This window comes from Shewanella maritima, from assembly GCF_043643735.1.
GTDB classification, from domain to species: Bacteria; Pseudomonadota; Gammaproteobacteria; order Enterobacterales; family Shewanellaceae; genus Shewanella; species Shewanella maritima_A.
Genome location: NZ_JBHZSM010000009.1, coordinates 1 through 115,343, shown reverse-complemented (window position 1 = coordinate 115,343; position 115,343 = coordinate 1). Strand labels below are relative to the sequence as shown.

At 41.6% G+C, this 115,343-nt stretch carries 101 protein-coding genes, 2 tRNA genes and 1 pseudogene (1 of these 104 running past the window's edge); 69 read left to right on the top strand and 35 right to left on the bottom strand.

The window, feature by feature from the left end; translation table 11 throughout:
• On the top strand, positions 1 to 735 hold the 3' portion of the coding sequence (locus ACHUGF_RS11445; RefSeq protein ID WP_394131293.1) for a D-2-hydroxyacid dehydrogenase. It extends 219 nt beyond the left edge of the window; 735 of the gene's 954 nt are visible here — the last part of the coding sequence; the start codon falls outside the window, past its left edge; its stop codon occupies positions 733 to 735.
• 49 nt (positions 736 to 784) lie between these two features.
• Positions 785 to 1,225, top strand: a complete 441-nt coding sequence (locus ACHUGF_RS11440; protein WP_394131291.1) for a hypothetical protein — start codon at positions 785 to 787, stop codon at positions 1,223 to 1,225.
• Positions 1,226 to 1,329: 104 nt separating this feature from the next.
• On the opposite strand, the gene purT is transcribed toward ACHUGF_RS11440, so the two are convergent.
• A complete protein-coding gene (gene purT / locus ACHUGF_RS11435; RefSeq protein ID WP_394131289.1) occupies positions 1,330 to 2,526 on the bottom strand; it encodes a formate-dependent phosphoribosylglycinamide formyltransferase in 1,197 nt (398 codons plus the stop codon).
• Positions 2,527 to 2,765: 239 nt separating this feature from the next.
• Here purT and ACHUGF_RS11430 point away from each other — a divergent pair, with 239 nt between their 5' ends.
• A complete protein-coding gene (locus ACHUGF_RS11430; RefSeq protein ID WP_394131287.1) occupies positions 2,766 to 3,179 on the top strand; it encodes a DUF3302 domain-containing protein in 414 nt (137 codons plus the stop codon).
• A gap of 2 nt (positions 3,180 to 3,181) precedes the next feature.
• On the top strand, positions 3,182 to 4,327 hold the full coding sequence (locus ACHUGF_RS11425) for an HlyD family secretion protein (RefSeq protein WP_394131285.1): 1,146 nt from the start codon (positions 3,182 to 3,184) through the stop codon (positions 4,325 to 4,327).
• 117 nt (positions 4,328 to 4,444) lie between these two features.
• Here ACHUGF_RS11425 and ACHUGF_RS11420 read toward each other — a convergent pair whose 3' ends face one another.
• The gene (locus tag ACHUGF_RS11420) at positions 4,445 to 5,026 is read right to left on the bottom strand and encodes a DUF4136 domain-containing protein (protein ID WP_394131284.1); all 582 of its coding nucleotides are present in this window, start codon (positions 5,024 to 5,026) and stop codon (positions 4,445 to 4,447) included.
• 90 nt (positions 5,027 to 5,116) lie between these two features.
• Between ACHUGF_RS11420 and ACHUGF_RS11415 the strand changes: the two genes are divergently transcribed.
• Positions 5,117 to 5,428 (top strand): DUF1289 domain-containing protein, encoded by a 312-nt coding sequence (locus ACHUGF_RS11415; RefSeq protein WP_394131282.1) that lies wholly within the window; start codon positions 5,117 to 5,119, stop codon positions 5,426 to 5,428.
• A 46-nt stretch (positions 5,429 to 5,474) separates the two neighbouring features.
• Here ACHUGF_RS11415 and ACHUGF_RS11410 read toward each other — a convergent pair whose 3' ends face one another.
• From ACHUGF_RS11410 to ACHUGF_RS11385, 6 genes are all read right to left on the bottom strand, one after another.
• Positions 5,475 to 6,725 (bottom strand): ATP-binding protein, encoded by a 1,251-nt coding sequence (locus ACHUGF_RS11410; RefSeq protein ID WP_394131281.1) that lies wholly within the window; start codon positions 6,723 to 6,725, stop codon positions 5,475 to 5,477.
• Between the two features lie 38 nt (positions 6,726 to 6,763).
• A complete protein-coding gene (locus ACHUGF_RS11405) occupies positions 6,764 to 7,477 on the bottom strand; it encodes a winged helix-turn-helix domain-containing protein (protein WP_394131279.1) in 714 nt (237 codons plus the stop codon).
• Positions 7,477 to 7,896 carry a DUF3019 domain-containing protein gene (locus tag ACHUGF_RS11400; RefSeq protein WP_394131277.1) on the bottom strand — a complete coding sequence of 140 codons (420 nt, stop codon included), beginning with the start codon at positions 7,894 to 7,896 and terminating at the stop codon, positions 7,477 to 7,479. The genes ACHUGF_RS11405 and ACHUGF_RS11400 overlap by 1 nt, the downstream gene beginning before the upstream one ends.
• Complete coding sequence (locus ACHUGF_RS11395) at positions 7,896 to 8,777, bottom strand: MipA/OmpV family protein (RefSeq protein ID WP_394131275.1); 882 nt, start codon at positions 8,775 to 8,777, stop codon at positions 7,896 to 7,898. The genes ACHUGF_RS11400 and ACHUGF_RS11395 overlap by 1 nt, the downstream gene beginning before the upstream one ends.
• Positions 8,778 to 8,971: 194 nt before the next feature.
• Positions 8,972 to 9,568, bottom strand: coding sequence for a TetR/AcrR family transcriptional regulator (locus ACHUGF_RS11390; protein ID WP_394131274.1), 597 nt, complete (start codon positions 9,566 to 9,568; stop codon positions 8,972 to 8,974).
• Between the two features lie 8 nt (positions 9,569 to 9,576).
• On the bottom strand, positions 9,577 to 11,001 hold the full coding sequence (locus ACHUGF_RS11385; protein WP_394131272.1) for a coniferyl aldehyde dehydrogenase: 1,425 nt from the start codon (positions 10,999 to 11,001) through the stop codon (positions 9,577 to 9,579).
• Positions 11,002 to 11,334: 333 nt separating this feature from the next.
• Between ACHUGF_RS11385 and ACHUGF_RS11380 the strand changes: the two genes are divergently transcribed.
• Entirely contained in the window at positions 11,335 to 11,766 is a 432-nt protein-coding gene (locus ACHUGF_RS11380; protein WP_394131270.1) for a universal stress protein, read from the top strand.
• Positions 11,767 to 11,888: 122 nt separating this feature from the next.
• On the opposite strand, the gene ACHUGF_RS11375 is transcribed toward ACHUGF_RS11380, so the two are convergent.
• Together ACHUGF_RS11375 and ACHUGF_RS11370 are read right to left on the bottom strand one after the other, a co-directional pair.
• Positions 11,889 to 13,481 (bottom strand): PH domain-containing protein, encoded by a 1,593-nt coding sequence (locus ACHUGF_RS11375; RefSeq protein WP_394131268.1) that lies wholly within the window; start codon positions 13,479 to 13,481, stop codon positions 11,889 to 11,891.
• Positions 13,474 to 14,220: a PH domain-containing protein gene (locus tag ACHUGF_RS11370; RefSeq protein ID WP_394131266.1), complete on the bottom strand. Its 747-nt coding sequence runs from the start codon at positions 14,218 to 14,220 to the stop codon at positions 13,474 to 13,476. Before ACHUGF_RS11370 ends, ACHUGF_RS11375 begins: the two co-directional genes overlap by 8 nt.
• A 381-nt stretch (positions 14,221 to 14,601) precedes the next feature.
• Between ACHUGF_RS11370 and ACHUGF_RS11365 the strand changes: the two genes are divergently transcribed.
• From ACHUGF_RS11365 to bfr (ACHUGF_RS11295), 15 genes are all read left to right on the top strand, one after another.
• Positions 14,602 to 15,243, top strand: a complete 642-nt coding sequence (locus ACHUGF_RS11365) for an alpha-ketoglutarate-dependent dioxygenase AlkB family protein (RefSeq protein WP_394131264.1) — start codon at positions 14,602 to 14,604, stop codon at positions 15,241 to 15,243.
• 164 nt (positions 15,244 to 15,407) lie between these two features.
• On the top strand, positions 15,408 to 15,707 hold the full coding sequence (locus tag ACHUGF_RS11360) for a BolA family protein (RefSeq protein ID WP_394131263.1): 300 nt from the start codon (positions 15,408 to 15,410) through the stop codon (positions 15,705 to 15,707).
• 130 nt (positions 15,708 to 15,837) lie between these two features.
• Entirely contained in the window at positions 15,838 to 16,932 is a 1,095-nt protein-coding gene (locus ACHUGF_RS11355; RefSeq protein WP_394131261.1) for a TRAP transporter substrate-binding protein, read from the top strand.
• A gap of 130 nt (positions 16,933 to 17,062) precedes the next feature.
• Positions 17,063 to 17,572, top strand: a complete 510-nt coding sequence (luxS, locus tag ACHUGF_RS11350; protein ID WP_394131260.1) for an S-ribosylhomocysteine lyase — start codon at positions 17,063 to 17,065, stop codon at positions 17,570 to 17,572.
• A gap of 205 nt (positions 17,573 to 17,777) precedes the next feature.
• The gene (locus ACHUGF_RS11345) at positions 17,778 to 19,841 is read left to right on the top strand and encodes a TonB-dependent receptor domain-containing protein (RefSeq protein ID WP_394131259.1); all 2,064 of its coding nucleotides are present in this window, start codon (positions 17,778 to 17,780) and stop codon (positions 19,839 to 19,841) included.
• Between the two features lie 439 nt (positions 19,842 to 20,280).
• Positions 20,281 to 21,615: a Na(+)-translocating NADH-quinone reductase subunit A gene (locus tag ACHUGF_RS11340; RefSeq protein ID WP_394131257.1), complete on the top strand. Its 1,335-nt coding sequence runs from the start codon at positions 20,281 to 20,283 to the stop codon at positions 21,613 to 21,615.
• A complete protein-coding gene (locus tag ACHUGF_RS11335; protein ID WP_394131255.1) occupies positions 21,615 to 22,811 on the top strand; it encodes an NADH:ubiquinone reductase (Na(+)-transporting) subunit B in 1,197 nt (398 codons plus the stop codon). The genes ACHUGF_RS11340 and ACHUGF_RS11335 overlap by 1 nt, the downstream gene beginning before the upstream one ends.
• Positions 22,804 to 23,601 (top strand): Na(+)-translocating NADH-quinone reductase subunit C, encoded by a 798-nt coding sequence (locus ACHUGF_RS11330; RefSeq protein ID WP_394131253.1) that lies wholly within the window; start codon positions 22,804 to 22,806, stop codon positions 23,599 to 23,601. The genes ACHUGF_RS11335 and ACHUGF_RS11330 overlap by 8 nt, the downstream gene beginning before the upstream one ends.
• The gene (locus tag ACHUGF_RS11325) at positions 23,601 to 24,233 is read left to right on the top strand and encodes an NADH:ubiquinone reductase (Na(+)-transporting) subunit D (protein WP_394131251.1); all 633 of its coding nucleotides are present in this window, start codon (positions 23,601 to 23,603) and stop codon (positions 24,231 to 24,233) included. The genes ACHUGF_RS11330 and ACHUGF_RS11325 overlap by 1 nt, the downstream gene beginning before the upstream one ends.
• A gap of 5 nt (positions 24,234 to 24,238) precedes the next feature.
• Complete coding sequence (gene nqrE / locus ACHUGF_RS11320) at positions 24,239 to 24,847, top strand: NADH:ubiquinone reductase (Na(+)-transporting) subunit E (protein ID WP_394131249.1); 609 nt, start codon at positions 24,239 to 24,241, stop codon at positions 24,845 to 24,847.
• 46 nt (positions 24,848 to 24,893) lie between these two features.
• Complete coding sequence (gene nqrF, locus ACHUGF_RS11315) at positions 24,894 to 26,141, top strand: NADH:ubiquinone reductase (Na(+)-transporting) subunit F (protein WP_394131247.1); 1,248 nt, start codon at positions 24,894 to 24,896, stop codon at positions 26,139 to 26,141.
• Positions 26,142 to 26,251: 110 nt separating this feature from the next.
• Positions 26,252 to 27,265, top strand: a complete 1,014-nt coding sequence (locus ACHUGF_RS11310) for an FAD:protein FMN transferase (protein WP_394131245.1) — start codon at positions 26,252 to 26,254, stop codon at positions 27,263 to 27,265.
• Positions 27,266 to 27,289: 24 nt separating this feature from the next.
• Complete coding sequence (nqrM, locus tag ACHUGF_RS11305; protein WP_394131243.1) at positions 27,290 to 27,511, top strand: (Na+)-NQR maturation NqrM; 222 nt, start codon at positions 27,290 to 27,292, stop codon at positions 27,509 to 27,511.
• A gap of 209 nt (positions 27,512 to 27,720) precedes the next feature.
• Positions 27,721 to 28,185, top strand: coding sequence for a bacterioferritin (gene bfr / locus ACHUGF_RS11300; protein WP_394131241.1), 465 nt, complete (start codon positions 27,721 to 27,723; stop codon positions 28,183 to 28,185).
• Between the two features lie 17 nt (positions 28,186 to 28,202).
• Complete coding sequence (gene bfr, locus ACHUGF_RS11295; RefSeq protein ID WP_394131239.1) at positions 28,203 to 28,670, top strand: bacterioferritin; 468 nt, start codon at positions 28,203 to 28,205, stop codon at positions 28,668 to 28,670.
• Between the two features lie 99 nt (positions 28,671 to 28,769).
• Here bfr (ACHUGF_RS11295) and ACHUGF_RS11290 read toward each other — a convergent pair whose 3' ends face one another.
• Positions 28,770 to 29,399: a response regulator gene (locus ACHUGF_RS11290; RefSeq protein ID WP_394131237.1), complete on the bottom strand. Its 630-nt coding sequence runs from the start codon at positions 29,397 to 29,399 to the stop codon at positions 28,770 to 28,772.
• The gene (gene narQ, locus ACHUGF_RS11285) at positions 29,392 to 31,101 is read right to left on the bottom strand and encodes a nitrate/nitrite two-component system sensor histidine kinase NarQ (protein WP_394131236.1); all 1,710 of its coding nucleotides are present in this window, start codon (positions 31,099 to 31,101) and stop codon (positions 29,392 to 29,394) included. The genes ACHUGF_RS11290 and narQ overlap by 8 nt, the downstream gene beginning before the upstream one ends.
• Positions 31,102 to 31,366: 265 nt before the next feature.
• Between narQ and nrfA the strand changes: the two genes are divergently transcribed.
• The 5 genes and pseudogenes from nrfA to ACHUGF_RS11260 all read left to right on the top strand — a co-directional run bounded on the left by nrfA (position 31,367) and on the right by ACHUGF_RS11260 (position 37,083).
• Positions 31,367 to 32,773 carry an ammonia-forming nitrite reductase cytochrome c552 subunit gene (gene nrfA, locus ACHUGF_RS11280; protein WP_394131377.1) on the top strand — a complete coding sequence of 469 codons (1,407 nt, stop codon included), beginning with the start codon at positions 31,367 to 31,369 and terminating at the stop codon, positions 32,771 to 32,773.
• 793 nt (positions 32,774 to 33,566) lie between these two features.
• Positions 33,567 to 33,905 (top strand): P-II family nitrogen regulator, encoded by a 339-nt coding sequence (locus ACHUGF_RS11275; RefSeq protein WP_394131234.1) that lies wholly within the window; start codon positions 33,567 to 33,569, stop codon positions 33,903 to 33,905.
• A gap of 10 nt (positions 33,906 to 33,915) precedes the next feature.
• Entirely contained in the window at positions 33,916 to 35,160 is a 1,245-nt protein-coding gene (locus ACHUGF_RS11270) for an ammonium transporter (protein ID WP_394131232.1), read from the top strand.
• Positions 35,161 to 35,318: 158 nt separating this feature from the next.
• Positions 35,319 to 35,609, top strand: a pseudogene (locus ACHUGF_RS11265) (hypothetical protein); the annotation flags it as partial.
• Positions 35,610 to 35,841: 232 nt separating this feature from the next.
• Entirely contained in the window at positions 35,842 to 37,083 is a 1,242-nt protein-coding gene (locus tag ACHUGF_RS11260) for a tetratricopeptide repeat protein (RefSeq protein ID WP_394131231.1), read from the top strand.
• A 67-nt stretch (positions 37,084 to 37,150) separates the two neighbouring features.
• Here ACHUGF_RS11260 and ACHUGF_RS11255 read toward each other — a convergent pair whose 3' ends face one another.
• Positions 37,151 to 37,864: a substrate-binding periplasmic protein gene (locus ACHUGF_RS11255; protein WP_394131229.1), complete on the bottom strand. Its 714-nt coding sequence runs from the start codon at positions 37,862 to 37,864 to the stop codon at positions 37,151 to 37,153.
• Positions 37,865 to 38,339: 475 nt separating this feature from the next.
• Here ACHUGF_RS11255 and aroG point away from each other — a divergent pair, with 475 nt between their 5' ends.
• A complete protein-coding gene (gene aroG / locus ACHUGF_RS11250) occupies positions 38,340 to 39,395 on the top strand; it encodes a 3-deoxy-7-phosphoheptulonate synthase AroG (protein ID WP_394131227.1) in 1,056 nt (351 codons plus the stop codon).
• A gap of 119 nt (positions 39,396 to 39,514) precedes the next feature.
• On the opposite strand, the gene ACHUGF_RS11245 is transcribed toward aroG, so the two are convergent.
• On the bottom strand, positions 39,515 to 39,685 hold the full coding sequence (locus ACHUGF_RS11245) for a hypothetical protein (RefSeq protein ID WP_394131225.1): 171 nt from the start codon (positions 39,683 to 39,685) through the stop codon (positions 39,515 to 39,517).
• A gap of 338 nt (positions 39,686 to 40,023) precedes the next feature.
• On the opposite strand from ACHUGF_RS11245, the gene ACHUGF_RS11240 reads away from it, so the two are divergent.
• Positions 40,024 to 41,826 carry an ABCB family ABC transporter ATP-binding protein/permease gene (locus ACHUGF_RS11240; RefSeq protein WP_394131224.1) on the top strand — a complete coding sequence of 601 codons (1,803 nt, stop codon included), beginning with the start codon at positions 40,024 to 40,026 and terminating at the stop codon, positions 41,824 to 41,826.
• Between the two features lie 225 nt (positions 41,827 to 42,051).
• Positions 42,052 to 42,303 (top strand): hypothetical protein, encoded by a 252-nt coding sequence (locus ACHUGF_RS11235; RefSeq protein ID WP_394131222.1) that lies wholly within the window; start codon positions 42,052 to 42,054, stop codon positions 42,301 to 42,303.
• 57 nt (positions 42,304 to 42,360) lie between these two features.
• On the opposite strand, the gene ACHUGF_RS11230 is transcribed toward ACHUGF_RS11235, so the two are convergent.
• On the bottom strand, positions 42,361 to 42,552 hold the full coding sequence (locus ACHUGF_RS11230; RefSeq protein ID WP_394131221.1) for a hypothetical protein: 192 nt from the start codon (positions 42,550 to 42,552) through the stop codon (positions 42,361 to 42,363).
• Between the two features lie 387 nt (positions 42,553 to 42,939).
• Here ACHUGF_RS11230 and ACHUGF_RS11225 point away from each other — a divergent pair, with 387 nt between their 5' ends.
• The 6 genes from ACHUGF_RS11225 (at position 42,940) to ACHUGF_RS11200 (ending at position 49,558) form a co-directional block, all read left to right on the top strand.
• Complete coding sequence (locus ACHUGF_RS11225) at positions 42,940 to 43,536, top strand: DUF5610 domain-containing protein (RefSeq protein WP_394131220.1); 597 nt, start codon at positions 42,940 to 42,942, stop codon at positions 43,534 to 43,536.
• 43 nt (positions 43,537 to 43,579) lie between these two features.
• Entirely contained in the window at positions 43,580 to 44,329 is a 750-nt protein-coding gene (locus tag ACHUGF_RS11220; protein WP_394131219.1) for a ferredoxin--NADP reductase, read from the top strand.
• A gap of 421 nt (positions 44,330 to 44,750) precedes the next feature.
• The gene (locus ACHUGF_RS11215; protein WP_394131217.1) at positions 44,751 to 45,758 is read left to right on the top strand and encodes a Fe(3+) ABC transporter substrate-binding protein; all 1,008 of its coding nucleotides are present in this window, start codon (positions 44,751 to 44,753) and stop codon (positions 45,756 to 45,758) included.
• A gap of 55 nt (positions 45,759 to 45,813) precedes the next feature.
• Complete coding sequence (locus ACHUGF_RS11210; protein ID WP_394131215.1) at positions 45,814 to 47,445, top strand: ABC transporter permease; 1,632 nt, start codon at positions 45,814 to 45,816, stop codon at positions 47,443 to 47,445.
• Positions 47,445 to 48,470, top strand: coding sequence for an ABC transporter ATP-binding protein (locus tag ACHUGF_RS11205; protein WP_394131213.1), 1,026 nt, complete (start codon positions 47,445 to 47,447; stop codon positions 48,468 to 48,470). The genes ACHUGF_RS11210 and ACHUGF_RS11205 overlap by 1 nt, the downstream gene beginning before the upstream one ends.
• A 149-nt stretch (positions 48,471 to 48,619) precedes the next feature.
• Positions 48,620 to 49,558 carry a Dyp-type peroxidase gene (locus tag ACHUGF_RS11200; RefSeq protein ID WP_394131212.1) on the top strand — a complete coding sequence of 313 codons (939 nt, stop codon included), beginning with the start codon at positions 48,620 to 48,622 and terminating at the stop codon, positions 49,556 to 49,558.
• A 106-nt stretch (positions 49,559 to 49,664) separates the two neighbouring features.
• Here the strand turns inward: ACHUGF_RS11200 and argR are convergent, their stop codons facing one another.
• A complete protein-coding gene (gene argR, locus ACHUGF_RS11195; protein WP_394131211.1) occupies positions 49,665 to 50,135 on the bottom strand; it encodes a transcriptional regulator ArgR in 471 nt (156 codons plus the stop codon).
• A 295-nt stretch (positions 50,136 to 50,430) separates the two neighbouring features.
• On the opposite strand from argR, the gene ACHUGF_RS11190 reads away from it, so the two are divergent.
• Positions 50,431 to 51,708, top strand: a complete 1,278-nt coding sequence (locus ACHUGF_RS11190) for a dicarboxylate/amino acid:cation symporter (RefSeq protein ID WP_394131210.1) — start codon at positions 50,431 to 50,433, stop codon at positions 51,706 to 51,708.
• Positions 51,709 to 51,852: 144 nt separating this feature from the next.
• Here the strand turns inward: ACHUGF_RS11190 and ACHUGF_RS11185 are convergent, their stop codons facing one another.
• The gene (locus ACHUGF_RS11185) at positions 51,853 to 52,263 is read right to left on the bottom strand and encodes an META domain-containing protein (RefSeq protein ID WP_394131209.1); all 411 of its coding nucleotides are present in this window, start codon (positions 52,261 to 52,263) and stop codon (positions 51,853 to 51,855) included.
• 161 nt (positions 52,264 to 52,424) lie between these two features.
• Here ACHUGF_RS11185 and ACHUGF_RS11180 point away from each other — a divergent pair, with 161 nt between their 5' ends.
• From ACHUGF_RS11180 to ACHUGF_RS11170, 3 genes are read left to right on the top strand one after another with little or no spacing between them, the layout of a single operon-like run.
• Positions 52,425 to 52,601 carry a hypothetical protein gene (locus ACHUGF_RS11180; RefSeq protein ID WP_394131208.1) on the top strand — a complete coding sequence of 59 codons (177 nt, stop codon included), beginning with the start codon at positions 52,425 to 52,427 and terminating at the stop codon, positions 52,599 to 52,601.
• A complete protein-coding gene (locus tag ACHUGF_RS11175) occupies positions 52,598 to 53,140 on the top strand; it encodes a GNAT family N-acetyltransferase (RefSeq protein WP_394131206.1) in 543 nt (180 codons plus the stop codon). Before ACHUGF_RS11180 ends, ACHUGF_RS11175 begins: the two co-directional genes overlap by 4 nt.
• The gene (locus tag ACHUGF_RS11170; RefSeq protein WP_394131205.1) at positions 53,140 to 53,490 is read left to right on the top strand and encodes a hypothetical protein; all 351 of its coding nucleotides are present in this window, start codon (positions 53,140 to 53,142) and stop codon (positions 53,488 to 53,490) included. Before ACHUGF_RS11175 ends, ACHUGF_RS11170 begins: the two co-directional genes overlap by 1 nt.
• Positions 53,491 to 53,691: 201 nt before the next feature.
• On the opposite strand, the gene ACHUGF_RS11165 is transcribed toward ACHUGF_RS11170, so the two are convergent.
• The 3 genes from ACHUGF_RS11165 to metK form a co-directional block, all read right to left on the bottom strand.
• Positions 53,692 to 54,870, bottom strand: coding sequence for a hypothetical protein (locus ACHUGF_RS11165; protein ID WP_394131203.1), 1,179 nt, complete (start codon positions 54,868 to 54,870; stop codon positions 53,692 to 53,694).
• Between the two features lie 459 nt (positions 54,871 to 55,329).
• On the bottom strand, positions 55,330 to 55,839 hold the full coding sequence (locus ACHUGF_RS11160) for a GNAT family N-acetyltransferase (RefSeq protein ID WP_394131202.1): 510 nt from the start codon (positions 55,837 to 55,839) through the stop codon (positions 55,330 to 55,332).
• Between the two features lie 303 nt (positions 55,840 to 56,142).
• Complete coding sequence (gene metK / locus ACHUGF_RS11155; RefSeq protein ID WP_394131200.1) at positions 56,143 to 57,294, bottom strand: methionine adenosyltransferase; 1,152 nt, start codon at positions 57,292 to 57,294, stop codon at positions 56,143 to 56,145.
• A gap of 608 nt (positions 57,295 to 57,902) precedes the next feature.
• Between metK and tkt the strand changes: the two genes are divergently transcribed.
• The 5 genes from tkt (at position 57,903) to ACHUGF_RS11130 (ending at position 64,567) form a co-directional block, all read left to right on the top strand.
• Positions 57,903 to 59,897 (top strand): transketolase, encoded by a 1,995-nt coding sequence (gene tkt, locus ACHUGF_RS11150; protein WP_394131199.1) that lies wholly within the window; start codon positions 57,903 to 57,905, stop codon positions 59,895 to 59,897.
• Between the two features lie 149 nt (positions 59,898 to 60,046).
• On the top strand, positions 60,047 to 61,081 hold the full coding sequence (gene epd, locus ACHUGF_RS11145) for an erythrose-4-phosphate dehydrogenase (RefSeq protein ID WP_394131197.1): 1,035 nt from the start codon (positions 60,047 to 60,049) through the stop codon (positions 61,079 to 61,081).
• A gap of 73 nt (positions 61,082 to 61,154) precedes the next feature.
• Complete coding sequence (locus ACHUGF_RS11140) at positions 61,155 to 62,330, top strand: phosphoglycerate kinase (RefSeq protein WP_394131195.1); 1,176 nt, start codon at positions 61,155 to 61,157, stop codon at positions 62,328 to 62,330.
• 145 nt (positions 62,331 to 62,475) lie between these two features.
• Positions 62,476 to 63,540: a class II fructose-bisphosphate aldolase gene (fba, locus tag ACHUGF_RS11135; RefSeq protein ID WP_394131194.1), complete on the top strand. Its 1,065-nt coding sequence runs from the start codon at positions 62,476 to 62,478 to the stop codon at positions 63,538 to 63,540.
• Between the two features lie 286 nt (positions 63,541 to 63,826).
• Positions 63,827 to 64,567, top strand: a complete 741-nt coding sequence (locus ACHUGF_RS11130; RefSeq protein WP_394131193.1) for a DUF481 domain-containing protein — start codon at positions 63,827 to 63,829, stop codon at positions 64,565 to 64,567.
• Positions 64,568 to 64,704: 137 nt separating this feature from the next.
• Here the strand turns inward: ACHUGF_RS11130 and ACHUGF_RS11125 are convergent, their stop codons facing one another.
• Positions 64,705 to 65,283: a response regulator gene (locus tag ACHUGF_RS11125; protein WP_394131191.1), complete on the bottom strand. Its 579-nt coding sequence runs from the start codon at positions 65,281 to 65,283 to the stop codon at positions 64,705 to 64,707.
• A 270-nt stretch (positions 65,284 to 65,553) separates the two neighbouring features.
• Between ACHUGF_RS11125 and ACHUGF_RS11120 the strand changes: the two genes are divergently transcribed.
• The 3 genes from ACHUGF_RS11120 (at position 65,554) to ACHUGF_RS11110 (ending at position 68,431) form a co-directional block, all read left to right on the top strand.
• The gene (locus tag ACHUGF_RS11120; RefSeq protein WP_394131189.1) at positions 65,554 to 66,303 is read left to right on the top strand and encodes a hypothetical protein; all 750 of its coding nucleotides are present in this window, start codon (positions 65,554 to 65,556) and stop codon (positions 66,301 to 66,303) included.
• Entirely contained in the window at positions 66,296 to 66,856 is a 561-nt protein-coding gene (locus tag ACHUGF_RS11115; protein ID WP_394131188.1) for a hypothetical protein, read from the top strand. The genes ACHUGF_RS11120 and ACHUGF_RS11115 overlap by 8 nt, the downstream gene beginning before the upstream one ends.
• A 186-nt stretch (positions 66,857 to 67,042) precedes the next feature.
• Entirely contained in the window at positions 67,043 to 68,431 is a 1,389-nt protein-coding gene (locus tag ACHUGF_RS11110; protein ID WP_394131186.1) for a hypothetical protein, read from the top strand.
• Positions 68,432 to 68,483: 52 nt separating this feature from the next.
• Here ACHUGF_RS11110 and ACHUGF_RS11105 read toward each other — a convergent pair whose 3' ends face one another.
• The 6 genes from ACHUGF_RS11105 to ACHUGF_RS11080 form a co-directional block, all read right to left on the bottom strand.
• Positions 68,484 to 70,742 (bottom strand): PAS domain-containing protein, encoded by a 2,259-nt coding sequence (locus ACHUGF_RS11105; protein WP_394131185.1) that lies wholly within the window; start codon positions 70,740 to 70,742, stop codon positions 68,484 to 68,486.
• Positions 70,743 to 70,844: 102 nt separating this feature from the next.
• The gene (locus tag ACHUGF_RS11100; protein WP_394131184.1) at positions 70,845 to 71,462 is read right to left on the bottom strand and encodes a TatD family nuclease-associated radical SAM protein; all 618 of its coding nucleotides are present in this window, start codon (positions 71,460 to 71,462) and stop codon (positions 70,845 to 70,847) included.
• A gap of 134 nt (positions 71,463 to 71,596) precedes the next feature.
• Entirely contained in the window at positions 71,597 to 74,725 is a 3,129-nt protein-coding gene (locus tag ACHUGF_RS11095; protein WP_394131183.1) for an efflux RND transporter permease subunit, read from the bottom strand.
• Complete coding sequence (locus ACHUGF_RS11090) at positions 74,725 to 75,942, bottom strand: efflux RND transporter periplasmic adaptor subunit (RefSeq protein ID WP_394131181.1); 1,218 nt, start codon at positions 75,940 to 75,942, stop codon at positions 74,725 to 74,727. The genes ACHUGF_RS11095 and ACHUGF_RS11090 overlap by 1 nt, the downstream gene beginning before the upstream one ends.
• Positions 75,943 to 76,317: 375 nt before the next feature.
• The gene (srmB, locus tag ACHUGF_RS11085; protein ID WP_394131180.1) at positions 76,318 to 77,529 is read right to left on the bottom strand and encodes an ATP-dependent RNA helicase SrmB; all 1,212 of its coding nucleotides are present in this window, start codon (positions 77,527 to 77,529) and stop codon (positions 76,318 to 76,320) included.
• Positions 77,530 to 77,577: 48 nt separating this feature from the next.
• Positions 77,578 to 78,303: a tRNA1(Val) (adenine(37)-N6)-methyltransferase gene (locus ACHUGF_RS11080; RefSeq protein ID WP_394131178.1), complete on the bottom strand. Its 726-nt coding sequence runs from the start codon at positions 78,301 to 78,303 to the stop codon at positions 77,578 to 77,580.
• A 459-nt stretch (positions 78,304 to 78,762) separates the two neighbouring features.
• Between ACHUGF_RS11080 and brnQ the strand changes: the two genes are divergently transcribed.
• The 6 genes from brnQ to ACHUGF_RS11050 all read left to right on the top strand — a co-directional run bounded on the left by brnQ (position 78,763) and on the right by ACHUGF_RS11050 (position 87,764).
• Positions 78,763 to 80,103 (top strand): branched-chain amino acid transport system II carrier protein, encoded by a 1,341-nt coding sequence (gene brnQ / locus ACHUGF_RS11075; RefSeq protein ID WP_394131177.1) that lies wholly within the window; start codon positions 78,763 to 78,765, stop codon positions 80,101 to 80,103.
• 78 nt (positions 80,104 to 80,181) lie between these two features.
• Positions 80,182 to 81,081, top strand: a complete 900-nt coding sequence (gene xerD, locus ACHUGF_RS11070) for a site-specific tyrosine recombinase XerD (protein ID WP_394131176.1) — start codon at positions 80,182 to 80,184, stop codon at positions 81,079 to 81,081.
• Positions 81,082 to 81,543: 462 nt separating this feature from the next.
• Entirely contained in the window at positions 81,544 to 82,269 is a 726-nt protein-coding gene (gene dsbC, locus ACHUGF_RS11065; protein WP_394131174.1) for a bifunctional protein-disulfide isomerase/oxidoreductase DsbC, read from the top strand.
• 75 nt (positions 82,270 to 82,344) lie between these two features.
• On the top strand, positions 82,345 to 84,069 hold the full coding sequence (recJ, locus tag ACHUGF_RS11060; RefSeq protein WP_394131173.1) for a single-stranded-DNA-specific exonuclease RecJ: 1,725 nt from the start codon (positions 82,345 to 82,347) through the stop codon (positions 84,067 to 84,069).
• A 634-nt stretch (positions 84,070 to 84,703) separates the two neighbouring features.
• Complete coding sequence (locus tag ACHUGF_RS11055) at positions 84,704 to 85,786, top strand: alpha/beta hydrolase (protein WP_394131171.1); 1,083 nt, start codon at positions 84,704 to 84,706, stop codon at positions 85,784 to 85,786.
• A gap of 178 nt (positions 85,787 to 85,964) precedes the next feature.
• Positions 85,965 to 87,764 carry a mechanosensitive ion channel family protein gene (locus tag ACHUGF_RS11050; RefSeq protein WP_394131170.1) on the top strand — a complete coding sequence of 600 codons (1,800 nt, stop codon included), beginning with the start codon at positions 85,965 to 85,967 and terminating at the stop codon, positions 87,762 to 87,764.
• Between the two features lie 20 nt (positions 87,765 to 87,784).
• Here ACHUGF_RS11050 and ACHUGF_RS11045 read toward each other — a convergent pair whose 3' ends face one another.
• The 5 genes from ACHUGF_RS11045 to ACHUGF_RS11025 form a co-directional block, all read right to left on the bottom strand.
• Entirely contained in the window at positions 87,785 to 88,717 is a 933-nt protein-coding gene (locus ACHUGF_RS11045; protein ID WP_394131168.1) for a LysR family transcriptional regulator, read from the bottom strand.
• Positions 88,718 to 88,897: 180 nt separating this feature from the next.
• Entirely contained in the window at positions 88,898 to 89,551 is a 654-nt protein-coding gene (locus tag ACHUGF_RS11040; RefSeq protein ID WP_394131166.1) for a MarC family NAAT transporter, read from the bottom strand.
• A 37-nt stretch (positions 89,552 to 89,588) separates the two neighbouring features.
• Positions 89,589 to 90,980, bottom strand: coding sequence for a magnesium transporter (locus ACHUGF_RS11035; RefSeq protein WP_394131165.1), 1,392 nt, complete (start codon positions 90,978 to 90,980; stop codon positions 89,589 to 89,591).
• A gap of 25 nt (positions 90,981 to 91,005) precedes the next feature.
• Positions 91,006 to 91,662 carry a DedA family protein gene (locus ACHUGF_RS11030; RefSeq protein ID WP_394131164.1) on the bottom strand — a complete coding sequence of 219 codons (657 nt, stop codon included), beginning with the start codon at positions 91,660 to 91,662 and terminating at the stop codon, positions 91,006 to 91,008.
• 75 nt (positions 91,663 to 91,737) lie between these two features.
• On the bottom strand, positions 91,738 to 92,829 hold the full coding sequence (locus ACHUGF_RS11025; RefSeq protein ID WP_394131163.1) for a calcium:cation antiporter: 1,092 nt from the start codon (positions 92,827 to 92,829) through the stop codon (positions 91,738 to 91,740).
• A 292-nt stretch (positions 92,830 to 93,121) separates the two neighbouring features.
• Between ACHUGF_RS11025 and ACHUGF_RS11020 the strand changes: the two genes are divergently transcribed.
• Together ACHUGF_RS11020 and ACHUGF_RS11015 are read left to right on the top strand one after the other, a co-directional pair.
• Positions 93,122 to 94,882, top strand: a complete 1,761-nt coding sequence (locus ACHUGF_RS11020; RefSeq protein WP_394131161.1) for an alkyl sulfatase dimerization domain-containing protein — start codon at positions 93,122 to 93,124, stop codon at positions 94,880 to 94,882.
• A 272-nt stretch (positions 94,883 to 95,154) separates the two neighbouring features.
• Positions 95,155 to 96,549, top strand: coding sequence for a DUF3943 domain-containing protein (locus ACHUGF_RS11015; protein ID WP_394131159.1), 1,395 nt, complete (start codon positions 95,155 to 95,157; stop codon positions 96,547 to 96,549).
• 418 nt (positions 96,550 to 96,967) lie between these two features.
• On the opposite strand, the gene ACHUGF_RS11010 is transcribed toward ACHUGF_RS11015, so the two are convergent.
• A tRNA-Phe gene (locus tag ACHUGF_RS11010) sits at positions 96,968 to 97,043 on the bottom strand.
• A gap of 467 nt (positions 97,044 to 97,510) precedes the next feature.
• Here ACHUGF_RS11010 and ACHUGF_RS11005 point away from each other — a divergent pair.
• The 4 genes from ACHUGF_RS11005 to ACHUGF_RS10990 all read left to right on the top strand — a co-directional run bounded on the left by ACHUGF_RS11005 (position 97,511) and on the right by ACHUGF_RS10990 (position 101,504).
• A complete protein-coding gene (locus tag ACHUGF_RS11005) occupies positions 97,511 to 98,914 on the top strand; it encodes an MMPL family transporter (protein WP_394131158.1) in 1,404 nt (467 codons plus the stop codon).
• Between the two features lie 102 nt (positions 98,915 to 99,016).
• Positions 99,017 to 99,718, top strand: a complete 702-nt coding sequence (locus ACHUGF_RS11000; RefSeq protein ID WP_394131156.1) for an RND transporter family protein — start codon at positions 99,017 to 99,019, stop codon at positions 99,716 to 99,718.
• A complete protein-coding gene (locus ACHUGF_RS10995) occupies positions 99,718 to 100,458 on the top strand; it encodes a hypothetical protein (protein ID WP_394131154.1) in 741 nt (246 codons plus the stop codon). The genes ACHUGF_RS11000 and ACHUGF_RS10995 overlap by 1 nt, the downstream gene beginning before the upstream one ends.
• On the top strand, positions 100,449 to 101,504 hold the full coding sequence (locus ACHUGF_RS10990; protein WP_394131152.1) for a 3-oxoacyl-ACP synthase III family protein: 1,056 nt from the start codon (positions 100,449 to 100,451) through the stop codon (positions 101,502 to 101,504). Before ACHUGF_RS10995 ends, ACHUGF_RS10990 begins: the two co-directional genes overlap by 10 nt.
• A 73-nt stretch (positions 101,505 to 101,577) precedes the next feature.
• Here ACHUGF_RS10990 and ACHUGF_RS10985 read toward each other — a convergent pair whose 3' ends face one another.
• Positions 101,578 to 102,339 carry an outer membrane protein assembly factor BamD gene (locus tag ACHUGF_RS10985; RefSeq protein WP_394131151.1) on the bottom strand — a complete coding sequence of 254 codons (762 nt, stop codon included), beginning with the start codon at positions 102,337 to 102,339 and terminating at the stop codon, positions 101,578 to 101,580.
• A gap of 123 nt (positions 102,340 to 102,462) precedes the next feature.
• Here ACHUGF_RS10985 and rluD point away from each other — a divergent pair, with 123 nt between their 5' ends.
• From rluD to rpsO, 10 genes are all read left to right on the top strand, one after another.
• On the top strand, positions 102,463 to 103,437 hold the full coding sequence (gene rluD, locus ACHUGF_RS10980; protein ID WP_394131150.1) for a 23S rRNA pseudouridine(1911/1915/1917) synthase RluD: 975 nt from the start codon (positions 102,463 to 102,465) through the stop codon (positions 103,435 to 103,437).
• Positions 103,438 to 104,157: a peptidoglycan editing factor PgeF gene (gene pgeF / locus ACHUGF_RS10975; protein WP_394131149.1), complete on the top strand. Its 720-nt coding sequence runs from the start codon at positions 103,438 to 103,440 to the stop codon at positions 104,155 to 104,157.
• 225 nt (positions 104,158 to 104,382) lie between these two features.
• Positions 104,383 to 106,959 carry an ATP-dependent chaperone ClpB gene (gene clpB / locus ACHUGF_RS10970; protein ID WP_394131148.1) on the top strand — a complete coding sequence of 859 codons (2,577 nt, stop codon included), beginning with the start codon at positions 104,383 to 104,385 and terminating at the stop codon, positions 106,957 to 106,959.
• Between the two features lie 221 nt (positions 106,960 to 107,180).
• Positions 107,181 to 107,257, top strand: a tRNA-Met gene (locus ACHUGF_RS10965).
• A gap of 166 nt (positions 107,258 to 107,423) precedes the next feature.
• Entirely contained in the window at positions 107,424 to 107,879 is a 456-nt protein-coding gene (rimP, locus tag ACHUGF_RS10960; RefSeq protein WP_394131146.1) for a ribosome maturation factor RimP, read from the top strand.
• Between the two features lie 31 nt (positions 107,880 to 107,910).
• A complete protein-coding gene (gene nusA, locus ACHUGF_RS10955) occupies positions 107,911 to 109,410 on the top strand; it encodes a transcription termination factor NusA (protein WP_394131144.1) in 1,500 nt (499 codons plus the stop codon).
• Between the two features lie 25 nt (positions 109,411 to 109,435).
• The gene (gene infB / locus ACHUGF_RS10950) at positions 109,436 to 112,096 is read left to right on the top strand and encodes a translation initiation factor IF-2 (protein WP_394131142.1); all 2,661 of its coding nucleotides are present in this window, start codon (positions 109,436 to 109,438) and stop codon (positions 112,094 to 112,096) included.
• Between the two features lie 60 nt (positions 112,097 to 112,156).
• The gene (rbfA, locus tag ACHUGF_RS10945; protein ID WP_394131140.1) at positions 112,157 to 112,588 is read left to right on the top strand and encodes a 30S ribosome-binding factor RbfA; all 432 of its coding nucleotides are present in this window, start codon (positions 112,157 to 112,159) and stop codon (positions 112,586 to 112,588) included.
• On the top strand, positions 112,588 to 113,526 hold the full coding sequence (truB, locus tag ACHUGF_RS10940; protein WP_394131139.1) for a tRNA pseudouridine(55) synthase TruB: 939 nt from the start codon (positions 112,588 to 112,590) through the stop codon (positions 113,524 to 113,526). The genes rbfA and truB overlap by 1 nt, the downstream gene beginning before the upstream one ends.
• A gap of 132 nt (positions 113,527 to 113,658) precedes the next feature.
• Positions 113,659 to 113,928, top strand: a complete 270-nt coding sequence (gene rpsO, locus ACHUGF_RS10935; protein WP_394131137.1) for a 30S ribosomal protein S15 — start codon at positions 113,659 to 113,661, stop codon at positions 113,926 to 113,928.
• A 180-nt stretch (positions 113,929 to 114,108) separates the two neighbouring features.
• Here the strand turns inward: rpsO and ACHUGF_RS10930 are convergent, their stop codons facing one another.
• Positions 114,109 to 114,663: a DUF4124 domain-containing protein gene (locus tag ACHUGF_RS10930; RefSeq protein ID WP_394131136.1), complete on the bottom strand. Its 555-nt coding sequence runs from the start codon at positions 114,661 to 114,663 to the stop codon at positions 114,109 to 114,111.
• Between the last annotated feature and the right edge of the window lie 680 nt (positions 114,664 to 115,343).

The following is a 115,343-nucleotide window of genomic DNA, read 5'->3' as shown; positions in this document are numbered from 1 at the left end:
ACCGGTACAAATGTTGTTGATGTTGCTTATGCTATTCAGCAGGGCATAGTGGTAACCAATGTGCCAGCATACGGGCCTGATGCGGTGGCGCAAATGGTGTTTGCGCATATTTTACACCACAGTCAGCACCTCGCTGTTCATCATGATGCTGTTGTTAAAGGGCTGTGGAGCAATAATCGCGATTTTTGCTTTACTTTAGCACCATTAATGTCGCTTAAGCATAAAACCATCGGGCTAATTGGCTACGGCGATATTGGTAAGCAAGTAGCTAAAATTGCTCAAGCATTTAATATGAAAGTGCTTATTCATACTCCTAATAAGAAACTAAATTTAGATGACGGTCTGTACTGGTGTGAACTGCCTAAATTATTGCAACAAGCAGATATCATCTCGCTGCACTGTCCTCTTACTCCTATTACACATCATTTAATCAATGCTGCGAGCCTTGCAATAATGCAACCGGGTTGTTTATTAATAAATACTGCACGTGGAGATTTGATTAGCGAAACTGAATTGGCACTTTGGTTAAATCAAGAACGTGGTTTTGCAGGGGTTGATGTACTTTCTACTGAACCGCCTGAGCCTGATAATCCTTTATTATCAGCCAAGAACATTAGTATCAGCCCACATATTGCGTGGGCAACGGTAGAAGCTAGGCAGAATTTATTGAATATTGCGATGAATAATTTGCAGGCTTTTGGCAAGGGAGAACCCGTTAATCAAGTTCTTGCTTAGGGAACTCTATTTTATTTTTCAGTGAGTGGATAAAAGACAAGGAGAAGCCGTGGCAATTTGGAAGTCACTTTATGATGTTTTTGATAAAGAACGCACTCGAGTCGAGCGTACTAAGGGAACCACTCAAGCAATACGTTATGAAGTAGAGGCAAATGTGCGCTTTATTGCGCAAGCCAGCCAGAGTGACATGGATATTGCCAGCATCATTCAAGGCCTAGAAACCCAGGTATTTAATCAGATATTAAAGCAGGGTGGTTCATTGAGTAAGACATTGCTAACTGAAGATCAGGTAGTGGGCTACCCAGAATTTCAGTTTTATGTAGGCAAAACGGCTAATGAGTTAGTTCACTTAGGTTATCAACGTATTCAGCTGATGAAGAAACTGCCTGTTGAACAAGCTTCAATGCTTAAAATTAAATCATTGATGCGATTTTTATTATTGTGCGCTTTTCTTATTGATGGCTTGGCCTTACCCAAACGGAAAGTATAGAGTGCAGCGCCTTTGTGGTCGGTTATTAGTGACGAGCTCTGGTATTTGATGTCTTTAGAGGATTAAAAAGGCCGCAATTGCGGCCTTTATTATTTTTCAAATTATCACATGATAACTTGAACTTGTTCTGCGCTATGTTTCGCTTTTTCAATCGCACTTTCAATACTATTATCTCTTGCAAGTGCAACACCTAAACGACGGCGGCCATCGATGTCAGGCTTACCAAATATCCTAAGTTGGGTCAGTGGTTGTGCGAGTGCTTTGTCTAGGCCTTGATACTGGATTGCATTTGATGTGCCTTCTGCAAGAATGACCGCTGAAGCGCTGTCACCAAATTGGGTTATGTTAGTAATGGGTAGCCCTAAGATAGCGCGGGCATGTAAAGCAAACTCTGATTGGTCTTGACTGATCAAAGTGACTAAACCTGTATCATGAGGGCGCGGTGATACCTCAGAGAAATACACATTTTCGCCTTCAATAAATAGCTCAACACCGAATAAGCCATAACCGCCTAAGGCTTCAACAACCTTCTTACTCATGTTCTGTGCTTTTTCTAATACATGAGTAGGCATCGCTTGAGGCTGCCAAGATTCACGATAGTCACCGTCCTCTTGGCGATGACCAATAGGATCACAATAATGGATACCATTAACTGCGCTCACTGTCAGTAAAGTGATTTCATAATCAAACTTTATAAAGCCTTCTACAATCACTCGTCCGCCGCCAGCTCGTCCACCTTCTTGAGCATATTGCCATGCAGAATCAATATCATCTTGCCTTTTGATAACACTTTGACCTTTACCAGAAGAGCTCATGACTGGCTTAACAACACACGGGGTACCAATTTGCTCGACTGCGTGATCAAATTCGGCTTTGGTATCGCAGAAAAAGTAAGGAGAAGTAGGTACAACTAGGGTTTCTGCTGCTAAGCGTCTAATGCCTTCTCTATCCATGGTTAATTTAGTGGCTCTAGCGGTCGGAACAACATGTAATCCTTGCGCCTCTAGCTCAACTAAAACCTGAGTTGCAATCGCTTCAATTTCAGGAATAATCAGGTCGGGTTGCTCTTCTACAATGACAGCTTTAAGTGCTTTTTCATCTAGCATGTTAACCACATGAAAGCGATGAGCTACTTGCATTGCAGGCGCATTGGGGTAGCGATCAACACCAATAACCTCAATGCCAAAGCGTTGTAATTCAATGGCGACTTCTTTACCTAACTCACCACAACCAAGCAGCATAGCTTTCTTTGTATTGGCTGTTAATGGTGTGCCAAATGTCTGAATTGTATTAACTGACATAACCGACCTATAAATGTGTGTTGTAGGGAATATTTCTGTGACGACAGTGTATCGCTTGCGGCTGTAAATTTTATTCTAGACTCTATATTTTGTGTCTAAGATCACTCTTAGATTAGTAAAAACTTAATTTTGAATTTCGTACTATCAAATAAAAACTCTTTCTAAATGAGATATATAATGTAAGCTGAATCATTGGTTGTGTATTTGTTAGTGCTTTGTTGTGATTTCTAGGGGGAGACATGTTTCTAGATTATTTCGCGTTAAGTTTATTGTTTTTTGTCGCACTGGTGATTTTCTATGGGGTGATTGCCATTCACGACATTCCGTATGAAATAGCTAAACATAGGAATCATCCGCAGCAGGATGCGATTCATATTGCAGGCTGGGTTAGCCTGTTTACGTTACATGCAATTTGGCCATTTTTATGGATATGGGCGACCTTGTATCGTGAAGATAGAGGTTGGGGCTTTAGTGATGGTAAAAAACGCGAATTAATTATTGAGGGTGAGATGCGTCAACTGATCACTCAGGTTGAATTGCTAACCACAAAGGTTGCAGAGCTAGAACAAACTAAAGCACCTGTAACAGAAGTGACTTCCCCGGCTGAAACAGAACTCCAAGAGACAGCCGATAATCATAAAGGAGAGGTGTAGTCATGGATTTACTATTAATTTTAACTTACACCGCTTTTTGTGTAGCGATATTTAAAATCTTTAAAATTCCATTGACCAAATGGACTGTGCCTACAGCTATTTTAGGTGGTATTGCGCTGATTGGTACGCTTTTATTATTGATGAACTATAACCACCCGTATACTAAGTTTGCGCGTGAATACTTTGCTACAACCCCTATTAACTCAGCTGTACGTGGTATTGTGACTGAGGTTGCTGTTAAGCCAAATCAACCAATTAAAAAAGGCGATGTGTTATTTAAAATTGACCCTATCCCTTATGAAGCAGCGTTGATGCAAAAGCTGGCTGAGTTAGAAGAAGCTGAACAACAAGTGCCACAGTTAGAAGCTGCTTTTAATGTATCTCAAGCCACTGTCGCACAAGCACAAGCTGATAAAGATAGAGCAGAGTCTGCCTATAAGCGTTATGAAGAAGGCCGTAAAAAAGGTGGTTCTAACTCGCCATTTACAGAGCTTGAACTTGATAATAAACGCCAACTTTTCTATGCGGCACAAGCGAGACTCGAAGCTGCTAAAGCTGAGCAGTTACGTACTCGTTTAGCGTTTGAATCTAACATCGACGGTGTTAATACTAAAGTTGCTAGCTTACAGGCTCAAGTAGACAAAGCACGTTTCGAACTCGATATGACCGTCGTAAGAGCCCCTGCAGATGGTATTGTTACTCAATTAGCGCTACGTAAAGGTGCTATGGCAGTACCCATTCCATTGCGTCCATCATTGAGCTTCATTCCTGATGAAGAGCGTTTCATTGCTGGGGCATTTTGGCAAAATTCATTATTGCGCTTAAAAGAGGGTGATGATGCTGAGGTTATTTTTGACTCAGTACCTGGTGTCGTGTTTAAAGGCAAAGTGGCTAAAGTCTTGCCAGCCATGGCAGAAGGTGAGATTCAATTTGGTGGCAATTTACAATCATCAAATCGTTTATTCCAACGCGGTCGTGCATTGGTATTAATTGAGTTAGATGAAAATGATGTAGTCGGCACTTTACCTGCAGGTGTTGCAGGGCAGGCAGCTATTTACACTGAACACTTTACTCATGTGTCAATCATTCGCAAAGTGTTACTCAGAATGCAAGGCTGGTTAAATTACATTTTTGCCGAAGGGCATTAGCCTATCAGCCAGTAAAATTTGAGTTTATTATTCGCCAAAAAAAGTCCGCTAGTAGCGGACTTTTTTATGAGCAGTAGGTAGGTTTTTGCCGAGCAGAAATGGACTAAACAGAGTCCATTAATTGTTATTTGGTTGCGGAGGAAACACACTTAAAATATGGCTTACTGTAGCTGTGGTTTCTTGTTGTTTAGCTTGGCCATCTCGGTCAAAGTCAAACTTATCATCGCCACGCCAGATAAGCTTATTCTGTTTTGGGTCTATAATATCTATTTGGATAAACCGCTCTGTTACAGAGGTTTGGCCAACAGGGACACCGATACTCGTGCCAATACCAATACTGCCATTACGACCACTGGTGCCTGTGCCTAACCCGATAGACAGGTTTGAGTCTTTCGGCTTTTCTTTAGTTAAAAAGCGGTAATTTACTTGAAAACTGGGATTATCTGTATCTTCCACAAATCCTTTACTGATTAACGTTGCTGAGATGGCGTCACGTATTCTGTCCGCACTAATTGTGTCTTGTGGTGGCTGTTCATGTTGCATATGAGCAAAACTACTCAAGCCAGTAAAATCGAAAGTAGTGTCATAATCAGATTTTGGTGTGCTTTTACAGGCGCTTAATCCTAGCGTGAGAAGAGTGGCTAAGCATAGATAATTGAGGGGTTTTAGATTGATATTTCGTAATATCGGATTCAACATTGACTTGCTCCAAAAATGCACAATGTGACATATTAGATTTACGTTAACATATATTTTCAGACGCCACTACGAAGGCAAGTGTAATTATTAATGGAACAGCTCAGCTTTTTTAATGTACCCAGCCCATGCGTTGGTATCTGTCAAACAGATGCCCGAGGCTATTGCTTGGGTTGTTTTCGAAGTCGTGATGAGCGTTTCGGTTGGATGAATTTGACAGATGGACAAAAGCACAATGTAATTCGGTTGTGCAAGCAGCGTAAGCGAAGACGTCAATATGCATTAATGAAACATGCCAAAACGCTGCAACAACAAGAGCAGGCTAAGCTTAATCAGCAACTTGAGTTTGAAGAAGTGGATGATGAACAAGATAACCTCAAGCTTGATGGCTTCGAGTTAGATTAAATCATGTGGTGTTTTCGTGTGGTACTTACTGTTTAGCCCATTAATTTTACCACTGTAAGCTAAAGGTCGTGTGTTTGTCGTTACTGATTAAACTGACTTTACCTTGGTGTCTTTCCATAATACGGCTAATAATTGCAAGGCCTAAACCATGCCCTTTATTACCTTTGTGCTGACTCTTAGAGCGATAAAAAGGCTTGAATAAATGTGGCTGATCTTCTTCTGGAATGGCTTCACCATCATTAGTAACGGATAACTTGACTTCATCCCCTACCATCTTAACTGATATTACCACGGTAGTTTGGGCATAACGTATAGCATTGGTCAGCAGATTTTGAATGGCACGTTCGATAAGTGCAGTTTCACACATTGCAAATAATTCACTTTGCATGCTATCAAAGTTGATTAGTATTTTGCTTAAGGGCTGCACACGCTGTACTTGATGCTCACAAATTTTGATTAAGTCGCATTTTTCAAATTCTGGCTCAGTATAAGCCGTGTCTAAACTTGCGAAGGTGAGTAATTCTTGCAGCAGGTTTTCCATCTCTTTGATGTCTGCTTTCATTTCTTCCAAAAACTCATCGCGTTTTACTATATCTGAACCTGGCTGGCAATATTGAGGTAATAACGCCAGAGCAAATTTCAAACGCCCTAGTGGCGTGCGTATTTCATGTGAAATGGCATTGGTTAAATGTTTTTGGCTGTCGATGAGGCTTGTAATATGGTTCGCCATATCATTAAAGGTGCTGGCTAGTGGGGCAACTTGAGAGCTATTAGCTAGTTCAATTCTGGTTTGCCAGTTAGCCTCACCAAATGACTTAGTGGCTTTTCTAAGGGTTTTTAGATCCCTTGATAATGGCCAAACCCACACTAAGGCAACCAGCGCTAAAGAAAGATAGAACAAGATGGTGAATACGCCGCGTAAATTGGCTCGTGGGTCAATATCTATTGGTCCAGCGATCAGGGTTTGATCGCCGACTGCGATAAACTGTAGCTCGTGTGACTCATCTACTTGCGAGGTAATGATGCTATTGGGCATCAAAGTGAGATCACCACTGATACTGATTTGATCTTTATTAAATAATTGCAGTGGGATGGTGTGTTGGTCTGAAATAGTGTCGAGATAAGATTGACGTTCAGATTTAGGTAATTGCGATAATAATAAGGCAAAAGCGATTAAAGGAGCGTCTATTTCGGCTTCATCTTTTACTTGGCGTTGCCAAATAGTATCTAAAGTCCAGCCTATGCCTAAAAAGCTTAAGCTAAGCAATAAATATAGACTGATAAATAGACGCTTCAATCGTTAATCCGTTAATCCATTTGATCCGTTAATATAAACTAGTTATTCCACGCTTCAGGTGCAAACAAGTATCCTTGTCCCCATACTGTTTTGATCCTGAATGGTGTTTCAATGCTGTCACCTAGCTTTTTACGTAAACGCGAGATACGCACGTCAATTTTTCTATCTTTACCATCAAAGTCAATATTCAATAAGTATTGATAAATATATTGTCTGCTGAGTACCTGTCCAGCTTGTGAAGCTAATAACCAAAGTAATTCAAACTCATGGCTGGTTAAGTCGATTTCGGTATTCCCTAGTCGAATGGCCTGAGTATGTGGGTCAATGCTTAGTTTACCAAACGTTAGGCAATGAGACTCTGCTTGTACAGGTTGTGCCTGACGACGTAATAAATTATTAATACGTGCCACAAGTAGTGCAGGGTCAACTGGTTTTACAATATAGTCATCAGCACCTAATTCAAGACCTTTAATTTGATCTTCATTAGAGCCTAATGCACTCATTAATAGTACCGGGCCAGCAAAGTAATCTGGTAAACGTTCACATAAGCTTAATCCGTCAAGACCTGGCAACATGATGTCCAATAAGATGATATCTGGTTTATAACTAATTAATCGAGTTAAAACAGTATCACCGCGTCGCTCAACTTCAACATGCATATCATGTGACTTTAGATAGTCAACAATCAAGTTTGCTAGACGAATGTCATCTTCAACAAGTAAAACTCTATGCGTTGATTGAGAGTTAGTCATTAAAATAAACTCCAAGGGTTGCGATAACGCCTCCGCACTTTCGTGGCAGACGATTTGGTGATGTTGATTTTTACGCTTCCTAGCGTATTGTTATTCTTATTCACCAAGACAAAATTGATGTCTTTATCGGATTGAATTCTTAGATTTAAAGAACGCGTGCTGGAGTCTGTTGAACACCAACGCGGCATTGCTTCATAATCTGATAAAATACAAACCAGTTGTTCACTGGCCATCTCCCAATTTAAAACAATATCCATCTCACAGAATTGCTCTTCAGCATCTGTCAGACAGAACTCAGGTGTTGCTGTTAACTTCACCTTGCCATCAAGTGTATCAGCGTAAACTGATCCGAGGCTTAAAAAGAGAAGTAAAATGATAATTAACTGGCAAAACCGAAAGGAGTTGTTAATAAATTGCATCAGAATTTATAAGCCATACCTACGAAAAAGGTGGTTGCATAATCTTTTGATAGCAATGGACTATCTTTTGTATCACCTGCAAGTTTGGTGTATCTCGCTGCCAAAACAATATCCCAATGTTGAGCCAATACATACTGAGTGGTAATTTCCGCACCGTAATCCCACCCAGATGAAGGTTTATATTCTTGATTCCAATATAAACTCTCGCTCTCACGAACGCCATAGTAATACTGGATTAAATCAGAACTTTTCCAATCTACGAACAATGCGCTGTCAAATACCCATTGTTCGTAAGCAATACCGTACTGCCACTTCAACTGGGCAGCTATACCATGATGCACATTAAGTATATCGTGACCCACAGCGGCTTTAAAAATACCTAAATTACTATAATAAAACGCTTCAAGTCCACCTAACAAAGTGAAGTTACGGTTATTAAGGTTATTGGTGTCAATTTCTTCAATTGCGTCCACAGTGTTCAAAGACAACATTGATAATGGTGCAGCTTTACCGCTGCTCCCTAAGACAAAAATATTTGAGGGGTCCCAGCGGTTAAAGTAGCCGCTGTCATTGGTGTATGAGGTGGTGATATTTAAAGCAAAGTTTTCGGTTTCATTAAGGCTATAACCGAAGTTGCCATTATCAAAAAACCAGTCATCGCCATAGTATGCAATCGATGGCACGAAATACATTGGGATATCTTTTAAATCTTTTATTGGGGTACTACGTTTGCCATAACCGACAGCTAGCGCAATATCCCAGCGGTCAGTTTCTATGCATTGTTCCTTTTGAATACATTCTTCATCCATGGCCGCTTGTAAAGGCGGGCTTATCGCACAAGCCAGAATTAGGCCGGTAATACAGTGCTTCCAATTTCGCATATATATCGTTATACCCAGTAACATTTATATTCATTAATATTAACATTGTTACTTAATCCAGTAATCATTGGAAGGTGATTTGATACAAACTGATGCATTGTGTTATGTAAATGTATGATTTTGCTGGGGGTGCTCAATGTTAGTGCCTACTCATTTACTGCTATAAAAGTGAAATGGGGTTATTGGGTTAAGGTTTACTCGATGGCAATTGCTCGCCAGAACAATAGAAAACTTGCATCACGATATTCTGACTGATATCCAAATTCGGGATTATCAGTAAAGAAACGAATCGCAGCTAGGTATTGACCATGGCAGTTTTCAAGCATGAGGGATACTGGGTAATTCACAATTAGTCCTTGCTGTTGACCTTGTTCAATTAAATCCGTAATGAGAGTTAAGATCTCTGTCATCGCGTATTGGCGAACACTACTTGGAATGCTTGATGATAGTGAGTATTGTAAGAAAAACTGCTGTTTTAATGGATGTTTTATTGCCCAGTCAATAGCAAGTTGCCAGAGCTGTTGAGCATCTTGCTTGAGTTGTCCTGTGAGCTGGTATTGCTGCGCTAAGTCTGTAGCAAAATCGGTTTTGATGCTAACAAATAACGCCGATAGAATAGCTTCTTTTGATGGAAAGTGATGGAACAAGGTACCCGTAGCGACTTTTGCATGTTTCGCTATTGAGGCTGTAGAAGTACTGTGAAAACCGTGCTCCACAAATAAAGCCAAAGCCGCATCAAGTACGGCTTGCTTTTTATCAATAGGTCTCTTGGTTGACGATTGTTTTACCATGATACTGCCTACCTAATGAAGAATTTCATTAATAAGTTTTGAAGCTTGCTGCCATAAGGTGGATGAACCATCACGCCAGAATTAAACTTACCACTATGTAATACGGTTTTCGCATGACTGAAGGTCAAGAAGCCTTCTTTACCATGGTAATGTCCCATGCCTGATGGCCCAATACCGCCAAACGGAGCATCGTCTGCCGCAACATGGAAGATAGACTCATTGATACACACGCCACCTGAGTGGGTTTTGGCTAATATCTGTTGCTGGGTTTGTTTATCAAAACTCATGATATAAAGCGCTAACGGGCGGTCATGTGCTTGGATGTAACTGATAGCATCATCAAGTTTGTTATAGCTGATAATGGGTAGAATAGGGCCAAATATTTCATCTTGCATCACTAGCATTTCTGGTGTGACCCCAGTCAGTAACTGTGTGGCCAGCTTACGTTTGCCGGCATGATGTTGTTCACCATTAGCAGGGGTAACGGTTGCCCCTTTGATGACGGCATCTTCAATGACATTCATTAATCGTTGGTACTGCCTGTCATTAATCACATTGGTGTAGTCATCATTGTGAGCAAAGTCAGGATACATAGATTGGAATTTAGCTTGATACTCGGCGGTAAACTCGGCCACTCTGTCTTCAGGACAAAGAATATAGTCAGGGGCCACACAAATTTGGCCTGCATTAAGGCATTTACCATAAATTAAACGCTCGACAGCCGTCTTCATATCAATGTCAGGTGCAATAATGACCGGTGACTTTCCACCTAATTCAAGTGTCACTGGAGTGAGGTTTTGTGATGCCGCTTTCATCACATGCTTACCGACCACAGTTGAACCAGTAAATAATAAATGATCAAAGGCTAAGCTAGAAAACTGCGCAGCAACGTCTGCTTCACCTTCAACCACGGTCACTTCATCTTGCTCAAATACCTTAGCTAAAACTTGCGTGAGAACCTTATTCAGTGCTGGTGTAAACTCAGACATCTTGATCATTGCACGGTTACCTGCAGCAATCGCGGTAGCCAACGGCCCAATGGACAAGGTAATAGGGAAATTCCATGGCACTATAATCCCTACAACACCTAAAGGTTGAAATTGAACCGCCACCTTTGAGGGAGATAACAGTAACCCTGCGTGCCTTTTACTGGGCTTCATCCACTTCTTAAGGTTTTTTAGGGTGTAATTGATGTTGTTGATACTGGGTAATATATCAGAAATACGCGTATCGCTAGCTGAACGGTGGCCATAGTCTTGTTTTAGTGCATCAACAATGTCTTGTTGATGATCAATTATTGCCTGCTTTAAAGCTTCTAGCTTGCTCTTACGTGATGCATAACTTGGGTATGGGTTTGCAAGAAAAGCCGCTTTCTGTGTTTGAAGTGTTTCTGCAAGTGTTGCGTTTACTTGTTTATCAATTGCCATATTCATGTATATGCCTTTACCCTTTAGTTGACTTCTCGCAGGTTGGTTCACTGAGCCTTCGCTGAGATGTCTGTTAGTTAAGCTTATTTCTGCCCTGCGTAATATGAAAAATCATTAAGCGAAAAAGCTTACGCAAATTAACATTTCTACAAGCGTCAGTTAAAAACTCAATATGCCTGAATTTCAACCGACTGATTAGTCGGTCAATGATAGGTGGTTATATTGAATTGTGCAACTATTGGACATAGATTTGATGTTGATCACTGAGAAATGTCCCTGTGGCATCTACACTTAAATTGAAAGTTAGTTTTGTTATCAGCAACATGGAGGGAACAAATTATGCGTACGAAAACGATACTCTGGCCCACTGACTTTTCAGAAACAGCCTCTCACGCACTTCGATATGCCATTGAAATGGCAAATCTATATCAAGTTGGCATTAAAATTTTGCATGTTGTTGATCAGCCTTTTGGTGATGAGAATTACATGATTTTGGCGATTACACCGGATGAGTTGGCCAAGAGTATGGAAAAGGCAGCGGCAGAGAGAATGCATGAATTACTTTCTCAATTAGACACGGAATTGAAAGTTGAAACTGTTATTCGTCGTGGTGATGCAATCGATGAAATCCTTGCCGAAGCCAATAGTGGTGATGTCGGCATGGTAGTGATTGCCAGCCATGGCCGTTCAGGCTTAGATCATTTCTTACATGATAATGTTGCGGAAGCGATTGCTAATAAAGCGAGTTGCCCTGTGTTGGTGGTTAAATAACTAATTTAATTTACACCAAATATTTAACTACTCATATGCAGTTGCTGCATATGAGTAGTCAATTCTCACGGCATAAAGTTCATCATTCCTTTTTTATAATCGCTTACAGCAACTGAATTTGTTTATATCCAATTGCTGTGATCATGGCTTACTCTGTTCATCAATTTTGCGACAACTTTATTGGCGATATCTATTGGAATGTAGGGTAGCAATAGAGTCCCACTGGCTAAGCCTAACTCTAAATAAGCAAGGCCAGACTTAGCTTGAGCACGGGTTTGGGTTAAGCGAACATGTTGTATTTTGTCATAAGGGATGCGTTTCCAGTTATGGCCAAGTAGCCCAGTGTGTTGCCATACCACATCTTCTTCGATGACATAGCCCCATTGCTTAAAACGCAAAAACAGCAATCCAATAATCATCGCCGTGATGCCCCAGTATAACTCGTAAGGCGGTGCTTCAGGTTCCGGTAACAGTGTTAATACAATCGACACAATCGTTGCTGGCACCATGGCTAGCTGGGCACGCTTATAAAACCAATTGATATTAATTGATTGATATTTTTTAGGCATATCAGCCTCAGCACCGCTCAGTTTCGGTAGCTGCGATAATAAAGGTGCGATTTCGGTGCGGGTTAAGCTGGGCAGTAGCATATGTTTTTTAGTTCGTTGTTCAACTTCTTGGCCGCGTACTTGCTTAAAGTAAAGGGTCCAACGTTTGAACAAACGAGCAATGACTGGCTGTTCAAAATGAAGTATCTGCACGCGGTGAATTTTAAGTGAATCTTGCTGGTGGGAAATAACACCGCCGCTGCGTTGTAGAGTTTGTTTGCTCTCACGTAAGCGGTAAGGGTGATATTTTAATACTGACGCTAAAATTGATATGGCTGAAATTAAACCATAAAAGAATAGCAGTAAGCTGATAAACAGCATGAACTGCAAAGCAAAGTTCTGCTGGGTGTGACTGTCTGCCCATAACAATGCTTGTTGGAAAAAGGGCATATTAAACACTTCCTCCCACTGAATTTGGCCAGCAACGGGACCTGCAACAATAGCAAACCAAATAAAGTTGTTCTGGTATAAACCAAATATCACTAGCTCTTTTAGGCTGCGTTTGGTCAGTAATGTTGATTCCTGTGCATCATCTAATGTTGCAGAGCTAGCTTCCATATTCGAAGCGTTTGTTGCAGCTTGAGCTTGATTCTCATGCGTACTGGTTTGACTATTTTTCTTTAGTAAGGTGGCTTTTAATGCGTATGCTTCTTCTACACCTAAGGCACTGAGGCTGGCTTCATCTTTCGCTGACCCCGCAGTTTCAACGACTAAGGTCGCGAGATTTAACGGCCTGAAATAGAACGGCAGCTCATAACGGATGTTTTGAATTTTGTTCAGCGGAATTTCATTTTTCTTGGTGAATAGTAGGCCGCGTTTTACCTCTAACTGATCGTTATTAATTCTAAAGCGAAACCTGCGCCATTCAATAAATGCTGAAATTGATAATAATAACAACAACACGCTGGTTGCGATTAAAGACCATTGCAAACTAAAGCCTTTTTGCCAACCGGTATAAACAATTGGGATTAATGCAAAGCCATTACTGAAAATTTGAATCACAGTTTTAACAATATTACTGATCATCGACCAAGGTGATAACGCACGCCATTGGCTTAAATCCTGAGTATCTTGCTTTGTTGAATCGGCAGTAGCTTCCTTATCCATTTGAGTTACCCTTAATCTCATTATCTTTATTAAGGTCACTTTGTTGCTGGGGGGAATTGCATTGCTCAAGTATGGAAATCGGGTCTGGTGGAGTTTGGGCAATATGTTCTGGGTGCGGATCAGGCAATGCAAAGTCCTGCATATCATCAACGAGTTCATCTATATTCAGTTTGTCTCTATGACTAGCCGCGCAATGAAGTATATGTTGGCGTAAATGAACGGCTTGTTCAGCGTTGATGCCTGGTAAATCTATCTCAGCAGAACCGCTGCCAGCACTGAAACATTTCAGAGAAACCAGATTAAAATGGCGCTCTAAAGGCCCTTGTGAAATGTTGACGTGTTGAAGGCGAGTATAGGGCAGTGAGGTTGTAGCAATCCAAAATAAACCTTCTCGCATGACAAATTCATGTTCGAATACGCCATAAAACACGCGCTTAGAAATAGCATAAATTAGACTAACGATAGCAGTAGCTATCAAGGTCGTTGATATTGCGATAATCACAGCCACATTAAACGGTGCGGGTTTTGCTAATGTGAGGATAGCAAAAATGGCAATTAAAATTGCACTGCTTATCATGATGCTTATTGTTAATATCGATTTAGGGTAGTTAGGGTCATTACGCTGCAGTGATAACTCGGCTAAAGGCACCCAATTCTGTTGGGATTGTGCTTCACCAAAATCGTACTCGGTATCCAAATCATCAGTATCAAGTTGATGTGTTTGGCGTGGGTTAACCATTAATATTTCCTCCATTAAATACTAGGGCCTGTTGATCTTTGTTGATTAGAATTTGTTCGAATTAAAAGCACTTTAATTGCGGCGTGAGCGATGACGTTTAGTCATCTAAACAAATTCGTTCACAACAATGAGTAAAGTGCTTTTAAACGAACCTTACAGGCAGCACTTGTTGTCATTTCTACTGCGTTAACGACTTATCATGTGGAATAACCACACATCAAAGACGCTTCCTTATATAAATTTCCAACAAGTCGCTGCAAAAATAATCTTGAAAGATCAACAGGCCCTAATATAAAACTATATATTTCTTTTCTTTATGGGGCTATGGTTTAAGTTTTGTTGGTGAGAGTCAATTGTAACAAGCGGTAATTTTGACCGTTAATGTTCAGAAATAGTGAGGCGATTTTGCAAAATCTAGCTGATGAATTATGTCCTCAAACTATCAAGCTTGAGCCACCAGTTACCTTGTACCATGATTTTCTAACAACAGAGCTTCAAGCCAAACTTTGGCAAGAGGTTTTGTTATGTCCGCTTGAGCAAATTCAGGTGAAGGTATTCGGTAAGCAACATTACATCCCACGTCAGCAGCTGTGGATGGCCGATGATGGCTGTGATTATCAGTATTCCTCTCAACGAATTGCTCCTTACCCTTGGACCCCCAGGTTATTAGAATTAAGGCAACAGCTGCTACAACAACTGAATATTGATTGTAATAGTGTGTTGATCAATCACTATCGAGATGGTCATGATTGTATGGGGTGGCACAGTGATAATGAACCTGAATTAGATGAGGATACTGCGATTGTTTCAGTCTCTTTAGGTGCAACGAGAGACTTTTTTGTGCGACATAAAGAGACTAAAGCTAACTACAGTTATGCATTATCTGCAGGTGATGTATTGGTAATGGCAGCTGGCATGCAATCCATTTGGCAGCATTCTTTGCCTAAGCGTCTGAAAATAAAAGAGTCTAGAATTAATCTAACGTTCAGGAAAATTACGCCGTATTACTATTCGCCATCTTAGTATGTTGGTTATTCAATGAATAATGTGACTTAACTCAACAGATAATTTAGGTGTTTTCAGAGCAAGATCACTTAAATTATTACGGTGTTGATATGCTAAATTTGTATTTTTTAAGTTAAACAATTAATCTGCCTGCTCTTGAATCAAAGTGAGAAGAGTTGACTATGGTAGTTCAACAACAGATTACTGAAAAACTAAATCAAGCATTCTCTCCACTTCATTTAGAAGTGATCAATGAGAGTAACCGTCATCATGTGCCACCAAATTCGGAAACGCATTTCAAAGTGGTTGTTGTCAGCGACAACTTTGAAGGGCAACGGCTGATTGCCAGACATCGCAGTGTGAATCAAGCCTTGGCTCACGAGTTAGAAAATGGTGTTCATGCACTCTCAATCAATACCTATACAGCATCTGAATGGCAGAATGTAGAGGCGGTACCTAAGACCCCAAATTGTAAAGGTTAATGCACAACTTATTTCAAAACCTCGCAACGCGAGGTTTTTTTTGCTCAGTGAACTTTGACAATGCTGGCGTTTATGTACACAAAGCAGTATGTTAATGAAATGTGTTGGTCAATTCGATCAAGGATTATCAATGAGTAAAAGAGCAATAATATCCTGGTTAGTTGCATCGTTATTTCTTTTAGGTTGTGAAAAGCCTGCCCCTGTCACAACTCAAGTCACCGATGCCCAAGCGCCGGCAATTGAGTGGCGTTTAGTGACCTCTTGGCCAAAAAACTTACCTGGCTTAGGCATGGCGCCAGAAAGGTTTGCTCAGTTAGTAAAATCTATGTCCAATGGCCGACTGGTGATCCATGTATATGGTGCAGGGGAGATTATGCCTGCATTAGCCGTGTTTGATGGGGTAAGCAGTGGCACAGTTGAAATGGGGCATAGTGCCCCCTATTACTGGAAAGACAAAGTACCTGCGGTGCAGTTTTTTTCATCCATTCCTTTTGGCATGAATGCCGAGCAAATGAATACCTGGTTACACCATGGTGGTGGCCTAGAGTTGTGGCAAGAGGTTTATGCACCTTTTGATGTTATTCCTATGGCAGGAGGAAACACAGGCATGCAAATGGGTGGCTGGTTTAAGAAACCCATTAATTCTCCTGAGGACTTTAAAGGCCTTAAGATGCGATTGCCTGGAATTGGTGGCGAGATGTTAGCTTCATTGGGAGGATTGGCTACCGATGATATCCCTGGTAGAGAAATTTATAGCGCTTTGCAAACACAGCAAATAGATGCGGCAGAATGGGTGGGGCCTTATAATGATAAGCCACTAGGTTTATATCAAGTCGCGAAGTATTTGTATTACCCGGGCTGGCACGAGCCTAGCTCTAATATGGAATTCATTATTAATCAGTCTGCTTATCAAGACTTACCTAAAGATTTACAAGTTATTGTGAGAGTCGCTGCAAGAGCGATTAATGAAGATATGCTCAGTGATTACACCCATGGGCATATCGAGGCGCTAGATGAATTAGTGAATCAGCATGGTGTGATTGTTAAACCTTTTCCTCAGTCAGTGATTACCGCATTGCGCTCTGTAAGAGATGACGTTCTCTTGAGTCAGGCTGAACAGGACCCAATGTTCAATAAGGTGCTTAAGGCGTATCTTGAAAGTGAAATAAAACTGAAACGCTATTATGGTTACACTCACAATGCATTGGAGAAGTATGCTCAGTAGCTCAGGTTGTTACAGGTGCTGAGATATATTCAACAGGCAATATAATTGCACCTTGGTCAGTATTTTTCGAGAGAATTAATGTTATGCTTTCTCCTTTCGACATTGGCCAAAAGAATTTTGGGAGAGCCTCATGCCACTACTAGATAGTTTTACTGTTGATCATACGCGAATGCATGCACCTGCTGTAAGGGTTGCTAAACATATGAGTACGCCTAAAGGCGATACTATCACTGTATTTGATCTGCGTTTTTGTATCCCGAATAAGGCCATCTTAAGTGAACGAGGTATTCATACTCTGGAACATCTTTTTGCTGGTTTCATGCGCGATCACCTTAATTCAGCGCAAGTAGAGATTATTGATATTTCGCCAATGGGGTGCAGAACCGGTTTTTACATGAGTTTGATCGGTACGCCATCTGAAGCTGATGTGGCAGAGTCTTGGTTAGCAGCAATGGAAGATGTGCTAAAAGTGACTAACCAGAATGACATTCCAGAGCTCAATGAATATCAATGTGGTACTTTTGAAATGCACTCGTTAGAACAGGCTCAGCTGATTGCTCGTGATATTATTGCCGCAGGCATTAAGGTGAATCATAATGATGACATTACTTTGCCTGATGAGATTTTGAAAACCCTGTAATTTTGCAAGGTTGAACATGAAGAAGCGACAGAAATGTCGCTTTTTTTGTGTCTTGCGTTTGCTAGCAATAAGCTAAAGTCTTGATATTAAGCAAAAGCTGTTAAGTTAAAGTTGCGTCAAAGCTGTTTTTATGTGACTGAAACCGTTATTGTATAAAACAAATAGCCTATTTTTTGCGTGAAAAGACACATATATGGAGATAACTATGTCTAGTCGCCAATTTAGTTTGTCAGTGGTTGCCACTGCAATTGTTTTGTCGGGATACTCACCTTTCGCTGCCGCAGCAATTGATTCTACAGTCGAGGCTGGGGCGAACTCGGTTGATCTAAACGTGACTGCCGAGCAGTTTCATTACCGCACAAGTGAAATGCCAGTGGCTCAAGCTGGAATGATTGCGTTACCCGCTTCGGCTGGCTCAGTTAATACCGTTGTCAATCGTGGTGCGGTAAATGGTGTTGCACTTCAACAAGATGGTATTTTTTTAGCGCCAGCACCTTATTCATCTAATGTACAAGTCCAGCCCAATTTGTTGATGATGACCGGCCTCAATGTCGCGAGCATGACTGAGGTGTCTTTAGGTGGCCAAGGTTCATTCGGAGCACTAAATTACCAGAGTGTGAAAATTAGCCCTAAAGACATGGAAACGGTTATTAATGCAGAGACAAGCCAGGATGGCGATATTACTGGCGGTTTTATTACCAGTGGTCAATCAAAGCAATATGGCATGTTATTGGCTGTCGATTATCAAAAAGCCAGTAAAGATGTGGGCTTCAGTAAAGGCTTTGATGCAGAATACAGTAACACAGACGTATTATTTAAAATTGCAGCTGATAGCTTAGCTGGGGCAAGAAAGCCACAGCGTACTGAATTTAGTTTTCAATATATTAATAATGACAATGATATTAGCCCAGTGGGTATCACACCTGCTGATTTTAACGCCAAACCTGCTACGCGTTACTTTTCCTCTAGCCAAGATAATGAGCAAAGTAAGCGTTATCGCTATGTGGTTGCCCACGAGGTGAAGCTATCATCGCAAGCAAATATGTTGACCGACTTTTATTATCAAAGCCAAGAGCAACGTATAAATCAAATGCAATATCTCGACGATATGTTGCTAACACCGACTGGATTGTCAACCATTGCCCAGTTTGAGCAAGCACCAGTAGCGCAAGGTCTGATGTTAGGTAGCATGGCACAGAGTAATGATCTTGAGGGGTTCGGGATTCAAACTCGTGGTGAAACCTTGCATGGCGCCCATAAAGTGATTTATACGGCACGTTATCATCACGACAAGGCTGAAATGCGTTTAGGTTATCAAGATTGGATGTATGGCCAAGATCTCAGCTTGACAGCAGGTGAGTTGTCACCCGTTATCGAATATAAAGATGACGCAACGGCCCTTACCACAGCAGTTGATACACAACTAAATTATGACAACTTATATATGAACATTGGTTTAGGCTATGAGAATGTTGATGTATCAAGAGAAGTTGGTGCTAACTTTAGCGGTTTAGATGCGGCGGATTTTACTAATGACGGCTGGTTGCCTTCATTGGAGCTGGGGTATCGTCAGTCAAGCTGGTCGGTTGCGCTTTCAGCTAAACAAGCTTGGACAGCCGCCTCAGCAGGTAATGCGGAACAAAAACCGCAAGAAGCATTGCAGTATGAAGTGTCTGGGCGTTATCAAGGTGAGCGTCTAGGCGTAGCTTCAAGTGTTTATTACCATGACTTTGATAACCAGCACATGAGCTGTAGTTGGGCTATACCTTGTAATTATCAGGGTAAAACAGTACAGGACAATATCAGTGATGTGGCTGTGATGGGGGCTGACTTGTCATTGAGCTATCACATGAACTTTGATTCATTCAGCATTCCATTTACCGCGCAGTATTTATATGCCAAAGCTGAAATTGAAGAGGAAGGCTGTAACTTTTTTGCCTGTTATGGCAAAGATGTGCAATTACCTTGGGTGCCCGAGCATCAAGCGACAATTAATACCGGCTTAATCATCGGCTCATTCTCATTGATGTTTAATGCGCTTTATCAATCAGAGTTAGGCTATAAGGTTTCTGATCAAGTTGAAAATTATTCAATTGATGGCCAGTGGAAGCTTGATGTAGCGGCTAATTATGCATTCTCACAACAACACAATATTTATGTGAGAGTGGAAAACGCGTTAGATGAAGCACTTATCTCACAGCACACTCCTTTGGGTATCAATGGACAGTCGGAATTGACAACACTGATCGGCTATCAAGGTCGCTTCTAACCCATTGTAAGCTATTATGTTAATGGCTTTTGTTTAAAATATGTTAAAACTCGGTCTTGTATAAGGCTGAGCTTTATTTGTATTTACTAATAGTTTTTTTATTAATCAATTCTGAATAATTCTTTTAAAAATTAGTGTTATATTAATTTTGGCTCGAGAGATTAAGTCGATTTTTTATAATGTTAAACCCCTTTTTATCGCTTTTTTATTTGTTAATGCATTAGACGTGCCTTAGTTTGAAAATACCTATAATTTTCGTGGCGATAGTCTCATATTTGGGGTAAAATGCGCGCGACCAGCGTGATTATGATCGCATTTTTCGTGTTAAATCTGCGCTAGCTCAAAAACGGTTTGTTTGTTAACGCTTTGTTTTGTTGACACTTTGTTTTTGTAGCGGAACGTGCGCATTGTCTTTCCTTCAAACGTAGTGCTTGTGGATATGATTACAATTAAGAAAGGATTGGAACTGCCTATAGCAGGCGGACCAGAGCAAGTTATCCATAATGGCCCAGCCATTAAACACGTAGCTACCTTGGGTGAAGAGTATATTGGCTTACGTCCTACCATGAAGATTAAAGTAGGCGATAAAGTACAAAAAGGTCAGGTTCTTTTTGAAGATAAAAAGAATCTGGGCGTAAAATATACAGCTTTAGCCAGTGGTACCATTATAGAAATCAACCGAGGTGCCAAACGCGTACTTCAATCAGTTGTTATCGAGGTCGAAGGGGATGATGGTATCTCGTTCGCAAAGTATAGCGCTGACCAACTTGAATCACTTGATGAGCAAGCCGTCCGTGATAATCTGATTGAATCAGGTTTGTGGACGACTATTCGTACCCGCCCTTTCAGTAAAGTCCCAGCAGTTGATGCAAAGCCTGCAGGTATTTTTGTTACCGCGATAGATACTCAGCCTTTGGCTGCGGATCCTGCAGTAATCATTGCTGAAAACAAAGATGATTTTGCTAACGGCATTAAAGTTCTATCGAACTTAGTTGACGGTGAAGTATTCCTTTGTAAAGCTCCTGGTGCGGATATTCCAGCTGCAAATGCACAAGTGCATGAATTTGCTGGTAAACACCCTGCAGGTTTAGCCGGTACGCATATTCATAACTTGATGCCTGCGTCAGTTAATCGCTCTGTATGGCATGTTGGCTATCAAGATGTGATTACCATTGGCCAGCTATTCACTCAAGGTGAAATAATCACAGATCGCGTTGTGGCTATCTGTGGCCCGCTGGCTAAGCAACCTCGCCTTATCAAAACTCGCTTAGGCGCTAAAATATCTGAATTGACTGAAAACGAAGCACAGGGGGATGTGGTTCGTATGATTTCTGGTTCGGTATTAAGTGGTCGCACAGCTAATGGTCCTCATGATTATCTAGGGCGTTATCACCAGCAAGTGAGCCTATTAGAAGAAGGTACTGAAAAAGAACTATTTGGTTGGGCAATGCCTGGTGCAGATAAGTTCTCAATCACCCGTGCATTCTTAGGCCACTTAGGTTCTTCTCGTTTGTTCAAAATGACAACCAGTACTGGTGGTTCTGATCGTGCGATGGTGCCGATTGGTAACTTTGAGCGCGTGATGCCGTTGGACATATTACCTACCATGTTACTGCGTGACCTTGTGTCAGGTGATTACGATGGTGCAGTACAGCTTGGTGCTTTAGAACTAGATGAAGAAGATTTAGCACTGTGTACGTTCGTCTGCCCAGGTAAATATGACTACGGTTCATATCTACGAGACTGCTTAGATACGATCGAGAGGGAAGGCTAATGAGCTTGAAAGATTTTATCGAGCGTATTGAACCGCAATTTGAAAAAGGCGGTAAATACGAAAAGTGGTACGCACTCTATGAAGCTGCGGCTACTGTATTTTATACCCCTGGTAAGGTAAACAAAGGTGCAACGCACGTTCGTGACAACCTTGACCTAAAACGCATGATGATCACCGTTTGGGCATGTACTTTCCCTGCGATGTTCTTTGGTATGTACAACGTTGGCTTACAAGCGCAAATTGCGTTGGTAGCTGGCTTTGGTACTCCTGATATGTGGCAAGTTGGCCTGTTTGAAATGCTTTGCGGCCAGTTAACGGCTGAAACAGGCATTGCAGGCTTGATGGTCTACGGGGCTTGCTTCTTTTTGCCTATCTACGCGGTGACATTCGCGGTGGGTGGTTTCTGGGAAGTGTTATTTGCGTCTGTTAGAGGCCATGAAGTGAATGAAGGGTTCTTCGTGACTTCAGTTCTGTTCGCACTGACATTACCGGCGACGATTCCATTATGGATGGTGGCGCTAGGTATTACCTTCGGTGTCGTTGTGGCGAAAGAGATTTTTGGTGGTACTGGCCGAAACTTCTTGAACCCAGCACTAGCAGGGCGTGCATTCTTATTCTTTGCTTACCCATTAAATATGTCAGGTGATACCACTTGGGTTGTGGCTGATGGATTCTCTGGTGCAACAGCATTGAGTCAAGCAGCACAAGGTACGCTTGATTATGCAACTGCGAGCTGGACTGATGCATTCTTCGGTTTCATTGCCGGTTCTGTGGGTGAAGTATCTACCTTTGCGATTCTATTGGGTGGCTTAGTCATTATTTATACCCGTATCGCTTCTTGGCGCATTGTGGGTGGTGTGATGGCCGGTTTGATTGCCGTTTCATTACTACTGAACCTGATTGGTAGCGATACCAACCCAATGTTCGAGATGCCTTGGCACTGGCACTTAGTATTAGGTGGCTTTGCGTTTGGTATGATGTTTATGGCGACTGACCCTGTTTCAGCGTCGTTCACTAACCAAGCTAAATGGGCTTACGGTTTCTTAATTGGTGCGATGGCGGTATTTATCCGTGTGATCAACCCTGCTTTCCCAGAAGGCATGATGTTAGCCATCTTATTCGCTAACTTGTTTGCACCGCTTTTCGACCACTTTGTGGTTCAAGCTAATATTAAGCGGAGGATTGCACGTGGCTAGTAATAAAGAATCTTTCGGTAAAACACTGTTTGTTGTAATCGGTCTGTGTTTTGTCTGTTCTATGCTGGTATCTACTGCAGCGGTTTTATTAAAGCCTACTCAGTTAGAGAACAAGTTATTAGATAAGCAAAAATACATTCTAGCGGCAGCAGGTTTGGTTGATGACAGCAAGGGTAAAATGGCTCGTGCTGAGATTATCGAGACATACAATAAGTATGTTGAAGCTAAAGTTGTTGATTTGAAAACCGGTGACTGGGTTGACTCAGTAGACGGCAATACCTTTGACGTTGAAAAGGCTGCTCGTACGCCAGCAACTTCTTTTGTTCCGCAAAACGACATCGCTTCAGTTAAACGCGTAGCAAACCAAGGTGTGATTTACCTGGTTCGTGATGATAACCAACAGCTGAAAACTGTGATTATCCCTGTTAAAGGGTATGGCCTTTGGTCAACGATGTTTGCTTTCTTAGCTGTTGAAGCTGACTTGAACACGATTCGTTCATTAGTGTATTACGACTTCACTGGTGCTGGTGAAACACCGGGTCTTGGTGGTGAAGTTCAAAATCCACAATGGATTGCTAAGTGGAAAGGCAAGAAGCTTTTCAATGATGATGGTGAAATCGCGATTAAAGTGACCAAAAACCCTGTCGTTGCTAACTCTGAATTCGGTGTTGATGCGCTTTCTGGTGCAACTTTGACGGGTAACGGTGTTCAGTACTCTCTTGAGTTTTGGTTAGGTGAAGAAGGCTTCGCTAAATTTATTGAGAAAGCACGCAACGGAGGGTTGAGCTAATGTCTGAAGCGAAAGGCGTCAAGCAGGTTCTGACCGGACCAATCATTAATAACAACCCGATTGCATTGCAAATCCTGGGTGTATGTAGTGCTCTTGCTGTAACCAGCAAAATGGAAACTGCATTGGTGATGACAATTGCACTAACAGCCGTTTGTGCGTTTTCAAACCTATTTATTTCATTACTACGTGCTCATATTCCAAGTAGCGTTCGTATCATCGTACAAATGACAGTTATTGCCTCTTTGGTAATTGTTGTTGACCAAGTGCTTCAAGCCTATGCGTACGATGTTGCTAAGCAGTTGTCAGTATTCGTTGGTCTGATTATTACCAACTGTATTGTGATGGGGCGTGCCGAAGCGTATGCAATGAAGACTCCACCAATGTTGAGCTTCATGGACGGTATCGGTAACGGTCTTGGTTATGGTGCAATTCTATTATCAGTTGGCTTCGTCCGTGAGTTATTTGGTAACGGTTCGTTATTCGGCGTAGAGATTTTAGCTCGTGTCGCTGATGGTGGTTGGTATCAACCAAACGGATTATTACTTCTTCCACCAAGTGCGTTCTTCTTAATCGGTGGTTTAATCTGGATGATCCGTACTTACAAGCCTGATCAAGTAGAAGCAAAAGGGTAAGCGAAATGGAACATTATATTAGTTTATTAATTCGCTCTGTTTTTATTGAAAACATGGCCCTGTCGTTTTTCCTCGGTATGTGTACCTTCTTGGCTGTATCGAAGAAAGTGAAAACATCGATGGGTTTGGGTGTTGCTGTAATTGTTGTATTAGCTATTGCGGTACCAACTAACCAAATCATTTACCAAAGCTTTCTAGCACCAGGCGCATTAGCGTGGGCGGGTGTGCCAGAAGCTGATTTGAGCTTCTTGAAGTTCATTACCTTCATCGGTGTGATTGCTGCGTTAGTACAAATTTTGGAAATGACCTTAGACAAGTATTTCCCACCTTTGTATAACGCACTGGGTATTTTCTTACCATTAATCACGGTGAACTGTGCAATCTTTGGTGCGGTTTCATTTATGGTTGAGCGTGACTACAACCTGGGTGAAAGCTTAGTGTTTGGTATCGGTTCTGGTATCGGTTGGGCACTTGCACTGGTATTGCTTGCCGGTATTCGTGAGAAAATGAAATATTCTGATGTGCCAGATGGTTTACGTGGCTTAGGTATTACCTTTGTGACTGCAGGCCTAATGGCTCTAGGTTTCATGTCGTTCTCTGGTGTGTCGCTGTAAGCGGCACTTGAACGAAGCATTAATTTGAACCTTTAAGGATAAGTGAATGGGTATTCTTGAATCTACTCCAATAGATGTTTATCTAGGTGTGAGTATGTTTACAACGATTGTCTTGATTTTGGTATTAGTGATTTTATTCGCTAAATCAAAGTTAGTGGCAAGCGGCGATATCACAATTGGTATCAACGGCGACGCAGAAAAAGCAATTCAAACAGGCGCTGGTGGTAAACTGCTGGGTGCATTGGCCGATAACGGTATCTTTGTATCAAGTGCTTGTGGTGGCGGTGGCTCATGTGGTCAGTGTCGCGTGAATGTGAAGTCAGGTGGTGGTGATATTCTACCAACTGAGCTTGACCACATCAGCAAAGGTGAAGCACGTCAGGGTTGTCGTTTATCTTGTCAGGTAAACGTGAAATCTGACATGGAAATCGAACTTGATGAAGAAATCTTCGGCATCAAGAAGTGGGAATGTGAAGTTATCTCAAACGATAACAAAGCGACGTTCATTAAAGAGCTTAAGCTGCAGATCCCTGATGGCGAATCAGTACCATTCCGTGCGGGTGGTTATATTCAAATCGAAGCCCCTGCACATCATGTGAAGTATGCTGAATTTGATGTACCTGAAGAGTATCGTGGTGACTGGGAACACTTTGGTTTCTTTAATCTTGAATCAAAGGTTGATGAAGAAACAATTCGTGCTTACTCAATGGCTAACTACCCAGAAGAGTTTGGCGTTATTATGTTGAATGTGCGTATTGCAACGCCTCCTCCACGTAACTTAAGCCTGCCTTGTGGTAAAATGTCATCATACATTTGGAGCCTGAAAGCTGGTGATAAAGTGACTATTTCTGGTCCATTCGGTGAGTTCTTTGCTAAAGACACTGATGCAGAAATGGTATTTATTGGTGGTGGTGCAGGTATGGCACCAATGCGTTCGCACATATTTGACCAACTTAAGCGTCTTAACTCTAAGCGTAAGATGAGCTTCTGGTATGGTGCACGTTCTAAGCGTGAAATGTTCTATGTTGAAGATTTTGATGGCTTAGCAGCAACCAATGAGAACTTTAAGTGGCATGTTGCACTTTCTGATCCACAACCTGAAGATAACTGGGAAGGTTACACTGGCTTTATTCATAACGTACTGTATGAAAACTACTTGCGTGACCATGAAGCACCAGAAGATTGTGAGTTCTACATGTGTGGCCCACCAATGATGAATGCAGCCGTAATTGGTATGCTAAAAGATCTTGGTGTAGAAGATGAAAACATTCTACTTGATGATTTTGGTGGCTAACCTCCGAACACATTAAAGTAGCTTGAAATGGAATTGCAGCTTTGTTTGACAGTGAGCGTCATGTTAAAACAAGCTGCAATTTTTTTGTTTTTAAAAAGGTATGTTGTTTAATGATAAATCGTTTTGTTCAAGCTGTTGTCTTGTTGATTTTGCTGATGTCGATTTCAGCATGTGGTGAACAAACCAAACTCGTTTCTTTGTCTGGCAACACTATGGGGACAACCTATAGTATTAAAGTTGTACCTAGCGAGCGCTTACCTCAGCCGCAATTGTTGCAGGCTGAGATAGATTTAGCGTTAGAAGCTGTGAACAATCAAATGTCGACTTATCGTCCTAACTCAGAGCTGACTCGATTTAATCAACTTAATCCAGGTCAAAGCTTGCCAATATCTGCAGATACGGCGTATGTGATAAATGAAGCAATCAGGCTCTATGATGTTACTGATGGTGCATTGGATGTCACTTTAGGGCCGCTAATCAACTTGTGGGGCTTTGGTGAAGACAGTAAACCAACGAAAGTACCGACACAGAACAAGATTGATATTGCAAAAACTCAGATGGGAATGGATGGGTTTAGCTTACATTCAGGAAGCCTAAAAAAGTCTCACCCAGCACTTAAAATAAACCTATCGGCTATTGCCAAAGGTTTTGGCGTTGATAAAGTTGCCAATATTCTTAATAAATACCAAGTTAGTGGTTATTTAGTCGAGATTGGTGGTGAGCTAAGTGTTAAAGGGGTAAAGGCAGATGGTACACCTTGGCGTATTGCTGTTGAAAAGCCTAATTCACAAGGCGCTCGGATCCAGCAGGTGATCGAGCCTGGCACGATGGCTGTGGCGACTTCTGGTGATTACCGTAATTACTTTGAAGAAAATGGCGAACGTTTCTCGCATCTAATCGACCCGCGTAATGGTTATCCTATTAAACACAATTTAGCTTCAGCGACTGTGTTACACCCCAGTAGTATGACTGCTGATGCCTATGCTACTGCTATGATGGTCTTAGGTACGCAAGCGTCTTTGGATTTAGCGCAGAAACAAGATTTACCTGTTATGTTGATTGAAAAAGCAGAGCAGGGCTATGAAGTATTTTATAGCGAAGCATTTAAACCTTATATAAAATAGACGTAATGGTTTACGGAGATTGAAATGAGTACATTTTTTGCAGCGTTCATCATCTTAATGTTGTTCTTCTTACTTATGTCTGTAGGTTACATCATTAAGAAAAAAGCCGTGGAAGGAAGTTGTGGCGGTCTTGGGGTATTGGGCATTGAAAAAGCCTGTGATTGCGATGATCCGTGTGACAAACGTAAGCGCCGCATGGCTGAGTCTGAGCGGAAAGCTAAATTAGAACAGAATAGAATAATCTAAATATTAGATTGTTATTTTTGTAAAGAGCCTTCATTTTGAAGGCTTTTTTTGTATTGGTGTAATAAACATGTAGTGTAAAAGTAAGTTGTAATGATAATGCTTATCAATAGCAAGTGACTGAATTTAAAGGAAATATTTGCCTTTTGGTTTTTGGTGCTCTATATTGTTCCAATATTGATCTAGATCAAGTATTGACCAAGGAACTTACTATGAAAGGCCAACCTCGTGTTATTAGCCAGCTCAATCAGGTGCTTACTTGTGAGCTAACGGCAATAAACCAGTATTTTCTACATGCCCGTATGTTTAACCATTGGGGCTTAGAGAAACTTAATGGTAAAGAATATAAAAAGTCTATTGAAGACATGAAGCATGCAGACAAATTAATTGAGCGTGTTTTATTTCTGGAAGGCTTACCGAATCTTCAACAACTCGATAAGTTGAGAATTGGTGAAAACACTGAAGAAATGCTGCAATGTGATATGGATGCTGTAACTGAGCAGGTAGCCTTATTACGTGATGCCATTAAAGTTTGTGAAATTGAGCATGACTACATCAGTCGTGATTTGCTTGAAAGTTTATTGGAAGATGAAGAAGAGCACATTGATTGGATTGAGGCTCAACAAGAGCTTATCCAGAAAATGGGTCTACAAAACTATCTTCAATCTCAAATGTAAGTGAAAGGATTAATATTATGAAAGGTCATCCAGAGGTTATCGACGCGCTTAATGCTTTGCTTACAGGCGAGCTATCAGCTATGGACCAATATTTTGTACATGCTCACATGTACGAGGATTGGGGCTTAAACGAGCTATATACACGCATTTTACACGAGTCTGATGACGAGAAGGTGCATGCGGCTAAATTGGTACAACGTATCTTGTTCCTAGAAGGAACGCCTGATGTAGCAAGCCGTGAAGCATTGAACATCGGTAAAGACGTCAAAGAAATGCTGCAAAACGATTTGAATTACGAGTATCAAGTTGCTGATCACTTACGTAAAGTCATTGCACTTTGTGAAGTGAAGGGAGATTACCAAACACGTGAAATTCTTGAAGTGTTACTTGATGATACTGAGTCAGATCACATGTACTGGTTAGAGAAACAATTACGCTTGATTGAGCGTGTTGGTATTGAGAACTACTTACAGAAGCAAATGTAAGTACCATTGCTCAATAATTAAAAAAGCCTAACTTTCGTTAGGCTTTTTTATTGCAATAATCAGCGCTATTGAGTCTAACCAATTCACTTGAAATCGTTGTTAATGGTTTAAGTATCTCACCGCCATCTCTGTGCGAGACTTAGCATTGGCTTTGCGAAGCAGGTTTTTAACATGGACTTTTACCGTGCCTTCACTGATATGTAAGTCCTCAGAAATAACCCGATTGCTCTTACCTTCAGCAAGTTCTTTGAGAATTTGTAATTCGCGCGGGGTTAAGCTCTCTAACCATGCTTCATCTTCAGACGAATTTTTAAGTTCATACATGTAAGCTTCTACTTCATCGCTCACAACTCGATGACCTTGCATGGCATTTTTTAACTGCTCAAGTAATATATCTGGCTCAGTATCTTTGAGCAAGTAGCCGTCTGCTCCCGCTCTAAGTAGTCGAATGACATCTTGTTTAGCATCTGATACGGTCAAAATAACGATGCGTGAGGTAACGCCTTCTTGTCTCAAGGCATTGAGTGTATCTAAGCCCGACATCCCCTTCATATTCAAATCGAGTAACACAATATCGGGTTCATTCTGGCTCAATGCATTTAAAGCATCTAAACCTGTGCCTACTTCTCCAAATAAGCTGAAGTCAGCATCTGAAGAGATTAGTTCACAAATACCTCGACGAAGTAAAGGATGGTCGTCTACGACAAGTACAGAATAGGGTTTACCCATTTAATGGCTCCTGCTGAGGTGGAAATCGAAGGGTCACGCTTGTCCCTTTGTTAATATTACTACTAAATGTGACATCACCGTTAAGCTTATTTGCTCTTTCATGCATGATACCAATGCCAAAATGTTGATCACGTTCTTTAAGGTGTTCAATCCCTTTCCCGTCGTCAGAGACACTGATTTTAATCATATCATCATGCAGCTCACAGTTAATCTCAACGACAGTCGCACTAGCATGTTTAATTGCATTGAGTGTGGCTTCACGGGTAATTTGTAAAATATGAATATGCTGCTTAACGTCGAGTAAATGAGAGGCTAACTCAAAATTGAGCCTCAACTCGATTTTAGATTGACTTCTCAGCTGTTCTAACATGACTTCCATTGCATGTTTTAGATTAGGTTCTTTAATGGTTAACCTGAATGTTGATAGCAGTTCTCTTAATTGAATATAGGCTGTAGAAACACCCGTTTTAATTTCATTAAGCTGTTTCTCTACCTCAGTGCTTCTACATCCTTCTGGTAAGCTTTTATTGAGCAAACTGACTTGGATTTTCAAGAAAGATAAAAGTTGCCCTAATGAGTCGTGAAGTTCTCGAGCAATAACTGCACGCTCTTCCATCAATGCTAATTGTTGCCTCTGTTCAGTGGCATTATGGATGCTGATCGATCGTGAAAGCATCATCGCGAAATTATGAAATAACTGAGAGTTAGGTTTTTGGTCTGCAATGAGCTCTAAATAACCAATGTCATGATCACCCACTGATAACGGAAAGCTAAAGCTATCTTCGACATGTTGCGGCCAGCTACTTTCTGCTTCAATGATGTCATTGGTTTGATCATCATGACTGATGACTAACCTTAAGTATGCGAGTTGCTTAAATTGTTTTAAGTGATTCAAAGCCCCTTGAAGGCGTTTATAGTCTAATTGATCTTGATGCAGCATGACCAAATTATCGTATAGAAAATTAAGTTCGTTATTTGCTTGGGTGAGCGCTAATGTTTTTTCATTAACTTGCCCCTCAAGATCTTGGTAAAGAGCAGAAAGTTCAGAAGCGGTTTTTTTCAATGCATTTGATAAGGCTGTTAACTCAATGTAATCAGTTTTAGGCATTTCAACATCAAAATTACCTTTGGAAATCGTCTCAGCACTATCCATAAGTGATAACAAAGGTTTAACAACTCGCTTGCGCGTATAAGAAACGGCTACCGCTGCAATGATGAGCATGACGATTAAACCGGCGAACTGGCTCATAACCAGCCAGCGCAGCTTTAATGAGGCAAATAGCTCCATTTCTAATACTAACTTGTCGATTGTGTCGACAAAGTCTTTGAGGCTGTTCTCATAGTTTTGTAAGTCTTTTTCAACTATGTATGAACGCATATCTTGCCACTTGTTGATCACCAGTAAATATTGTTCTGAAAGCTGATCAGGTGAGTACCAGTTTAGGGATCTTTGAAGGGCAGGTGAGTGCAATGTAGTTTCAAATTTTGATATTTTTATTGCTGTTTCTTCAGGGTGTTGCTGAGCAAATAACAGTAAACGATAGCTCTGCATACGCAAAGAGCCCGAGGCATTAATTGCTTTAGCATCGCCGATACTGATAGACAAATTTATGATGGCATAAACCGCTAAACTTGAAGAAAGTAAAATGAAGGCTAGCATTAAGGCTAATATGGTTGAAGTAAGACTGCCGCGTTTGATCATTTGATGCCTTATACATGTTTTATTGCTGAGTGAGTGTACATAACATTTGGATTATTTCAGAGCTTTTTGTTTGGTAACAATTTTCATCTTTGGTAAATACTATTAGCAGTTTTATAGAAATGTGATTTACAACACGTTTACATATTGATCTGGCGCAAACTTCTACGTGTATACTCACTAAGAGGTATGTTTAAAAAAAGTTAAAATAGTTAGTTTTAAGCTTGATGGTCGTGATTTTAAATAACAAATAATGTTGCACGGAGAAATGGTGATGAAGATGAACGCGAAAAGGACTGCAGTCAGTGCGGTGATAGCGGCAAGCTTGATGGTTTCTGGCGCTTTCGCAAGCGACAAAACGGAGCCTCGCAACGAAGTGTATAAAGAACGCTTCGCGAATCAATATCAAACTTGGCATGATACAGCTGAAAGCAAAGAAATTGTGGATATGCTGGAAGAAGTGCCTGAGTTAGTGGTTTTATGGGCAGGTTATGGTTTTGCGAAAGATTATAATGCGCCACGTGGTCATATGTATGCCGTTACAGATGTCACTAACACATTACGTACTGGTGCACCTAAATCAGACACTGATGGCCCAATGCCAATGGCATGTTGGAGCTGTAAGAGTCCTGATGTACCACGTTTAATTGAAGACAAAGGTGAAAAAGGTTACTTCACAGGTAAGTGGGGCAAAGGTGGTCCAGAAGTAGTTAATACAATCGGTTGTGCTGATTGTCACGAAAAAGGTTCTGCTAAATTACGTATGTCTCGTCCATTTGCCGCTCGTGCAATGGAAGCTATCGGGACACCATTTGAAAAAGCTTCTCGTAAAGACAAGCAGTCAATGGTTTGTGCACAGTGTCACGTAGAATACTATTTCGAGAAAACGGCTGATAAGAAAGGCTTTGTGAAGTTCCCATGGGATATGGGTACCACTGTTGAGCAAATGGAAGTTTACTATGACAGCATGGAATTCGCAGACTGGACTCATGCAGTATCTAAAACACCAATGCTAAAAGCGCAGCATCCAGGTTATGAAACTTGGAAACTAGGTGTTCACGGTAAGAACAATGTAACTTGTACTGATTGCCATATGCCTAAAGTGGCTAAGCCAAGCGGTAAAGGTAAGTTCACGGACCATAAAGTGGGTAACCCATTTGATCGCTTCGAAGAAACTTGTAAGTCTTGCCACACTCAAAGCAAAGAGTTCTTGGTCGGTATTACAGAAGATCGTAAGCATAAAGTTGGTGAGCTAAAAGAACGTGCAGAATACCAATTAGTTCGCGCTCACTTTGAAGCTAAAGCAGCTTGGGATGCTGGTGCAACTGAAGCTGAAATGAAGCCAATTCTGAAAGATATCCGTCATTCACAATGGCGCTGGGATTATGCAACAGCCTCTCACGGTGTTGCAGCTCACGCGGCAGATGAAGCGCTTCGTATCTTAGGGACTTCTGTAGATAAAGCAGCAAATGCTCGCTTGAAGCTATCTCACCTACTAGCAGCGAAAGGTGTGAAGCAACCTATCGCACTTCCTGATATCTCTACTAAAGCGAAAGCTCAAGCTGCGCTTGGTATGGATATGAAGAAGATGAATGCTGATAAAGAAGACTTTAAGAAGAATGTCGTACCTAAATGGCAAGCTGAAGCTAAAAAGCGTGAAGCAACTTATAAGTAAGACACTCAATGAAATAATCACTTAATTGTGAAATCAAAAGCCCTCAGTTGAGGGCTTTTTTGTGTCTTGCCATTTATTGTTTGTCTTGCTTTCAACACTTCATCATGCAGTTCACATCTTTCTCATTCCGCTTTTACATCGTTTATCCATATCGCTGAATATGCTTTTCTTACTCCTTGATGTTATTGCCTTTGGTAGGCGGGGACAGCTCAATGGAAAGTATGAGTCTAAACGCTAATTTATGTGATGGATTAGGGCCTGTTGACCTTTCAAGATTATTTTTCAGCGACTTGTTGGAAATTTACACAAGGTAGCGGCTTTGATGTGTGGTTACTCCACATGATAAGTCGTTAAAGCAGTAGAAATGACAACAAGTGCTGCCTGTAAGGTTCGTTTAAAAGCACCGCGCTCTTAGCTAAGAGTCCAGATTGTTGTGAGCACTGTGGTCATAACCACAGGTTTAGATGACTAAGCGTCATGGCTCACACCTAGATTAAAGTCCTTTAATTCGAACAAATTCTCATCAGCAAAGATCAACATGCCCTAGTGTTTGGGCACCAAACTAGTGCATTTTGCCGAGTTTATCGCATTTAACTATTGTGTGAAAATTGTGCACCAAAATTGATCATCTTAATCATAGCTCTGCACGTTTAAAGTGCTTTTACATTCATGCAAATTTAATGATGAAAGGTAAAGTCTTTATATTTCAATAGTTAATATAATTGGCCTAATGATTGAATTGTAATTGGCAACATTAATAAAAATAGCCATTTTCAATTATTTGGAGGTCGAGATGAAACTCGTCAGCGCAATCATCAAGCCATTTAAGTTAGATGATGTCCGTGAAGCAATAGCAGGCATCGGCATTGAGGGGATGACAGTCACCGAAGTAAAAGGTTTCGGTCGTCAAAAAGGGCACACAGAGCTGTATCGTGGTGCAGAGTATCAGGTGGACTTTCTACCTAAAGTGAAGCTTGAGATTGCAACTAAGGCTGAAAATATCGATATGTTGCTAGAGGCAATTACCTCAGCTGCTCATACAGGTAAGATTGGTGATGGCAAAATTTTTGTCACTGACCTTGAACAAGCCATCCGTATCCGTACGGGTGAACTCGACAACGAAGCACTATAAGGGGGCAGTGATGGAAGAGTTATCAAAATTAGGGTTAACAGTTACTGAGTTAAGGTTTGCATTAGATACTTTCTATTTCCTTATTTCTGGTGTGTTAGTCATGTGGATGGCAGCCGGTTTTGCCATGTTAGAAGCAGGTTTAGTTCGCTCTAAAAATACCACTGAAATCTTAACTAAAAACGTGTGCTTATATTCGATTGCTTGTGTGATGTATTTACTTCTAGGTTATAACATCATGTATGTCGATAATGCTGAAGGCGGTATTATTCCGACAATTAGTTCATTAATTGGTACCCAAGCCGATGATGCCGATCACGCATTAGAATCAGACTTTTTCTTCCAAGTTGTGTTCGTTGCAACGGCTATGTCTATTGTTTCAGGTGCAGTAGCTGAGCGTATGAAGCTATGGGCCTTCTTAGCTTTTTCTGTAGTGTTAACGGGTGTGATTTACCCAATTTCAGGGTACTGGACATGGGGTGGAGGTTTCGTTGCTGAAGCAGGTTTTGTTGATTTTGCTGGTAGTGGCATTGTACACATGGCAGGCGCAGCAGCAGCTATCTCTGGTGTATTACTGTTAGGTGCTCGTAAAGGTAAATATGGTCCTAATGGCCAAGTAAACCCAATTCCTGGTTCTAACTTACCAATGGCAACGCTAGGTATGTTTATCTTGTGGATGGGCTGGTTCGGCTTCAATGGTGGTTCGCAGCTATTAGTATCCGATGCGGAAAATGCAACAGCTGTGGCTAAGATTTTTGTTAACACCAACTCAGCAGCAGCTTTTGGTGCAGTTTCAGCATTGATTGTATGCAAAATTGTTTGGGGTAAAGCTGATTTAACGATGATCTTAAATGGTGCTCTAGCGGGTCTAGTGGCTATTACAGCTGACCCACTATCTCCATCATTTGTGATGGCTGGTATTATTGGTGTCGTAGCGGGTGGTGTTGTTATCTTCTCTATCGTTAGTTTTGACCGCATTAAAATTGATGACCCTGTTGGTGCAATCTCAGTGCATGGTGTCGCGGGGTTCTTAGGCTTGATGTTGGTACCGCTATCAAATGCAGATGCTAGCTTCGGTGGTCAGATATTTGGTGCTGCCGTTATCTTTGCATGGGTATTCGCGGCATCACTAGTGGTGTGGTTGGTGCTAAAAGTAACAATCGGTATCCGTGTGAGTGAAGAAGAAGAATACTCAGGTATGGATGCATCTGATTGTGGTATTGATGCATACCCAGAATTTGTGAGCATTAAAGGTTAAGTTTCTCTTTTTAACTCATATGAAAGCAGAGCTTGATAGCTCTGCTTTTTTTTGTGCTAAATTATCATTTACGGAGAGAATTAAATCCAGTTTGATGCAATACATTAGGCAATGTTGGGAGGAGTATTATGGCGACTAAGTATTTACCGTTAATTCTGATGTTTGTAGGTGTGGCTATCGTCACAATGCCTGCACAGGCAGGGAAAGTGGTTGTGCGTAAATCCTCAGAGCCTTTTGATGCTTTTGCTGTACGCGATCAAGTACTGAGAGAGCATGCTTGGCAAGAAGCGTTACGCATGCAGCAACAAATTAATATTTTACAAGCGCTTCCAATTGGGTGTTTGCTGGTTGCCAGTCCCTACCGTTACTATCACTGCGGTGGACAATACTATCGCCCTTATACTCACGAGCAACAGCAGTTATTTATTCAAATAGACCCACCTCAGCAAACTGAACTTGAATCTAGCGAGCCTAAGAGTCAGCCACAGACTTTACCTGAATCTAAACCAATCAGCTCAAATCGCGCCATATCATCTCGATCTAACAATTAGTTAGTCGAAAAATAACGAGTACAAGAAATAGCGCAAAACATATCAGTGTACATTTCCTGCATGACGCTATTATTGCGATTTAAGGTGGGGATACTAAGCTTAAATCAGGCTTTCACAATGAGGGCGTGGTATGTTCAGCTACGATTTTCAATATTCTCAGTGCATTACAATCGATTACTTTAAACAAGGTCTGCAATTTTACCTGCGTTTACCTTCTGCTTTTTTGTTATTATTTTTATCGCTAATTGCACTAACTGGGTGTAGTTCGACAGATAATAAGTCAACTGTTGAAGTCGATCTGCAAAAACTGTTTATTGACTCTGCCTTTGAACCGCAACAAATCATCCCTCCAGAAGATGTGTTTAAGCTGAGTGCTGACTTTAAAAAAGTGGTGCAACGCGACTATCAAGCCGCTCTACGTAGTCATAAGAATGGTTTTTCAGCTAATAAATGGTTAGCAAATTATGTAGGGGCCCAAGATGGCGGATTTGAATATCGTGACCATTTAACTCGTCCAGCATATATCACCGAGCAATCACGACAAGGCAACTGTATGTCACTTGTAGTTTTGTCAGCAGCATTAGCTGATGAATTTGGTATTCCTGTTAAATTCCAGGACATTGAAGTTGAGCCCGTATGGGATAAGCGAGGTGGGTTCTACCTCGTTAACGGGCATGTGAATGTTAAAATGATGCCCCGTAATGAAATGAACACAGTGCTGTTTTCCAGTAATGAAATCGTAGTCGATTTTCTACCTGAACGGGCTATGCGTGCATTCAAGCAAAAAGTCGTTAGTCGTCAAACTCTGTTGGCTATGTACTACAACAATGTTGCTGCTGAATCATTAGTGGTGGGGGATTACCACCAAGCTTATGCTTTAGTTAAACAAGGCATTTTAATCGATCCTAGTTATACGCCCGGTATTAATACATTAGCGGTGATCTATCGTCACAATAATATGCCAGAGCAAGCTGAGTTGGTTTATCGTCAAGCATTAAATCAATCACCAGATGATTTATCAACGCTATTTAATTTAGCATTAATCCTTGGTGAGCAAGGGCGTTTAAAAGAATGGGCTGAAGTACATAAAGTGCTTGAACTTGCGCGAATTAATAACCCATTTTACTACTACGATATGGCACAACAGGCATATTTTGAACAGCAATATCAAGAGGCTTTAGTTTGGTACAAACGGGCGGTAGAGAAAGCCGATTATCGACATGAATTTTATTTTGGCTTATCACGAGCATACTGGGCAACGGGTGAGGAGCGTTTAGCGAAGAAAAACATGGTTAAAGCGTTGGATTTGACGCGTGATGACGAATCTAAACTTAGATATCAAACTAAACTCAATGCCATGAAGTCATACTAATTTGTGCCTAGGGTGTTCTTATAAATCGGTTGAATGTGTCGCAGTGCGGTAGGCTGGTTTGTTTGAACTACTCAATTTCTTTGTCGTTAGCCGTTGCATAATTAGCTTGTTGGATATGTTGATATCGTTCAAGAGGCTTTAATAAGGTAATAGCTTCATCGACTAATTGTGCAACTTGCTTATCATGGCAGGCAATATATCGAGGGGCTGGGGCAAATAAGTTGTTCTGTTCTACGACTTGTTTTGTGTCGATTAGGTTTACCAGCTGTTCACGGTAATATTTGAAAATCTTTTCCTCCATCACTATTGCATCTACATGACCATTAAATAGCATAACGACCTGACTTTTCTGATTGCTCAATTCATCATAGTTCGGATGCTGACTGACCATGTTTTCGAATTCACTACCTAAAAACTTTTTTGCGTTTTGAAATCCCAATAAAGAGTACCCTTTAAGATCTTCAATAGTACCGATTTGAAGTTGGCGACTTGCCAAATGAAATACACTGTTTTGGTAAGAAATTAAGCTTTGGGTCAGGTGCAAGCCTTTTGAATTAGCTGGCGCATTGATAATACAATCAACTTTTTTGTTTTTAACCAGTCTCAGCGCCCGCAGGTTCGGTGCGAAAATAATGTGTTGTAAATCAATTTGCTTTAATGATAAAGCGGAGAGTAATAAATCATATTGAATGCCGCTATTTTTATCGGCAAAGAAGAAAGGCTCAATACTATTACTTGTGGTAAAGCTAATTGAATCAATGGCCTTGGTTTCTGTAGGCAAGGGTTCATCCAATATATAGTTCGAAGCCTGCACAGAAGCAACTAGCATAAAAAATAGTATGCTAGTTGATATCTTGCTAGACAACGAAACTGTATACATGGAGCAAAATCCAAAAGAATGAATGAATAATGTAAGTATAACTGTTTCGAATGAAATAGCGTTAAAGTATATTTTAATAGAGAAAAATATATTTTATTTTAACTAAAGTCATTTTTATTCAGTTAGTTACTTGTTGATTTTGTTTTTGAATAATATTTGATTGCAACAGTCTTCTTTAATGGTTAAATTGATACCTTATGTTTTGCCATAAAGCCCTCAAATTCATAGAAGATAGGGAAGTTGCTAATGCAAACTTTGCATTAATCTATGTGTGTAGGTGAATTTTATACTGGTTTCAGAATAGTAATGAGTTGATTCAGTATGGCTTGCATAAAATACGATTTAATAGATGGTTTCGTAGTGATGGAGTAGTGAGATGTATTACCAAAATGATGATGTAAGAATTGATGAAATTAAAGAGTTACTACCTCCTGTGGCTATTTTGGAGCGATTTCCAGCTTCAGAAAACGCGTCTGAAACCGTTTTTAAGACCCGAGACAGTATTCATCGCATTCTCAACAAAAAAGATGACCGCTTGTTGGTCGTTATTGGCCCTTGCTCAATTCATGAAACTGAAGCTGCATTAGAGTATGGCAAGCGATTGAGAGAGCTTAGAGAGCAATACCAAGATAATTTAGAAATTGTTATGCGAGTTTATTTTGAAAAGCCAAGAACAACAGTCGGTTGGAAAGGGCTTATCAATGATCCATATATGGATAATAGTTTTAAGCTTAACGATGGCCTGCGAACGGCGCGTAAACTGCTGGTGGACTTGAATGAATCAGGTATGCCGACTGCTGGCGAGTTTTTAGATATGATTACTCCTCAGTATCTAGCCGACATGATGTGCTGGGGAGCGATTGGTGCACGTACAACTGAATCACAAGTACATAGAGAACTCGCTTCTGGTTTATCATGCCCAGTAGGGTTTAAAAATGGTACTGATGGTACGATTAAAGTGGCAATAGATGCCATTGGCGCAGCAAGTGCACCACACCACTTTCTTTCAGTAACCAAGTTTGGCCACTCGGCCATTGTCTCTACCAAAGGTAATGGCGATTGTCATATCATTTTGCGTGGTGGTAAACAGCCAAACTATAGTGCCGAAGATGTGAGTGAAATTACCGAACAACTCAGCAAAGCTGAATTACCTAACAATATTATGATTGACTTCAGTCATGCCAATAGCAACAAAGACTATCGTAAACAAATGCAAGTTGCTGAAGATGTCGCTGCGCAAATTTCGTCGGGTAATACAGCGATTTTTGGTGTAATGGTTGAAAGCCATTTGGTAGAAGGTCGCCAAGATTTAGTACACGGTAAAGAGCTATGTTATGGGCAAAGCATTACTGATGCATGTATTGGTTGGCAGGAAACTGAAAAGCTATTAGCAACCTTGAATGGAGCTGTAGCGAAGCGAAAAAGCCTATAAAGCGCAAAGTACTCTACATAGCTTTGGTTTTTATAGGTTAGTACTTGGCAGTACTGTCGCTAAAAAAACGAAGGTTGAAATGACGTTGTAAACGAAAAAAGGCGCGATGAGCGCCTTTTTTATGATTGTTGCGCCAAGTATTCGTTTGCTTTAGCCAAACTACCAAACGCGGAGATTAAATTATTGCGACCTTTGTCTTGTAACTCAGGGTTACCAGACTCAATCATCATCCATACCCATGTTTGAATTAATTGTTTTGGTGGGTACTGCACCTTTGTCGTGTCCAACATAAAGCTTCCTAAGAAAATGAAGTGTTGACGATGAAATTTCTATCGTCAGGTTAATACGGTTGCAGAGTATCAAATTCTTTATATAGAAATAACTCTATTTCAGTATAAAACCAGCACTTGTATCAAAAATTTACCATAAATAATTATTTAGTATTATACACTCAGGTATTTTGTAAGTCTAAAGTCGTATTAACTAATACTATTTAACGTATATCGTGTCGAAAAATTGCGATATAAACACAGTGATATGTTAACTAAGTGTTTTATAATGGTTTTGGCGTATTAATACTAAAACAATGGTAATTTTAGTTTGATGATATGTGCCTCAAGGAGAATAGATGAGACCATCGGCGTATTTTGATGGCCCTGTAGGTAAACTCAATTGGAAAGTGTTAAGCCTGTTATGGCCATACCTGATTGAGTTTAAGGCTAGAGTTACGCTAGCAATGTTATGTTTAATCATTGCTAAAATAGCCAGTGTGGGTTTGCCATTTATTCTCAAAGACATTGTCGATTCATTAGATGGAGCCAAACTCCAGCTTATAGCTGTTCCCCTCGGTCTAGTCATTGCCTATGGCGCAGTCCGCTTCTTGAATGTCATTATTGGTGAGATAAGAGATACCTTATTCGGTCGTGTGACTGAGCGTGCAATGCGACGCTTGGGATTGGCTGTTTTTGAACACTTGCATCGACTAGACCTAGATTACCACCTCGATCGTAGAACCGGTGGGTTATCACGAGATATTGAGCGTGGTACTAGTGGTGTCAGCTTTTTAATGCGATTTATGGTGTTTAATATTGTGCCGACTTTGCTTGAAATTGCCTTTGTTGTGGTGATCTTTCTTTATCAATACGGCTGGATGTATGCGGGTGTAACCAGCCTTGCAGTGGTTGCCTACATTGGTTTTTCCGTTGTAGCCACTGAATGGCGCACTAAATATGTGAGAGAAGCAGCGACTGCAGACTCTCTTGCTAATACTCGCAGCGTTGACAGTCTTTTGAATTATGAGACGGTGAAATATTTCAATAACGAACAGTTTGAAGCTGATAGATACGATCAAGCCTTGTCGCAATGGGAGCAAGCTAAACGAAACAACCGTTTGTCACTATTAGTGTTAAACAGTGGTCAAGCACTTATTATTGCTGTTGCTATGACTTGGATGATGGCAATGGCCATGTATGAAGTTGCCGCCCAAACTATGACCATTGGTGACTTTGTATTGATTAACGCCTTTATGATGCAGTTGTTTATGCCGTTAAATTTTTTAGGTTTCGTTTACCGAGAAATTCGCGGCGCATTGGCCAACATTGAACGCATGTTTAATATTTTAGATAAACACCCTAAGGTGGTGAATCAACCGCAAGCAAGTGACAAAGAGGTATCAAGGGGGAGTATCGCATTCGAGAAAGTGAGTTTTCAATATGACGACAGGCCAATTCTAAAGCAGGTAACCTTTGATATTGAAGCGGGTAAAAAGGTCGCTGTTGTGGGGGGGAGTGGGGCAGGTAAATCAACCATTATTAAACTGCTATTTCGCTTTTACGATGCTGATGCTGGCCGTATTACTATTGATGGTAAAGATATCAACTCATTTAGTTTGGATTCATTGAGAAGATCAATTGCGATAGTGCCACAAGACACTGTGCTATTTAACAACTCAATTTATGAAAATATTCGCTATGGTTGTCCACAAGCCACTACTGAGCAAGTTGAGCAAGCGGCGAAAGTAGCACATCTAATGGACTTCATTGAATCTCTACCAAATCAATGGCAAACCAAAGTTGGGGAACGCGGACTGAAACTGTCCGGTGGTGAAAAACAAAGGGTGTCGATAGCTCGAGCCGTGCTTAAAGGAGCACCCATTTTGGTTTTTGATGAAGCAACGTCATCATTGGACAGCCGATCAGAACAAGCTATTTTATCAGCACTGGCTGATGCAGCTCGCGGTCACACCAGTCTGGTAGTGGCACATCGCTTATCGACAATCATTGATGCTGATACGATTGTGGTGTTAAACAAGGGAGAAATTGTTGAGAAAGGCACCCATGGAGAGTTACTGAATCAACAAGGCCTATACGCTAAGCTGTGGCGTATTCAAAATGAGCAAAAGCGGCAAGAACTTCATTCAGATGAAAGTTAACCTTTAGTTGGCCTATCTGAGTTTGGGTGGGAAAGCATTAAAAGAAACTTAAATTAGCGTTGGTATTTTTGAAAATATTCAATATGATAGCGAAATAAGTGATACTCACCCAACTATTTAACATCTCATTTCGCTTATTGGTTTACTTTGGGTATAATTAATTTAGTTGTTGGGAATTAACCTAGTTTGGGTTCAAGCTAACCTATTATTCGTTGGAGGTATATAGTGCAAAATATTGCTTTAACAGCCGCATTGGAAGGCACTCAGCATGAAGCTAAAACCGACTGGTTTGCAATTAAGGCAATGCTCGAATCTAAGGATATGTCAGCGGACGATATTCGTATTGTCTACAATGAATTGTGTGCAGGATTGATTGTTACAACTCGTGGGTTAACGCTTTCTAAAGTAGCTGCAACAGATAACCAAACTGAAGTCATTAAACCAACAGATGATACTGATGGGTTATTAATTAAGTAGCCTTTCCGTTAGCTAGGATTACTAACTAACACCTCTAAATTTGAGCCAAGCAAACCATTATTTTTTTTGCCAATAGGCACACACTATTTTAATCTGCTCACTCGCTCGAGTATCTGGTCTCAAACGTGTAATCTTACCTTTTTCAAAGCATACTTTTTCACCTTCAATTTCAGACATTCGATCGCAACTTTGGCAAGTTAGCCCCAAAACTTTAATGTCTGCTTCAAAATAGTCAGATTTAATCGCCAAGCTAGTGTCCTCTCAATATGCATAATGTGATCTAGATCAACAAAATATTCTACATTAGTTTGGAATATCAGCAACTGCTTTATAACGTATTACATGCCATTTATTTTCGCTTACCACTCAAAGGTATGGCTAGAAAAGCGCTCTGCAAAGCCAATGTCTTGCCATTTTAAACAAGCGCTCAATTAAGTATAGTTTAGTTTCTGCTAATTTAAAGACGGCTTTCTTCTATATCGCCAACCTGCTTGTAATTTAGAGTGAATATCATCCTGTTACATGGGGATTGTGCTATAAGAATAGTGATAGTTCGACTAGTCGTATCTTTAAAAACTTCATTTGTCACAATGATGGTCGATAACAAGTAAAAGCGTGAGAGTAAGAGGGGGTGTGATGAAAGTGACCCAATCAAATACAGCTCAACTTAATAGTGAGTTGCCCAAACCGGCGTCGGTGTTATCAAAAAGCGCCTCTGGTGATGGGGTCGAAGTGTTGACAATTAAACAAGCTGCCAAACGCCTGCAGCATGGCAGTATTGCTGCAGCGCAAGAGCTGGTAAGTCTCACTTCGGGTGAAGAATCATCCATGGCACTACTTTATAAAGCTGCTGTTGAAGCGATCAATGAAGCTTTGGCTCCAAAGTTAGGTGAAAACAGTATTCAAAATACACTTAGCTCATCCGTTGATTACTCACCATTAGCCACCGCAGAGCGCATTGTTGGTTTTGCCACGCAATTTTTGAGTTTACATCAGCAGCAAAATGAAGCGCTTGGTTACACCGAGCAGGTAGATAGCTTTATGGTCAAAATCACTGATGCGATTGAACAAGGGTTCACCGAGGCAACGGGCATTCTCTCTGGTTTGAGCGTGTTGGAAGGTGATATTGAGCAAGGCGTATCAGAAACTTATCAGCATGTTCAATCAGGTTTAGCGCAATTTAAACAGCAATCGTTAAGTGTTGCCTTTGCAAATACTGACGAGCCGTCATAACCATGTTAGCTTACTAATTGAACTATTAATCAAGGAGCCTGCTATGTGGACAACCGGAAAAGTAATTGAAAAAATTAACTGGAACGCCAAGTTATTTTCGTTACGTATCCAAGTCGATATTGGTCCTTATCTAGCTGGTCAGTTTATTAAGCTCAGTCAAATTCAAAACGATAAACGTGTTGCGCGCGCCTATTCTATTGTGAATGCGCCAGGAGATGATTTTATTGAAGTCCTTGCTGTAGAAGTAGAGCAAGGTCAACTTTCACCTAACCTTCATCAATTACATATCGGCGACACCATTGAAGTTTCGACCAAAGCTTCAGGTTTTATGACTTTAGAAGAAATACCACACGGGCCATTACACGGAGACCACCTATGGCTGCTTGCTACCGGAACTGCTGTGGGGCCGTTCATTTCTATGCTACATACCGCTGAACCTTGGCAGCGATTTAGTAAAGTGGTGTTGGTTTACGGAGTCAGGTTATCCTCAGATTTAGCCTACCTTGATGATATTAAATCTTTTGAGCAGAAGTTTGGCGATCAATTTATTTTTATTCCTTGTGTGACCCGTGAACCCATCGATGATGGCTTAAGTTGTCGAATTCCTGATGGTTTGAAAAATGGCACTATTGAGCAGTTTGCCAAACTTGATATCAATGCCGAGGATTCACAAGTGATGATCTGCGGTAACCCTGGCATGATTACTGGCGCTCAGAATGAGTTACATGACAAAGGCTTGGTTAAGAATCTACGACGCACACCTGGGCAAATTACTGTTGAAAAATATTGGTAAGAAGCAATCTAGAGTATCAGTAAGCTACAATCTCGAGGGTAAGTAGCTTGAGTGTAAGTAGCTCGAGTGTCAGTCGGTCACAATTTCGAGTAGTAGTAACTCGAGTGTCAGTCGGTCACATTATCTAGAGTTGGTAGCTCGAGTATCAGTAGGTCACAATTTCGAGTATTAGTAGCTCGAGTGTCAGTCGGTCACAATATCTAGAGTTGGTAACTCGAGTTTCAGTAGATCACAATCTCGAGTGTTAGTTCACAATCTTGCTGTTTATTACTTGCTCATCCACATAGAATCCATTAATCTACACGCTATTGATAATTGTTATCGTTATCAGTTACCTTGGTATTAACTTTGTTATTAACCTATTACAGTAATTGAACGAGCAATTGCTATTAAGCGAAGTAGTATTGATGGAGAAATACACATGAAATTGTTGAAAAGTATTGCCATTCTTGGTCTTGCTAGTGCAGCTGGCCTAGTGAATGCAGCAGAGTCATTGACGGTTTATTCCTACCGCCAGGCTTTTTTAGTTGACCCCATTCTTGAAAAGTTTACGGCTGACACTGGCGTTAAAGTTAATGTTGTATTTGCCAAAAATGGTATTGCTGAGCGTATTGCTCGTGAAGGTCGATTGTCACCTGCAGACGTGGTACTGACTTCAGATTTCTCTCGTTTAATGGAATTGGTTGATAAAGATTTAGTTGTCCCAGTTGAAAGTGATGTCATTAATAGCAATATCCCTGAACAATATCGTTCCCCAGAAAGTGATTGGTATGCGCTGACTCAGCGTGTGCGTAACGTATACTCTTCAAAAGAACGTACAGGTAAGTTAGACATTAATTATGAAGATCTCGCCAATAAAGAATATAAAGGTAAGATTTGTACGCGTAGTGGTAAGCATCCTTATAACATCGCACTAGTGGCTTCTATGATTGCTCATCATGGTGAAGCTGAAGCTAAAACTTGGTTAGAGGGCTTTAAAGCTAACTTAGCGAGAAAACCTCAAGGTAATGACCGTGCACAAGTTCGTGCTGTAAAAGAAGGTTTATGTGACATAGCCATTGGTAACAGTTACTACTTCGGTAAAATGTTGGCTGATCCTAACCAGAAAAGCTGGGCAGACGCAGTATACTTAAACTTCCCTAACCAAGATAACCGTGGCTCTCACGTTAATGTGTCGGGTATGGCACTCGCTAAATACTCTCCAAATCGTGAAAATGCAGTGAAATTGATGGAGTTCTTAACTTCTGATGAAGCTCAGAAAGCGTATGCAGAAGTGAATATGGAATACCCGGTCAATCCAAGTGTTGCACCGTCTGAACTTGTTGCATCATGGGGCGAATTTAAATCAGATAGCTTGCCTATTCATAAATTAGCCGAATATAATCAAGCCGCGATTAAAATGCTTGATGAAGTAAGATTCGATTTATAATCATTTATCACTTTGACAGTGAAGTTAGGGTGCTAAATTAACTGGATATAAGTGTATGATTTTTGGATTAACCAGAAGCTGGTCGCTTGCTGGTTATACGTTAGCGGCAATCATAGTATTGCCGCTAATTGCACTTTTAGTGCAAGCTGCAGTTCCCGATGAAGAAGTATTTGCGCATCTTTACGATACCGTACTTTCTACCTACATATACAACACTGTAGTACTGATGTTCTTTGTGTGCTTAGGTTCGTTAATCTTAGCTGTGCCTGCAGCATGGTTAATCGCACGCTGTGAATTTCCTGCTCGGAAACAATTCCAATGGTTACTACTGTTACCTCTCGCCATGCCTGCCTATATTGTGGCTTATGTGTATACCGACCTATTTGATTATGCAGGTATTGTGCAACGTACTTTAAGGCAGTGGTTTGAGTGGACTTCGCCTCATGATTACTATTTCCCTGAAGTGAGAAGCCTCGGCGGCGCTGCTATCATGTTAGCCTTGGTGCTATTTCCCTATATTTACCTGTTAGCAAGAACCGCTTTCATGGAGCAATCCTCAAGCTTGTTACACGCTTCGAGAGTGATGGGCTGTAGCCCATGGAGAAGTTTTTGGCGACTTGCCCTGCCTATGGCTCGCCCCGCTCTGGCAGTGGGTGTTGCACTCGTGGCAATGGAAACGGTGGCAGACTTTGCGACAGTAAGTTATTTTGCTGTGCCTACCTTAACAACGGCTGTTTATGATACTTGGCTCGGTTATGGCAGCTTAACGGCTGCGGCAAAATTATCGACAATTATGTTGTTGGTGATATTTGTGATGATTGGTGCTGAACGTTTCGCAAGACGCAAGCAAGAGCTATATCAAAAACAGGCATTATTGAGTGAATCTGATCGTTATCAGCTCTCATCTGTCCAGCGTTATCTAGCAGTAGGCTACTGTAGTGTATTACTGTTTTTCTCATTTATATTGCCGTTTGTTATCTTAGGCAGCTATGCATTTGATTACTTTGAAGAGTCTTGGAATGCACAGTTTATTGAATACAGTATTAATAGCTTGTATATCGCCGCGCTTGTGAGTTTTATCTGTGTAGTGCTTTCGTTGTTCATGATGTTTATCAAACGTATCAGCCCACGTAAAATGGATGCACTGCCATCTAGGGTAAGTAGCACAGGATATGCCATCCCAGGTACTGTGCTTGCTATCGGTGTACTCGTGCCGTTGACCTTTTTAGACTTTGCTATCAATGATGTTTATGACTATTTCGATCAACGAGGCCCAGGCCTGCTGTTAACAGGCAGTGTTTTTGCGTTGGTTTTTGCATTCTGTGTCCGATTTATTGCGATTTCCATTGGTAGTATTGAAAATAGCTACAAGCGTATTTCCCCTTCATTGGATATGGCGGGAATAACCATGGGGCAAAAGCCATGGCAAATAATGTGGCGAGTACATTTACCCTTATTGCGTAAAGGTATTTTTGCTGGCGCATTGTTGGTGTTCATTGAGAGTATGAAAGAGCTCCCTGCAGCATTACTGTTACGGCCGATTGGTTTTGAAAACCTTGCCACCTACGTTTTTCAGTTCGTGTCTGACGAACAGCTAGAGCAGGGGGCACTGTCAGCAATTGTGATTGTGTTGGTCGGATTAATTCCGTTGATTTACTTGAATCGCTCATTGGAGCAGAAAAACTAATGTCTACTTTATCCATTCAAAATGTGTCGAGTGCCTATGAAAGTCAGGTTATTTTAAATCAACTTGATTTAACGCTAGAGCAGGGTGAAATTGTTGCCTTGTTAGGCCCTAGTGGATGTGGCAAAACCACCTTATTAAGGGCTGTCGCTGGTCTGCAGCCAATTACGCATGGCTCGATTAGAATTAATGGCAACTTGCTTAATGATGACGGTATTTTTTTGCCAAGTGAGCAACGTGGCGTTGGTATGATTTTTCAGGATTATGCGCTATTTCCGCACATGACTGTGGCCCAGAATGTCTTGTTTGGCGTTAATGGACTATCAAAAGCGCAACGCCAAGCCAGATTAGAAGACATGTTAAGCTTGGTGAAACTTGATGGGTTAGGTGAACGCTACCCTCATGAACTGTCTGGCGGACAACAACAAAGGGTGTCTATTGCCCGTGCATTAGCTTATGAGCCTGAAATCTTGTTGTTAGACGAACCTTTTTCTAATATTGATTCTCAGGTCCGTGCAGAGATGATGTTGGAAATTCGTAGTATTCTAAAACAGCGCAATATCAGTGCCGTTTTTGTTACACACAGTAAAGATGAAGCGTTTGTATTTGCAGATAAACTGGCTTTATTTAAAGATGGCGGCATTGTTCAGCACGGTATTGCTGAAGAGCTATATTCTCAACCTAAAGATCGCTATGTGGCCGAATTTTTAGGTGCTGGTAACTACTTAACTGTGTCAGCGGTAGACGAACACACTGTCGATACTATTTTTGGTAAGCTTTCCTCAAGTGCAAGCTTACAATTTAAAGATAACTCGGGCACATTATTATTACGTCCAGAACAATTCGAATTACAGTTAAACCAAAGTGGCAATGGCGTGATTCAGGATAGACGCTTTTTAGGAACCATCTGTCATTATTGGGTGCAGGTTGAACAGCAAATATTAGAAGTAAAAAGTCAAATGTTAGATTTACAGCAAGGCGACAAGGTGCAGATAATGCCTCAAGTTGGACCTTTGATTATTTTTTAATAGCAAATGCTAACAATTGTGAATTGGCTACGCGCTTTTTAGTATGAGCTAAGGTAAGTTTGACTTAATAAATAATTAGTTGAAATACGAAAATAAGGTTTAGTTTTCGTCATTTTAGCCGACAAGAATTAAAGGTGGAAAATATCAACATGGACAACCAAGTTATGCCTCGTGAACAACTCGGAATATGTGCTGAAGGAAATTTACATAGCGTATATTTGATGTTTAACGTCAATGAAGGCGCTGAGCAGCAATTGCGTGCTTCACTGGCCAGTGTCGCCCAATATCTTTATGAGTTGACGGATCAATTTTCTGACAGTGCCTTTAACGGCTTTGTGGCTATTGGGGCTAACTTCTGGGATAGCTTCTACCCGCAAGGTCGACCATCGCAGCTTGCGCCGTTTCCTGCAATGCAACAAGACAATCGTGATGCACCCGCTATCGAGTTTGACTTATTTGTACACTTGCGTTGTGACCGTTTTGATATCCTTCATCTTGTTGCCAATGAAGTAAACCAAATGCTTGAAGACAGTGTTGAACTGGTTGATGAAGAGCGTGGCTTTAGGTTTATGGATAGCCGTGATTTAACCGGTTTTGTTGATGGCACAGAAAACCCTAAAGGCCGTAATCGTCAAGAAGTAGCTTTAGTCGGTGAAGAGGATGACGCGTTTAAACAGGGCAGTTATGTGCACGTACAAAAGTTTGCGCATAATTTAAGTAAGTGGAATCGTTTACCTGTGCGCAAGCAAGAAGACATTGTCGGTCGTACAAAAGAAGACAATGTGGAATATGCCAGTGAGGATAAACCGCTAACCAGCCATATTAAGCGTGTGAATTTGAAGTCAGATGCGGGTGAGTCGCTTGAGATATTACGTCAAAGTATGCCTTATGGCTCAGTTAAAGAACAAGGCTTAATGTTCATTTCAGTGTGTCGTACACCGGGGCATTTTGAAGAAATGCTAAAGAGCATGGTACATGGTGATGAACATGGTAATTTTGATCACCTAATGAATTTTACCAAAGCACTTACTGGTTCATCGTTCTTTGCACCATCTTTAGATTTTTTACTGCAGTTTGAACAAGGTTAATCAGCCGTTCATTCTGTGTTGTACCATAAAAAAAGCAATGCCTTAGCATTGCTTTTTTTATGAGCCTCAAACAGTGAGTGAAATGAGCCGCTTTGGTTTAAAGGGGTTATTCACTATAATTGAACAGTGATTTAACCGTCTCAAGCGTGTCATCAATTGTGGTGATGTTTGAAGGCGAGATAAAGATAGTATCATCACCGGCAATGGTGCCTAAAATGCCTTCTGGTTTGCCTATTGAGTCTAATAATCTAGCAATTAATTGTGCTGCACCTGGGCTAGTACGAACCACAATCATGGCTTGATTGTGATCGACATCCAGTACAAGATTTTTTAATGGACTGCCTGCCGTTGGGACCCCTAATTCCGCTGGAAGACAATACACCATTTCTTGCTTGGCATTTCTGGTACGCACCGCGCCGAACTTGCTGAGCATACGTGATACTTTAGATTGATTGATGTTTGCGAAGCCTTCAGATTGTAATGCACTCACAATCTCACTTTGGCTACCAAAACGTTCTTCTTTCAAAATAGCTTTGAACGTTTTGACTAATTCATCCTGATTTTTTGTCGCTGGCATAATGTTATTTTCATCTTGTGTTTGTTATTCAAAAAACCTGTCAATTTTGAATATTTTTTGCATAAAAGTCAAGAAAGTTACTATTTTTATGAATTAAAATTCAATAATTTAACCTGACTGTTACTTGTTTGGTAGGCGTTGCCTTCTCACTAATAGGGGCTCCTTGATAAATGGTGCTAGCTGGTTGAGCAATGATACAGATCATTATTTCCTATTACACTTCTTGCTAGACTCCTGCCCCGCTAATTTTAGCCCCTATGTTTGCGCAATATTAACAACTAAAGGTCATAAAGACATGTCTACGCAAAAAACACAATCCACCGCCAGCCGTATCTGGGCAAGGTGGATGGCAGTTCCTCTATGGATGCAAATATTAATTGGTATGATTTTAGGTATTCTGGTTGGTGCCGCCTTAGGCGAGCAGGCAACAAGCTTAAAACCAATAGGCTCTTTGTTTGTTAATACCATTCAAATGTTGATTGTACCATTAGTCTTTTGTTCGCTCATTGTCGGTGTCACATCGATGCAAGACACCAGTAAAATGGGGCGAATAGGTTTTAAGTCATTCGTTTTTTACCTAGCTACAACCTCAATCGCAATCACCATAGGCTTAATGGTTGGTGGGCTATTACAGCCAGGCGTCGGACTGAATATGGTTCATGATGGTGCAACACAGGCGGTAAAAGAAGCGCCGTCTGTGGTGGATACATTAATCAATATTGTTCCCACTAACCCTGTTGCTGCGTTAGCCAGTGGTAAAATTTTACAAGTCATTGTATTCGCCGTGGCATTAGGTATCTCACTAGTATTGATTGGTGAGCGCGGCAAGCCAGCCATTGCTGTTTTTGAAAGCTTAGCTGAAGCCATGTTTAAACTGACTGATATGGTTATGAAGTTAGCGCCTTATGGTGTGTTTGGTTTAATGGCATGGGTAGCGGGCGAGTATGGTTTAGACATGTTAATGCCACTGATTAAAGTCGTTATTGCGGTATACATTGGTTGTGCGTTGCATATCTTAGGTTTCTACAGCTTGATACTCACCACAGTTGCTAAGCTGAACCCAATTAAGTTTTTCAAAGGGATCCGCAATGCTATGGCAGTCGCATTTACCACTTCAAGCTCAGCGGGTACTTTGCCTGCCAGCATGAAGTGTGCAAATGAGTCTTTAGGTATTAATAAAAAGATATCGAGTTTTGTATTGCCACTTGGCACCACCATCAATATGGATGGTACTGCGCTTTACCAAGGGGTTACGGCTTTATTTGTCGCTCAAGCATTTGGTATCGACTTAACTTGGGTTGAATACGTTACGATTATCCTTACCGCAACGTTGGCCTCAATTGGAACCGCTGGTGTGCCTGGTGCGGGTCTTGTAATGCTAACTTTGGTATTAACCACTGTCGGCTTACCATTAGAAGGTGTGGCCATTATTGCTGGTATTGATCGTGTACTGGATATGGCGCGAACGGCAGTGAACGTGTCAGGTGACTTAGTTGCTACCACTGTGATTGCCAAGAGTGAAGGCGAGTTAGATGAAGTGCAATACAATGCGTCAACTGATAAGACGGCCTAACCGACCATATTTGCTTACTAATTTATTGTGATTAGGCTATTAGCCCATTAAGCGAATAGCTAAATACACCAGAGCTAACAACAAGGGCTATGATGTAATCATCATAGCCCTTGTTGTATATCACCGTTGCTCGTGGTGCCAGTGTTATTGCTTAGCCGATAGCTCAACTAGTACTTTGCCTGAGGCATCTTTTAAGCTCAATACATCGTTTTTCAGTACAAATTCAACCACGTTAGGTAAGCTTTCCATCAAACGCTTTTCTTGTTGCACTAAACCGTTAACACAGGCTTTACGGGTGGCTCCTGAGGTAGTGATGGTGAGCTGTTTATCTTCTAATTGATACTCGCCCATGAAATTGTTGCAGCCATTATTCCCCGTGATCACACCGTCGTTAAATTCAATACTGGCTTGACTGAATGATTTAACTTGAACATTGGCAACCTTGTTTACGTGCCAGTGACCAGAGATCTCGCTTTCTATTGTACTTTCAGGCGTCGATTGACAGGCTGTTAACCCAAAAAAAGCTGCGCTTACAAGCGCAAGATGTTTTATCATAAGTATGGTCCTGAAAGACTGGTAATTCGCTATTTTACCGCTTGTATGACGAAAGCGTAATACTTACTAGCTTAAATAATGTTAATAAATACACCTGACGAGATGCGTTTATGGTCAATACAATAAAAATACTCAAACTGTTGCATATCTTGGGCCTGTTAATGGCTGTAGCCGGTGTTATATTACTTGGTTTTAGTGAGTTTGCTAGTGAAGTGCAAGGTATGGTTATCACAGCCAGTTTAATTGGCCTTGGACTATTGTTTATGTCACCTTTCCCCATAGCGCTGTTTCTTGAGTGGGCGAAAAAGCAGTCAGCGGATGATAAGGCATCATCATGACCATTCAAATTCGTATCGCCGTTAATGCTGATGCGGCACAGTTAGCGCAATTAGAGCAGCGTTTTAATGCCGATGAGCTCGGACAATCGTCATCAATGCTTGAAGGTCAGTGCTTAAATCAAACCCAGTTACAGCAATTGATTCAGCAGCAATGGGTAGTTGTGGCTGAAGATAAGCAAACAATTGTGGGCTATGTCATTGCAGCCAGATGGCCATTTTACCAGCAACAAGGCTTGTATCGCGTCATCAAACAGCAATTGAAGCAATGCCAATTACATGGCCAACCCTTGTCTGAGCACAATTCATGTCAATATGGTCCTATTTGGATTGAACAGCGTTTTAGAGGTCAAGGACTGTTTCAGCGCTTAGTGGAGTTCCTCACTCAGCAAGTAAAAGCTAGCATGCCGTATGTGGTTGCTTTTATTGCGGAAGACAATGAACGTTCATTTGCGGCGCATACTAGCAAAGGCAATATGCAAGTGATTGATTACATCAGCTATCAACAGCGTGATTATTATTTGTTAGCGAGGGCATGCTGATGAGCAGTGATAATGTAACTGAACAATTTGAACAGTGGTTTGCTAATTATTTGTCATTAAAGCTCGCAGCGTTTGACAATGCCAAGGTCGTTGTCGCAGTGCTGTCCCATATGCAGCAAACTTATGAGTGTTATGAGGTGATGCTAGAGAATGATTCAGTGGCGCAATATGCGGTCTATTGGCAGCAACGCTGGATTTTATGCGGGCATATTAATGATTATCAATGTGCATTTTCACTGCAACCTGAGGACTTTGCTATTCAACAGTCTAACAAGATAAACATACCCATTATGAGCCTTAATCAAGTGGGCTTCATGTGTATGGAATCTGCTCATTTTGATCATTGTTAATCTTGTTTTCATTCAGGGTGAAATGTCATTGTGTCGTGGTGAGTGATTACTGGCCACATACTCAGAGATGCGCTAACTTCTTTTTGGACATAAAAAAATCAGTGACCTTGCTAAATTAGAATCGATCAATTTAAGTATGGAAAAGTCATTCAATTTTACATATCGTCTATTGTTGACGGTACCGTTTAGTTTGCGAATATTCTATGTTCCGCAATATTCACTTATCTTCTTTTCAAGCTCGCTAACTAACTCTCTAGGTACTCGAAGGTTAACCGTATCAGGTTGTTTTACCTTATACACCCCTCGATAGTTTATAGTGCATACTCGTACGATCTCAAACAATGATTCAATCGGGTCGATACCGTGTTCATCGACAAATTTGGGATATTTACCATGGTTTGAGAATATTGATATTTCACCATGTACAAACTTACTTCTCAATTCGTAAATGGTTTTTATTTTTGATTCGATACCTACGATATCACTGGCATCTCTACTAACCCCACCAACTATAGATGCCTTGTTACTTCTATCTAAGCCGTACAGCGCATCTAACGCAATAAACTGGTTTAGGAACCTCTCTCGTTTATCGTGAGTCCATCCATGAGCAATAAAAGATAGCGCAGATAACATTCTCCTAGTGGGAGAAGAAAAAATCTTCTGTAGATTGCAAACAACTTCATCGCTTAGGTTTATCTCATAAACAGAAGGTAGATTAGATCTAATTTGGCGAGTGGTAATGTTCGTCGAATCAAAAGAATTTATCCTACAATCTACTGTATCTTGATTGATTCTCAAAGGTTCATCGATAGTCGCGTATAGTGCACCAAATAACCTATCTAGCTCTTCAACAGCTTCATTTATTGAACGTGCATAAATCAAAACCGCACAACTATCAGGCAATAGCTTATACCTTCCGATAGGCTCACGGCGCAAGTCTTGCTCATCCAGCACTTCTAAAGGGAAGTTTATTCCTGTTCTCTCTCTCATATCGCCAAGTAAGCTTGCAATTTGACCTGAGCCATAAATAAATAAGTTATTGGTGAGCCTATGTACCCCGTCTGTATTAGCATACCGAATAGTGTAGATGTATGGTTTAAGAGCCTTTTGTGAATCGATATAGTCTACAAACAAGATACTTAGATTATTGCTATGCTGTTGCGAAAATATGGTACTTACTGGCTCATTAAAACTAGTTAAAGAAAAAAAATCTGCATCAATAGTATTAAATGCATACGAGCAGAAATTTAGAAGTATCTCCTTTGCACTCTGGATATTACTGACACCTATTTCGCAACCAATCTCTTTGATTAGTCTGCTAGCACATCTGTTTACATCTTCATCATTATATTTAAGCCAGAAAATGATGTCTCTAGTCATGGGTTTACCTACCTGAATAGATGGAACCCCATCCTCAGGACAGTAGAAGAAAGCTTTAGATAAATCGGCTGTTATACTGCTCGCGAAAGAAGTATCCAATTTTTAACCCCAGTAAATTACCATCAATGTGATACTCGTATTATTGCATATTAAGAAGGTTAAATTAATGAAGTCAAAGAAGAGCTATTGGCGTTCAAGTAGTCTCTAACTCTCAATTAGTGGAGGTGTCCTTGCACTGGCTGAACCACCAACCATGATGAAAAGTACTGTGTTTCCAGCGGCAAGCAAGACCCACCACTGAGTATGTACGTTAACAAGGAATGGGGCAAAAGCGTGTTATACATCCGAACTATCTAAATAACAGTTTCCCAAACTCATCAACTTATATAGCCACTTGCAAACTATTCAAAATCAAGTAACCAAAATCCAAAGCTCAAAACTCAAAAAGCTCAACCCATTTCATCCATGCTTTAAAAGCGTTAACTTAGCCAACTTTGTTTGGTATTTACAAAACTGCTGTCTGATCTCAGCGGTGGCTTCTTCTGGCGTTATGACGACAAACCCGTGGTTGAGATAAAAGCTGGTGAGATCAGACTCAGCAAAGACGAAGCTGGGGATGGCTTGGCATTGAGGCCGGATAAACTGCAATAATTGACTCGCAAGCCCTTGCTGGCGGTATTGTGGATGGGTGAGTAAGCCTGTAAGAAGCAAGGCATTGGCATAACTTCTAATACGGATCGCACACATGATAACTTGAGTGTCGGGTTGAGGGCTTGTTTGAGAACTTGGTTGCGGGAGGTGTGCGATGATGGCCACACTCTCTTTGATACTGGGTTTAGCGTAAGGCATATACAAACGATAGAAGTGTTTCAGCTGCGACCACTGCCTTATCGTTTGCTGTGACATTTGGGTTAAATCATCACCGAGATCTAGCCATTGGCATTGATGATGGGTTGCACTTATTGCCATGCCTTTTCCTATAAAATGCGAGTTTATTAAAAGCCGAGCTGATTAAAAGCCGAGCTGATTAAAATCCGAACTGATTCAACGCCGAGCTGATTAAACACGAGCGCATTATAACTTAGTTGATCACACGCTAAACTAAGTTAAATATTAAGCAACTATTTCTTTGAGGTGAAGTGCTTTAAGGTGAAGTGCTTTAAAGTGAAGTATCAATATTACCTTTTTGAGTGCGTATAAATAGCATCCAATAAAAAACCGCCCTCAGGCGGTTTATTTAATTAACGCTTTAAAGCAAAAGGCGATAAAGGGTTATAGGCCAGCTTCAGCTCTCAGTAGCTCAGCTTTATCAGTGGCTTCCCAAGGGAATTCATTACGGCCGAAGTGACCATATGCAGCTGTTTGTTGATAGATAGGGCGAGCCAAATCTAACATTGCTGTTAATCCGTATGGACGAAGCTCGAAGTGCTCACGTACCAGTTTAATCAGTACAGATTCCGATACTTTACCGGTACCGAACGTTTCGATACTGATTGATGTTGGCTCGGCAACGCCAATGGCGTAAGACACTTGGATTTCACAGCGGTCAGCAAGACCTGCCGCGACGATGTTTTTAGCCACATAACGGGCAGCATAAGCAGCACTACGGTCTACTTTTGATGGGTCTTTACCTGAGAAAGCACCACCACCGTGACGCGCCATACCACCATAGGTATCAACGATAATCTTACGGCCAGTTAAGCCACAGTCACCTACAGGGCCACCGATAACAAAACGGCCAGTTGGGTTAATAAAGAACTTAGTGTCTTTATTTAACCATTGTGATGGTAATACTGGCTTAATGATGGTTTCCATCACACCTTCAATCAGGTCTGATTGAGAAATCTCTTCTTTATGTTGTGTTGATAATACAACAGCATCGATACCGACAATCTTGCCTTCATCATAGGCAAAGGTCACCTGACTTTTCGCATCAGGACGTAACCAAGGTAAGGTGCCGTCTTTACGAACTTCAGATTGACGCTTTACTAATTGATGCGCATAAGTAATAGGAGCAGGCATCAGTACGTCAGTTTCATTACTTGCGTAACCAAACATCAGTCCTTGGTCGCCAGCGCCTTGCTCAGCAGGGTCAGCGCGGTCAACACCCTGATTAATGTCAGGAGACTGTTTACCAATAGCATTTAAAATTGCACAAGAATCAGCATCAAAGCCCATATCTGAATGGGTGTAACCAATTTCGCGTACCGTTTTACGGGTAATTTCTTCAATATCAACCCAAGCAGAAGTGGTCACTTCGCCACCCACTAATACCATGCCAGTTTTGACGTAAGTTTCACACGCAACACGAGCTTTAGGATCTTGCTCTAGGATTGCGTCTAACACCGCATCAGAAATCTGATCGGCGATTTTATCTGGATGACCTTCTGAAACTGACTCAGAGGTGAACAAGTGCTTTGCCATAATGGAAATTCTCGCTTTATGCATTTGAACGTGTAGAGGTATCTACATCTAGACGTCTATTCTAATTGAATTTAACAATGATAACACCCCCCAATACGAATTTAAGTTAAGAATTGTGCAATGGTGCAAATAATATTTAAAACCTGAAAAATATGTTCTGATGCGAAAGGTTTTATCTATCTGTTTTTATTGAATTATATTCTGTTTAATCTAACTGTGTACGCAGCTTGTTTGTTAAATAAAACAGTTGAATTGGTTAATGTGAAGCAAAACTGGCTGACATGTGATTACGGCTATTAACATGCTAAATAGCTTGATTTGAACTGTTGTCGTGTGATTTTTATTCAACAAGGCTGGTGGTTTTTATTCAATAAGTCTGGCGACTGAGGAGCAAGAAAAAGTAGGTGTTTTTATACAATATGCTGCTAATGCTTTTACATGAACACAATAATTAGGAAAAAAACCAGCGAATAGCCAATTTAAATTTGCGTCGCGCCCCCTATTTAGGCGAAAATATGCCACCAAAATTTGCTATGGCGAAAGCTGCATAATTTTAGTTAGCTTTCACCGTCTAAGGTTACACAACCTCAACTCAAGCAGGAGAGAGCATGTCATCTCGTAAAGAACTCGCAAACGCTATTCGCGCCCTAACCATGGATGCTGTTCAAAAAGCTAATTCAGGTCACCCAGGTGCACCAATGGGAATGGCTGATATTGCAGAAGTGCTATGGAACGATTTCTTAAAGCACAACCCAAATAACCCTGAGTGGGTTGACCGCGATCGTTTCATTCTTTCTAACGGTCATGGTTCTATGCTGATTTACTCTTTGCTGCACCTAACTGGCTATGCACTGCCAATTGAAGAGTTAAAGAACTTCCGTCAACTGCATTCTAAAACACCTGGTCACCCAGAGTACGGTTATACACCGGGCGTTGAAACCACAACAGGTCCTTTAGGCGCGGGTATCAGTAACGCTGTCGGTATGGCGATTGCAGAAAAAACCTTAGCGGCACAGTTCAACAAGCCAGGTCACGATATTGTTGACCACTTCACATACTGTTTCTTAGGTGATGGTTGTTTAATGGAAGGTATCTCCCATGAAGCTTGTTCTTTAGCGGGTACCTTAGGTCTGGGCAAATTAATCGCATTTTGGGATGACAACGGTATTTCTATCGACGGCCATGTTGAAGGCTGGTTTACCGATGATACGCCAAAGCGTTTTGAATCATACGGCTGGCACGTCATTGCTGATGTAGATGGCCATGATAGCGACGCTATCCGTAAAGCGATTGAAGAAGCAAAGTCAGTGACTAACAAGCCAACCATGATTTGCTGCAAAACCACCATTGGTTTTGGTTCGCCAAACAAGTCAGGTAGCCATGATTGTCACGGCGCACCACTTGGTGATGCTGAAATCGCTGCAGCACGTGAATTCCTTGGTTGGAACCATGAGGCATTTGAAATCCCTGCAAACGTATATGAAGGTTGGGATGCTAAAGACGCTGGTGCAAGCAATGAATCTGCATGGAATGAAAAGTTTGCTGCTTATGAAGCTGCATTCCCAGCAGAAGCTGCAGAATACAAACGTCGTGTATTAACGGGCGAATTACCGGCTGAGTTTGAAGCGAAAGCGAATGCATTTATTCAAGAGTGCCAAGATAAAGCTGAAGGTATTGCGAGCCGTAAAGCGTCACAAAATGCCATTGGTTTCTTCGGTGAAATGTTACCAGAGTTATTAGGTGGTAGTGCTGACCTTGCAGGCTCTAACTTAACCTTATGGTCAGGTTCAAAAGGTATTCAAGATGATCCTGCCGGTAACTACATCTTCCACGGTGTACGTGAATTCGGTATGAGCGGTATCATGAACGGTATCTCGCTACACGGTGGTTTCATCAACTACGGCGCTACGTTCATGATGTTCATGGAATATGCACGTAATGCTGTACGTATGTCGGCGTTGATGGGTATCCAAAACATCTTCGTTTATACCCATGACTCAATCGGTCAAGGTGAAGATGGTCCAACTCACCAACCAGTAGAGCAATTAGCTAACTTGCGTATGACGCCAAACATGACAGTATGGCGCCCATGTGATGCTGCTGAAACAGCGATTGCGTGGAAAGCGGCGATTGAAAACAGCAAAGCGCCAACATCATTAATCTTCAGCCGCCAAGGCTTGAAAGCACAGTCTCGCAGCGCTGAGCAATTAGCGAATGCAGCCAAAGGTGGTTACGTACTATCTGATTGTGCCGGTACGCCTGATGTGATTTTGATTGCAACGGGTAGTGAAGTGCAACTGGCACTTGATTCAGCAGCTGCATTAACTGAGCAAGGTCAACAGGTACGTGTTGTATCTATGCCGTCAACCAATGTGTTCGATAAGCAAGATGCAGCCTATAAAGAGTCTGTATTACCAGCATCAGTCACAAAACGTGTTGCTATTGAAGCTGCGCATGTTGATTTCTGGTACAAGTATGTTGGCTTTAATGGTGCGACTGTGGGTATGACTACCTTTGGTGAGTCAGCGCCAGGTGGTGAGCTAATGAAGCACTTTGGCTTTACCGTTGAAAACGTAGTTAACACAGTAAAAAGCTTGGGTTAATCCCTTGAAAGCAGACACGTTAACCGAGGGACAAAACAGTCACCTTTTTTAGCGTGAAACTGTATAATAGCGACCTGCATTGTTATGCAGGTCGTTTTTATATCGCATTGTGGTAGGTGATTTACCATGCAAAACATGATGGACGTTGAATGATTCGAGTCGCAATTAATGGTTATGGACGCATTGGCCGTTCAATTCTCAGAGCCCTTTATGAATCAGGTAAGCGCGATCAAATTCAAATCGTGGCGATCAATGAGCTGGCAAAACCAGAAGCCATTTGCCATTTAACCCAATACGATACCACTCACGGGCGTTTTCAGTCCGACGTTAAGTTACAAGATAACCAATTATTGATTGGTGATGATGCCATTGAATTATTGCATCAAGCTGATGCTAGCCAATTGCCATGGCAAGCACTGGATATTGATATTGTTTATGAAGCATCTGGCAGCTTAAAAGACAGGCAAGCATGTGAAACTCACCTGCAAGCTGGCGCTAAGCAAGTGCTAATCAGTCACCCTGCATCGGCAGACGTGGATGGCACGATTGTCTATGGTGTTAACCATGACTTGTTAAAAGCCGAACATACTGTGGTGTCGAATGCATCATGTACTACTAACTGTATTGTGCCGGTGCTCAGTGTGTTAGATGAGCTCTTTGGTGTAAAAAGTGGTGCTATTACCACGATTCACTCAGCGATGAATGATCAACAAGTCATCGACGCCTATCATGATGATCTTCGCCGTACCCGCGCTGCAGGGCAATCGATTATTCCAGTAGATACCAAACTTGCTCGTGGTATTGAGCGCATTCTGCCACACATGAAAGACATGTTTGAGGCGATCTCAGTGCGTGTGCCAACCATTAATGTTACCGCCATAGACTTGTCGGTAACATTAGATAAAACAGTAGATATCTCCACTATTAACCATGCGTTAGAGCTTGCTTCCAATGGCCGGTTTAACGGGATTTTAGGTTATACTAACGAACCATTAGTGTCATGTGACTTTAACCATGACCCACGTTCAAGCATTATCGATGGTACTCAAACTCGAGTGAGTGCAGGGCATTTAGTGAAATTATTATTATGGTGCGACAACGAATGGGGCTTTGCTAATCGTATGTTGGACACCAGTTTGGCGATGATCCAAGCCAAAAGTGCATCTGCAAATGAGAATTCGTGACCAAGCGCGCCAACCAAAGGCGCGCTTTGTTATATAACAGCTTTATTTTTAAACTTAGAAGGAAAGGCTAATTATGGCGATTATTAATATGAGCGATTTAGATTTACAAAATAAGCGTGTGCTTATTCGTGAAGATCTAAACGTGCCAGTGAGTGATGGTGTTGTCACCAGTGATGCAAGACTTCGTGCATCTTTACCAACGATTAAGCTAGCGCTCGAAAAGGGAGCAGCGGTAATGGTGATGTCTCACTTAGGTCGTCCAACAGAAGGCGAATTTAATGTTGAGTATTCAATGTTACCAGTCGTTAATTATTTGTCTGAAGCATTAGATTGCCCTGTTCGTCTTGCCAACGATTACCTAGATGGCGTTGAAGCCAATGTGGGTGAAGTTGTGGTGTTTGAAAACGTACGTTTCAACGTAGGTGAGAAGAAAAATGACGACGCGTTAGCTAAGAAGTTAGCAGCACTGTGTGATGTCTATGTGATGGATGCATTTGGTACGGCTCACCGTGCCCAAGCTTCGACTCATGGTGTTGGCCTGCATGCACCTGTTGCTTGTGCGGGACCACTACTTGCTGGTGAACTAGCGGCTTTGGGTAAAGCATTAGATAACCCAGCGCGCCCAATGGTGGCGATTGTGGGTGGTTCAAAAGTATCGACCAAGCTTACCGTGCTTGAAAGCCTATCAACTAAGGTTGATCAGCTTGTTGTTGGCGGCGGTATTGCTAACACGTTTGTGGCTGCAGCGGGTCATGAAGTCGGTAAGTCATTATTTGAAGCAGACTTAGTTGAAGAAGCAAAACGTTTAGTGGCCAATGCACAAAGCCGCGGCGGTGATATTCCAGTCCCTACTGATGTTGTTGTTGCGGGGGAGTTTAGCCCTACTGCACAAGCCACATTAAAGCCTGTGCAAGATGTATCTGATGAAGACATGATCTTCGATATTGGCCCAGACAGTGCTGAAGCGTTAGCTAAAATCATTGAAGCTGCAGGCACGGTTGTGTGGAATGGTCCTGTAGGCGTGTTTGAATTTGATCAATTTGGTGAAGGCACAAAACGCATTGCGCAAGCAATTGCTGACTCAAATGCTTTCTCAATTGCTGGTGGTGGTGACACGCTAGCTGCAGTAGATAAGTATGATATTGCTGATAAAGTGTCATATATCTCTACTGGCGGTGGTGCATTCCTTGAATTCTTGGAAGGCAAAGAGTTACCAGCAGTGGCAATGTTAGAACAACGTGGCAAATAAGTACCACGAATAAGATTATAATTATTAAAAAAACCGTTTCTGATGTGGCTTAGGCTGTACTGATGCTTTAGCCGCACAGAAATATAAAAATCAATCCAAGCGATAGCGACCTAGGTGAGAAATCACCCTATTATTGGAGAACAAAATGGCTCTTATCTCTCTACGACAAATGCTAGATCATGCTGCTGAGCATGGTTATGGCGTTCCTGCTTTTAACGTGAACAACCTTGAACAAATGCGTGCCATCATGCAAGCGGCTGAAGCGACTGACAGCCCTGTGATTGTGCAAGCATCTGCGGGTGCACGTAAATATGCTCGTCCTCAATTCCTTAAGTACTTAATGAATGCGGCACTTGAGCAATATCCTGATATCCCTGTATGTATTCACCAAGACCACGGTACTGATCCTGACATTTGTCAGCGTTCAATCCAGCTTGGTATGTCTTCTGTGATGATGGACGGCTCATTGATGGCAGACGGTAAAACGCCTGCGTCATATGAGTACAACGTTGATGTGACTCGTCGTACTGTTGCTTTTGCTCACGCATGTGGTGTGTCAGTAGAAGGTGAAATTGGTTGTTTAGGTAGCTTAGAAACAGGTATGGCTGGTGAAGAAGACGGTGTAGGTGCAGAAGGTATCTTAAGCCACGACCAACTACTAACTACGCCAGAAGAGGCAGCACGTTTTGTTGCTGATACTCACGTAGATGCGTTAGCGATTGCCATTGGTACTAGCCATGGTGCATACAAGTTTAGCCGTAAGCCTACCGGTGATGTACTGCGCATTGATCGTATTAAAGAGATCCATGCGCGTATTCCTAATACTCACCTTGTTATGCACGGTTCATCATCTGTACCGCAAGAGTGGTTGGAAGTGATTAACAAGTACGGTGGTGCTATCCCTGAAACTTACGGTGTACCACTAGATGAAATTGTTGAAGGTATTAAGCACGGTGTACGTAAAGTCAACATCGACACTGACTTACGTTTAGCTTCGACGGGTGCTGTACGTAAATTCTTAGCTGAAAATCCAACTGAATTTGACCCACGTAAATTCTTAAAAGCGTCAATGGCGGCTATGGCTGACATCTGTACTACTCGATACGAAGCATTTGGTTGTGCAGGCATGGGTTCAAAAATTAAGCCTAAGTCACTTCAAGCTATGTATAAAGCCTATCAATCTGGCGAATTAGATCCAAAGATCAACTAAGCCTGATGATTTGTCATATTAAGCCCGGCATTTGCTGGGCTTTTTTATGGCTGAAATAAATCTAACTGAGTAATGCTAACCATTAGGTGCGGTCAAGATCTCTACCCAATACATAGAAACCATGATTTGAGGGATAAATATTACAGAGTAAGTTAAAAAGATAGATTTTGATGCGGTAAAAGGTAAAAAATGTCGCGTAACTTTTTCAATTTTGTGGTTGAAGTGTTAGTATTCTGCCGAGAATTTGGGTGTAAATTTTTGAGAAATGTTTGAAGGACGCAAAAACATGAAAAAATTGCTTTTAACTGCTGGTTTATCGTTGGCAATGCCATTCGCTGCCTATGCTGGTGCTGACTTTGTTGAAGGCGATAGAACCTTCGCTGGTGAAGCTGAGCTAGGTGCAACGTTAACAACAGGTAATACTGATACTTCATCGATGAAAGGTCGTGTGAATTTAAAGCATGAGCTAGGCAACTGGGAAAACCAGTACTTGCTAGAAGGGCTTTATAAAGAAGATGAAGGCAGTGTCACTGCTAAGCGTTATTTAGGCGCAATTCAGGGTGATTATCAATTTAATGAAAGCAGCTACCTGTTCGCTAATACGAGTTATGAAGTAGACCCATTTACTGGCTATGACTTCACTTCAATTACTTCTGCTGGTTATGGTTATAAGTTTATTGATGATGGGGTGACTTTATTCAAAGCTGAGGCTGGCCCTGGTTATATCTACCAAAGCCTAGATTCAGAATCTGAAGCACTTAAAGGTTATAGCTCTGAATCAAGTGCCGTTGCCCACGCCGTGGTGCATTACGAGCGTCAATTAAGTGAGTCATCAACTTTCAAACAAGTATTTATTGCCGACTGGGGTGATAAGTTAGATGGCCGTTCTGAAACGTCTCTCACTGCAAATATTGTAGGCTCATTAGCGATGAAAGTCGCCGTGATTGTGCGTTACAACAGCTCACCTTTAGATGATAAAGAAAGCACTGATACTGAAACAAACATGACACTGCTTTACAGCTTTTAATCTGCTGAGCCCGAGAAGATTGTTGAGTAAAAAGCTGACCTCGGTCAGCTTTTTTAATTTTGAGAGTGAGGCTCTTTAGTTTCTATTCTACTGGTCAATGATGATTAGGTATGAATGCATACCCTAAAGGTATGCGGCTAGTTTTTATCTGGTAAATAGAATCCTAACTTCTTTTGCAGTGCGACCGCATTGATTGGTTTGAGCATGTAACCCGTTACACCGGCTTGTATGGCTTGAAGGATATTTTCTTGTTCGCAATGAGAACTGAGAATATAGACATCAGTTTCTAGCAAATGCTCATGTAAGCGAATTTGTTTGAGTAAATCTAAGCCTGACTTACCAGTCATCTCCCAATCAGTAATAACGATGTCATAGTATTTTTCTATCTTAGCAGCCTCTAATAGCATGCTCAGTGCCCGTTCAGCACTTTTAGCTGTGTCCACTTTGGTAAATCCAATGCTGAATAATAACTGAGTCATCACTCCTAACATAGAGTCAGCATCATCCACGACGAGTATCCTAGGCATAGTGACGGTTGTGGATTGTTTACTGAGCTTATTATTGAGTAACTTAATTTTATTGTGAGCAGAAACAAGGCTAATGAGTGTTTGCTCATCTTCTTCAGTTAATGCCTCAGATCTCGATTGACTGCGCTGTTGGTTGATTGCACTTATTAGGAGCTTTTTTAAGCATTCTGTTTCCTTTTTAGTGAACATAGTTATTCCCTTAACGCAATTTTAGCAAACGTAACTGGCAATCGGTCTATTGCAACAAAGTGTCGCAGTTGTTGAATATTTGATGGCGTTAGCCTTAATGATTGAAATAAATAGATTTTGCTATGAATGATTGTAGTCGAAAACTCAATTTTTGACTGAAAACTTGTGTGCAATTTAATGCATGCGCTGTTATCTCGTTTGGATCACACTTGAGTGCAATTGTTTTATCTATAATTCAACAGGTATGGGTTAACTCTTTTTAGGTATAAGATGCAAATTGGATGCTGTTGGTTTGATAAACAGCAAATGACACTAGTCGATCAAACCATTGATAAAGCTTGGGCGCTAAATCATCACGAATATTGGGTGTTACAACAATTAACCCAACGTCGCGGCCAAGTTGTGTCTGTTAATCAGCTCTCGATGATCAATGTTGCAGGTCAAGATAACCAAGCGCTTACTGAATCACATATTCTGCATGTCGTTGAAGAGTTGCAGTCCTACCTTGGTAACAATCATGCTTGTTTATTGGAATACATACCGAAACAAGGTGTGATTTTGCACAGTCATGGCGCGCCTCACAAGGCAAAAGTATTGGATGAACCCAATGCCGTGATGTCGATTAGTCAGTTTATTCTTATTTCTGTCGTTATCATTTCTGCTTTGTTTTACCTCAGCTCAAATATTAAAGCGCCACAACATGAACCGGCAGATCTGACAGCCAAAATTATTACTGAAGCTGGAGATATAGGTCGCTTGGATATCTACACTGGTTCCGAGAACTTTAGTTTCTTAGCTGGGCGTAAAGAAGACATCATTCAGGAATTTAGCCAGTGCAGTTCACTTTATTGGGACGTGATAACCATTTCAATATCGGCTGATTGGCAAACAGTGAGCTTTGTGCTGAAGCGTGAAGTGTTCGGCGATTGGTTATTTCATAATATTAAAGTACTGAGAGATGATAAGAAAAGTAGCTTTTTCAGCACTCATTGGTTGGAAGAGGTAAATATCTGTGGCTAGTGCATTATCAACTCAACCTCAAAAAGTGGGCCGTAAAATCATCTTTGTGATTATGGTTGTTGGCATTGTGTTGTTAGGCACGATTTTCCTTAAATACTTTGCTGAGAGAAAAGGCGTATGGGAGCTTGATTGCCAAGCAAATGCTTATGGCATAGACATGGTCAACGAGATTGGCAACAAAGCTAAAGGTAATGTGCTGCTCAAGCTTACCGTTCAAGATAAGCAGCTGATGATGACCTATTACTCTGCTTTTGATGAACATATTCGAGAATATGCGATTTTTAACGGTGAGCTCAAGGAGTTAATCGTCGGGGCAATGACTTATGAAATAGACTTTATGCCGAAAGAAATGGTGTTTAGTGAGCACAGCCGTTTGAAGCCATATCTATTAAGTGAACTTAGCAAAAATGAGCAGGAAATAGTTGTTGGTTCAAGGTTTACCCAAGCCATGCGCGTGCTGGAAATGGACAGCGACTTAAGTTATGTCATCATCAAATTTTCGCCAAGCAACAACATTTGGGCATGTTCTATCCCTACACATGCTAGTGAGTAATTCCCCCTTTTTGGCAATACTTAGTTAAAAGATGGTATTTAGGTGCCATTTTATCGATACTGCCTCCACGACACCTTGTAGTCCTGCTAAATTTAATTTTTCTATTTGAATCAAATCTAAATGACACATATGTTAACTCCGAGTAAGGTATAATAACCCACAAGGCAGGCAAAATAATGGTGGCAAGTGGCAAAAGTATCGATTAAGAAAGATGACTCCCTTTCAATCAAGTTTACCCATCAAATGGTATCTGGGGCACAACGCAGCCTAGATTTGTACTTTTACCTCCCCAAAGAGATGGGCATTGCTGCTAATACATTAAATGAAGAAGAATACTACCACGCCGGAATAGTGGGCCGCCGAGCTTACTACTCACACGAATTACATATGCCGTTAGTGCAATCTCGCTTTGTCAGTATCAACAACCGTACCCTTGAAGAGTTTAGAATGTATCTGAACCTGTTTGCTTATCAGTTTGCTGTTGCCATTGAAACTGATGCTAAACACCTTAGACAGGTATCGGAGCCAGATGAGTTTTATCCTGCGTTGAACGATCTCAGTGAGCAGGTGGTTCAATTACTGAAAAAGTTTCGTCGTAATGAACCTAAGGAAGACAAGTGGCAATCCTATTTTGCCCACGCAGATAATTATCTATCTTGGTTTTGTGAGCAGCAATTATTAAAAACCTTAGCGAATAGGCCTAGAAGCTCAACCTATAGCGACATCAAAGATCAAGTGGTTGAGATTTGCCGCGCTGAAAACCATTACCGTGAGCAAGAGCGCAAGTACAATTCTAGCCGCACAAAACAAGATGCTAACCGTATCTCAAATAAAATGTTGCTACTTAAACGTTTAATCCAACAGGGTGTTGTACTTAAAGAAGAGCTCAAAGTACTAGGTGTAGGCCTTAAAAAGTTTGTGACAGGGTTAGCCACAGGCATTGTGATGTTAGTTGTGTCTGCGTTAATCATTAAAGCCCAAGGCGTGTTTAACGGTTTAACCATGTCGTTGATCTTTACATTAGCGGTGATCTACGCGTTTCGTGAAATTTTTAAGGAAGATATTCGTAATGCGATGTGGCGATTTATTCAGCGAGGGAGACCTCGTTGGAGCCGTATATTGCGTGATACCAGTAGTAAGCTAACCTTAGCTCGCCAATTAGTTTGGCTTGAATTTGTTCGTCCTCAAGATATTCCTAGCACCATTACTGAGATCATGAAACACCGTCATAGACAAAACAAAGTGGAATCAGAGGTATTGCATTACCGTATTGCAACCCGTGTGATGCCGCGTTCTTTTGCTGAAGGGTATTCAGAGATCCAAGAGCAAGTGAGTTTCAGCTTAGTGCCTTTTGCTCGCCATTTAGAGCGCGGCAAGGATAAAATTTATCAAGAATCAGATGGCAAGGTTAGTAGTGAATCTGTGGAGCGCCGCTATCAGGTAAATTTAGTTCTAGCCGTCAGAGATGGTAAACAGCCTATCGAGTACGCGCGTTTTAAAGTGACAATGAACCGCTCGAGCATTGTTGAGATCACCGAAAGTAAGCTGCCTGAATCTATCAACCCACTTACTTAGGGTTGGCTTCTCTAACCTGTTGCCCACGCTCGGGTAATTAGGCCTGTAATCGTTAATCAGGTGCAGCGTCGAGGTTGTATGGGCGTGTAAATGCTTGGCAAATATTATGGTCGCCAGATTGTTTTGCACGTTTTAATGCCACTTCTGATTTAGCAAGGTAATCTTCAAGCTCTTGTGTTTCCAAATACCCAGCTATACCAATATTAATCCCCTCAGCTAAACTTTTGTCGCTTAACGACTCATTAATTTCCATGGCATATTGATGGCTTTGTGTTGGGTTGGTATCTGAAATAAAAATTAATACTTTACCTAATTGCCAGCTGATAATTTGGCAGTTTTCAGGTAAATCCATTAATAGAACAAGCTCGACTTCTTTATGGTGTTTTTCTAGCTGCTCAGTGCTGCCCATATGGCTGTATATGCCGCTAGGGCTGATGTCCAATAACATTAAACTTGTACTGCTACGAGATGATTCTGACAGACTGTGAAAGCGAGCTTCGAAATCGCTCATGCGAATCACAAAGTTATTTGACTGTTGAGCGCGCTTATTCGCACTTTGAGATAAGGTTGCGCTGGTTTCTTCTAGTGTGATGATGAGATATTCAACATCTCCTTCAAGAGAAAGCTGGCCATTGACCGATATCTTTAAGCTATGTTCAAAACTGGCATTACTGAAAGGTGTCAATTGTGCAGTCCACACCCCTTGAGCAGGCAAGACATTGGCAATATTGTTCCATTGACTAGTAATGGTGTGGCCAAGAAGCGGTAAAATACTTTGGTGCTCAATATTGTCCAACTTCATAAGCTGTTTAAAGCGTGTGTTGGCTTTAACTATTTCACCGTCTGCATCCGTTAATGCAATGGCAACAGCGGCATCACTCATTAACTGGTATTGTGTCGCTTGGTTGATACTGTCAATCAAAGGAGTTATATCATCGAAAGTGATAATCCAGTAATTCCTTTCTTGTGAGGTTTGTAAAGCCGGATCGAGTTTGATGTAAGCGTTAAAGCTCGCCTTATTTTCACCATTTAGTGTGAGCACACCATTCCATGAATTATGTCGAGAAACGGTTTGCTTTATCAGATCAAACTGTTCATTTGTCAGATTGAAAATTAGCTGTAAAGTACGATCGACCAATGATTCTGTTGGCAGATCAAACTGGATATAAGCCGTTTCATTTGCTCGGATAATTCTGCCTTTTTCAGTGACCAGTAGACTCGATTTAGCAGAGTTAAATAACCCGTAAGCTAAACGCATACTGTTATCTTTGGCTACTTCATCCAGCGAGGTTTTGTGCCTGTGGTACACGATAATGGAGGTCAATGCCGCAATCAGTAAGGCAATGAAAATAGCGACCATGCGCAATTTGAAAAAGTTATCTGAGATATCATCATGACGTATGTATGAAAGTGTGAAATAGTCACGCTTCCTGTTGTCCTGAGTGATCATTTCTGACTTTAAGTATACAAAAGTGGCTTCATCGCCATGAAAACGACCAAACTTTTCAGTATTCATCTCTTCCCACAGTTCTGGGTAGGTTTGGCTTAAACTCACCCCTATGCTGTTAGGCATTCCTGGTAATGGCCTATTTTGATTAGCGCCAGCAAATAAATATCCACCAGGGTCAAACAATAATAATGGCGAGCTTTCATCAAAAAATGCAGGTTTGATGGAATCTAATAATCTAAGCACTGAGTTGACGGTGATAAAGTGGCCTCGGATACTGTGGTCAGGGTTCTCTAACCAAGCCAATTGGTATATATAGGGCTCAATGACGCCATCAATAGGGGCAAAACTGAGATCCGATGAATAAATATCATTGCCGCCAAATGCACGATCTGGCGATAAAATGTGCTCAGGCAGTTCAATATCGAAATAATTATCGCTGCTAGCAAACCTTAGGCGGCCTTCTGGGTCGTATAGCGCAACATTTAGCAGCTCTGGTACATTACGGGTTAACGAGTTCCATTGAGTGATTAATTGCTGCCTTTTACTAGGGGTTGGGTTATCTAAAAATTGTTCAAGTATTTCTGAGCGTGCAATTGTCAGGGTTCTAAACTTGAGAAAGTTTGCTCTTTCAGCAGATAAATTACCGATAGTTTGCAGTTCACTATAGCGTTGTTTAGCCCAGTCATCCTGAAGCGAACGCTCACCCATCGAAATTGACATAGATGCGATGATGATGATTGCAACATTGAGGGTAATTAATTGGCTCAGTAAAGATAAAATTTTTGGCTGTGACCAACGAATACCCTGAGAGTTCAGTAGCAAGGTTTTTAGCGAGTTATTTTTATTTTTGTTTCTAAACATACGCTATGCAGGGTACTAAGTGAGGTAATTAATACAGAATGTTACCATGTGGAGTATGGTTTGACGAACCTATGTGATTAACATTGGACTTTCAATTGGCAATTATCCAACGATATCTAGGTGTCGATGTTTAAATTGGCAACCATTGTCGAGGGCTATCTGACGACATCGTTCGATGTTGACATTTTCTAAGCCATCTATTGCACTGATTTGAACCTGTTTAATAAATTTGGGTGCTTGCTCAATGAAGTCTAATAACGCTGGATAAGAGTGTGCCAGCCTTGGGTGACAATGCTGATTATAGGCCTCTTCAGTGTCGGCATTCAGTGAAATGGATAAGCTATCAACACATTCGCTGAGTTCGGGCAGAATATTGCGACGATGGAACAAATTACCTAAGCCATCAGTATTTACCCTAACTTTACCACCTCTGGCTTTAATGACCTGTGCAACTGCCACTAACGTCGCTAGATTAAGTGTTGGTTCACCATAACCACAAAACACATATTCTTTAAACTGGCTGACATCGCCCAATAGCGGAATAATCTGTTCGGCTTTGACAGTGTGCTTAATTGACAAATTATAATCATGGACTTGCATCGAGCCATTTTGCTTTGGACAAAATTGGCACTTTAAGGTGCAGCGACCTGTAATGTTGAGATAGCGACTGTCGCCAATATCATAGACCAATGTGTCGGGAGTGGGTGATGTGTGTGCCATTCTAAAATTGTGTCGTTGGACAAACTTAGATTGATACTAACCAATTCACCGCAGTAATTCTGTTGCTTTGCTCGCAAAAACAGCGCCAATAGGCGCTGTTTATTTGCATCGAAACGATAGATATCTTTTATTAGTTAATGTTGTTCACTGGGCTGCCACCACCAAACAAAGAATCGATTGAGGTTACGTTTAACATCATCAAGGATGATGTATAACACCGGAACTAAAATTAACGTGACGACGGTTGAGAATAAAATACCGAAAGCCAATGAGGTGGCCATTGGGATCACAATTTTAGCTTGTAGGCTCTTTTCCATAATAATCGGGGCAAGTCCCACAAACGTGGTTAATGACGTGAGGATAATCGCCCTAAAACGATAACAACCGGCGTCAATAGCCGCGTTCAATAATGAGTGCCCCTCACGCCTTGCTCGGTTAACAAAGTCGACTAAAATAAGTGAGTCATTTACCACAACCCCTGCAAGCGCCACGATGCCGCACAAGCTTAATACACTCATGGACAGCCCGAGTAAGAAGTGTCCCACTAGCGCACCAATCATGCCAAATGGAATGACCGACATAATGATCAATGGCTGTGTATATGATTTTAGCGGAATGGCCATCAATGCATAAATGGTAAACATCGCAAAGAAGAAGCCTTGAATGAGACCGACTAATGCGTTTTGTTCATCTAGGCTACCGCCATCAAGTGCAGATGACACTTGTGGGTATTTTTGAGTCAATTCTGGCAAAAACTCTTGTTGAATTTGCGACACAATCTTAGATGGCTCAACATCGTTCTTATTCACGTTGGCATTAATGGTGATTGCACGGCGACCATCAACACGGGTAATAGATGAATAGGATTCACCAAGTTCGATTCGTGCCACGGTAGAAAAGGGGACAGAGTCGCCACTAGGTGTGCGGATCATCATGTTCTCTAGATGGCCAATGGTGCGACGCTGCTCAAGTGGGTAGCGTACCATGACTTTCACTTCTTCTTTATTACGCAAAATACGTTGCGCTTCAAAGCCATAGAAACCGTAGCGTACCTGGCGTGCTAAGTCTGATAATGTTAATCCGAGTGCTTCAGCCTCTGCGCGGATATTTAAGCGGATTTCTTGGCTACCTGAAGAGAAGTTGTCAGAGATATCATAAACGCCTTCATAGGTTGCCAGTTTATCTTTCAGTTCTTTCGAGGCGCTTGAAAGCTGCTCTAAGTCACTTGATGTGAGCCTAAAGGATAAGTCACCGCCAGCACTGTTAGTACTGGCACTGATATTGAGGCTTTTCACGCCAACAAGCTCAGGCAATTGTGCCCGCCACTCGGCAGCGATGGCGACACCATCCACTTCGCGATCCTCACCTTTACTCAGTTCTGTAAATACGAAAGCTGAACTGCGAGAGTTAAGGGAAATAAAGCTATGTTTAACCACCTCTTGTCCATATTCTTGCGACATCTTGTCATTCATCGCATACAGTGCATCTTCTACATGTTGCAGCGCTTTGAGGGTGTTTAATTCTGAGCTGCCTTCATCCATTTCGAGTTGCACCTGAATAAAGTCAGATGGAATATCTGGGAAAAACACCCAACGTACTTTGCCGCTAGCAACGAGGCTGAGTGAAATAAACAACACCCCTAAGAAAACAGCGACTGCACTGTAGCGATACTTAATTGCAAAGCCTAAAAATTCACGATATTTATGTTGAATAAACCACTGTAGTTTTTCATTAAGGGCGCGCTTGAAATTAACAAAAGGGTTGTTGGTCGTTGATTTGCGTTTACGCACTTTCATGTGCGCTAAATGCGCAGGCAAAATCAGTTTTGATTCGACTAATGAGAATGCCAGACAAAGGATTACCACCATGCCGATAGATTTCCAAATAATCCCCATTGGGCCAGAGACCATGATCATTGGTGTGAAAGCGGCAATGGTGGTTAATACACCAAATGTAGCAGGCATGGCAACGCGCTTAACGCCTGTCACTACATTCTCGAGTGAATGACCATTTTCCTCTACTTCGGTATAGGCACTCTCGCCAATGACAATGGCATCATCGACCACAATACCCAGCACCAGAATAAAGGCGAATAAGGTCAGCATATTGATGGACATATTGATTGGTTCCATTGGCATGATTAGCAATGAACCAAGAAAACACACCGGTAACCCCATCATGACCCAAAATGCCAGTTTAAGGTCTAAAAACAGTGCCAAAATAATGAAGACTAACAAGGCACCATAAAACATGTTCGACAACATCATGTTAAGGCGACCTTCAAGGTAGTGGGTGAGATCGCCCCAAGTATCGAGTTCCACACCAGCAGGCAAAGTGGCTTTCTTGTTATCAATGTAGTCTTGCACTTGCTCAGAAATCGCTAGTGCATTTTGATCGTCAATACTCAACACTTCAATAATGGCGGCTGGTTGGCCATTAAAACGGGTGTAGCCAATACGTTCTTCAAAGTCATCTTTGATGGTCGCTACTTGCGGTAACATCACTCGGCTGCCATCTGGGTGAGTCGCAACAACAATACGTGCAAAATCTTCGCCTGTATAAGCTTGACCTTTAGTACGCAGCAGGATGTCACCATCTTGGGCACGAATAGAGCCGCCCGGTAAATCAATGGATGAGCGTTGCACGGCTTGAGCGACTTGATCGAAGGTGAGGTTGTATTCACGTAACTTGTCTTCTGACAGTTCTATGCCAATCTCATAGTCCCTTACACCAGCCACTTGTGCACGGGTAACTGCCGGTAAGTCTGTGATATCATCGCGAATTTGCTTAGCCATTTCCTTCATTTCATGAAGAGATAAATCACCATATACAGATACCCAAACCACATTATTTTCAGGCTTTATTTGATAGATATTCGGTTTTTCAATGTTATCTGGAAATGTCGCAATGGAGTCGATGCGTAACTTGGCTTCATCTAAAACCTTTTGCACATCATAATCATCTTCCACTTCAATGGTGACAGAACCTACGCTATCACTCGCCACTGAAGTGACTTTTTTGATCCCTGTAATATCTTGGATGGACTCTTCAATTTTTATGTTAATGCCTTCCTCAATTTCTTGAGGTGCGGCACCGGGATAGGCAACATTGACATTGATTAAGTTGAGTTCAAAAGTCGGAAAGACTTCTTTGTTGATCAAAGAAGCGCTGAATAGGCCGCCAATGATTAGCACTATCATTAGCAGGTTTGCGGCAACGTTGTTGCGGGCAAACCAAGCAATAAGTCCTTTTTGTGCCGCCATTATTTACCACCCATTTGCTCAGTCGAGTTAGCGTTTTCGTCTGCTTCCTCTGTATCAGTACTGTTCTCAGGTGTAGCTTCCCCTAACACTTTGACTTTTTGGCCCTGACGCAAGGCAGTATTACCTGACATTGATACTCGCTCTCCTGCAAGCAGACTATCTTTAATATAAACTTGCTCAACGTCCGTGCGCACAATATTAACTGGACGTATCTCAACACTGTAATCCGATTTGATCACAGCAACCTGATCATTTCGCACTACATACCTTGGTAAGCTCACAATGCCGTCAACTGTTTTACCAGTAATCACTGCCGTGACGAAGCTGCCATATTTCAATGGAAGCTGCTCACCACGCTTTGTGGCTAATAAGTAAGGATCCGTTACCTCAGCAACGAGATACACCATGCGATTTTGTTCATCGACCACATTTTCACTGCGCACTATGTTGCCTTGCCAAGTGACCTCTCGACCAGCCAAAGATGCTTTCAATGTGACATTTGTATCTGGGTTATCAATGGACTCTAAATAGGCGAGATCGTTGTTAGACAAAGGTAAGCGTATCTCAGCAATGCTGGTGGCATATAGTTCGCCTAAGTTGCTGCCCATGGTGATGAATTGGCCCAAGTCAACATTACGGGCTTTGATGATGCCATCAAAAGGAGCACGAATCACGGTTCGCTCAAGATTGCGCTGAGCTCTATCGTAAGCCGCTTGGGCAGACTTTACATTGGCTTGTTCTTTGCGCAGCTGCGGAATACGTAAGCCTAGTTCTGGGGCTACGCCGCCATCAAAGTCTTTGAATTCAATTTTTGCCACCTCACCGCGTGCAATCTCTTCATCGAGAACAGCTTTCGCTTGAGCGAGTGATGCTTCGGCTTGCATCAGGTCAGCTTCATAATCTGAAGGTTCGATTTGGGCTAATTGTTGACCCTTTTTAACCACACCACCGGCAACAAAACTTGGGTCTAAGTGAAGTAATCGTCCTTGCACTTCTGTGACCAGTTGAGTTTTGTACTTGGGGTTAACGACACCGTATGAAGGTAAATTAAGTGATACCGTTTGAGGGGTCACTTCAATCACCTCGACAACAGGTAAAGCAATGGTTTCTTCTTTTTGCTCCGGCTCCTGCTTAGTACTCATTATTACGACAGTAATGCCAATAGCGATGATGATGATCAGAAAGGGTAAAAGTCTTCTTAGAATTTTAATTATCATTTTGATAGCTTATCCATGCTTCAAGTCATAAGTGGTGTAACTGCTTGATGGCTTTATAAGAGTTGATTTTTATATTTGTCTAAATTACCAGACTCTCATTAGATGCAAAACTAAAATGTTATTCATTTGTTATTAATTGGTGCTAGTTTCGCCATCTTAACCAGTATAAGCTGCAATTGCAGAATAATTAAGTAAAAAAGTTCAATCATTACAATTGCTAACATTATATAAATTATCAACATTGTGTGATGGAATTACAGGCATAAAAAAAACGAGCAATGTTGCTCGTTTTTTCTAAGAAAGGCTAGGTACTAAAAGCTGCTATCAAGGCTAAAATATACGGCGTTTAGTGGTTAGCTGAAGGTGACATAGAGTTTATTTTTTCTTTGCTTTCTTTGGCTTTTTCTTATCTTTTGCTTTTTTCTTTGTTGGCACCTTGGCTTCTTTGTTATTCGGCCTGAGTGATTCAATAATGCGGCGTTTTAAAGGCTGTTCAATATAACGCTCAATCTTAGCCACAATACGCATGTCATGGGCTTCAACTAATGATATTGCGGTACCTTTAGCCCCTGCGCGGCCTGTACGACCAATGCGGTGAACGTAAGTATCTGCTGAGCGAGGCATATCAAAATTAATCACATGGGTAATATCGTCAATATCAATACCACGGGCTGCGACATCCGTTGCAAGCAACACATTAACTTCACCTTTGGTAAAGCGGCCTAAAGCTTGGAAACGTTTTTTCTGTTCCATATCACCGCGAAGGAAAGCACACGGGATATTGGCTTGGAGTAACAAACCTTCGAGGCTGGCAACAACTTCACGGGTTTTTACAAAAACGATGGCACGTTTAACTTGCTCTTGTTGCAGTAGATTGCACAACAAAGCAAATTTGTGTTGATGATGGTCTGCTAAGTGGATCCATTGGTGGATCTTTGCCTTTTCGCTGCGTGGAGATTCGATATCAATTAATACTGGCTCAGTCAGCAACTCGCGTGAAAAACGATTGACGCCGCCACCTTCTAATGTGGCTGAGAACAGCATATTCTGTTTACGCCCCTGAGCTTCAATAGCAATTGACTGTACAACTGAAGAAAACCCCATATCTAGCATGCGGTCAGCTTCATCGATAATTAGCATTTCTACTTCAGTAGCATCAAATTTATCTTTATCTAAATACTCCATTAAGCGACCAGGAGTAGCAATTAAGATATCGACGTTACCTGCAAGTGCTTCTTCTTGCGGCGCATAAGGTACACCACCAGTGACCAAGCTAATATCTAGATCCAAATTCGTTGCTAGGTGACTTGCATAACGATGAATTTGGCTGGCCAATTCTCTGGTCGGGCTCAAGATCAGTACCCTAGCTTGACCGTTGAAGCGACGAGGGAAATCACACAAGTGCTGCATGGCAGGTAATAAAAAGCTTGCTGTTTTACCTGTTCCAGTCGGTGCACGTGCTAGAAGATCTTGCTGCTCCATTGCCAAAGGAATGGTCTGTTGCTGAATAAGGGTCGGGCTTTTATGGCCCATCGCCTTAAGCGATTCAAGTAGGCGGGGGTCGAGATCAAAATCTTCAAATAACATGCACGTGTATCTCACTAGAAAGTAGCCAGCTAGTATAGCGTATCTGGCTTATAGCTTTAAATAAAAATCTCGACAAATGTTGACCATTGCCTCGCTATATTCCCCCTGCTTGTTTTGAATGAACATAGTTTGGGGCGTAATCATCGCTTCATTAGTCGCATCCGATTGCTTTGACGTGATCGCCAGTAACACTCTTCTAGTCGGTTTGCCTTCAACACTGCTGACGTTTACCTGAGTCATTATTGATAGTGTCGTTAGTGATACCGCTTGTTGGAATTGGCTTAATGCTTCTATGGGCAAGATAACGCTGATGGTACCCGCTGGTTTTAGCAAACTTGCCATCGCCTGCGTGAGCTGTACAAATGATAAGCTATCTGTGTGTCTAGCATTTGCACGACTTTGCTGTTGTGTCTTTGGTCCACTGGAAAAGAAGGGTGGGTTGCAAATGATGTGATCAAACCTTTGCTGATTGCGTTGGCTGAATGCTTGTATGGTTTGATTGACTACTTGTATTTTATTTGGCCAAGGGGAAGCGGCGATATTGGCCTGTGACTGCTCCGCTGCGGCTTGGTCTAATTCAACAGCAGTGATTGTACAACAAGTATCTGTTCGCTGTGCGGCCATTAAACTCAATAAACCACTGCCACTGCCAATGTCTAAAATATAGCTTGCTGTTGTTAACTCTGCCCAAGCGCCTAATAGCACCCCATCTGTACTGACCGGCATGCCGCATTTGTCGTCATTTATATGAAACTGTTTGAATGTGAAGGGCATAGGTTCTGTTTTATAGGTGTCTGCGATGAGTTGATTCTAGGAGGTGCATTGTAGCTAGCTTTGCTAACAAATTCTAACCTTTAAAAGTGTTGGGTTTCTGTTGCTTGATGTTGCCGTAAATGAGTTGCTGTGTTGATGGTGTTGAGCGCTGTGAGTCGATGTACTCCTGCTTAATGCTAATTTCCTTAATTGCTAATGTTGCGCTTGAATCAGTTTTGTCAGTTTGGTATTAGTCTCTGTGCTTTTTAGTTTAAATCACCAGTCTGTTGGCATAAAAAGAGTACATTATTGTGTTGGTTCACATTTTACTTTGCTGATTTGGTTATTTTTTCTACAGCGATGAATAAGAAGTTAACAGCTAGAGTGTAATTTAAAGTTTACGGTTCGAGAGTAATCTAGTTAAGCGGTGGCTTAATTAGGCCGAATAACTTAAGTTGAGTAAAAAATACAAAAGAATAGATGGGGACTGCAGTGCAATCTAACAAGATGAGCCTAACTGACACGTTAGGATTAGGGTTTATGGCCTTCGCTTTTTTCTTAGGCGCAGGTAACTTAATTTTTCCACCTTTTGCTGGCATGTTAGCTGGTGAAAATATGTCTCTGGCGATGGTGGGTTTCCTTGCTACAGCAGTCGGTCTGCCATTAATTGGCCTGATAGCGGTTGCTAAAGCGAAAGGAAAAATAATGGCGTTGCTACCTGCATTTGCAGCAACAGCTTTAGCCGTGGCGATTTATATTATTATTGGCCCTGCATTTGCCGCTCCTCGTACTGGGTTAGTGGCATACGAAATTGGTGCAAGACCATTCATTGAAAATGCTGATGCAGTGATGAGCATTTTCGGTCGTGAGTTTAATATCTCGCAGCTGATTTATTCTATTGTATTTTTCTCGATTGTTATGTGGCTCTCTTTGTTCCCTGGTAAGCTGCTTGATAACGTCGGTAAAGTACTGACACCCGTATTGTTGTTCTTACTTGTTGGTTTAGCACTATCGGTAATGTTCATTCCTGGTTCAGAAGTGGGCGCTGCACAAGGTGCATATCAGTCAGATCCTTTTACTACCGGATTCATTGAAGGCTACAACACCATGGATACCTTGGCATCATTGATGTTTGGTATTTTGATCATCGACATTTTACGGAAAAAAGGTGTCAGTGATGTAGCTGATCAAACCAAGTATCTCGTGCGCGCTGCTATCATTGCTGCCAGTGGTTTAGCATTTGTATATGTATCTTTGTTCTTCTTAGGCTCAACAGCCGGTGAGTTGGCAGCGGGTACAGACAATGGTGGTCAAATCTTAACAAACTATGTCACCCATGAATTTGGCGCAATGGGCACTGTCATGTTGTCTACTGTTGTGACATTGGCATGTCTGACGACTGCAGTCGGTCTTGTGACGGCATGTTCAGAATTCTTTAATGAACTACAGCCTAAGATTTCATACCGTGCTTTTGTGATTTTCTTCAGTGTCGTTTGTGCGACTGTGGCGAATGTTGGTTTAGCCGAGCTGATCAGTATCAGTATTCCTGTGTTAATGACTATTTATCCTGTTGCAATTGCATTAGTACTGGTGACATTCTTAACTGATAAATTCCCACGTCCAGCACTAGCTCATCGTGTCGTGCTAGCTGTGGCATTGTTCTGTGGTATCTTTGATGGCTTGAAAGCTGCAGGATTTGAAGCCAACTTGCTGAGCTTTATCCCATTACATGCACAAGGCATGGCTTGGGTATTACCGACATTCATTGTAACGGTTGCTTGTTTGTTCATTGGTAAGTCGCAAACTACGCAAACCGCGTAAAACCTTAGCGAACTCATTAAGCGCGTGGTATCTTGCATATCACGCGTTTTTTTATGCCTGTAGTGAGCTAGATTTATTTTGACGACAGACTCTCCAGATCCGCTAATTGACAGTTTTTTAGATGACCTATGGTCTACTCGTGGGGTGAGTGATAATACGCTGAACTCCTATCGTACCGATCTGCAGCACTTCCAACGCTTTTTGATAAAACAGCGCACAGATTTGCAGTCTGTAGAAACAATCCATATTCGTGAGTATTTAGCCTTAAGAGTTGAACAAGGTTATGCAAAATCTAGTACCGCTCGGTTGTTGAGTGCTTTGCGTCGTTTCTATGGCTTTTTACTGCTAAATAACAGCATCAGCAACGACCCTGTAGCCTTAATTGAATCACCTAAATTAGCAAGGCATCTGCCCGATGATTTAACAGAGGCGCAAATCGATAACTTACTCGCCCAGCCCAATACAGATGACCCGATAGAAGCCAGAGATAAGGCAATGTTGGAGCTATTGTATGCTACAGGCTTACGTGTCACAGAGCTGGTAAGCCTCACCATGGAGCAAATCAGCCTGCGCCAAGGTGTGGTTAAAATTGTCGGTAAAGGCGGCAAAGAGCGATTAGTACCAATGGGCGAGTTAGCCATTGGTGAAATTGAAGCTTACCTCAAACAGGCAAGGCCGGTGTTGTTAAATCAAAAGCAATCGGATGTGTTATTTCCATCTAAACGTGGTCAGATGATGACCCGACAGACCTTTTGGCACCGTATTAAGCAATATGCGTTGCGTGCTGGTATCACGACTAAATTATCGCCTCATACTTTACGACACGCTTTTGCCACACATTTACTCAACCATGGCGCTGATTTACGAGTCGTGCAATTACTATTAGGTCACAGTGATTTATCTACGACACAGATATATACCCATGTTGCCAAAGCGAGACTACAACAGCTGCATCAACTGCATCACCCGCGAGCTTAGGGCCTGTTGATCTTTGCTGATTAGAGTTTGTTCGAATTTAAAGCACTTTAATCGCGGCGTGAGCGATGACGTTTAGTCGCCTAAACCTATTGATTTTAATAACAGGGCTCACAACAATCTGAACTCTTTGCAAAGATCATAGGTACTTTTAAACGAACCTTACAGGCAGCACTTGTTGTCATTTCTACTGGATTAACGACTTCTCATGTGGAATAACCACACATCAAAGTCGTTGCCTTGTATAAATTTACAACAAGTCGCTGCAAAAATAATCTTGAAAGATCAACAGGCCCTAATTTTATTCACATTCATTAAATTTGTCGGCATGTCTGATTTGGCCCATACAATTGATGAACTCGAGTTAATTAACTTTTAAGATGGTTGCGTTTGTAAAATTTAATCTGTAAGTTTTGCTCATCGACTCGGGTCTATTTGGATGTACCCGTACTATTAGGAATTCCCATGAAAATGACAAAAGCATTGGCTGTGGTTGCCGCTCTTATTTTTGCTCCGCTCGCAACAGCTGCAACGGCAACTGGTAGTGATGAGGCTCAGCTTAAGCAAGCTTTGGCTGATAATTTAGGTGTCGAAGTGCATTCAATATCAGATGCACCGATTAATGGTTTGTATCAAGCGATTACCGATCGCGGTGTACTGTATATCTCTGCAGACGGTAGCAAACTGTTCCACGGTAATATTTACGATCTTAATCAGCGCATGAAAAACCTAACGGATGCCGCTCTTGCAGGCCCTCGTTTGGAAATGATGCAACCTTTTGAAGATGACATGCTGGTTTATAAAGCCAAAAATGAAAAGCATGTGGTGACAATTTTCACTGATGTAGATTGCGGTTATTGCCGTAAATTACATGCAGAAATGGACGATTATAATGATTTAGGCATTACGGTTCGTTATTTGGCGTTCCCTCGTCGTGGTGTTCCTTCAGCTAATGCTGATGAAATGCAAGCCGTTTGGTGTGCTAAAGATCCATTGAAAGCCATGACCGATGCTAAAGCGGGTGGTAATGTAAAAGCGGCAAGCTGTGATATTGATATTGCTGGCCAATATAAGTTAGGCCAAACCTTTGGTATTTCAGGTACGCCAGCTATCGTGCTTGAAAACGGCAGCATTGTGCCAGGCTACCAGCCGCCACAACAATTACTGCAAACGCTAGAAAGAAGCCAGTAATCATTTAAGCTTCGTAATGATAGGTGAGCACTGCTCGCCTATTTTTTTATTCATTTCAGTCTGCAATAGGTTTTCATGACTCACAACATTATTCGCCGACCTCAAGTCGATGACAGTCACTTAACTAGCATAACTTCGCCTTTATTAAGACAAATCTATGCAAGAAGAGGCGTGACTGCGCAGCAAGATGATCTGGCGCTTAAGCATTTACTTCGACCTGACACGATTAAAGATATTGGCTTAGCGGCGAGCATCGTTGCTGATGCTATTGAGGCTGATTCATCCATTTTAATCGTCGGCGACTTTGATGCTGATGGTGCAACCTCTACTAGTGTCTGTTTGTTGGCGTTAAAAATGATGGGCGCAACAAAGGTTGATTATTTAATCCCTAACCGATTTGAATACGGGTATGGTCTGAGTCCTGAGATTGTTGCTGTTGCAGCGAGCAAAGGTGCAGAGTTATTAATTACTGTAGATAATGGCATCTCATCCATCGAGGGAGTTAATGCGGCAAAAGCTGCCGGAATGAAAGTGGTGGTTACCGATCACCATCTACAAGGGCGAGAATTACCCGCTGCTGATGCCATCGTGAACCCTAATCAACATGAATGCCAGTTTGCGAGTAAGGCTATTGCAGGCGTTGGAGTGGCATTTTATTTGATGTCAGTACTGCGTGCCACACTGGCAAAGCGCCAATGGTTTAGCAGTCAGCAAATTGAAGAACCTAATTTAAGTCATTTATTGGATATTGTTGCACTTGGTACGGTTGCTGATGTGGTGGCATTGGACGCGAATAACCGACGACTTGTAAATGCAGGTATGCAAAGGGTAAGAGCAGGACGTTGCCGTCCCGGCATTACAGCACTACTTGAAGTGGGTAAACGTAATCCACAAAAAATGGTCGCAGCAGATTTTGGCTTTGCTGTAGGCCCCCGTTTGAACGCGGCTGGCAGGCTAGATGAAATGGCATTAGGCGTAGAAACCTTGCTATGCGATGACATTATGCGAGCCAGACAAATGGCCGCAGAACTGGATGGACTCAATCAAGAAAGACGTGAGCTTGAATCAGGTATGCAGCAAGAAGCGCTGAAATACCTCGAGTCTTTATCATTGAATGAGCAAACTTTACCTTGGGGTATTGCACTGTATCAGGATGATTGGCATCAAGGCGTGATTGGTATTTTAGCTTCACGCATAAAAGACAGGTATCACCGTCCCGTCATTGCATTTGCTGATGCAGGCGATGGCGAGATTAAAGGCTCTGCACGCTCGATAAAAGGCTTGCACATGCGCGACTTACTTGATGCGATTAATACCCAGCATCCAGGGATCATTATCAAGTTTGGTGGTCATGCAATGGCCGCGGGGTTATCTATTCATGCCAATAAGTTTACTGAATTCACGCAAGCCTATGAAGCGGCCATTAAGCAAACATTATCCTTTGAGCATTTGTCAGGTGAGGTATTGTCTGACGGTGAGTTGCTTATTGAACAATTGACCTTAGAAACCGCGCAGATGCTCCGTCAAGCAGGTCCTTGGGGGCAAGCATTTGAAGAGCCTGTCTTTGATGGATACTTTACAATTCTTCAGCAACGTATTGTGGGAGAAAAGCATTTAAAACTCATGGTTGAAACACAATGCGGCAGCTTAATGTTGGATGCGATTGCTTTCAATGTGGATTTGAAAGTATGGCCTGATGCGACCATTAACCATGTGCGAATTGCTTACAAATTAGATGTGAATGAGTTTAGGGGAAATCAAAGTGTGCAATTGATGGTTGAGCACCTAGATCCTATGTAAATCAGCCTTCGTAATAGACTATATGTACACCAAAGCTTTTATTAACTAGCTATTTTTCACCAACGCGGAAGCACTGAGTCACTTGGCTCGGTGCAATATTTGAGTTTGTTGCTGTCGGAGGTTATTGAAATTTAATAACTTTTTACTCCAGAAGTTTGTCTCTTTGGTGGCTAGCAGAGGCCAAATGTGTCAATAAAGATTGAAATTTAAACTCTATCAACGTGTCTATCCAAAGAAAGTGTGACAACAAAATTCGAAACTCACTTTTGGACAGAAATGTGTCAACGACACTTTTGATGTAGCTCAGGTTAGTTAGTAAAAGTATGGCAAAACCTTTAATCGACTGACCATTACATTTCATTCATTACACTAACTGGTGTCGCTTATTCGACAATGATTCGCTACGGTCGAGTAGCCTCATAACCCTCCAATAAATAATTTGTTTATATTTAATAGCGCTAACAATTTTTTCAATTACAGTACTATCTAAACAGGCCAGTTAAGTACGGACTTTATGTGCCAGTAGTTTCGTTATTAACGAACAACCCAGATGTAAATTAGAAAAATTCACACTTTCTTTAATGCCTGATTCTTTAATGAATTACTCTAATTCATAGCAGAGTACGACTATCCTATGAATAATGACCTCAACGAAAAGACAGCTACAGAGGTCACCATGAAACTGAAAAAAATCAACATTCTTATTCCTGCACTATTAATAACTATTAGTAGTAGTGCTGCTTTCGCAAGCCTAACCCTTACTGAAAGAAAAGTCCCTACACCTGCAGGTATATCAAATGAACTCGCACAAATATTAGAAAACAGACAAATCGCTCCGGCCTTGCCTGTGCCGACGAACAATGAAGAGTGGCTTAAATTACAGACTGCATTTGATGCTCCAGGTATTGAAATTGCAAATATTGCGCTTGAACGTTTGAAGGTAACCTATAAAGAAAAACAAATCGCAGGAGTAGACACTTTTCTGGTGACTCCAGAAAATGTTGCCGCCGATTATGAAGATAAATGGCTGATTCATGTCCATGGGGGAGCTTTTGTTTTTGGCGGTGGAGAGTCAGCACTTAGAGAAGCTGCTTGGATAGCAAATGGTCTAGGGGCTCAAGTTATTTCCGTTGATTATAGAAAACCGCCACTTAACCCATTTCCTGCAGCAATTGATGATGTCGTTACGGTTTGGAAAGAGATAATTAAAACTCAACCACCCGAGTCTACCGCAATATTTGGTACTTCTGCGGGGGGGAACATAACCTTAGCTACAACGATGAAAATTCAAGAGCTTGGGTTAGGTACTCCTGGAGCCTTATTCGTTGGCACGCCAGCAGTTGACCTAAAGGAGGCATCTGATAGTTGGCATACGTTAAAGGGGCTTGATCCGCTTGGTCAACGTGAAGGTATAATTGAGGAAACTTCCAAATTGTACTCGGCAGGAGAAGATTTAGATAACCCTCTTATTTCACCGATTTATGCTGAGATCGATACTTTCCCACCAACAGTGTTTATTTCAGGTACACGAGATTTACTATTAAGTGACACCGTTCGAATGCACCGTCATTTAAGAGCTGCAGATGTTGAGGCCGAACTGCATATATATGATGGCCAATCTCATGGTGATTATATAAATGGTATTGTGACTAATCTACCTGAATCTGATGATGCCATTAAAGAAATATCAAACTTCTTTAATAAACACATTAACTAATTAGTGAACTCACACAGGGAAGTGGCTTTATCATTTCCCAATTAGCTAGACGGTTCGTCTAGCTAATCCTCAAGCTAACAATTGAACATTATCATTTTTTGAATTGGCATAAATATTTGACGATATAACTGCCTTTACTTTGTTCTAATTGCATTAATGCCACGACTCGGAGCCAGGTTTGCTAAGTAGAATATCCACTTTATTACCTTGTATTTTTTTACTTTTGGTCAGCAATGTCACCTTTGCTAATGGCAATTTTAATTTAGCGAATACATCCAGTCCCAGAAATACATTAGAAAGCTTTGTATTACACTCAGAAATAGTCATCGATTATTGGAAAAATGAACAGTTGAGTATGCCTGAGGCTCAACATGCTTATACTCAAGTAATGAGAACACTCGATCTGTCTTTGGTGCCCAATCGAACTCGCACCGTTGTGATAATGGAAAGAATTATTCTATTGAGGGAAGTGCTTGATCGAATAGATGCTTCAATTCATGAAAATCCACCAAATTTTAAACAGGTCAACAAAACCGGCCTTCAACAGTGGCGTTTCGCTAATACTGACATTGTGATAGCAAAGCAGTTACATGGTGATAAAACCGATCAATTCTTATTTAGTGCTTCTACCATTCAAAACTTATCAAGATGGTACCGAACGTTAGCATTGCTGCCATATAACAGTGACGAAAGGAATGATGACTACCAAGACTTTTTGCGTAGCCCTGGCCCCCTATTTTCAAAGGCGTTTATTGAATCTTTTCCACCTTATATGAACCAGCTACATGGGCCTTTGCCATTATGGCAATGGTGTGCTGTGTTAGGCGTAGTAATGATTTGCTATTTTTTGATGACACTCAGCTTTTTAGGTGGCAAACATTGGAATAGCCGTTGGGGGGGAAAAGGAGTGAAGTGGAAAGCTGGCTACATCTTTTCTCATATTGGAGTCGTCGGCATTTTACTGATGGCGAGAAAGGTGATTGATGATGGCATTTGGCTGACAGGGAGTGTGTATCAAGTATTCACCACTGTATTCATTTCAGCACAGTTTTTATTCTTGTCATTGCTTATTATGTCAATATTTAATTATTTAGCTGATATTTATGCTTTTAAAAAGCATAACGGAAAACAAATTGATTCTTCATTAATAACAGTGCTTGCGAGAATACTTGGTGGCATAACCATTGCAATTCTAGCCATTTATGTAATCAGTTATATGGGTTTTTCGATATCACCCATTATTGCAGGTTTTGGTGTCAGTGGTTTAGCAATAGCTCTCGCAATTAGACCCTTACTAGAAAATGTCATTAATGGACTGACACTATATGCGGATGGTGGAATTAAAATTGGTGAACTTTGTCGTTATGGAGAAAACCTAGGAACGATCGAAAGTATTGGCTTGCGATCAACTCGAATTCGTACGCTAGAAAGATCACTCATAACCATCCCAAACTCTGAATTTGCTAACATTGAAATTGATAATCTAGAGCGTCGGGACAAGCGTCGGATGGAACATATTTTAAGGTTACGATCAGAAACCACACCGGAACAATTACGTGTAGTCATTGTGAATGTACGTCGGGTTTTACTTCGACATCCTATTATTGAAGCTGAGCCTGTTAGAGTCAGATTAATGGGGGTGGGCGAGTACTCGATCAACATTAATGTGATGGCCTATATTTGCTGTCGGGATCAAGAAGAATTCATGGCTGTGCAAGAAGACTTATTATTTGCGATTATTGATCAGGTTGACATTGTTGGAGCAAAAATTGCTCACTCAACACAATACCAGTTAGTTGATAAAGCTGATATGCCAACTAATGAACAAAAAGAAGAGGCACTAAAATCTGTTGAAAAATGGCATGAAGACCAGAATTTTCCTTTCCCTGATTTTAATGCTGAATATAAATATGAGATCAAAGATACCATTATATATCCAGCACCTTCCTCAGCAGTTCGCCGGCACACGATGACTTAAAAAGTGAAGAAAGTTGAGTGTTATGAAAAGCTAGGCTGTGAAATCGAAGCAAAATAACTTGTCATAATTTGTTGAAGTAATTGGTTTAATGGAAAGCCACGTTTAGATTGTAAATACCCACCATTGATTTGAATATGCCTGTGTTCTTTAGGCAAAGTAGGTAAAGGGTAACAGCTGAGTTCAGTGTTACCCTGTGTCATAAAGCAGCTACCAAAAGAAAATGCATCTGAGTTGGCTAACTTATTAACAAGCACTGATAAACTGTGAGTTGTTAAAGCCATATTGATTTTGAAACCCTTAGCAAGAAATAGCTCTTCTATTGGCGAGCGTTTAGTCTTTATTCCGTCGATCAATATACGAGTGACAGGCAATTGTTGTATATCCTCCCATTCACTCGACTTGCTCAACACTGGGTGGTCTTTTCTCGCAATAAGGCATAACTGAATTTCTATTAATTTATGTTGATAAATATCCTGAGGGAGGGGAATACCTTCAAACTGAAGCATATAATCAACTTCACCATTTAACATGCTAGGTAAAGTCTGATCTTGCCAATAAATCATGTTGAATTTTGCATTAGGCAGGCGTTCCCTCAATGCAGTAAAAATACCATCACCATATAACTCAAGAACAAAGATATTAAGTCCTATAGTAATCTCACCATCGAACTTTATAGGGTCAAAATTTTGATATGATTCAACCACTTTTATTATTGGATTAAACATATCTTGGCTGGCTTCAGCTAGTTTTATCGCTAACTCTGATGGCTCTACACCATGTGCTTTTCGAATAAATAGTTGATCACCAAATGTTTCTCTAAGCTTTGCTATACCGCGACTGACACTGGTTTGTGAAATACCTAACTTATCTGCCGCCGTATGTGTATTTTTCGTTTCGACAATGGCTTCTAAAATTTTTAATAAGTTGAGGTCTAAATCTCGCAGCTTTTTCATAGTCAATTCCTTTAACACCTGAAAACTATTAACAGTAGTAGGCTAGTTATATATAGACTATGTGAAAAGGAATATTGTTCAACCACTTTCTAGCAGTTTGATGATAAAAAGTGATTGAATTTAATGTTTATTTGGTAGGAGTATTGCTTAAGAGTATTAGGAAGGTTTATTTATATAAAGTTAGTTAATGCTAATCATAAATACTTGAACAATTTCAGTGATGCCTACAGTGAAAAACTGTACACCCATGCAAATAAGTAAAAAACCCATAATACGAGTAAATGCATTAATACCATTTTGGCCGAGCGCTTTAAGTAGTGGATAAGCCATGCTTAAAATAAACGCTGCTATGGCTGCTACAACTGCAAATCCAGCAATCACCCCACTATAAACACTTGGCATATGCAGCTCATCACCATGAATGGCAAGCTCAGCCGCTAAGCTAATGATTAATGCCATGGTGCCGGGGCCACATAGTGATGGAATTGTGAGAGGGACTAATGCAATAGAATCTTGTTGAGGTGAAGAGCAAGTGTTTTCAGTTTTAGGAAACAGCATATTGAAACCAATGGCAACAATAATGATCCCTCCACCTAAACGTAAGCTGGGTATTGAAATATTAAATAACTCTAATACTGAAGCACCGATAAAAAAGGTGATGCAAAGCGCGAAAAACAAATATAGGCCAACAGTTTTAGCTTGTTGAACAATATAACTTTTGTCTTTCCCTTTGCTCAGTCCAAGCAACACTGTTGCCGCGGCTGGTGGGTTCATAATAGGTAATAAGCCAAGTACAGTGAGGCTTAAATAAGTGAGTAACATTTCTATGTTCATTTTTAACTCCAAGTTGAGGTTATGTTTGAGGTTGTGTTTAAAGTAAAAACAGTTTTGCTAAGTAAAGTACGCTGAAGAATGAGATAGCATCCGTCAATGTGGTTAAAAGTGGACTTGATAACATGGCAGGATCTAAGTTCATACGCTTTAGGATTAGTGGTAATCCCCCCCCGATTACGACAGCAAACGTGGACGAAATCATATAGGCAACACTCACTAAAACAGGAAGAGCCAACAGTTCGCTACCATGCGTAATGAAAGCCAAAATGGATAAGATAAATCCAATAATGAAGCCGTTGATGATGCCAATAGGTAACTCTTTTAAAACAACAAAAAGAACGCCTCTAGGCGTGATGCTTCCAAGGGAAAGTTCTCTAATAGATACAGCTACTGCTTGATTACCTGCAGCGCCAGATAAATTAGCGACTAAGGGTAAAATCGCAGCAAGTAGCGCGTACTGGGCGATAATCGATTCAAATTGGGCAATGATCGAAACTGCAGCATAGCTAAGTAGCACTGAAGGGAGTAAAAATGTTAAACGTCGAATGTTACGTTTAACGGTTGGCATAGTGCGAAATTCATCACCGCCAAATACACCAGATTGCTCTAATAATTGTGTTTTGGACTCTCTATACAGTGCTTCATTAAGTTGCTTAAAGCCGACAACGCCAATTTGGAACCCACGTCTATCAACGACAGGAATGATTGAATGTGGCGTAGTGTCTAAGATACTTTTTAGAGAGAATAAACTTAGCTCAGGCGAGGCTACTGGTACACTGTCATCTAGATAGTCTTTTACATGGCTATTGTAAGGTAAACTAAAAATGTCCTTTAGTTTGATCGCGCCTAAGTAGCTACCATTGTCATTATACAAGTAGACATAACGCCACTCTTGATGTTCATAATTTTGCTCATCATCGGCTAAAATACTGGTAATATGAGACACTGTTGCAGAGCTATTTAGCTTTAGAATTTCGTTTTTACAAATTCCTCCAGCACTATGAATATCGTAACTAAGTGCAGCTTTTTCCTCTTCAATCCAAACCTTCGGAAAGGCTGACTCTAAATGTTCACCTTCTTCTTGTGTAAAATGCCTTAGTATCATGCGCCTATCAGCGGAGCGTAGAAATGTGAAAATTTCCTGAGTCGTTGTTTTAGGTAACTGAGTTAATAATGCACGTACTTCAGCATCGCTGTAGTGATCCAATAAATTTGCCGCAAGCTGAGGTTCATTGTTCGCTAAGATCCCAAACGTGAGTACTCTTTCATGCTCAGTCAACTGCCTGAAAGCGGGAGATATAGACACTAAGTCTGCATTTTTAATACATTGAATAAGGTGCTGAATATCCATTCCTTTAAGGCAGGTCAAAATATCCGAATATAATTGTTCAGCATCTGAACTTGGGTTCTTTGTGTTGTGTGACATCATAATTTTCTCGATATTTTGTTAAGGACTAAGTAACTGGTGGCTGCTCTTTTTTTGCTCGGATTATTCGAAACAATAAAGCGATGAATGCGCTAAGCATTAATATGAAACTACCCACTAAAAACCATTTGGTGATAACTTCTTGATAAGCCTCTACCAGAGGCTGCTTCATTATGAATTTGCCAATTATGAGCAATGTAAAAATCCATGTGATGGCACTGGTAAAACTGATGATTGCGGTTCGAAATAGACTTAGTTTAGATATCCCCACCAGCATTGGTGTTAACACCCTTACAAAGGGAATAAATCGAGAAGAAAATAACGCCAGAAAACCATATTTAGAGAGTAGATTCTTTGCTTTGGGTAAAGCACTTTTAGGTAACGTATGCTCTACACGTTTAATAAATGATGTTCCTTGCAACCATCGACCTTGTTGATGAGCAATTAGTGAACCTAAAAAAGCGGATGAAGACAGTAATATAAGGGCATGAGAAAACTCAATAACACCTATACCTATTAATCCACCAACGAAAAGCACAAGCCCGTCGCCAGGTAAAGGAAGAGATACAAAACTAGACTCTAGAAAAAGCACCACACTCAATAGCAAAAGTAGAATGTGAAGCGAATTAACTTGTAAGAGTGCGTCAAAGTCTTGCAGCCAGATGGCAGATAGAATTTCTTGCATGGTGGAACTCCATTAAATGGAGCTTTGGCTAAGTAGAGTTAGCCAAAGCATTTTTGAAGAGTACTTAGTCGAAAATCAGTCAAACATTAATATGATGTAAGCGAAGAACAAGATGAGGTGAGTAGCTCCATTAAGAGAGTTTGTTCGTTCGCTACTAAAGCTGACGCTTGTCATCATCAAGGTGGCTACGAGTAAAACCATTTCTGCTGGAGCAAGTCCGAGCTGTATAGGCTCATTCATGACACCTGAAATAAGCAGTACAGCTGGAACAGTGAGCGCAATCGTTGCGAGTACTGAGCCGAAAAACAAATTCATTGCTCGCTGAACTTGATTGGTCAATGCCGATTTAATCGCTCCAACAGCTTCTGGAGCAAGAATAATCAGCGCAACAATCAAACCTCCTAGAGCAGCAGGCGCGCCCATTTCCGTAATGCTGTCATTGATCGGCAACGCAAGGCTTTTTGCAAGCAGGATGACTACTAGCAAGTAACTCACTAACATGATTGTGTGAAATGCATTGCCCTGCAGAGGACCATGATGTTCCTGATCATCTTTATTGTCTGGATCAATAAAAAAGTGAGTATGACTACGAGTTTGAACAAAAAGGAACACGGCATATAGCGCTACAGATGCAATAACGAGAGTCCATGTTAGTGGTTGAGACATATTGCCAAGCTCGTCGACGCTTGCGAAGCTTGGTAACACCAAACAAAGCATGGCTAGTGGAATGATGGCAACTAAATACGCTTTAATTCCATCTAAATTGTAAGTTTGAGTATGATATTTTAGCCCGCCAATAAGCAGTGTAATGCCAACGAAACCATTGAGCACCGCCATCACCACAGCAAACATGGTGTCTCTTGCCAGTACAGGGTTTGAATCACCAGTTAGCATAACTGAAGAAACCATAATCACTTCAAGTAATACCACTGACAGGGTAAGTATTAATGTGCCTAGCGGGTCACCAAGTTTTATTGCCAGTGCATCGGAGTGCCGAACGACAGAAAAAATAGTCGTCATTACGACGTAAAAGAGCGCTGCAGTTGTCAGTACATAACTAAATGTAGACATCCCACTAGCAAGTAAATCGTCGCCTATAAACTTGAAAAACAGAACAGCTAAAATACCGATGAGTAGTTTGTATTCTTGCTTAAAAATTTGGAGCATGGTGAACCTCTAATTTGTCCACGACTCATATAAATCCGTTAATGAGCTTATGTGATTCAACTGAGCTTCCTATTCCTTAGTCGCTGAAATATGACAACGATAAAGATGTTGGTTTATAAGGACTATGAATTAGTGAAATGCATATTTGCAGTATTTTGGGAACGGTTTTAATGAGGGTGGATTAGCACAAATGACTTTCTCTAATTCGTCGACCTCAGTTGGATAAGTGAGTTTAATTGACTCAACAAATCAGACCTAAACGATCTCAGGTCCAACAAAGAAGGTTTCATACATGTATTCAAAAATCATAGGTAGCGGCTTATTAATTACAACGGCATTTTTTGCCGTAGCAGATCAGTACAATATGTCGTTGAACTACGAACCCATCACAATGAAAAACGGCGCTGTCACCACCCAACCCGCTTCGGTTGTCGATAAAGCTTGGCATGTAGATAAAAAAACCGTTACGCCAATTACCGAAGGTGTATATCGAATTGCAGGCTGGGGAATTGGTAATGTAATTGCAGTACAAGCGCCTGAAGGCTGGGTTATTGTAGATACGGGCGATAGTATGACAGTGGCAAAAGAGCAGCGCGCTGCATTGGAAGCGTTGTTGAACGATAGCCTTGATGTAGCAGCGGTTTTGTATACTCACTCGCATTATGTGTTTGGCACCCAAGCCTGGATGGGAGAAAACACTAAGGTATACGCCCATGAATGGATGGAAAAACATTTACACGCCGACAATGGTGTCAGTGCCTTAGCTGGCAATTTCAACGCGAGAGCCATGATCCAGTTTGGCATGCTTCACCCTGAGAGTGGCCCTGATGCCTTTCCTAATCAACTTGGCTTCAGCATGGATAAACTGTCAGGTGAAAAAGGCTATGTATCACCAGATATTACGTTTGCACATAACGAGATAGAAACACACCATATTGCAGGCACAGAAGTGATTGTGCTGCCAAGTCCAACAGATGTTACCGATAGCGTGGCCTATTACTTTCCTGCAAAAAGCTTGATGGTGACTAATGCCATTAATGGCGATGGCGGTATCTTTAATTTATACACCTTAAGAGGCGATAGATACCGAGATCCAATTCGATTGGTAGAGGCAGCTGATTTGCTGTTGTCATACGATTTTGATTTCCATGTCGACATTCATGGCGCTGCTAATACAACCCGAAAAGAGGCCGTTCAGTCGATTCACGCGTTTAGAGATTCGATGCAACTCATTCACGACCAAACCGTTCGGGCAATTAGCCTAGGAAAAGATGCACAAGGTGCTGCGGAATTTGTTCATATGCCATTGGCGATCAGGCAGGATAAAGAGATTTATGGTCAAGTTGAAAGCCATGTAAAGCAAGTTTATAACGGCATAATGGGCTGGAATGGTTGGGACGTTTACGATATTAATCCGCTGCGCACTAACGAATTTGCCAAGAAGTACATAGACAGCCTTGGCGGCGTTGAAACTGTCATTGAAATGGTCAAATCGTCTAATCAAAAACAAAGCCTTGATGGCTGGCAGTGGTCGCTTTATCTGACCTCGCAAATATTGGAAGTTGATGCAAATAACGCCGATGTAAAGCAGCTTAGAGCTGATGCTGCAAGAGCCCTTGGACAACGTACCAGTTCGGCAAATGCACGTGGGTTCTATATATCAGAAGCCTTGTTGCATGAAGGCAAACTGTCAATAGAGGGTCATGAGTTACACAGCTTTCAGCAATTAGGCCAAATGATGGGCGTGATTGATGAGCAAAGGCTGAAAAAGTCGCCGATAGCATCAAACGTAGAATACTTACGTTATTTAGTTGATACCCAAAAAGCGCAAGGTTTATATGCAGAGTTCAACTTAGCCATGAACGATAGTGATGCAGCATTTAGCATTGTACTTCGGAACGGCATTATCCAAGTTGCGCAGCTGCCAAATGATGGTGTGACCATTTCACTCTCTCATGCACAATGGAGTGATGTGTTACTGGGCAAGACAAGGTTCAGCCAACTGGACCCTTCTTTAAAAGATTTTGATAAAGCATTAACTCTTCAGCCTTAAAACGACTTGAATAAGCGATCTAATGAGGTCGCTTTTTTTGTGGTTGGAATACTCAAATTGCAGATATAACTTTCTCTAATTCATCGCTTTAGCCTCAGCAAAAATGTGTAATGCACCCATAAATTTTATTGGCAAAACGACACATCATTGAGGATTTCAATATATGTACTATTCGTTGAAACACCGCTTTAAAAACACTCTTATGACCATGAATGTGGTAACTACGTCCTTAGTCTTCAGACTGTCTTACTCATTTTTTGAAGGTGAATAAAGTGTTACTTTTTTCTACGTTGAAACTCAATGCAAGGTCGGTTGCCGCAGCATGTATTGTGTTAGTCAGTACGATCGCAAAAGCAGAAGATATAACCCTTGATGATGCTATAGCAATAGACGAACAGAGCTATTATCGGCCAGCGATCACTAATAGCAGCTGGGAAGAACTAGCTATGCAGGGTGCCCGGTATGATTCACCCTTCAAAGTCTCGCTATTTACCCCCCAAAATGGTGAAGACAGTGCACGTTTGTGGTCACAAACCAAATCAGTAGCCGCTTATGGTGTTGGTGTAGCGGGTGCAATGACATTACTGCCGACCAGTATTACTAATTGGGAGAAAAGTGATGATAGCTTGATGAAAAAATGGCGGAATAATGTTCGTTCTGGTCCAGTGTGGGATCGCGATGATTTCGCAATCAATTATATTGGTCACCCTTACTTTGGTGGCGTTTACTATCAAGTGGCTCGTAAGTCTGGCTACCGTCAATGGGATGCATTTATTTACTCATTCATGATGTCGACTTTCTACTGGGAATATGGTGTTGAAGCTTTTGCAGAAACTCCCTCAATTCAAGATATTGTTGTGACCCCCGTTCTTGGTTGGGTTTATGGAGAATGGGCATATAACAAAGAACAGCAGATCCTTGCTCGGGGCGGGACAGTTTGGGGCAGTGAAGGTATGGGCAGTACTGCGCGTTTTATTCTTGACCCAATCGACTCAATTGGGCGAGGCATTAACCAATTATTTGGCCAAGATATTGTTAGAGCGGGCACGGGTTATATTAGTATTTCTGAGCAAGAGTTAAATAATGGCTTAACTGATAAACAAGTGAAGTTGCAGCTAAGCTATAGCATTGGTGGCGGTCGAACTGAATCTAATATTAGTCGTTACAGTTATCTACACAGCTATCATGAACAAACTGGTGATCCTGTTAGCTACTCTATAGTCGGTATCTCTGCCGGTACAAGCATGCTACAGCCGTCTTCGGCTTGGGGACTAGAGTCAGGATGGGCACCCACAATAAGTCTGGGGCTGTATTTTACGCCAAGCCTGTCAACGAGGCTAAGCTACGCTAGGGCCGACTTAAAACAGCATCATAGTCAGCACAGCGTGACCTTTGAGCAATACAGTTTAGATACCCAGTATTATTTTAATACTAAGCAGTCACTACGTCCCTATCTCACTGCTGGCTTTGGTGAATCAATGCGTGAGAAAGACTTAAGCCAAAAAGCATTCCAAATAAACCTAGGAGCAGGGTTGCATTATCAAGTTGCAGCGAATTGGGCCGTACAACTTGATTGGCAGCAACATTATAGCGGTAAACATAAGCAATCTGATCAGCAGCTAAATGCACAAATCGTATATCGATTTGGTAAAGGCGTTGGCTACTAAATCACAGTGCTTATAGCCTGCGACTTTTAAACTTTGACCCTTGGATTGTAGTGGAAGAGTCAATTTGGGCTTTGATTTGGATTCATTTTTTTTAAATGTGCAATTAGAAAATCTATGGCAGTTGAAATGATGATATTTCAACAGAACAATCACACTAAGTTATTTTGGGTCAGAACCTTGTTAGAGGAAAAGGCAAATTAAGAAAAAGCCTCTAAAAGTTTCGAACTTTAATGTTACTGTTTCAAACCTTATTTTCGAATTCTAATCTTTATTGTCCACCGACAGCTGCAACTTGACTTGTCACTCAGTGCTCGCTTAGTGATCACTTAGTCGATAGCTCAATAAAATTTAGACATAAAAAAACCTCGCATAGCGAGGTTTTTTTATTGATGTCGATGAAATCAACATCAAAGAAATATGGTGCCCGAACCCGGAATCGAACCAGGGACACGAGGATTTTCAATCCTCTGCTCTACCAACTGAGCTATTCGGGCAACGGGCGCTATTAAACGGTTTTTACGGCTGTGAGTCAATGCATTTTTATAAAAAACTGCATTTTCTGGTTTGTTTGCACAATTAAACTGCAATTTGTCGATTGGCTGTGCAATACCTGAAAAGAAGGGGAGAAATATCCACAACCGTTAGGTCAGTGTTATGTCGATAACCTGTACAGCCTGTGAACAGTCGTTCTTCCATCTCTGTCAGTAATGAAAACCTTGTCTCTTCATTAAGATTAAAAAACTTTTATCTATTTGCGAATGAAAATGCCCGTTGTGCGGTCTTTTGTTTTAACTCTAACAATATTAGATGAACGAATTGGTTAGATAAACAAATCAGCTGGGTGAACCCAATGTTATCTGGGAATGGGAACTCGTAAACAGATGATGGCCGCGCCTTTTATTGTCAGCAACTTACTCTTTAGGCGCACTTTATAAATGGGAAGTTATAGTAGGTTATTGGATTGAACTGGCAGACACGACTTGTATTATATGCTCATCACCACCCCAAAACTGTCATCATTGGCGTGATTTGGTTGTTGCTTCAGGCGCTATCAGGGATACCAAGAATAAACCTTGAGGTCGATTTCAATGATTACTTTCATTCCAGCAATCCAAGGTTACAGGCGTTAAAACAAGTTCAAACTCGTTATCAAGATCAACAACAGCTGTTGTTATTGCTAGAGACGCAAAATGATTGGCGAAATGAGCAGCATCAAGTGCTGCTACAGCAATTTATAGATGACTTGAGCACATTGCCCGTTGTTGAATCTATCGGCGGCTACGCTCAGTTTATTAATCAACAAGCATCGCCATTGGTACTCAGTTACAAGCAGCACCCTCGGCTTATTAATGTCATGTCTGACTCTGGCAAGGCTGTATTGCTAAGCCTATCTTTAATAAAAACTCACAATCCAGTTGATGAAATTGACGAGCTGTGGAACTTCAGTCAGCAGTACTGGCAGTCAAGTTCGATTTCGGCTTCAGATGCAAACGTTTATTTGAGCGGCACCGATGCGATGAATTGGCAATATGCCAAGGTACTGAGTCATGATTTACGTTGGTTTGCTCCGTGTTTACTGTTAGTTATCGTTGTGATGGCGGGTATTTTTATTGGAAATTTACGCTGGTTAGCGGCTATTTGCTTGAATATATTGCTCAGCTTATTAGTGGCAATCGCGCTTGCAGCTTGGTGCAACTTAACACTCGCGGCTGTGAGTGCATTTGTGCCTGTGGTGATTGTTACCTTGTCACTGGCTTACAGTGCACATCTGTTTTTTAGCTGGCAACAGCATATGAGTAATGAGTCAGGCTTGCTGACAGATTTGCAAGCCTTGTTGCGGGCTGTAGAAACCAATAGGCAGCCATTATTCTATGGAACAATAACGACGGTGTTTGGCTTCAGTTTGTTATTGTTTAGCCCTTCACCGCCTATTCAAGCATTTGGACTACTTGTCGCAACGGCTGTGGCAGCACATTATTTGTTGTGTCATAGCGTGTTGGTGTTGTTCGTCGCATCGGCATCTACGTCGACTGATAAACAAAAGCCTCATGCAGTTAAATTTACCCTCCGTAAATCCACACTTGCATTGAATGCTTTTAGTTATGCACTTGCCCGAACCAGTCAGAAACTACCCAAAATAATCAGTTTACTGTTGGTACTGTTGATTAGTTTACTCGCAGTTTTTCAGGCCAGTCAGTTACAGTTCAATGACGACCCAGTGAACTATTTTCCCAAAGACAACCCATTCACTGAGTCAAGAAATAAGATGCAGCAGTACTTTTTTGGTGTTAATCAATTGCACTATGAAGTATCAGCAACTGAAGCCCCCCTTACGAGCAAGCCTTACATTAGTTTTATCATGTAGTTTGCTCGGTATTTACAGCAGCAAGATGAGGTCATTAAGGTCAATCATATTGGTCAATGGCTCAAAAGTGCCGGAATCGGGCAGCATCAGTTACAGCTGATAGTGGCAACGCATACGGAAGCTGAGCTCGGCTTAAGTGCTGAGGTGGCACTCGGTTATCAAGCAAGTTTGCTTAGTGTGTATTTGAAACCAATGAATGCCAGCGAATTATTGGCATTTGAAACTAAGACTGAAACTTGGTTAGCAGCTAACTCACCATTAGAGGTCAGTGAGGCGGTTAGTCATCAGCTGATGTTTGCCCACTTAGGACGTGATAATGCTAAAACCATGCTGATTTCGTTTGCGCTGGCGTTAGTGGTACTGGCGTTGATAGTCACCTTAATAAAACGTAGTTGGTCTTTGGGTTTGATAGCTTTAATGCTGAATTTTCTGCCATTACTGTGGGTGTTTGGTTTGTGGTCTTGGCTTGGCGGGCATTTGAGTTTAGGCAGTACCATTGTGCTTGGGATCATGTTGGGGATCATTGTTGATGATAGCTTACATTTGATGCTGCGTTTACCAAGCGTGAAAAGTGGTACTGACTTTAAAACTAGCACTGACTTTATCAGGCCCTATACCAATGTCATGTCAGTGGTGACCTTTACCACGGTTACCTTAGTGTTGGGGTTTTCGATTGGGCTGGGTAGTGATTTTCTGCCCATCTTACAACTAAGTTTGCTCTCATGTATGGTCATCGCTTTAGCTTGGTTGTTCGATGTTTTGTTGCTCCCCGTGTTTTATAGAATGCTTGGGAGGGACGCTTAATGACAGTCACTCGATGCTTTGGTAAGGCAACAGCTGCAAAACATATTACTGGGAATAACGCTAACAGACTTCAAGCTTGGATAGATGAGCAGCAACGCAAGCCTGTGCAATTTACTGATCATCATCTTGAACAATTATCTAGCTTGCTGCCGCTATTATTGTGCGGCGAGCAATCGGCGCAAATGGTATTTAACCAAGAGATCCTGCGGCTTCAAACTCAGCAGATAGAATTGACGCCTAGTTTCACACAATCTCAGCAACAATCTATTGTGACAACGCTAGTTGAAGTGGAGTCTGACGAGTGCAGGCATGATATTGCTTTGCAACAAGTGGCAGATCAACTTCCCATATTGCACAGCTATACACAAGCACAGCGTAAAGCCCAATTGTTTTATAGCCAATTAGGCCGCGTAGATAATTACAGCGAACATTTTGTCAAAATTGCGGTACTCGATACCTGCGTCACCCAAATCATGCATGCTTTTGAATCAAGTAGTCTAGGTAGGCAACATCGATTCAGTCAGCTTTGTGGATTGATCAAAAAGGATGAAGCCAAACATGTTTATATTAGCCGGCAACATGCACAAGCGTTAGGGGCAACGAGTAGGGACTTTAACTTGGCGCAGCAGCAAGTTAGTCATGATTTGTTTGCACTGTTGTGTTCCCAAGATCATGCTTTTGAACAGATGGGTATTTGTTTGGATGATATTCAACAAAAATTGGAGGCCAAATGGCGTTAAAGTTTGCTAAGCATGATGTAAGTTTATTGGGCATTGCGCATCAATTACCGAATGCAGCGGTAACAAACCAGCAATTATTAGACTGTTTATCGACTTTGTGTGGTTCGCTAAATGCTAGGAAAGCTAAGAGTATTGTTAAACGCCTTGGTATAGAGCAGCGGCATTTAGTGCGTGATTTAACTCAAGCAACGAGCCAAGCCACGCCAACCAGTATTGAATTAAGCAAACAGGTGCTGATGGATGCACTCACAAAGGCAAAATTAACGCCTGATAACTTAGATTATCTGCTCACTCATACTTGTACGCCACACACGCAGGTTCCACCGAATGCTGCTTGGTTAGCTGATGTGATGGCTTATCACGGTCCGTACCTTGAGCTTCGACAAGCGTGTACTGGTTTTGCTAATGGACTGCAAATTGCCTCGGCATTTTGTCATGTGAATGAAAAGCCTGTTGCCATTGTCGGGGTTGAAACAGGGTCTGTATATTTCGATATGAGTAAAGCATTTGTCGACACTGAGCAGCTTGTGAACTATGTGCAAATGGGCGATGGTGCTGCCAGTGTTGTGCTTGGGCCTAAGCAGAGCAATACATCAACAATCAGTGATATTTATTTGGGGCAAATTGGCCACCAAAAGCCACCTGGCTTTTATCTTGACGCAGGTTCAAATGACGTAGGCCGCGGTAAAATGGCAAGGTTTCACCATAATACTCAAGCGGTACGTTCTCAGGGAGAGCAGCTATTTACACTTGGGTGGCAAGCCTTGCAGCAACGCGGATATCATATTGATGACTTTGCTTATATTTTGCCGCATCAAGCCAATGGCCATATTGATCACATGCTGGCAAAGGCGATGGGTACTTCTCCTGAACGAGTCATTAATGATGCTAAGCATTTAGGTAATTTAGGCTCGGCAGCAATTTGGGTTAGCTTATCTCGTCTTATTCATTCTAATAAGCTAAAACCTGGTGATAAGGTTGCTGTGTTGGGGGCTGAGGCAACCAAATATTTATACGGTGGCTTTGTATATCACCATATGGCTTAACGAATAAAAAAAACAGCCCGTTAGTTAAACTAGCGGGCTGTTTTTAATAACTAGATGCTTTACTAAAGAAGGCTTAGTTCACCATTGGGTTATTTGGGAAGTTAAGCTGCATAACACTTAATGCATTATCTTTTAGTTGTTCTTGGCCAAGCTCTTCATAAGCGATAGCCATAATCTCAAGTGCACGTTCAGTCGTTGGTGTTCTTGGGAATTTTTCTAATACTGTTTGAGCACGCACTGCTGCAGCACTCCATGCATTCATTTTGATGTAGTATTCAGCCACTTTAATCGAATAATTAGCTAAACGATTTTTCAAATAATGCATACGCTTTTGTGCATCAGGCGCATACTTACTATTTGGGTAAGTTTTAATTAAACGCTCAAAGTCACGGAAAGCATCTTCTGCATTTTTAGGATCGCGATCAGTTCGATCAATATTAAACATGTCATGGAACAGATAATTATCTGCTTGCATGTTAGTCAATCCACGCATGTAATGCACATAGTCGATTTCTGGATGCGTCGGGTTTAGACGAATAAAACGGTCGATATTGGCAATACCAGAGGCGACATCATCCATTTTGTAATACGCGAAAATGAGGTCGAGTTGCACCTGCGTTTTGTGGGCACCAAATGGGTAACGCGAATCTAATGCTTCCAAAGAACGTACAGCTTTCGAGTAATTACCCAGCTCCATTGAAGTTCTAGCTTGTTTATATAGCACTTCTGGAGAAGCGCGATTGTTAATTTCATCTTCGATAGAATCTTTGCTACTACAGGCAGTTAACGCCAATGCAGAGATGATCAGCGCCATACGTTTTGCATATTTATACATACTTGAATTCAATTCTTTTTAAGTTGTTGTTAAGAATTTTTCCATTTCACGGTAAAATAGGAAAATCCGATTGTAACAGATAGCACATTCACTTTGGACCCCAAAAATCGGGGTACGGTTACTATGACACAAGAGATTAATCTAAAAAGCGAGATCACGGCAACACAAACAGGTCTTAGATTGGACCAAGCATTAGCTGAATTGTTCCCGGATTATTCGCGCACACGCATCAAAGAATGGATCCTATCTGGTGCAGTTAGCGTTGACGGTATCACAGTTGATAAGCCACGGGAAAAGGTTTTTGAATCTCAAATCGTTGACGTTGATGCCACCTTAGAAGAAGAGGTGAAAGCCGCCGCGCAAGATATCGCTCTGAATATCGTATATGAAGACGATCATATTTTAGTGGTAAACAAGCAAGCAGGCTTAGTGGTACATCCCGGAGCAGGCAATGCCGACGGTACCTTACTCAACGCTTTATTACATCACTGCCCAGACATTGAGCATGTACCAAGAGCGGGTATTGTGCATCGTTTAGATAAAGATACCACTGGACTGATGGTGGTAGCGAAAACGGTAGAAGCACAAACTCATCTAGTAGCTGCATTACAAGCGCGCGACATTGTACGTGAATACGAAGCGATTGTGACAGGCACTATGACTGCTGGTGGTATGGTGGATGAGCCTATTGACCGTCACGAAACTAAGCGTACTCAAATGGCTGTTATCCACGGTGGTCGTCCCTCTGTGACCCATTACCGAGTAGCTGAAAAGTTCCGTGCCCATACACGCCTACGTTTGCGACTTGAAACGGGCCGTACTCACCAAATTCGTGTTCATATGGCGCATATTGGTCATGTGCTGGTGGGCGATCCTGTTTATGGTGGCCGTCCGCGTCCCCCAAAAGCGGCAAGCGAAGCGTTTTCTGAAGTGCTAAGAGGCTTCAAACGCCAAGCGCTACATGCAATAAGACTGGAGCTTGCTCACCCATTCACATGTGAAATCATGACTTGGCATGCGCCGGTTCCAGATGACATGGTGCAGTTAGCTAAAGCGATGCGTAAAGATCTTGAGCAGAACCCTGTCGAGTATATCTAAATGTGGCAGCATGATTGGCCTGTACCTGATAATATCGGATTGGTATTTACGGATCGTTTCGGCGGGATAAGTCAGGCCCCTTATGCTGAGTTAAATCTAGGGGCGCACGTGGGTGATGAATCTGCCCATGTGAGCCATAATCGTGATTTACTTGTGTCGCGTTACCAGCTGCCATCAGCTCCTGTTTGGTTAGAGCAAGTTCATAGTACTAAGGTGCTGAGTAATCCTGATAATATATCGGTAGTTGCTGCTGATGGCAGTTTTACTAATCAAGCTCATACTGTTTGTGCCGTGATGACTGCCGACTGTCTCCCAGTGGTAATATGCAATCAAGAAGGTACTGAAGTCAGCGCTGTGCATGCTGGCTGGCGCGGCTTGTGTGAGGGTATTATTGAAAATGCCCTGCAACTATTCGACTCGCCAGCAAACTCATTAATTGCTTACCTTGGCCCTGCAATTGGTCCTAATACGTTTGAAGTGGGTGCAGAAGTGCGTGCGGCCTTTATCAAGCACGACCCTAAGGCCAATGAGTGCTTTATTGCCAGTGGTGATAAATATCTGGCCGATATATACCAACTAGCGGCACAAAGATTACAACGTTTTGGCGTGCAGCAGATATTCAGTGCGAATGAGTGTACTGTTTCCAACCCTCAGTTTTTCTCTTATCGACGCCAAGCTCAAACTGGCCGGCAAGCCACTTTAGTGTGGCTGAAATCATAGAAACCTGTACCCCTGTTTGCTCGTTACTGAGCAATACAGAGCAATTTGTGATGCAGTAATGACTTTATTCTTACAGGCATTTGTTAAGCTAATAATCATTCTACTCAATCGACAATTTTCAATCTTCCTGCTTGAAATCGGCTATTTTATCCCCATAAATAAGTTATCAGTGCAAATAGAATGCACATCCAATTTTATTTTACGTATCAGATAATAGGAGTGAGTATGAGACTCGATCGAATGACTAATAAGTTTCAAATTGCCATTTCTGATGCCCAATCGCTTGCGCTCGGGCGTGATCATCAATTTATAGAACCGACTCATTTAATGATGGCGCTATTGAACCAAGATTCTGGCTCCATTCATCCCTTATTGACTCAAGCAGGGATCCGCGTGAGTGCGTTACGCTCTACGCTCGGTCAAGAGTTAGAGAAATTACCGCAAGTTGATGGTACAGGTGGCGATGTTCAGCTTTCTCAAGGGTTAATTCGTTTACTTAATTTATGCGATAAGCTGTCGCAAAAACGTAAAGACAAGTACATATCTTCTGAGTTATTTATTTTAGCGGCGCTGGAAGGCAATGATGCATTAGCCAAAGCCTTGAAAGACTCAGGTGCAACCAAAGAGTTGATGGAGAAAACCATTGAACAGGTTCGCGGTGGGCAAAATGTGGATGATCCTAATGCTGAAGATCAGCGACAAGCATTAAAGAAATTTACGGTTGATTTAACCGAACGTGCTGAGCAGGGCAAACTTGATCCAGTGATAGGTCGTGACGACGAAATCCGCCGAACCATTCAAGTATTACAACGTCGAAGCAAGAATAACCCTGTGCTTATTGGTGAGCCTGGCGTAGGTAAAACAGCTATTGTGGAAGGTTTAGCCCAGCGTATTGTTAATGGTGAAGTCCCTGAGGGTATTAAAAATAAACGTGTTCTTTCTTTAGATATGGGCGCCTTGATTGCTGGGGCAAAATATCGCGGTGAATTTGAGGAACGCCTCAAAGCCGTGCTAAATGAACTTGCTCAAGAAGAAGGGCAGGTGATTTTATTCATTGATGAGTTGCATACCATGGTTGGTGCAGGTAAAGGTGAAGGCGCAATGGATGCAGGCAATATGCTCAAACCGGCATTAGCCCGCGGTGAACTGCATTGTGTAGGCGCGACAACATTAGATGAATATCGCCAATATGTAGAAAAAGATGCCGCCCTTGAACGACGCTTTCAAAAAGTGGTCGTGGATGAACCCTCTGTTGAAGATACCATTGCTATTTTACGTGGATTAAAAGAGCGCTATGAACTGCATCATCATGTTGAAATTACCGACCCTGCTATTGTCGCTGCGGCAAGTATGTCTCATCGCTATATTTCAGATAGAAAACTGCCTGATAAAGCCATCGATCTAATTGACGAAGCAGCATCTAGTATCCGTCTTCAGATTGACTCTAAACCAGAATCTTTAGATAGACTGGAGCGAAGAGCTATTCAATTAAAGCTTGAAGAGCAGGCTCTAGAGAAAGAGTCAGATGATGCGAGTCGAAAACGTTTATCTCATTTGCAGGATGAGTTAAAAGAAGTTGAAGCTAATGCCAATGAGCTTGATGAGATTTGGCATACTGAGAAAGCAGCGTTAGCAGGTACTCAGCACATTAAAGCTGACTTAGAGCAAGCGAGAATGGACATGGAAGTTGCAAGGCGTGCTGGGGATTTAACCAGAATGTCTGAGCTGCAATATGGCCGTATTCCCGAGTTAGAGAAACAATTGGATTTGGCTTCTCAAGCTGAAATGCAAGATATGACGTTATTGAGAAATAAAGTCACGGATATTGAGATTGCTGAGGTGTTATCCAAAGCCACGGGCATTCCTGTGGCAAAAATGCTTGAAGGTGAACGGGAAAAGCTGCTGCAAATGGAAGATGCGTTACATGAACGTGTCATTGGTCAAGCAGAAGCTGTGGATGCTGTATCAAATGCCATTCGTCGAAGCCGAGCAGGGCTTGCCGATCCAAATCGTCCTATTGGATCATTCTTATTCCTTGGCCCTACGGGGGTCGGTAAAACGGAATTGTGTAAATCTCTGGCCACCTTCTTGTTTGATACTGAGTCTGCCATGGTGCGGATTGATATGTCTGAATTTATGGAGAAACATGCAGTATCGCGGCTAGTTGGTGCACCTCCTGGGTATGTTGGCTATGAAGAAGGCGGCTATTTAACAGAAGCTGTTCGCCGTAAGCCATATTCAGTCATCTTATTAGATGAAGTTGAAAAGGCGCATCCGGATGTCTTTAACATCTTATTGCAGGTATTGGATGATGGCCGTTTAACAGACGGGCAAGGGCGCACAGTTGATTTTAGAAACACTGTGGTGATCATGACATCTAACTTGGGTTCAGATGTGATACAAGAGCAATTTAATACGCTCACTTATGATGAAATGAAAGCGCAGGTCATGAATGTTGTTACGCATTCATTTAGGCCGGAGTTTTTAAACCGAGTTGATGAAAGTGTGGTATTCCATCCTTTATCAGCAGAGCATATTGCCCATATTGCCAAAATTCAATTGGCCAATCTAACAGCGCGTTTAGCTGAAAAAGACCTCGGGTTAGAAATTACATCGCAAGCCTTGGCATTGATTGCACAAGCTGGGTTTGATCCTGTATACGGTGCGAGACCTTTGAAGCGGGCATTGCAGCAGGAAGTTGAAAACCCACTCGCTCAGCGATTGTTGCGTGGTGAGTTCGTAGCCGGACAAACCATATATGTGGGTATAGACGATGGTAATCTGAGTTTTAAGGCGAGCTAATGTGAGAACGCAATGAGCTAATGCTTTGATATTTCACTAAGTAAATGTTGAGGGCGTCATGATAAGTCATCATTTCTCCTCATGATTTTACTCAGCTTAAATGTTAACGTGAAATAAAAGCCATAAACGGAACAGCGCGATAAATGCAGCAAGTTTTTTCGATTTTAGAGAGTTAATCATTGCAAGAAAAGGCGTAAATCAATATACTTGGCACCAGTTGACGCGGGATGGAGCAGTTTGGTAGCTCGTCGGGCTCATAACCCGAAGGTCGTCGGTTCAAATCCGGCTCCCGCAACCAGCTCCTTGTAGTGGCAAAAGTTCAGGTGAACTCACTACAATTACAGGTTCTATAACAAATAACCTCGTGCTTACGGGGTTTTTTGTTATATGGACTTTTGAATATCCATCAAGATGGATCGTTTTAGGGGCTATTAGCCCTTTTTTCGTTTTTTTGGGGGTCATTTTTGGCAACTTTAGAATCTAAATTGGTTGACATGTTATCAGGTCCAGTTGAAGCCCTTGGCTTTGACCTATGGGGTATTGAGTACATTCAAGCAGGTAAACATTCAATCATTCGTGTATTTATTGATGCTGAAAATGGCATCAACATTGAAGATTGTGCTGAGGCGAGCCGCCAAATCAGTGCAATTATGGATGTTGAAGATCCAATCACGACTGAATATACATTAGAAGTATCTTCTCCAGGGGTCGACAGACCTTTATTTACTGCTGAGCAATATGCAGCTTATGTCGGTGAAGATGCCAAAGTTCAGTTAACGATGCCAGTTAATGGCAGTCGTAATTTAAAAGGTGTTATCACCGCAATTGATGGGCAGATGCTCACGATGACGGTTGATGGAAAAGAGTTAATTGTTGCCTTGGATAATATCCGTAAAGGTAACGTTATCGCTAAGTTTTGATGGTTTCAGGTGAAGAACGAGGCTAGACCAAATGAATAAAGAGATCCTGTTAGTCGCGGAGTCAGTTTCTAATGAAAAGGCTGTACCGCGTGAGAAAATTTTTGAAGCGTTAGAGATCGCGCTTGCAACTGCAACCAAGAAAAAATACGAAGGCGATATTGAAGTACGCGTTTCTATCGATCGTAAATCTGGTGAGTATGAAACTTTCCGTCGTTGGTTAGTGGTTGAAGATAATGGCGAGCCATTAGAAAACCCATTTGCTGAAATTACGATTGAAGCTGCGCAGTTTGATACACCAGAGATTCAAGCTGGTGAATACATTGAAGACGAAATTGAATCAGTAGTATTCGACCGTATTACGACTCAAACGGCTAAGCAAGTGATCGTACAAAAGGTACGTGAAGCTGAACGTGCTCAAGTTGTTGAACAGTTTATTGAGCGTGAAGGCGAGATTGTGACTGGTGTTGTTAAAAAGAGCACCCGTGAAAACGTCGTAGTTGACCTTGGTAATAACGCTGATGGCGTATTATTCAAAGAAGACTTAATTAGTCGCGAATCTTTCCGTCCAGGTGACCGTGTACGTGCATTACTTTATGCAGTACGTCCAGAGGCACGTGGCGCGCAACTATTCCTAACACGTAGCAAGCCAGAAATGCTAATTGAGCTGTTCCGTGTTGAAGTACCAGAAATCTTAGATGAAATGATTGAAATTGTTTCTGCCGCTCGCGATCCAGGAGCACGCGCCAAGATTGCTGTGAAATCTAACGATAAGCGCATTGATCCAATCGGTGCTTGTGTGGGTATGCGTGGTGCACGTGTTCAAGCTGTTTCAAACGAACTAGCTGGTGAGCGTGTAGATATCATCATGTGGGATGATAACCCAGCGCAATATGTTATTAACGCCATGGCGCCAGCTGATGTTGCCTCTATCATTGTTGATGAAGACAACAACTCTATGGATATCGCTGTTGAAGCAGATAGCCTAGCTCAAGCCATTGGTCGTAACGGTCAAAACGTTCGCTTAGCAACTCAACTTACGGGTTGGGAATTGAATGTGATGACAGTTGAAGAAATGAACCAGAAGCATCAAGCAGAAAGTGCGAAGACAATTGAGTTATTCGTAGCTTCACTGGATGTTGATGAAGGTTTTGCAACGGTACTCGTTGATGAAGGCTTCACTTCACTAGAAGAAGTTGCTTACGTACCAGAAGCAGAGTTATTAGAAATTGAAGGTTTTGACGAAGGTATCGTTGAAGCGTTACGTGAGCGTGCAAAAGCGGCAATTTCTACTCGTGCATTAGCGTCTGAAGAAGCATTAGACGGTGCTGAGCCGAGTGAAGATTTATTAGCGTTAGAGGGTCTAGAAAGACACTTAGCCTTTGTACTAGCAAGTAAAGGTGTAGTGACGCTAGAAGACCTAGCAGAACAGGGTATTGACGATTTAATCGATATTGAAGAATTGACAGAAGAAAAGGCTGGTGAGCTCATCATGGCTGCCCGCAACATCTGTTGGTTTGGCGAAGAAGCATAAGTCGATCAACAGGGGGATTTATTGAATGGCAGATACAAGTGTAGAGAAGTTAGCTACAGAAGTTGGCAAGAGTGTTGAAAGACTTATTGAACAATTTGCTGAAGCTGGCGTGAGCAAGAAAAAGAATGATTCAGTTTCTGAAGCAGAAAAGCAGCAGTTACTAGAGCACCTTAAAAAGCAACATGGTGGCGATAATGCACCAACTAAAATGACGTTACAGCGTAAAACTGTATCAACGTTAAGTGTTGCAAGCACTGGTGGTCAATCTAAAGACGTGAAAGTAGAAGTACGTAAGAAGCGTACTTTTGTTAAGCGCGATCCAGCAGAACTTGCTAAGCAAGCAGAGCTAGAAGCACAGCAAAAAGCGGAAGCCGAAGCGGCTGAAAAAGCTAAGCAAGAAGCGCAAGCGAAAGCGGCGAAAGAGAAAGCTGAAGCTAAGGCTAAAGCGGATGCAGAAGCGAAAGCTAAGAAACAAGCTGATTCAAAAGCTAAAGCTGAAAAAGCAACTAAGACTGCAGAAGTGAAGCCTAAAGCTGAAACTGAAGAGTCTGCAGCGGCTAGAGCAGAAGCTGACCGCATTAAAGCTGCGCAAGAGGCTGCATTGCAACAAAAGCAAAAAGAAGAAGCGGATTTAGCGGCTGAAAAAGCGCGTAAGTTAGCTGAAGAAAATGAAAAGCGTTGGGCTGAAGAAGAGCGTCAACGTATTGAAGCTGAGAAAAACAGCGATCACCATATTACGACATCTAAAGAAGCGCGTGCTGCTGAAGATAAGTCTGATATGGCTGAAGAAAAACGTGGGCGTCGTGCACGTAACAAGAATGCCAACAAGAAACGTGGTGGCAAAGGCGGTCGTGATAACCGCGGTGCACGTAACAATCGCACAGTTGCACCAGAGTCAATGGCGCATGGCTTCAACAAGCCAGCTGCTGCAGTAACACGTGATGTACGCATCGGTGAAACTGTGACTGTTTCTGAACTTGCACATTTGATGGCAGTTAAAGCGACTGAAATCATCAAGCAAATGATGAAAATGGGTTCAATGGTTACCATTAACCAAGTACTAGACCAAGAAACTGCGCAAATGGTTGCAGAAGAAATGGGTCACAAAGTGGTTCTTACTCGTGAAAATGAGCTAGAGCACCAAGTACTATCTGACCGTGATGATAGCGTATCAGTTGAGCCTCGTGCACCAGTTGTTACCATCATGGGTCACGTTGACCATGGTAAGACATCATTACTCGATTATATCCGTGCTGCAAAAGTAGCATCAGGTGAAGCGGGTGGTATTACTCAGCATATTGGTGCTTACCACGTTGAAACTGACAACGGTATGATCACCTTCTTAGATACCCCTGGTCACGCCGCGTTTACTGCAATGCGTGCTCGTGGTGCTAAAGCAACAGATATCGTAATCCTAGTTGTTGCTGCTGATGACGGTGTGATGCCACAAACAATCGAAGCAATCCAACACGCTAAAGCGGGTGGTGTCCCTCTGATTGTTGCAGTGAACAAGATTGATAAGCCAGAAGCTGATCCTGAACGCGTTAAATCTGAGCTCGCTCAGCATGGCGTGATGTCAGAAGACTGGGGCGGAAGCAACATGTTCGTACATGTATCTGCAAAAGCAGGTACCGGTATCGATGAGCTACTTGAAGGTATTCTTCTTGAAGCTGAAGTACTTGAGCTGAAAGCTGTACGTGAAGGCATGGCTGGCGGTGTTGTTGTTGAGTCTAAACTTGATAAAGGCCGTGGCCCTGTTGCAACTGTACTGGTTCAAGAAGGTACGTTGAGACAAGGTGATATCGTATTATGTGGTCTTGAGTACGGTAAAGTCCGTGCGATGAAAGATGAAAACGGTAAGCCAATTCAAGAAGCCGGTCCTTCTATTCCTGTAGAGATCTTAGGTCTTTCAGGTGTACCTTCAGCGGGTGATGAAGCGACGGTTGTACGTGATGAACGTAAAGCTCGTGAAGTTGCACTTTACCGTCAAGGTAAGTTCCGCGACGTTAAACTAGCACGTCAGCAGAAGTCTAAACTTGAAAACATGTTTGCCAACATGACTGAAGGTGAAGTACAAGAGCTGAACATTGTGTTAAAAGCAGACGTTCAAGGTTCTCTAGAAGCAATTTCAGACTCACTGAACAAACTGTCTACTGATGAAGTTAAAGTGAACATCATTGCTAGCGGTGTAGGTGGATTAACTGAAACTGATGCAACACTTGCTGCAGCATCTAATGCAATTATGGTTGGCTTTAACGTACGTGCTGATGCACAAGCGCGTAAGACAATCGAAGCTGAAAGTGTTGACCTACGCTACTACAGCGTAATCTACAATCTAATCGATGAAGTGAAGTCAGCGATGGGCGGTATGCTATCTCCTGAGTTCAAACAAGAAATCATCGGTCTTGCAGAAGTACGTGATGTATTTAAATCGCCTAAAATTGGTGCGATTGCAGGTTGTATGGTTACTGAAGGTATCGTTAAGCGCAGCGCACCTATCCGTGTACTACGTGAAAACGTTGTTATCTATGAAGGTGAACTAGAATCTCTTCGTCGCTTTAAAGATGATGCCAACGAAGTACGTAATGGTATGGAATGTGGTATCGGTGTTAAGAACTACAATGATGTGAGAGTAGGAGACCAGATAGAGGTCTTTGAAACCGTCGAAGTGGCAAGAACACTTTAATATCAAAGGGCGGCATTAGCCGCCCTTTTTGATTCAACTTAAAAATGATGGGACATAATTATGGCCAAAGAATTTAGCCGCACTCGTCGTATCGCCCAGCAACTTCAGCAAGAACTTGCTGTCGTGCTACAAAGAGACATTAAAGATCCTCGTGTAGGATTCGTAACTGTGAACGATGTAGATGTGTCACGTGACTTAAACTATGCAAAAGTATTCGTTACTTTCTTCGAAGAAGATGAAGAGCTAGTTCAAGAAAAAATTGATGCGTTAATGGCAGCAGCACCTTATGTACGTACTTTGATTGCTGGCCGCATGAAATTAAGAGTGATGCCAGAGCTTCGCTTTGTTTACGATTCATCGCTAGTAGAGGGCATGAGAATGTCTAACCTAGTGAGTCAGGTCATTACCAATGACAAGCAAAAGCAGCAGCAAAGTGGTCGAGCTGACGAGGCTGATACTGAAACTGATGGTGGCGACAAGGAGCAAGATTAATGGCTCGTCGTCAAAAAGGTCGCTTTATTGACGGTATAGTACTACTCGATAAAGATACCGGCATGAGCTCAAATCATGCCTTGCAAAGAGTTAAGCGTTTTTTTAACGCCAATAAAGCAGGCCATACAGGTGCTTTAGACCCACTTGCAACAGGTATGTTGCCCGTATGTCTTGGTGAAGCAACCAAGTTTTCGCAGCATTTGCTTGATTCTGATAAGCGTTACACAGTGATTGCTAAGCTTGGTGAACGCACTGATACCAGTGATTCTGATGGTGAAGTTGTCCAAACTCGCACAGTTAACTTTTCTGATGAACAATTGCAAACTGCACTTGAGCACTTTCGTGGTGACACCATGCAAGTGCCATCAATGTTTTCTGCGTTGAAGTACCAAGGTCAGCCACTGTATAAGTACGCACGTGAGGGAATTGAAGTTCCCCGCGAAGCAAGACCGATAACTGTGTATGAGCTTAACTTCTTAGGTTTAGAAGGTGATGAACTAACACTAGATATTCATTGCTCAAAAGGTACTTATATTCGCACAATCATCGATGACCTCGGTGAAATGTTGGGTTGTGGTGCACATGTCATTATGTTGCGTCGCACACAGGTGGCGACTTATCCCTACGATAAGATGGTATCGCTAGCTGAACTCGAAGCATTAGTCGAACAAGCTAAAGCCGATGGTATTGAACCAAGTGATTTGCTCGATCCATTGCTATTGCCAATGGACACAGCGGTCAGCCACCTTAATGAAATCAATTTGCCTGATGCGATGATGCCTTATGTAATGCAAGGGCAATTTATGCAAGCTCCGGGGTTAAAGCCTGATGAGTTAGTTAGGATCACTATTGGCGAACGTAAGCAATTTGTCGGTATTGGTGCGATGAATGATGATGGCTTACTTGCCCCTAAGCGCCTTGTAGTATTAAGAGACTAATTAAATATCGGCAATTGTATCGATAAAGCATTATTTATTTGCGCTGTTTTGTCTTTCTCGTTAGAATAGCGCGCCCACTTCGGCTGAGTTAGTGATCGGCTGGGGTTAATTTTAAATATTTTGGAGATTTTCATGTCACTAAGTAATGAACAAAAAGCACAAATTGTTGCTGAATTTGGTCGCGGCGAGAACGATACTGGTTCTACAGAAGTTCAAGTAGCGTTATTAACTGCTCAAATCAACCACCTTCAAGGTCACTTCAAAGAGCACATCCATGATCACCACTCACGTCGTGGTCTTTTACGTATGGTTAGTGCACGTCGTAAGCTTCTTGCTTACCTTAAGCGTACTGAAGTAGCTCGCTACACTGCTTTGATCCAAAAGTTAGGTTTACGTCGTTAATTCGACATTTTGCTCACGACGGTGAGCGAAAGACCGTAAAAAAGGAGGCTTATGCCTCCTTTTTTATTGCCTGTAAATGGTAAAGATGGATTTGTTTATATGGAAGTATCTACAAATCGCGATTTTAATATTGTTATGGATAAAGTCGTAATGCAGGCGATAGCCATTAAACGATGTAACTTAATCGCAAAACAGCGCGACTCTCTCTTTATTCATCGCAATCTCTTGCTGACGCTCATCTTCTGTCATTGAGACAGTTTCACCAGTTTTTTCATTCTTTTTATTTAATTTATTATAGGTCGTCAGGATTGTTAGGCTATGCTGTGCACGCTCGCATAACATCTTGGCTTGCTCTGCATCCAGTGACTTAATGATCTCAGCATCTTTTTCTAACTGAGTTTTAGCGGGTTGCCCAGAGACTTTTTCTTTAGGGGAAACAAACCCCACCTTTCCAGGTTCTATATCTTCGCTATAGATACGTTTTGCATCTACACCAACAGGAGCTTGCTCACTATAATGGGATACACCGGCCTCATCGACCCAAGTATAAATAACTTTTCCATGAGCAAATGTTGTGACGCTGAAAAATAAGAAGAGAGTTCCGAGTAATCGTTGTTGAGTGTTCATATCAATCCCATGTTGTGCAATGCTTTCCTTGTTATGAATAAAGTATGCTATCTGGGCATCATTGCCAAATATTTTTGTCATAACCACAGTATAGGCAAAAATAATCAAATAAATTACTTAGCCAAAAAGCCACTCTTGTAACTAGCCTACACGACTAAAAGAACCAGCAAAATTATAAATCATTGCCTATACTTTTATCCCCGTTTGAATTTCAGTGATTGATAGTCAGCGTATAAGATAGAAAAAGGTGGCATCGCTGAGAGCGATAGAGGTGTATAGGCCTAGTATAAAGCTAATTTAGGTTGTTTTTAGCTCATTACTGTCAATATTGAACACAAAATAGGCTGTTAAACCGGCTTTGGTAGTTTTATTTAAAAAAGCCCTTGCGCAAAAATCTAAGCTGCCTATAATGCGCATCCACTGACACGGCACAGCAGCAAACACAAGGCATTAAGCAAGTGATTAACGCTAACGTGACAGGGTGGTTTAAGCGATAATTCATCACTTAAATCAACGGCAAAAAGGGTTTTTAAATTAATTTAAAAAACTACTTGACGCCAACGAGGGAAAGCGTAGAATACGCAGCCCTGACCCGCTCAACGGCGAGAGTCAAACGCTCTTTAACAATTTAACAAGTATATCTGTGTGGACATTCACAGTGTTGAGAAATTCGACAGATTTACACCTTCTTTCATTAGAAAGTGCAAATCACAAAATTTAAATCTCAACGAATGTTCATACTTGACACAAGTTAACTTTGATTGTCTTTGACACATTAAAGTTAGCGC

Excerpts from the sequence above, each read along its gene's own strand:
- ACHUGF_RS11335 (WP_394131255.1), top strand. The coding sequence starts at position 21,615 with ATGAGCTTGAAAGATTTTATCGAGCGTATTGAACCGCAATTTGAAAAA.
- nqrF (WP_394131247.1), top strand. The coding sequence starts at position 24,894 with ATGGGTATTCTTGAATCTACTCCAATAGATGTTTATCTAGGTGTGAGT.
- ACHUGF_RS11245 (WP_394131225.1), bottom strand. The coding sequence starts at position 39,685 with ATGTTGGACACGACAAAGGTGCAGTACCCACCAAAACAATTAATTCAA.
- truB (WP_394131139.1), top strand. The coding sequence starts at position 112,588 with ATGGCTCGTCGTCAAAAAGGTCGCTTTATTGACGGTATAGTACTACTC.
- ACHUGF_RS11260 (WP_394131231.1), top strand. The coding sequence starts at position 35,842 with ATGTTCAGCTACGATTTTCAATATTCTCAGTGCATTACAATCGATTAC.
- ACHUGF_RS11170 (WP_394131205.1), top strand. The coding sequence starts at position 53,140 with ATGAGCAGTGATAATGTAACTGAACAATTTGAACAGTGGTTTGCTAAT.
- nqrM (WP_394131243.1), top strand. The coding sequence starts at position 27,290 with ATGAGTACATTTTTTGCAGCGTTCATCATCTTAATGTTGTTCTTCTTA.
- ACHUGF_RS11080 (WP_394131178.1), bottom strand. The coding sequence starts at position 78,303 with ATGCCCTTCACATTCAAACAGTTTCATATAAATGACGACAAATGCGGC.
- ACHUGF_RS11035 (WP_394131165.1), bottom strand. The coding sequence starts at position 90,980 with ATGATGTCACACAACACAAAGAACCCAAGTTCAGATGCTGAACAATTA.
- ACHUGF_RS11045 (WP_394131168.1), bottom strand. The coding sequence starts at position 88,717 with ATGAAAAAGCTGCGAGATTTAGACCTCAACTTATTAAAAATTTTAGAA.
- ACHUGF_RS11105 (WP_394131185.1), bottom strand. The coding sequence starts at position 70,742 with ATGTTTAGAAACAAAAATAAAAATAACTCGCTAAAAACCTTGCTACTG.
- bfr (WP_394131239.1), top strand. The coding sequence starts at position 28,203 with ATGAAAGGTCATCCAGAGGTTATCGACGCGCTTAATGCTTTGCTTACA.
- bfr (WP_394131241.1), top strand. The coding sequence starts at position 27,721 with ATGAAAGGCCAACCTCGTGTTATTAGCCAGCTCAATCAGGTGCTTACT.
- ACHUGF_RS10995 (WP_394131154.1), top strand. The coding sequence starts at position 99,718 with ATGACAGTCACTCGATGCTTTGGTAAGGCAACAGCTGCAAAACATATT.
- recJ (WP_394131173.1), top strand. The coding sequence starts at position 82,345 with ATGACTCACAACATTATTCGCCGACCTCAAGTCGATGACAGTCACTTA.
- ACHUGF_RS11055 (WP_394131171.1), top strand. The coding sequence starts at position 84,704 with ATGAATAATGACCTCAACGAAAAGACAGCTACAGAGGTCACCATGAAA.
- tkt (WP_394131199.1), top strand. The coding sequence starts at position 57,903 with ATGTCATCTCGTAAAGAACTCGCAAACGCTATTCGCGCCCTAACCATG.
- ACHUGF_RS11360 (WP_394131263.1), top strand. The coding sequence starts at position 15,408 with ATGGTAGTTCAACAACAGATTACTGAAAAACTAAATCAAGCATTCTCT.
- aroG (WP_394131227.1), top strand. The coding sequence starts at position 38,340 with ATGTATTACCAAAATGATGATGTAAGAATTGATGAAATTAAAGAGTTA.
- ACHUGF_RS11140 (WP_394131195.1), top strand. The coding sequence starts at position 61,155 with ATGGCGATTATTAATATGAGCGATTTAGATTTACAAAATAAGCGTGTG.
- ACHUGF_RS11355 (WP_394131261.1), top strand. The coding sequence starts at position 15,838 with ATGAGTAAAAGAGCAATAATATCCTGGTTAGTTGCATCGTTATTTCTT.
- ACHUGF_RS11185 (WP_394131209.1), bottom strand. The coding sequence starts at position 52,263 with ATGATAAAACATCTTGCGCTTGTAAGCGCAGCTTTTTTTGGGTTAACA.
- pgeF (WP_394131149.1), top strand. The coding sequence starts at position 103,438 with ATGTGGCAGCATGATTGGCCTGTACCTGATAATATCGGATTGGTATTT.
- rluD (WP_394131150.1), top strand. The coding sequence starts at position 102,463 with ATGACACAAGAGATTAATCTAAAAAGCGAGATCACGGCAACACAAACA.
- ACHUGF_RS11090 (WP_394131181.1), bottom strand. The coding sequence starts at position 75,942 with ATGATAATTAAAATTCTAAGAAGACTTTTACCCTTTCTGATCATCATC.
- ACHUGF_RS11415 (WP_394131282.1), top strand. The coding sequence starts at position 5,117 with ATGGAACAGCTCAGCTTTTTTAATGTACCCAGCCCATGCGTTGGTATC.
- ACHUGF_RS11225 (WP_394131220.1), top strand. The coding sequence starts at position 42,940 with ATGAAAGTGACCCAATCAAATACAGCTCAACTTAATAGTGAGTTGCCC.
- ACHUGF_RS11325 (WP_394131251.1), top strand. The coding sequence starts at position 23,601 with ATGTCTGAAGCGAAAGGCGTCAAGCAGGTTCTGACCGGACCAATCATT.
- ACHUGF_RS11020 (WP_394131161.1), top strand. The coding sequence starts at position 93,122 with ATGTATTCAAAAATCATAGGTAGCGGCTTATTAATTACAACGGCATTT.
- ACHUGF_RS11390 (WP_394131274.1), bottom strand. The coding sequence starts at position 9,568 with ATGGTAAAACAATCGTCAACCAAGAGACCTATTGATAAAAAGCAAGCC.
- ACHUGF_RS11030 (WP_394131164.1), bottom strand. The coding sequence starts at position 91,662 with ATGCAAGAAATTCTATCTGCCATCTGGCTGCAAGACTTTGACGCACTC.
- luxS (WP_394131260.1), top strand. The coding sequence starts at position 17,063 with ATGCCACTACTAGATAGTTTTACTGTTGATCATACGCGAATGCATGCA.
- ACHUGF_RS11130 (WP_394131193.1), top strand. The coding sequence starts at position 63,827 with ATGAAAAAATTGCTTTTAACTGCTGGTTTATCGTTGGCAATGCCATTC.
- ACHUGF_RS11340 (WP_394131257.1), top strand. The coding sequence starts at position 20,281 with ATGATTACAATTAAGAAAGGATTGGAACTGCCTATAGCAGGCGGACCA.
- ACHUGF_RS11425 (WP_394131285.1), top strand. The coding sequence starts at position 3,182 with ATGGATTTACTATTAATTTTAACTTACACCGCTTTTTGTGTAGCGATA.
- ACHUGF_RS11200 (WP_394131212.1), top strand. The coding sequence starts at position 48,620 with ATGGACAACCAAGTTATGCCTCGTGAACAACTCGGAATATGTGCTGAA.
- ACHUGF_RS11100 (WP_394131184.1), bottom strand. The coding sequence starts at position 71,462 with ATGGCACACACATCACCCACTCCCGACACATTGGTCTATGATATTGGC.
- nqrE (WP_394131249.1), top strand. The coding sequence starts at position 24,239 with ATGGAACATTATATTAGTTTATTAATTCGCTCTGTTTTTATTGAAAAC.
- ACHUGF_RS11120 (WP_394131189.1), top strand. The coding sequence starts at position 65,554 with ATGCAAATTGGATGCTGTTGGTTTGATAAACAGCAAATGACACTAGTC.
- purT (WP_394131289.1), bottom strand. The coding sequence starts at position 2,526 with ATGTCAGTTAATACAATTCAGACATTTGGCACACCATTAACAGCCAAT.
- ACHUGF_RS11190 (WP_394131210.1), top strand. The coding sequence starts at position 50,431 with ATGTCTACGCAAAAAACACAATCCACCGCCAGCCGTATCTGGGCAAGG.
- ACHUGF_RS11380 (WP_394131270.1), top strand. The coding sequence starts at position 11,335 with ATGCGTACGAAAACGATACTCTGGCCCACTGACTTTTCAGAAACAGCC.
- ACHUGF_RS11375 (WP_394131268.1), bottom strand. The coding sequence starts at position 13,481 with ATGGATAAGGAAGCTACTGCCGATTCAACAAAGCAAGATACTCAGGAT.
- metK (WP_394131200.1), bottom strand. The coding sequence starts at position 57,294 with ATGGCAAAGCACTTGTTCACCTCTGAGTCAGTTTCAGAAGGTCATCCA.
- ACHUGF_RS11210 (WP_394131215.1), top strand. The coding sequence starts at position 45,814 with ATGATTTTTGGATTAACCAGAAGCTGGTCGCTTGCTGGTTATACGTTA.
- rpsO (WP_394131137.1), top strand. The coding sequence starts at position 113,659 with ATGTCACTAAGTAATGAACAAAAAGCACAAATTGTTGCTGAATTTGGT.
- epd (WP_394131197.1), top strand. The coding sequence starts at position 60,047 with ATGATTCGAGTCGCAATTAATGGTTATGGACGCATTGGCCGTTCAATT.
- srmB (WP_394131180.1), bottom strand. The coding sequence starts at position 77,529 with ATGTTATTTGAAGATTTTGATCTCGACCCCCGCCTACTTGAATCGCTT.
- nusA (WP_394131144.1), top strand. The coding sequence starts at position 107,911 with ATGAATAAAGAGATCCTGTTAGTCGCGGAGTCAGTTTCTAATGAAAAG.
- ACHUGF_RS11125 (WP_394131191.1), bottom strand. The coding sequence starts at position 65,283 with ATGTTCACTAAAAAGGAAACAGAATGCTTAAAAAAGCTCCTAATAAGT.
- ACHUGF_RS11095 (WP_394131183.1), bottom strand. The coding sequence starts at position 74,725 with ATGGCGGCACAAAAAGGACTTATTGCTTGGTTTGCCCGCAACAACGTT.
- ACHUGF_RS10985 (WP_394131151.1), bottom strand. The coding sequence starts at position 102,339 with ATGTATAAATATGCAAAACGTATGGCGCTGATCATCTCTGCATTGGCG.
- ACHUGF_RS10990 (WP_394131152.1), top strand. The coding sequence starts at position 100,449 with ATGGCGTTAAAGTTTGCTAAGCATGATGTAAGTTTATTGGGCATTGCG.
- ACHUGF_RS11180 (WP_394131208.1), top strand. The coding sequence starts at position 52,425 with ATGGCTGTAGCCGGTGTTATATTACTTGGTTTTAGTGAGTTTGCTAGT.
- brnQ (WP_394131177.1), top strand. The coding sequence starts at position 78,763 with ATGGGGACTGCAGTGCAATCTAACAAGATGAGCCTAACTGACACGTTA.
- ACHUGF_RS11430 (WP_394131287.1), top strand. The coding sequence starts at position 2,766 with ATGTTTCTAGATTATTTCGCGTTAAGTTTATTGTTTTTTGTCGCACTG.
- ACHUGF_RS11310 (WP_394131245.1), top strand. The coding sequence starts at position 26,252 with ATGATAAATCGTTTTGTTCAAGCTGTTGTCTTGTTGATTTTGCTGATG.
- ACHUGF_RS11420 (WP_394131284.1), bottom strand. The coding sequence starts at position 5,026 with ATGTTGAATCCGATATTACGAAATATCAATCTAAAACCCCTCAATTAT.
- ACHUGF_RS11270 (WP_394131232.1), top strand. The coding sequence starts at position 33,916 with ATGGAAGAGTTATCAAAATTAGGGTTAACAGTTACTGAGTTAAGGTTT.
- ACHUGF_RS11275 (WP_394131234.1), top strand. The coding sequence starts at position 33,567 with ATGAAACTCGTCAGCGCAATCATCAAGCCATTTAAGTTAGATGATGTC.
- ACHUGF_RS11205 (WP_394131213.1), top strand. The coding sequence starts at position 47,445 with ATGTCTACTTTATCCATTCAAAATGTGTCGAGTGCCTATGAAAGTCAG.
- ACHUGF_RS11405 (WP_394131279.1), bottom strand. The coding sequence starts at position 7,477 with ATGACTAACTCTCAATCAACGCATAGAGTTTTACTTGTTGAAGATGAC.
- ACHUGF_RS11025 (WP_394131163.1), bottom strand. The coding sequence starts at position 92,829 with ATGCTCCAAATTTTTAAGCAAGAATACAAACTACTCATCGGTATTTTA.
- ACHUGF_RS11370 (WP_394131266.1), bottom strand. The coding sequence starts at position 14,220 with ATGGTTAACCCACGCCAAACACATCAACTTGATACTGATGATTTGGAT.
- ACHUGF_RS11395 (WP_394131275.1), bottom strand. The coding sequence starts at position 8,777 with ATGCGAAATTGGAAGCACTGTATTACCGGCCTAATTCTGGCTTGTGCG.
- ACHUGF_RS11165 (WP_394131203.1), bottom strand. The coding sequence starts at position 54,870 with ATGACTAGAGACATCATTTTCTGGCTTAAATATAATGATGAAGATGTA.
- ACHUGF_RS11240 (WP_394131224.1), top strand. The coding sequence starts at position 40,024 with ATGAGACCATCGGCGTATTTTGATGGCCCTGTAGGTAAACTCAATTGG.
- ACHUGF_RS11400 (WP_394131277.1), bottom strand. The coding sequence starts at position 7,896 with ATGCAATTTATTAACAACTCCTTTCGGTTTTGCCAGTTAATTATCATT.
- ACHUGF_RS11175 (WP_394131206.1), top strand. The coding sequence starts at position 52,598 with ATGACCATTCAAATTCGTATCGCCGTTAATGCTGATGCGGCACAGTTA.
- narQ (WP_394131236.1), bottom strand. The coding sequence starts at position 31,101 with ATGATCAAACGCGGCAGTCTTACTTCAACCATATTAGCCTTAATGCTA.
- nrfA (WP_394131377.1), top strand. The coding sequence starts at position 31,367 with ATGGTGATGAAGATGAACGCGAAAAGGACTGCAGTCAGTGCGGTGATA.
- dsbC (WP_394131174.1), top strand. The coding sequence starts at position 81,544 with ATGAAAATGACAAAAGCATTGGCTGTGGTTGCCGCTCTTATTTTTGCT.
- ACHUGF_RS11215 (WP_394131217.1), top strand. The coding sequence starts at position 44,751 with ATGAAATTGTTGAAAAGTATTGCCATTCTTGGTCTTGCTAGTGCAGCT.
- ACHUGF_RS11345 (WP_394131259.1), top strand. The coding sequence starts at position 17,778 with ATGTCTAGTCGCCAATTTAGTTTGTCAGTGGTTGCCACTGCAATTGTT.
- clpB (WP_394131148.1), top strand. The coding sequence starts at position 104,383 with ATGAGACTCGATCGAATGACTAATAAGTTTCAAATTGCCATTTCTGAT.
- ACHUGF_RS11220 (WP_394131219.1), top strand. The coding sequence starts at position 43,580 with ATGTGGACAACCGGAAAAGTAATTGAAAAAATTAACTGGAACGCCAAG.
- infB (WP_394131142.1), top strand. The coding sequence starts at position 109,436 with ATGGCAGATACAAGTGTAGAGAAGTTAGCTACAGAAGTTGGCAAGAGT.
- fba (WP_394131194.1), top strand. The coding sequence starts at position 62,476 with ATGGCTCTTATCTCTCTACGACAAATGCTAGATCATGCTGCTGAGCAT.
- rbfA (WP_394131140.1), top strand. The coding sequence starts at position 112,157 with ATGGCCAAAGAATTTAGCCGCACTCGTCGTATCGCCCAGCAACTTCAG.
- ACHUGF_RS11290 (WP_394131237.1), bottom strand. The coding sequence starts at position 29,399 with ATGGGTAAACCCTATTCTGTACTTGTCGTAGACGACCATCCTTTACTT.
- ACHUGF_RS11385 (WP_394131272.1), bottom strand. The coding sequence starts at position 11,001 with ATGAATATGGCAATTGATAAACAAGTAAACGCAACACTTGCAGAAACA.
- ACHUGF_RS11365 (WP_394131264.1), top strand. The coding sequence starts at position 14,602 with ATGTTCAGAAATAGTGAGGCGATTTTGCAAAATCTAGCTGATGAATTA.
- argR (WP_394131211.1), bottom strand. The coding sequence starts at position 50,135 with ATGCCAGCGACAAAAAATCAGGATGAATTAGTCAAAACGTTCAAAGCT.
- ACHUGF_RS11040 (WP_394131166.1), bottom strand. The coding sequence starts at position 89,551 with ATGAACATAGAAATGTTACTCACTTATTTAAGCCTCACTGTACTTGGC.
- ACHUGF_RS11160 (WP_394131202.1), bottom strand. The coding sequence starts at position 55,839 with ATGGCAATAAGTGCAACCCATCATCAATGCCAATGGCTAGATCTCGGT.